68 protein-coding genes, 2 tRNA genes, 2 pseudogenes and 1 riboswitch are annotated in these 82,238 nt (G+C 60.8%); of the genes and pseudogenes, 38 read left to right on the top strand and 34 right to left on the bottom strand.

The window, feature by feature from the left end:
- Positions 1–322: 322 nt before the first annotated feature.
- Positions 323–727 carry a DUF3307 domain-containing protein gene (locus QM467_RS16005; RefSeq protein ID WP_283367342.1) on the top strand — a complete coding sequence of 135 codons (405 nt, stop codon included), beginning with the start codon at positions 323–325 and terminating at the stop codon, positions 725–727.
- 148 nt (positions 728–875) lie between these two features.
- Positions 876–4,049 (top strand): autotransporter-associated beta strand repeat-containing protein, encoded by a 3,174-nt coding sequence (locus QM467_RS16000; RefSeq protein ID WP_283367341.1) that lies wholly within the window; start codon positions 876–878, stop codon positions 4,047–4,049.
- 30 nt (positions 4,050–4,079) lie between these two features.
- On the opposite strand, the gene QM467_RS15995 is transcribed toward QM467_RS16000, so the two are convergent.
- Complete coding sequence (locus QM467_RS15995; protein WP_283367340.1) at positions 4,080–4,808, bottom strand: FecR family protein; 729 nt, start codon at positions 4,806–4,808, stop codon at positions 4,080–4,082.
- A gap of 103 nt (positions 4,809–4,911) precedes the next feature.
- Positions 4,912–7,149, bottom strand: a complete 2,238-nt coding sequence (locus QM467_RS15990) for a CHASE2 domain-containing protein (protein ID WP_283367339.1) — start codon at positions 7,147–7,149, stop codon at positions 4,912–4,914.
- A 151-nt stretch (positions 7,150–7,300) separates the two neighbouring features.
- Between QM467_RS15990 and QM467_RS15985 the strand changes: the two genes are divergently transcribed.
- The 3 genes from QM467_RS15985 (at position 7,301) to QM467_RS15975 (ending at position 11,657) form a co-directional block, all read left to right on the top strand.
- A complete protein-coding gene (locus tag QM467_RS15985; RefSeq protein ID WP_283367338.1) occupies positions 7,301–7,762 on the top strand; it encodes a Crp/Fnr family transcriptional regulator in 462 nt (153 codons plus the stop codon).
- 71 nt (positions 7,763–7,833) lie between these two features.
- Positions 7,834–10,461: an FAD-dependent oxidoreductase gene (locus QM467_RS15980; protein WP_283367337.1), complete on the top strand. Its 2,628-nt coding sequence runs from the start codon at positions 7,834–7,836 to the stop codon at positions 10,459–10,461.
- Positions 10,462–10,592: 131 nt separating this feature from the next.
- Positions 10,593–11,657 carry a patatin-like phospholipase family protein gene (locus tag QM467_RS15975; RefSeq protein ID WP_283367336.1) on the top strand — a complete coding sequence of 355 codons (1,065 nt, stop codon included), beginning with the start codon at positions 10,593–10,595 and terminating at the stop codon, positions 11,655–11,657.
- 220 nt (positions 11,658–11,877) lie between these two features.
- Here QM467_RS15975 and QM467_RS15970 read toward each other — a convergent pair whose 3' ends face one another.
- The 3 genes and pseudogenes from QM467_RS15970 to QM467_RS15960 all read right to left on the bottom strand — a co-directional run bounded on the left by QM467_RS15970 (position 11,878) and on the right by QM467_RS15960 (position 12,736).
- Positions 11,878–12,012, bottom strand: a complete 135-nt coding sequence (locus tag QM467_RS15970; RefSeq protein ID WP_283367335.1) for a hypothetical protein — start codon at positions 12,010–12,012, stop codon at positions 11,878–11,880.
- A gap of 62 nt (positions 12,013–12,074) precedes the next feature.
- Positions 12,075–12,512, bottom strand: a pseudogene (locus QM467_RS15965) (hypothetical protein); the annotation flags it as partial.
- 160 nt (positions 12,513–12,672) lie between these two features.
- Positions 12,673–12,736, bottom strand: a tRNA-Glu gene (locus tag QM467_RS15960).
- A gap of 45 nt (positions 12,737–12,781) precedes the next feature.
- Here QM467_RS15960 and QM467_RS15955 point away from each other — a divergent pair.
- Entirely contained in the window at positions 12,782–14,191 is a 1,410-nt protein-coding gene (locus QM467_RS15955) for a tyrosine-type recombinase/integrase (protein WP_283367334.1), read from the top strand.
- Between the two features lie 91 nt (positions 14,192–14,282).
- On the opposite strand, the gene QM467_RS15950 is transcribed toward QM467_RS15955, so the two are convergent.
- Positions 14,283–14,816: a hypothetical protein gene (locus QM467_RS15950; protein ID WP_283367333.1), complete on the bottom strand. Its 534-nt coding sequence runs from the start codon at positions 14,814–14,816 to the stop codon at positions 14,283–14,285.
- A gap of 145 nt (positions 14,817–14,961) precedes the next feature.
- Between QM467_RS15950 and QM467_RS15945 the strand changes: the two genes are divergently transcribed.
- From QM467_RS15945 to QM467_RS15910, 8 genes are all read left to right on the top strand, one after another.
- Complete coding sequence (locus QM467_RS15945) at positions 14,962–15,837, top strand: WYL domain-containing protein (protein ID WP_283367332.1); 876 nt, start codon at positions 14,962–14,964, stop codon at positions 15,835–15,837.
- Positions 15,834–19,253, top strand: a complete 3,420-nt coding sequence (locus QM467_RS15940; protein WP_283367331.1) for a DEAD/DEAH box helicase family protein — start codon at positions 15,834–15,836, stop codon at positions 19,251–19,253. Before QM467_RS15945 ends, QM467_RS15940 begins: the two co-directional genes overlap by 4 nt.
- Entirely contained in the window at positions 19,250–20,773 is a 1,524-nt protein-coding gene (locus QM467_RS15935; protein WP_283367330.1) for a type I restriction-modification system subunit M, read from the top strand. The genes QM467_RS15940 and QM467_RS15935 overlap by 4 nt, the downstream gene beginning before the upstream one ends.
- The gene (locus tag QM467_RS15930) at positions 20,770–21,960 is read left to right on the top strand and encodes a restriction endonuclease subunit S (RefSeq protein ID WP_283367329.1); all 1,191 of its coding nucleotides are present in this window, start codon (positions 20,770–20,772) and stop codon (positions 21,958–21,960) included. The genes QM467_RS15935 and QM467_RS15930 overlap by 4 nt, the downstream gene beginning before the upstream one ends.
- 9 nt (positions 21,961–21,969) lie before the next feature.
- Entirely contained in the window at positions 21,970–23,769 is a 1,800-nt protein-coding gene (locus QM467_RS15925; protein WP_283367328.1) for an AAA family ATPase, read from the top strand.
- Positions 23,769–24,701, top strand: a complete 933-nt coding sequence (locus tag QM467_RS15920; protein ID WP_283367327.1) for a hypothetical protein — start codon at positions 23,769–23,771, stop codon at positions 24,699–24,701. Before QM467_RS15925 ends, QM467_RS15920 begins: the two co-directional genes overlap by 1 nt.
- Before the next feature lie 206 nt (positions 24,702–24,907).
- On the top strand, positions 24,908–27,562 hold the full coding sequence (locus QM467_RS15915) for a PD-(D/E)XK nuclease family protein (protein ID WP_283367326.1): 2,655 nt from the start codon (positions 24,908–24,910) through the stop codon (positions 27,560–27,562).
- Positions 27,562–30,954, top strand: coding sequence for a UvrD-helicase domain-containing protein (locus tag QM467_RS15910; protein ID WP_283367325.1), 3,393 nt, complete (start codon positions 27,562–27,564; stop codon positions 30,952–30,954). Before QM467_RS15915 ends, QM467_RS15910 begins: the two co-directional genes overlap by 1 nt.
- Before the next feature lie 172 nt (positions 30,955–31,126).
- On the opposite strand, the gene QM467_RS15905 is transcribed toward QM467_RS15910, so the two are convergent.
- Both QM467_RS15905 and QM467_RS15900 read right to left on the bottom strand, forming a co-directional pair.
- Positions 31,127–32,140 carry a hypothetical protein gene (locus QM467_RS15905; RefSeq protein ID WP_283367324.1) on the bottom strand — a complete coding sequence of 338 codons (1,014 nt, stop codon included), beginning with the start codon at positions 32,138–32,140 and terminating at the stop codon, positions 31,127–31,129.
- Positions 32,141–32,214: 74 nt separating this feature from the next.
- Positions 32,215–32,862 (bottom strand): hypothetical protein, encoded by a 648-nt coding sequence (locus QM467_RS15900; protein ID WP_283367323.1) that lies wholly within the window; start codon positions 32,860–32,862, stop codon positions 32,215–32,217.
- Positions 32,863–32,949: 87 nt separating this feature from the next.
- Between QM467_RS15900 and QM467_RS15895 the strand changes: the two genes are divergently transcribed.
- The 5 genes from QM467_RS15895 to QM467_RS15875 all read left to right on the top strand — a co-directional run bounded on the left by QM467_RS15895 (position 32,950) and on the right by QM467_RS15875 (position 38,178).
- Entirely contained in the window at positions 32,950–33,132 is a 183-nt protein-coding gene (locus tag QM467_RS15895; protein ID WP_283367322.1) for a helix-turn-helix domain-containing protein, read from the top strand.
- 151 nt (positions 33,133–33,283) lie between these two features.
- Complete coding sequence (locus QM467_RS15890) at positions 33,284–33,502, top strand: hypothetical protein (protein ID WP_283367321.1); 219 nt, start codon at positions 33,284–33,286, stop codon at positions 33,500–33,502.
- Positions 33,499–34,872 (top strand): hypothetical protein, encoded by a 1,374-nt coding sequence (locus QM467_RS15885; RefSeq protein ID WP_283367320.1) that lies wholly within the window; start codon positions 33,499–33,501, stop codon positions 34,870–34,872. Before QM467_RS15890 ends, QM467_RS15885 begins: the two co-directional genes overlap by 4 nt.
- Positions 34,865–36,865: a hypothetical protein gene (locus QM467_RS15880; RefSeq protein WP_283367319.1), complete on the top strand. Its 2,001-nt coding sequence runs from the start codon at positions 34,865–34,867 to the stop codon at positions 36,863–36,865. Before QM467_RS15885 ends, QM467_RS15880 begins: the two co-directional genes overlap by 8 nt.
- Positions 36,866–37,359: 494 nt before the next feature.
- Positions 37,360–38,178, top strand: coding sequence for a hypothetical protein (locus QM467_RS15875; RefSeq protein WP_283367318.1), 819 nt, complete (start codon positions 37,360–37,362; stop codon positions 38,176–38,178).
- Positions 38,179–38,321: 143 nt separating this feature from the next.
- On the opposite strand, the gene QM467_RS15870 is transcribed toward QM467_RS15875, so the two are convergent.
- Positions 38,322–39,167, bottom strand: coding sequence for a DUF429 domain-containing protein (locus tag QM467_RS15870; RefSeq protein WP_283367317.1), 846 nt, complete (start codon positions 39,165–39,167; stop codon positions 38,322–38,324).
- A 131-nt stretch (positions 39,168–39,298) separates the two neighbouring features.
- Here QM467_RS15870 and QM467_RS15865 point away from each other — a divergent pair, with 131 nt between their 5' ends.
- Positions 39,299–39,514, top strand: a complete 216-nt coding sequence (locus QM467_RS15865; protein ID WP_283367316.1) for a hypothetical protein — start codon at positions 39,299–39,301, stop codon at positions 39,512–39,514.
- 224 nt (positions 39,515–39,738) lie between these two features.
- Here QM467_RS15865 and QM467_RS15860 read toward each other — a convergent pair whose 3' ends face one another.
- Positions 39,739–39,999, bottom strand: coding sequence for a hypothetical protein (locus QM467_RS15860; protein WP_283367315.1), 261 nt, complete (start codon positions 39,997–39,999; stop codon positions 39,739–39,741).
- A 269-nt stretch (positions 40,000–40,268) separates the two neighbouring features.
- Positions 40,269–40,371: riboswitch (SAM-I-IV-variant riboswitch) on the top strand.
- 29 nt (positions 40,372–40,400) lie between these two features.
- On the opposite strand from QM467_RS15860, the gene QM467_RS15855 reads away from it, so the two are divergent.
- From QM467_RS15855 to QM467_RS15825, 7 genes and pseudogenes are all read left to right on the top strand, one after another.
- The gene (locus QM467_RS15855) at positions 40,401–40,829 is read left to right on the top strand and encodes a DUF3293 domain-containing protein (RefSeq protein WP_283367314.1); all 429 of its coding nucleotides are present in this window, start codon (positions 40,401–40,403) and stop codon (positions 40,827–40,829) included.
- Between the two features lie 92 nt (positions 40,830–40,921).
- Positions 40,922–42,070 carry a methionine adenosyltransferase gene (metK, locus tag QM467_RS15850; protein ID WP_283367313.1) on the top strand — a complete coding sequence of 383 codons (1,149 nt, stop codon included), beginning with the start codon at positions 40,922–40,924 and terminating at the stop codon, positions 42,068–42,070.
- A gap of 64 nt (positions 42,071–42,134) precedes the next feature.
- Complete coding sequence (locus tag QM467_RS15845; RefSeq protein WP_283367312.1) at positions 42,135–42,605, top strand: hypothetical protein; 471 nt, start codon at positions 42,135–42,137, stop codon at positions 42,603–42,605.
- Positions 42,606–42,885: 280 nt separating this feature from the next.
- Positions 42,886–44,538 carry a hypothetical protein gene (locus tag QM467_RS15840; RefSeq protein ID WP_283367311.1) on the top strand — a complete coding sequence of 551 codons (1,653 nt, stop codon included), beginning with the start codon at positions 42,886–42,888 and terminating at the stop codon, positions 44,536–44,538.
- Positions 44,528–47,086, top strand: coding sequence for a hypothetical protein (locus QM467_RS15835; RefSeq protein WP_283367310.1), 2,559 nt, complete (start codon positions 44,528–44,530; stop codon positions 47,084–47,086). The genes QM467_RS15840 and QM467_RS15835 overlap by 11 nt, the downstream gene beginning before the upstream one ends.
- 125 nt (positions 47,087–47,211) lie before the next feature.
- A pseudogene (locus QM467_RS15830) lies at positions 47,212–47,394 on the top strand (transposase); the annotation flags it as partial.
- A gap of 80 nt (positions 47,395–47,474) precedes the next feature.
- Positions 47,475–47,903: a hypothetical protein gene (locus QM467_RS15825; RefSeq protein WP_283367309.1), complete on the top strand. Its 429-nt coding sequence runs from the start codon at positions 47,475–47,477 to the stop codon at positions 47,901–47,903.
- 23 nt (positions 47,904–47,926) lie between these two features.
- Here the strand turns inward: QM467_RS15825 and QM467_RS15820 are convergent, their stop codons facing one another.
- The 11 genes from QM467_RS15820 to QM467_RS15770 form a co-directional block, all read right to left on the bottom strand.
- Positions 47,927–48,607 (bottom strand): HEPN domain-containing protein, encoded by a 681-nt coding sequence (locus QM467_RS15820; RefSeq protein ID WP_283367308.1) that lies wholly within the window; start codon positions 48,605–48,607, stop codon positions 47,927–47,929.
- A gap of 69 nt (positions 48,608–48,676) precedes the next feature.
- A complete protein-coding gene (locus tag QM467_RS15815; protein WP_283367307.1) occupies positions 48,677–49,612 on the bottom strand; it encodes a metallophosphoesterase in 936 nt (311 codons plus the stop codon).
- A gap of 133 nt (positions 49,613–49,745) precedes the next feature.
- Positions 49,746–50,768 carry a hypothetical protein gene (locus QM467_RS15810; protein WP_283367306.1) on the bottom strand — a complete coding sequence of 341 codons (1,023 nt, stop codon included), beginning with the start codon at positions 50,766–50,768 and terminating at the stop codon, positions 49,746–49,748.
- 1 nt (position 50,769) lies between these two features.
- Complete coding sequence (locus tag QM467_RS15805) at positions 50,770–52,038, bottom strand: MBL fold metallo-hydrolase (protein WP_446737788.1); 1,269 nt, start codon at positions 52,036–52,038, stop codon at positions 50,770–50,772.
- Between the two features lie 96 nt (positions 52,039–52,134).
- Entirely contained in the window at positions 52,135–53,088 is a 954-nt protein-coding gene (locus QM467_RS15800; RefSeq protein ID WP_283367304.1) for an ADP-ribosylglycohydrolase family protein, read from the bottom strand.
- A gap of 44 nt (positions 53,089–53,132) precedes the next feature.
- Positions 53,133–53,339 carry a hypothetical protein gene (locus QM467_RS15795; protein ID WP_283367303.1) on the bottom strand — a complete coding sequence of 69 codons (207 nt, stop codon included), beginning with the start codon at positions 53,337–53,339 and terminating at the stop codon, positions 53,133–53,135.
- Between the two features lie 235 nt (positions 53,340–53,574).
- Entirely contained in the window at positions 53,575–53,880 is a 306-nt protein-coding gene (locus QM467_RS15790) for a hypothetical protein (RefSeq protein WP_283367302.1), read from the bottom strand.
- Between the two features lie 213 nt (positions 53,881–54,093).
- Positions 54,094–54,729, bottom strand: a complete 636-nt coding sequence (locus QM467_RS15785; protein WP_283367301.1) for a hypothetical protein — start codon at positions 54,727–54,729, stop codon at positions 54,094–54,096.
- Positions 54,726–55,637, bottom strand: coding sequence for a hypothetical protein (locus QM467_RS15780; protein ID WP_283367300.1), 912 nt, complete (start codon positions 55,635–55,637; stop codon positions 54,726–54,728). Before QM467_RS15780 ends, QM467_RS15785 begins: the two co-directional genes overlap by 4 nt.
- Before the next feature lie 426 nt (positions 55,638–56,063).
- Entirely contained in the window at positions 56,064–56,861 is a 798-nt protein-coding gene (locus QM467_RS15775; protein WP_283367299.1) for a hypothetical protein, read from the bottom strand.
- A 16-nt stretch (positions 56,862–56,877) separates the two neighbouring features.
- Positions 56,878–58,908, bottom strand: coding sequence for an AAA family ATPase (locus QM467_RS15770; RefSeq protein WP_283367298.1), 2,031 nt, complete (start codon positions 58,906–58,908; stop codon positions 56,878–56,880).
- Between the two features lie 82 nt (positions 58,909–58,990).
- Here QM467_RS15770 and QM467_RS15765 point away from each other — a divergent pair, with 82 nt between their 5' ends.
- Positions 58,991–60,070 carry a helix-turn-helix transcriptional regulator gene (locus QM467_RS15765; RefSeq protein WP_283367297.1) on the top strand — a complete coding sequence of 360 codons (1,080 nt, stop codon included), beginning with the start codon at positions 58,991–58,993 and terminating at the stop codon, positions 60,068–60,070.
- Here the strand turns inward: QM467_RS15765 and QM467_RS15760 are convergent.
- A complete protein-coding gene (locus tag QM467_RS15760) occupies positions 59,962–60,345 on the bottom strand; it encodes a hypothetical protein (protein WP_283367296.1) in 384 nt (127 codons plus the stop codon). The genes QM467_RS15765 and QM467_RS15760 overlap by 109 nt on opposite strands.
- Before the next feature lie 36 nt (positions 60,346–60,381).
- On the opposite strand from QM467_RS15760, the gene QM467_RS15755 reads away from it, so the two are divergent.
- The gene (locus QM467_RS15755; RefSeq protein WP_283367295.1) at positions 60,382–60,819 is read left to right on the top strand and encodes a hypothetical protein; all 438 of its coding nucleotides are present in this window, start codon (positions 60,382–60,384) and stop codon (positions 60,817–60,819) included.
- Between the two features lie 16 nt (positions 60,820–60,835).
- Here the strand turns inward: QM467_RS15755 and QM467_RS15750 are convergent, their stop codons facing one another.
- The 4 genes from QM467_RS15750 to QM467_RS15735 form a co-directional block, all read right to left on the bottom strand.
- Entirely contained in the window at positions 60,836–62,149 is a 1,314-nt protein-coding gene (locus tag QM467_RS15750; RefSeq protein WP_283367294.1) for a type II toxin-antitoxin system HipA family toxin, read from the bottom strand.
- 7 nt (positions 62,150–62,156) lie between these two features.
- The gene (locus QM467_RS15745; RefSeq protein ID WP_283367293.1) at positions 62,157–62,429 is read right to left on the bottom strand and encodes a helix-turn-helix domain-containing protein; all 273 of its coding nucleotides are present in this window, start codon (positions 62,427–62,429) and stop codon (positions 62,157–62,159) included.
- Between the two features lie 406 nt (positions 62,430–62,835).
- Positions 62,836–62,911: transfer RNA gene (locus tag QM467_RS15740), tRNA-Glu, on the bottom strand.
- Between the two features lie 16 nt (positions 62,912–62,927).
- On the bottom strand, positions 62,928–63,596 hold the full coding sequence (locus QM467_RS15735; protein WP_283367292.1) for a TetR/AcrR family transcriptional regulator: 669 nt from the start codon (positions 63,594–63,596) through the stop codon (positions 62,928–62,930).
- Positions 63,597–63,707: 111 nt separating this feature from the next.
- Between QM467_RS15735 and QM467_RS15730 the strand changes: the two genes are divergently transcribed.
- Genes QM467_RS15730 through QM467_RS15710 form a run of 5 tightly spaced genes read left to right on the top strand, consistent with a single transcriptional unit; the run spans position 63,708 to position 69,795 of the window.
- Positions 63,708–64,790, top strand: coding sequence for an efflux RND transporter periplasmic adaptor subunit (locus QM467_RS15730; protein ID WP_283367291.1), 1,083 nt, complete (start codon positions 63,708–63,710; stop codon positions 64,788–64,790).
- Positions 64,787–65,875: an efflux RND transporter periplasmic adaptor subunit gene (locus QM467_RS15725; protein WP_283367290.1), complete on the top strand. Its 1,089-nt coding sequence runs from the start codon at positions 64,787–64,789 to the stop codon at positions 65,873–65,875. Before QM467_RS15730 ends, QM467_RS15725 begins: the two co-directional genes overlap by 4 nt.
- Positions 65,872–68,934 (top strand): efflux RND transporter permease subunit, encoded by a 3,063-nt coding sequence (locus QM467_RS15720; protein ID WP_283367289.1) that lies wholly within the window; start codon positions 65,872–65,874, stop codon positions 68,932–68,934. Before QM467_RS15725 ends, QM467_RS15720 begins: the two co-directional genes overlap by 4 nt.
- Before the next feature lie 25 nt (positions 68,935–68,959).
- A complete protein-coding gene (locus QM467_RS15715; protein WP_283367288.1) occupies positions 68,960–69,133 on the top strand; it encodes a hypothetical protein in 174 nt (57 codons plus the stop codon).
- A gap of 41 nt (positions 69,134–69,174) precedes the next feature.
- Positions 69,175–69,795 carry an SCO family protein gene (locus tag QM467_RS15710; protein WP_283367287.1) on the top strand — a complete coding sequence of 207 codons (621 nt, stop codon included), beginning with the start codon at positions 69,175–69,177 and terminating at the stop codon, positions 69,793–69,795.
- On the opposite strand, the gene QM467_RS15705 is transcribed toward QM467_RS15710, so the two are convergent.
- A complete protein-coding gene (locus tag QM467_RS15705; protein WP_283367286.1) occupies positions 69,789–70,598 on the bottom strand; it encodes a transporter substrate-binding domain-containing protein in 810 nt (269 codons plus the stop codon). The two genes, QM467_RS15710 and QM467_RS15705, sit on opposite strands and share 7 nt — an antisense overlap.
- 127 nt (positions 70,599–70,725) lie before the next feature.
- Between QM467_RS15705 and QM467_RS15700 the strand changes: the two genes are divergently transcribed.
- Complete coding sequence (locus QM467_RS15700) at positions 70,726–72,663, top strand: glycosyltransferase family 2 protein (protein WP_283367285.1); 1,938 nt, start codon at positions 70,726–70,728, stop codon at positions 72,661–72,663.
- Here QM467_RS15700 and QM467_RS15695 read toward each other — a convergent pair.
- Positions 72,588–74,267, bottom strand: a complete 1,680-nt coding sequence (locus tag QM467_RS15695) for a lysine--tRNA ligase (protein ID WP_283367284.1) — start codon at positions 74,265–74,267, stop codon at positions 72,588–72,590. The two genes, QM467_RS15700 and QM467_RS15695, sit on opposite strands and share 76 nt — an antisense overlap.
- A 141-nt stretch (positions 74,268–74,408) precedes the next feature.
- On the opposite strand from QM467_RS15695, the gene QM467_RS15690 reads away from it, so the two are divergent.
- Positions 74,409–74,753 (top strand): DUF952 domain-containing protein, encoded by a 345-nt coding sequence (locus QM467_RS15690; RefSeq protein WP_283367283.1) that lies wholly within the window; start codon positions 74,409–74,411, stop codon positions 74,751–74,753.
- Positions 74,750–75,823, top strand: coding sequence for a quinone-dependent dihydroorotate dehydrogenase (locus QM467_RS15685; protein WP_283367343.1), 1,074 nt, complete (start codon positions 74,750–74,752; stop codon positions 75,821–75,823). The genes QM467_RS15690 and QM467_RS15685 overlap by 4 nt, the downstream gene beginning before the upstream one ends.
- 92 nt (positions 75,824–75,915) lie before the next feature.
- Here QM467_RS15685 and QM467_RS15680 read toward each other — a convergent pair whose 3' ends face one another.
- Positions 75,916–76,308: a hypothetical protein gene (locus QM467_RS15680; RefSeq protein ID WP_283367282.1), complete on the bottom strand. Its 393-nt coding sequence runs from the start codon at positions 76,306–76,308 to the stop codon at positions 75,916–75,918.
- Positions 76,309–76,581: 273 nt separating this feature from the next.
- On the opposite strand from QM467_RS15680, the gene QM467_RS15675 reads away from it, so the two are divergent.
- Positions 76,582–77,184: a DUF938 domain-containing protein gene (locus QM467_RS15675; RefSeq protein WP_283367281.1), complete on the top strand. Its 603-nt coding sequence runs from the start codon at positions 76,582–76,584 to the stop codon at positions 77,182–77,184.
- 59 nt (positions 77,185–77,243) lie between these two features.
- On the opposite strand, the gene QM467_RS15670 is transcribed toward QM467_RS15675, so the two are convergent.
- The 5 genes from QM467_RS15670 to QM467_RS15650 form a co-directional block, all read right to left on the bottom strand.
- Entirely contained in the window at positions 77,244–78,281 is a 1,038-nt protein-coding gene (locus tag QM467_RS15670) for a glycosyltransferase family 4 protein (RefSeq protein WP_283367280.1), read from the bottom strand.
- A gap of 173 nt (positions 78,282–78,454) precedes the next feature.
- Entirely contained in the window at positions 78,455–78,802 is a 348-nt protein-coding gene (locus tag QM467_RS15665) for a DUF6460 domain-containing protein (protein ID WP_283367279.1), read from the bottom strand.
- 29 nt (positions 78,803–78,831) lie between these two features.
- On the bottom strand, positions 78,832–79,356 hold the full coding sequence (locus tag QM467_RS15660) for a hypothetical protein (protein ID WP_283367278.1): 525 nt from the start codon (positions 79,354–79,356) through the stop codon (positions 78,832–78,834).
- A gap of 131 nt (positions 79,357–79,487) precedes the next feature.
- Complete coding sequence (locus tag QM467_RS15655) at positions 79,488–80,162, bottom strand: response regulator (protein ID WP_283367277.1); 675 nt, start codon at positions 80,160–80,162, stop codon at positions 79,488–79,490.
- 279 nt (positions 80,163–80,441) lie between these two features.
- Entirely contained in the window at positions 80,442–81,659 is a 1,218-nt protein-coding gene (locus QM467_RS15650; RefSeq protein WP_283367276.1) for an SAM-dependent methyltransferase, read from the bottom strand.
- Positions 81,660–82,238 lie beyond the last annotated feature (579 nt).

The following is an 82,238-nucleotide window of genomic DNA, read 5'->3' as shown; positions in this document are numbered from 1 at the left end:
CTCATTGCGGTCTTATGACATGAAGGTCCCGCAGGCGGCTATCGCACACTCAGCGGACGTGCCGAGGGCAAAATGAACCAGCGCTCGTGACCCCTTGGCGACATTCGCCGTTCGCCGCAAAAAGGTCTCAACGCGAAGGAAAGCGGAAATTCATTCGCCCGAATCCGCGACCGCAAATCTCCAAGATAGCACTGTCGCCTCGGGATGCGGCGCGATAAGGCATCGGCGATTGAAGGAGCTTCGGTCGCCATGCTATCTCGTTTGAGCGCGTCGCCAATGGAACGCGCGGCGACGCTCCCTCAACGCCAATCCTGTCGAGAGCATGACGATATTTTCGGCTGATCTGTCGATTCCTCTCGGCGCGCTGGTCTTTTGGATGCTGGTCCTGACCGGCAAGCATGTGCTGTGCGATTTCCTGTTGCAAACGCGCTGGATGGCGCTCGGCAAGGATGCGCCGAAAGGCTGGGCCAAGCCGCTGCTGGTCCATTGCGCCATCCATGGCGTCGTGACGACGCTTGGGCTTCTCGTGCTGGCGCCGCGATTCTGGTTCCTCGGCTTGGTCGATTTCGCCATTCACCTCTGCGCCGACCGCGCCAAGGGCTATTGCGTGGCGACCTTTCGCCTGACCGGGCGGGACGCCTGGTTCTGGTGGTTGCTGGGCATTGACCAGGCGATCCATCACCTTACCGATTTCGGCCTCGCTGTTCTGCTCGCCGCAAATAAGTGATGTGCTTCCCCGGCAACATGAAGGCGCCGAATTTGGCGAAGGGGCGTTATTTCCCAAGCTCTTGCACGGCATGGGCTTGACGGAGCGCAGGGCGCTCGCGCAATCATGCCGGGAACCCGCCAGCCCCTTCAACGAGCCGGCTCGACCGATGCACAGGCGCCAAATCCAATCTTTCGTCCGGCGGGCCGCCTTCGCGGCCGCAGGCGTCGCCGTCGCTAATTTCGGGCCGGCCGCAGCGCAAACGCTCAATCTCGCCGGCGCGGATCTTTCCGTCGACACGCTCAGTGGCTTTACGAGCGTCACCAATAACGGTCGTCTGCCTTCAGTCCTGACCATTGGGATCAATGGCGGCAGCTCGACCTTCGCGGGAACCATGGCTGACGGGCTCGGTTCCTTCGGGGTCGTCAAGGTCGGCGCGGGCGTGTTGACCTTGACCGGGACAGAAACGCAGGCGGGCGACACGGGGTTCACTTATCCGGGTCCCGTTCCGATCGCCGCGAGCATCGGCCCAATCACGACTGCGGTCACCGGTGGAACGCTGGCGATCAACAGCGGCGCCACCCTCGGCGGCGGGACTGTCGCCGTCAGCAACGCCGTTCTCGCCTCGACCGGCGGCGCGCCGGTCACGATCGTCAACCAGATGCTCATCGGCCTCGCCGCCAAGGCGTCCGCAACGGTCGACACCAGTGGCGGCGACATCCACATCGCATCGACCATCCTCGGTTATCAGCCGCCGGGCAGCCCGCTCGCGACCGACGGCGGTCTGATCAAGACTGGGGCCGGATCGCTTTATCTTGAGTCCGCCGCAGGAAATCTGTTCGGCGGCGGGATCCAGATTCAGCAGGGAACACTCGTCATTTCCGTCGCCCAGGATCTCGGAGCGCCGTCCGTAGCGACGCTGGCGAGCCTTGCGCCCGGCGCGACGCTGCGCTCCGTCGCCGACATCAACGGCGGCTTCGCCGGCGTTTTCTCACTCGGCTGCGCAGCACCAGGAGCCTGCGGCTATGCCAATTTCGCGCCCGACGCGGGCACGACCCTGACCGTCAACAGCGACGTCACCGGCGCCGGCGGCTTGCGCATGAGCGGCCTGGGGACGCTTTATCTCGATGGCGCCAAGACTTATACGGGCGGCACGCTGGTTTCTTCGGGAACGCTGGCGATCAACGATGCGACGGCCGCCGGCGCCGGCAGCTTCGGGCTCGAAAACGGCGCACGATTGCTCCTCATGGCCGGGGGCCTCTCGATCACGCCGACGTCCTTTTCGCTCAACGGCCAGGGAATCATTGACACCAACGGTTTCAACGGCTCGGTCGGTTCGGCGATCGTTGATGGCGCGGCGACGGGGTCATTGGTCAAGGATGGCGCCGGAACGCTGGCGCTCAACGCCGTCGCGACTTTTTCCGGCCCGACGGAAGTCCGGGCCGGGACGCTGGCGATGGGCGTTAACAACGTGCTCAACCCAACGACGACGGTCACCGTCGACAGCGGCGCCTTCTTGAACCTCGGCGGTCATGCGTTGACGCTTGCGGCAATCGAAGGCGTGGGAACGATTTCGGGGGGAGGGCGCGTCGCTTCGCAGTTGATCGTCGGCGGAACCGGAGCTTCCTTCGCCTTTGACGGAGTGCTGACCGATGGGTCGGGCCGCCTGATCCTGACCAAGCAGGGCGCCGGAACGCTAGCCCTGAACGGCGCGAACAGTTTTTCGGGCGGCGTCAATCTGCTTGGCGGCACAATTGTCGTCGGCTCCGCCACCGCGCTCGGCAGCGGGCCGGTTTCGTTGGACGACGGCACGACCTTGGCCTTTTCCGTCGCCAGCATGACGCTCGCCAATCCGATCCATTTCACAGGCGTGACCGATCCAACCATCGACACCGGCGCCGGCGCGATCACCCTCTCCAACAGCATTTCCGGCGCCAGCAGCCTGACAAAGATTGGCTCGGGCGCGCTGATCCTGACCGGCGCGAGCACCTATACGGGCGCGACCCTCGTCTCTCAGGGCCTGCTGGAGGTCGACGGCTCTATCGTCTCTCCGGCCACGGTCTATGCCGGCGCAACGCTGCGTGGCGTCGGCGCGGTCGGCGCGATCGATGTCCTTGCGGGGGGCATGCTGGCGCCCGGCAATGCGGCGCAGCCTTTTGGAACGCTGCATGCGACCGGCAATGTGTTCTTGGCGCCGGGTTCGATCTTTTCGGTCACCTTTTCGCCCGCCGGATCGAGCTTGCTGACGACGACCGGGTCGGCGAGCGTCGGGGGAACGGTCGCGGCGCTCTGGAGCGGCGGCGCGCCGACCATCGGCTCGCGCTACACGATCCTTTCCGCCGCGGGCGGGGTGACAGGCGCCTTTTCCGGCCTGACGGTCGCGGGCCTCGGCTCGCTTTTGCCCGTGCTGGCCTATGACGCCAACGACGTCTATCTGGCCTTTAATGGCCTGACCCGGCAGGCGGCGCAGAATTCGTTCCAGACGCAGGCCAATGACCGGTTCGGCGCCCTCGTGACCTATCAGGTGCTCGCCAGCGTCCTCGACGGCTTCAACGAACAGATCAATTGCACCAATTGCGTCAGCGCCTTCGGCTCGGTGGGCTCGCTCAGCGGCGGCGTGCATGGCCGCTATGCGATCAATGATGATTTGGCGCTGCTCGGCGGCGCGGCCATAGCCCAATATCACAGCGGCGAGGTCGAAGTGACCAGCTCGCCGATCTTCCTCGCCGCCCTTCGCTACGACAAGACCGAATGGGGCGCGTCGCGGCCCTTCGCCGAAATCGGCGCCGCCGCCTCGCCCTGGCAGAATGTCAGCTACAGGCGCGGCTATTTCGATGGCGTCGCCATGCGCCAGGGCCGGGGCGCGTCCAATGCCGACTCCTATGACATATTCGGCAAGGCCGGCTGGGTGATGCGCTGGTCGCCCGTCGATGAAAGCTCGGTCTATGGCGGCCTTTCGCGCGTGTGGCAGAACGCCGGGGGCTTTGTCGAATCCAGCGTGAACAACAGCTCGCCGGCGACGATCTCGCCGGGAATGGACGCGATCAATGTCGCGCGCTTCGGCGCGCAATGGACGCATCTTTTCGTTCCCAATCTTGAAAGCCAGATCAACCTAGCCCTGGCGCAATCCTTCGGATCGCAGAGCGGCTTGCGCGGCTCCATCCTAGGCTACGGCAATATCCAGACCAGGGGCAATGACTATACCTGGGCCGAATATGGCCTGCGGGTCGGTTATCGAGTCGCACAAGGACTTGTGGCGGATGTTTTTGCGGATGGAACGCTCGGCGCTGAGCCCGTGGGCGCGACGATCCATGGCGGCGTCGATCTGCGCTATTCTTTTTGACGAACGTGCTTTGACCAAAGCTGGCCGCGATCAGTGTCCGCAGAGCCGGCCGGCCGGCGTGGCGCCGGGCGCGCTCATTCCAGCATAACGGTCGCGGCGGCAAAGCTCGGGATCGGGGCCACAGGCGGCGTCGGCAAAGGAGAATGGCTTCTGGCTTGGCTGAGTTCCGGCCGAGGTGACGACAATGGTGTCGCCGGGGCGAACCAGTTCGCCGCAATGATAAGTCTTCAATTGACGCGAGTTGAGCCGGCGCGGATCGCCGTCGAAATAAGCGCGCGGACAAACCGCCGCGCCGCCCTCGACGAGCGTGACAACGGTGCGTCCGGGCTGGGCGTGGATGTCCAGGATCGTGCCGCGCACGCCGATTGTCGCGTTTCCAGTACGAATCTCGTAGGAATCCTTGGGTGAATTGCCGGAACTGAAACGGAAAGCGCCCTTGGCCAGGTTCACCGCCGCCTGGGAATAGCTGGTTTGGTCGTTGAAGACGAAACGGTCGAGCTTGACCGTGGAAACGGGGCCCAGCGCCAGATTTGTGGCGTCAACGAACACGAATTTTGCCGAACTGTCCGGGCCGGTGCGCACAGTCTCGTCGCGGAAGACGGAATCGTTGACGCGAAGGGGCTGGACCGCGCCCGCGCTGATTTGGGCGACATCATTATTGGCGAGGGCCGTCGCGCCGATGCGATCCTCCGCCCGCGCGCAGGAAAGCGCGAGCGCGCAGGAAAGCGCGGCAGGCAGGGTCCGTAAGGCTAGGGACATGATAGGTCCTGGAAGGGATCGTCGTTGCAGCGACTATAAGGCAGCGCGCACGCTTTGCCCACGCGGGCCGGCGTCAAAACCCCGCGATGTTGCAGGAATGCGTCTATTTGGCGTCAAGCGCGAGCAGGGCGGCCGGCGCTTCGGAGCGTTCCTCCTCCGCCAAAGCCGTGAATCGCGTCTTGAAAACGCGATACAGCGCCCGCCAATCCGGCGCGGCGGACGCTTCGAGCGTCTCGGCAATCCGCGCTGCGCGTGCAAAGTCCACGGCATGATAGGCCGAGAGCATGTCTGTATGCGCGCGGCGCCAGGCCTGGAACGCCTCGGTCGCGGCGAGAGCGGCGTCGCCGGCCAAAGCCAGGACGCGGGTCGGCGCGGCGCGGCCCTTTACGGCGAGGCCGCCGAGGTCGAGCCATGCGGCGTCAGGGGCGCGCTCCGCGACGGCCTGCGCCGCGATGATGTCCACGCCATAGGCTTTGCTTGCGCCTTCGAGACGAGAGGCGAGATTGACGTTGTCGCCCAGCGCCGAATAGTCGAACCGTCTTGCGGAGCCCATGTTGCCGACGCTGCAAGGGCCGAGATTGAGGCCGATTCCCATCCGCAAGGGCAGGACATCGCCGCCTGCATTTTCTTGACGCGCGCGATTGAGCGCTTCCAGTGCGCTGCGCATGGCGAGCGCCGCTGCGACAGCGAGCCGCGGGTGGTCGGCGACGTCGAGCGGCGCATTCCAGAAGGCCATGATGGCGTCCCCGATATATTTGTCGATCGTGCCCTCGGCGGCGAGGATGGCTTCCGTCATCGGCGTCAGAAAGGCGTTCATCAGCCGCGTCACCTCCTGGGCGTCGAGCCCTTCCGACAATTTCGTGAAATCCCGCAGGTCGGCGAACATCACCGTCAGCTCCCGCGTCTCGCCGCCCAGCGCGAGGCGCTCGGGCTGTTCCGCCAGACGCTCCACCACGACAGGGGAGAGATATTTGCCGAAGGCGGTTTGAATATGCCGACGCGACGCGATCTCGGCGCGCCACAGCGCCAACAGGCCAGTCAGAGTTTGCCACGAGACGGAGAGCGAAGGCTGCGCCGGATCGAGCAGCAGGCCCGATTTCGAAAAAGCCATGAAGGCCCCGCCAAAAAGGCCGGCGACAATCAGCGCGCCGGCGGCGCCGCCGGCGAGAGGCGACAGCGCCGGCAAAATGAGGGCCATCAGCAGGGTCAGCAGCAGCGCGGCGACAAGCTCCGCGCCGGGACTCCAGTCGGGCCGCGCCAGCAATGCGCCGGAAAGCATCTGTTCGAGGATCTGGGCGTGAATTTCGACGCCGGGCGCCGCGGCTTCGAGTGGCGTCGCCTTGATGTCTCCGAGACCCGCAGCCGTCGGGCCGACGAGGACGATCCGCCCCTTGATCTCGTCTTCCGCCACTTCGCCGCGCAGCAGCGCCGCGATCGAAATCATCCGGCGCGGGTCCGAGAGCGAAAAGCGCGGCCGGATCGCGCCCTGGCCGTCTGTCGGGATCGTGAGATCGCCAATTTTGATCGCATTGACGCCGGTCCGCGCGCCGAAATCGCTTTGGCCGCTGGCGTTGGAGCCACGGACGACGATGGTCGAGGCGCCCGACGCGAGGCGCAAAGCTTCGAGCGAAAGCGCCGGAAACAAATGGTCGCCGAGTCGCGCGACTAGCGGAACGCGCCGCACCACCTGATCGTGGTCCGGAATCCAGTTGATCGCGCCAAGTCCGGCTGCGGCGTCGGCCAGCGTGGGCAACGGAGCTGCGATTCCCGCAAAAGCCGGAAAGAAGGCCGCGGAATCGTCGCCAGCCATGGCGAATCCGGCCTTGGGGGGCATTCGGGGCGCGGCGGGCGGCGCGCTCCCGACGGCCGAAAGAAAGCTCAGCCCGAGAACGCTCGGCGCCTTGGCGAGCGCGGTGGCGAAGCGGGAATCATTGCTCGGCGTCCGCGCGAGCTTCTCAGCCAGCGCTTGCGTCTCCGTGTCATTCGGCAGAAGCGCGGCAAGCGAATCCGGGTTGAGCCGGTCCGGCTCGGCGAAAACGACGTCGAAGGCGACCGCGGCCGCGCCCATCTCGCGCAGCCTGTCGGTCAGCTCCGCGAGGCGCGTCCTCGGCCAGGGCCATTGCCCGAGCGCGCCCAGGCTCCGTTCGTCGATGGCGGCGACGCGCACCGGCGAATCCGGATCGAAACCTGCGGGATCGAGCCGCTGGAAGCGGTCGAACACGCTATTGCGGAGATCCGCCAGAAAATCGGGCCGGCTCAGACCGAGCGCCGCGGTCGCGGCCAGGTTGAAGACCACGACGAGGCGATAAAAACACGACCAGGTTTTCCGTCTTTTGTGCAAATGCGTCCCCCGCCTTGACGCCGCATGAAAGGCTCGGTCATTATCCCGCAATAGCGCAGACATAATGTAAAGCTTTCGACCGCCTCAATATGAGTTTCGCCGGACGCGGTCGAGCGTCCCGACTTTCCAGCCATGATAGAAGACGGCTTCAATGGCGCTGAATCTGTTCAATTATGAAGATCCTCAGGCCGATGTCGTCGGTGCCGAGGGCCGAATCCTTGGCGATCTCACCGATTCCGAATGGACGAGCTTTCTCGGCCTGATGGAGCGGCGCAGCTTCCATAAGGGCGCGCAGATTCTCACCGCCGGGGAGCGAGACCGCACGCTCTATCTTATCGCCTCGGGCGATGTGGAGGTCGTCGTGGACGGGCCTGGGGGTCGACGCCGGTTGGCGGCCATCGGCGAGGGCTCGGTTTTCGGAGAAATGTCCTTTTTCGACGGCGCGCCGCGTTCGGCCCATGTCATCGCTGAATCGGCCGTCGAAGTTCTGGCCCTTCATCAGGACCGTTTCGAACAGCTCGCCGCCTGGCATCCGCGCATCGCCCACAAGCTGTTGATGGACCTCGGCCGGGTGCTGAGCCAGCGTATCCGCCGCCTCAATCTTTCCGTCTGATCCTTCTCCGCGACTTGACCTGAATATCCCAGCGCCCCCGGGGGGCGCGCTCTGCGATGGAGCCCCGCGCGATGGCAGCAGTATCCGCGAGCAAAATTTTCGACAATTACAGCAAGATCGAGCCTCGCGTTCCCGCGATCCTTTGGCATGTCCTGCGTTTCGCGACGCTCGCAATCACTTTCGCCGTCGCCGCGATCCTGTGGTTCACGCCCGACCTCGGTCTGTTGTTGTTTTGGGGCCTCATCATTCCGGTCGTGCCGGCGCTGCTGATCATCGCGCCGGGGTTGTGGCGGCAGGTCTGCCCCATGGCTTTCCTGAACCAGATGCCGCGCGCCTCGGGCTTTTCGCACGAGAACACGCTGCCGGAGGGCCTGCAGACCGCCGCCTTTTCCATCGCGGTCGGCGTTTTTTTTCTTGCCGTCGCGATGCGCGTCCCGGATCTCAATCGCGACGGACCCGCCGTCGCCCTGGGCGTTCTCGCGGTCCTCGCCGCTGCTTTCGTTGGAGGATGGATCTACAAGGGCCGCAGCGGCTGGTGCGGCACCTTCTGCCCGCTCGGCCCGATCCAGCGCGATTACGGCCAGGCCCCACTGGTGATGGTGCGCAACGGCTATTGCCCGACCTGCCTCGGCTGCCAGAAGAATTGTTACGACTTCAACCCGCGCGCGGCGATCTTCGGCGACATGTATGATGACGATCCGCGCTATGCCGGACAGCGCCGTTTCTTCATGGCGATGATGCCGGGCATGATCCTCGGCTATTTCCTGCAAGGACCGGCGCCGTCCTATGGCGAGCCCTGGCATTTCCTAATTTTGCTCGCGGCGACCTGCGCCTCCGTCGGGCTCTACCAGATCGTCGTCAATTTCTTCACGCTCAATCCGTTCCGGGCCGCCAATCTGTTCGCGGGCCTCGCGATTATCGCGTTTTATTATTTCGCCGGGCCAATCGTGGTGAAGACGGTCGGCCAGCTGGCGCAGGTCGCGCCGCCCGCCGCGCTCACGGAGGCGAGCCGGTCGCTCGGCCTCGTCCTTGCCGCCGCGCTGTCCGTGCAAGGTTGGCGCAACGAAAAGGTTTTTCGCGAAGCGTCGAAATCCGCCGATCAGGTTCACGTCGACCAGAGCCGGGCGAGCCTGCGCGAACGTCTCGCGAGCTCCACGGCCGCCATGGTGGTCGAGCAAAGCTCCGGCGCCTCCTTCCCCGTCGCGCCGGACCAGACGCTCCTGGATGCGCTCGAAGCGGCGCGGGTCAAAATCAATTTCGGCTGCCGCGCAGGCATGTGTGGCGCGGACGCCGTCGCGGTCTGCGAGGGCGAAGGCAATCTGTCGCCGCCGGGCGACGACGAATTGACGACGCTGCGACGCCTTGGTCTGGAAGGCAAGGCGCGTTTGGCCTGCATGTGCCAGGTTTCCGGGCCGGTGGTGATCGACGTCGATACGCGCAAGGCCAAGGACAAGCCGGTGGCCGCTGTGGCCAAGCCCGCGCTCGATCCGGCCAAGGCGTTGGGGCTGGGCAAGGTGGTGGTGATCGGCAATGGCGTGGCGGGCCTGGGCGTGGTCGAAGCCCTGCGGCGCGCGAGCGCCTCGGTCGAAATTGCGGTCGTGACCGACGAGCCGCACCATTTCTATAATCGCATGGCGATCGGACGCGCCATTTATGGCCGTTCGGGGCTGGACGGCCTCGCGTTGCTGCCCGACGAATGGTACGAGGCCAACCGCATCGAAGTCTGGCGCAACACCAAGGCGACGCGGATCGACCGCGGCGCGAAGAAGGTCGTACTGGGCGCCGGCGAGCCGCTCGCCTATGACCGTCTCATTCTCGCCACCGGCGCGCGCGCCGCCTCGCCGGGTGCGGATTACGACAAATATCCCAACGCCTTCGTGCTGCGCACCGCCAATGACGCGCTGGCGATTCGCGCGCGGGTCCAGGGCCATCAGGTTCGCAAAGCCGTGGTGATCGGCGGAGGCGTTCTCGGCATCGAAGCCGCCGACGCGCTGCATCACCTAGGCCTCGACGTGACCATCCTGCAGCGTTCGGGCCGGTTGATGGATCGCCAACTCGACGAGATCGGCGCGATGAAACTGACCCAATATCTCGAAGCCATCGGCGTCCGGATTGTGACCAACGCTGTGATCGACAGCTTTGTGGGAGAGGAAACCCTGCGCTCGCTCCGGCTTGCAAGCGGGGAGGAGATTCCAGGCGACCTGTTCATCGCCAGCGTCGGCGCCGTCTCAAACGCGGAACTCGCACGCGGCTGCGAGCTCGAAGTCGGGCGGGGCGTTAAGGTCGACGCCTTCATGCGGACCTCGGACCCCGAGATTTACGCGGTCGGCGACGTCGCGGAATTCCCCGGCGCCATGGGCGGGCTATGGCCGGTCGGCTCGGCTCAGGCGGCGACCGCGGCGGCCGCGATCCTCGGCGCCGCTAAACCTTATGTTGTTCCGAACCTGCTGTTGCAGCTCAAGTGCGACGGCATCGATTTGCGGAGCTATGGCCGCGTCGATCCGCAGAACGACGACGAGACCTTCACCGCTCAGCAGGACGACAAAGCCTGGTGGCGGCTCAACGCGCGCGACGGCCAACTGGTTGGCGCCGTTTTTGTCGGGCCGCCAGGCGAGTCGCGCGAATTCACCAAGGTAATCAAGGCGGGAGGCGGTCTCGACGCGATGCTGAAAAGCGTTGGCGCCTCGGCGTCGGTTTAAAAAGCATTTCGAATTATTGACGCCGCCAGAGCCTACGCGGTCAGGCCAGCATGACGGGAAATTTCTGGCGCCGGGCAAATGCGTGGCGCCCAGAACGAAACTTCATTCGGCAATGCGGCGGGGTAGAGACTATGGCTGTTGATTCGATACGGGAAGCAGTGAAAAAGCCCCGTTCAAAGCCCGCAGCGAAAGCCATAAATTTGGCTCTCCAAGGTGGCGGCGCGCACGGAGGCTTCACCTGGGGCGTGCTCGACCGCCTTTTGGATGAGGAAAGTCTCACTTTCGAGGGGATCAGCGCGACCAGCGCCGGGGCGATGAATGGAGCGGTCCTCGCCTATGGACTTGCGATTGGCGGCCGAGAAGGAGCCCGCGAGGCGCTTGCCTCATTTTGGCGGCGCATCAGCGATGCCGCCCGCCTCGGCCCTCTTCAGCCTAGCCCAATGGATTGGATGCTGAAGGACTTCTCATTGAGCTCGTCGCCGGCGTTTGCGATCCTTGGTTTCATGACGCGCTTATTGTCTCCCTATCAGTTCAACCCGATGAATTTTAATCCACTCAAGGATGCAGTGGAACAGTCGATCGACTTTGACGTGCTGAAAGGGCGGGATTGTCCGGTCAAGCTATTCCTGTCTGCAACCAATGTTCGCACGGGAAAGATCAAGGTCTTCGAAAAGGACGAAATATCGGTATCGGCGGTGCTGGCTTCAGCGTGCCTTCCCACGATGTTTCAGGCGGTCGAGATCGACGGCGAGGCCTATTGGGATGGCGGCTATATGGGAAATCCGCCGCTTTTCCCGCTGATCTACAAATGCCAGAGCGCCGACATTCTCATCGTGCATCTGAACCCGCTGGCGCGCAGCGACGTGCCCTACACCGCGGATGAGATCTTGAACCGCATCAATGAAGTCAGCTTCAATTCTTCACTGATGCGGGAAATGCGCGCCGTGAGCTTCGTGACCAAACTAGTTACTGAAAATCGAATTAGCGACCGGTCGATCAAACAGGTTCTGATCCACAGCGTCTCGAATGACGAATTGATGAATCGCCTGAACGCGGTCAGCAAATATAACGCGGACTGGGACTTCATCACCTATCTGCGTGACGAGGGCAGGCGGTGCGCGGGCGACTGGCTCGGGAAAAACCTTTCCAGGATCGGCGTCGAGTCGACGGTCGATATCGACCAGACTTACCTTTGAACCGAAGTGAGGGGCCGCTTCAAAGAGAACTAATTCTCAGGACGAAGCGCCTTCGGCCGTCCGGTTCTGGCGCAACCTTGCCCTTCAGCCATTGACCGGTGTTTTCTCGGGACCGGTCCTTCGCGCTATTCCCGCTTCCCGCCGTCAGCGGCCCTCACTTGCGGGATTTCACAATCGGGCTTTCACGACTAGCGTCCCCGCACCAGCGATGGTTGCCGCATTAGCAGGCCGCTGAAAAAGGCTCGCGTTTGGCTTTGAGCACGGCTTCGTCACCATTGTGATAGGCAAACTCGATCTCGATCGAGCCATCGTCGAGCAATTCTGCTGAGCCTTCTCCTGATACGTCGTCGCCCACGTCGAAGCCGATCCAGGTGAAGTCGATGGAGGTTCGGCCATAGGCGATTTCAAGGCCGGCTTCTATTGCGCCGAAGGCGATTTCACCGCGTCCTTCGGCGCTGATCGTGATGGTCGCCGGTCCACAGAGATCGAGATGGTCTCGATCCCAAATGTCGGCTTCGACAATGCGCCAGCGACCGAGGAGCTGGCAGTCCGCCGACCAATTGGGGTAGTGATGCTTTTTTTATAAGTCGCGCGCTTCCGGTCAGCCTTCGCCTCTTCGGCTTCGATCAGCGCAACAATGTCTTTCACTTCCCAGAGACGATCAGAAACGCCAGCGGCCATTGCAGGCGACATGCGCAGCTTCGAGTGAATGCGGACGAAATTGTAATACATCATGTGAAGCGCGACGGCGTAGGCGTGATTTTCGACCTTCTTGGAAAAGCCGTTCGTCAAGCGGGTGAAGCGGCGCATGTGCATCCGCATCGTCAGGTTCTGGCGCTCGACATAGGAGGTCGAGGCATACGCAATCTCGGCTATTCGTTGGACGGACGCAACCGCGTCTTTATGTGCGCGGAGGACGCGAGCGTTCGCGTGAATTCGCCGACGCTTATTGGGCAGAAGTTGGGCACGGACGCGCGCCTCGCTCCCAATTCGCTATCTAACTAATTGAATTTATTGGCGCTCCCTAGGGGACTCGAACCCCTGTTTTCGCCGTGAGAGGGCGTTAAAACCGCTTTTTTCTCATTTTCCGGACGTCAGCGAACGTCCACGGACGATCTAACATATTGATTTCTAATATCGCTATAAATTATCATCCGTCGACGTCCGGTGGCATTCGGGGACGTATTCTTCTCAAAAGTTACCCATTTTTTGAGGCGCAAATGGCTCGTAACACAGGCGAATTTGACATTCGGACTCCGTCGATTCGTTCCAATTTGCCTGTTCGGGGCGAGCCTTATTACCGGGACATCGCCCAAGGAATCGCGCTCGGCTACCGGCGCGGCAAGCATGGCGGCGCCTGGATCGCCCGGATCTGGGACCCAACGAAGAAAGCCTACACGAAGAGCAGGATTGGCCGAGCCGACGACAACGGCGCCAGGGCCAACGACGCCGGAACCTTCTCCTTCGACCAGGCCGCGAAGAAAGCTCAGGAGATGCTCGCCCACGCCGACGCGCGCCGCATATCCGGGGTTGCGCCCAAATCCGAGAAGAAGTCGGTCGACGCCCTGCTCGATCATTATGTCGATGGCTACAAGAGCGGCGCCGCCCGCCGCAAGCAGGAGCCGGGGCGCGATCTCGGCAACCTGAACAGCATCCTGGACCGTCACATTCGGCCCGCGCTCGGCCACCTCCGTTTGAAGGACCTGAACGCGAGCCTCTTGAAAGCCTTCAAACTGAACCTGGTGGAAGCGCCGCGCCTAACGCGAACCGGCCTGCCGGTCGGCGCGACGAAAAAGCCCCCGAAACGGGCCAAGCCAGCGGAAGCCTCGGCCGCAACACCAATGGACGCCGAGGTGCGGCGCAAGCGGCAGGCGCGCGTGAATCGGATCATAACGCCGCTCCGCGCCGCCCTGAATTACGGCCGCAAGACCTCTTGGCTCGCGAGCGATGCGGCCTGGCGCGACGCCCTGACGCCATTCGGCGCCGTCGATGGCGCTTCCGATCGCTACCTCGAACTCATGGAGTGCCAGGATCTACAGGCAGCCGCGGAACCGGATTTCCGGAACCTCATCCGCGGCGCGCTGATGACGGGATGCAGATACGGCAGCCTGCGGCATATGATTGCAGGCGACGTGGACCTGGATGCAAGCACGGTCAAGGCCAGAGTTACCAAGAACGGCAAGCCGCAGGTCATTCCCCTGACTGAAGCCGGGCGCGCCTTCTTGCGCGAGCTGATGGTCGGGAAAAAACGGAAGGACTTCCTGTTCACCAAGGCGTCCGGCGAACAATGGATGCCGTCAGACCAGACCCGCCCGATGAAGCGCGCATGCGAAGCGGCGGAGATCGACCCTCCCGTTACCTTCAAGGAATTGCGCGATACTTTTGCGAGCCACCTCGTCAAACGCGGCGTCCCGCTCCTGACCGTCTCGAAACTTCTCGGCCACGCCGACATTCGCATTACCGAGAAGCACTACGCCCATCTCGCGAAGGAACACATCCACGACGAACTCCGCAAGAACCTGCCGGATTTCTGAGTCGCGCCATTCTGATACGGTGGTCAAAAGCTCAGCTTCTGCCTGCCAAAGACAAAAGTTTGGAGTTTCAATTCAATGCTCAACTGAACGCTTAAGGTGAGCCATCGTAAATAAAAGCTTCGTTGACACGCTTGGTAACTTCATCCTCAGACTCCGAAACCGCAATCAATTCATACTCGTGCTCTTTGCCGCAGCCCCATTCCCTGATGGCGGCCCAGCCAACGACCATCTCCCCTGATTTCAGAGGAACCCAAACAAGAACGTCAAAATCAATGTTGGAGAACGTAAATTCCCCTGCGTACAGTTCTTCTTCTGTTGGCCTCGCTTTTCCAGCAGCGATAAGCGATATTTTCTCGTTACTCCAACCCATGTCTAACGCCTCAAGTTCGGCGTTAATATCGTCATCGCATGAACGCAAATCGTCGAGCCAATCTTGGAACTTTGTCTCAAGAGTGCCCCTTGGCAGCGCAACTACCCAACGAGAAAAATCGCTCCAATTGCTTTCTCCGGTCCAAAATTTATTAAGCGCTTCTTTTGCGAGAATCTGAAGATTTGGCATGCTTACATCAACCCTGCTTTTCTTGCACTTTGCACATTTGATTTGTTCCGACGCGCCGTCGGTCACGCCCCTGTCCGCTTCGTCCGGGCGGCCCTCGCATCGAGTTTGGACCCAAGCTAGCAGGAAGGGCATTGACTCAAGCCTCCATATACATATATAAACTATATGGATCGTTAAAAAATTCCCACCTCACTGGTCCGGCGAGAGAGCAATGACGCCAGATAAACAGGGACTCCGATGGGGAGTCGAGCGTAGACTCGAGTTCATCGAGTTTCGCCTCTATTGGGAGGGCGGTGTCAATCGTTCCGATATCATCGATGAATTTGGAGTGTCAGTACCACAGGCATCAAAAGACCTGACGCTTTATCAGGAGCAAGCTCCGGAGAACATCGAATATGACAAGAGCCTGAAGCGCTACTTTGCTACTCGGCGCTTTCAACCACGGTTCATAAGCCTTGATGCTGATTCCTACCTCCAACGTCTCGCGACGGCCGCGGAGTCAGACGGCTCGAATCCGAAGCCATCCATCACTTCATTGTGCGCGGATAGGCTTCCTATGCCACAACGAAAAATCCGTCCTGACGTCCTTCGCTCCCTGCTTGGTTGTGTCCGCGAAAAAGGCTCGATAGAGATTTTTTATCAGTCGATGAGCTCGATAAGGCCAGAGCCACTTTGGAGGAAAATTTCGCCGCATGCCTTCGGGTACGATGGGCTCCGCTGGCATGTCCGCGCCTATTGTTACATCGACAACAAGTTTAAGGATTTCATTCTTTCCCGTTGCCTCGGCGCCCAATCATCCGAACCCGGAGTCGCGCCGATCTCTGATGATATCCTTTGGAACTCAAATTTTCCTGTCTGCTTGGCTCCCAATCCTCGACTGGCTGCTCAACAGCAGTCTGTCATCGCTGAAGATTTTGGGATGCAAAACGGCGAGACGGTGGTGCCAGTTCGCAAAGCACTGTTGTACTATTTTTCGAAGCGCCTTCGGCTGGATGTCGCTGAACAATTCGATGACCCCCGCGAGGCTCCCATCGTAATCAAGAATCGCGTTGATTTCGATCTCGCTCTTGCGGAGGCGACCAAATGAAGTCCGCAAACTTTGAGATTCTGCGTGCCAAATGGCCTGAACTTGCGAGCCTTGGTGGGTTTGCCGAGGCGTATGCACATGGCGATCCTGCAAGCGCCCTTGTTAAGCTACGGCTGTTCGCGGAGAATCTGACAAAGGACATCTACCGCGATTTGGCTCTTCCCAAGCCGGAACAAGCCACGTTCGTCGACCTTCTCAATAACCAATCCTTTGCAGCGATCGCGACGAAGGTGGTGCTCGATAAGTTGCATGCGCTCCGCATTTACGGAAACAAAGCCGCTCATGGTGAGACGATTGTCGTCCAGAATGCCCTTTGGCTGCTTCAGGAAGCCTACGATCTCGCGCGCTGGCTTTTCATACGGTTCGGTAATGGCGATGCGTCGAAGATTCCGAGCTTTGTCCAGCCGGCTGCGACGCCAGGCGACGAAACGAAGGCACAATTCAAACGCGACAAACGGCAAGCGCTAGAAAAGCTGGCAGCACAAGAAGCGCAGATGGACGCCCTCCTTCACGAGTTGGAGGCCGCCAGGCAGAATGTCGCGACAGCCGAGAAGAAAGCAGAAGAACTCGCCCTTTTGGCAAACGCCAGCGTCTCAACGGCAAATCTTCTTCATTTCGATGAGGCTACGACCCGCTCGCGAATTATCGATAGTCTCCTTGCGGTCGCCGGATGGAACGTCGGCCAAGGGATCGCCAGCACTAAGGAAGTCGGCAAAGAGGTTGAGGTTCAATTCCAGCCAACAGCCTCCGGGCTCGGATATGCCGACTATGTGCTTTGGGACGACAACGGAAGCCCGCTCGCCGTCGTGGAGGCCAAAAAGACTTCGGTTGATCCGGAACGAGGGCGTCAGCAAGCCAAGCTCTATGCCGATGGTTTGGAAAAGACTTACGGCCGCCGTCCCGTCATTTTCTACACGAATGGCTATGACATTTGGATGTGGGACGACGTCCTTGGTTACCCTCCGAGGAAGCTGTTCGGTTACTATTCCAAGGACAGCCTTCAATATTTGGTGCATTTTCAGCGGTCGAGCCGGAAGCCTATCAACACGGTTGAACCCCGCGCTGACATCGTGAACCGCCTCTATCAAATCGAGGCGATCAAACGCGTTTCTGAGCGCTTCGCCGGCAACCACCGTAAGGCCCTTGTCGTGCTTGCGACGGGCACTGGTAAAACTCGCGTCGCAATCGCCCTTACTGATCTTCTGATCCGCACCGGCTGGGTCAAGCGCGTACTTTTCCTGTGTGACCGCCGCGAACTGCGCAAGCAGGCCAAGAACGCATTTGGCGATTTTCTCAACGAGCCGATTCGGATTGTAAGCGGGCGGGTGAACGCGACCGCAACCGAGCGCATTTTTCTTGCGACTTATCCCGCAATGCAGAAGGTTTTTCAGTCATTCGACGTTGGTTTTTTCGACCTGATCATCGCCGATGAATCGCATCGCAGCGTCTACAATGTCTATGGCGACATGTTCCAATATTTTGACAGCTTGCAGATCGGGCTCACGGCAACCCCTGTCAATTTTGTCACTCGCAGCACGTTTGGCCTCTTCGGTTGCGACGGCCAATTGCCGACAGCGAATTACGACCTGGAGCAGGCAGTCGCGGACGGCTACCTGACGCCATTCGAAGTTTTTGAGCACACGACGCAATTCCTTCGCGACGGCATCAGGTTGGAAATTCTGACGCAGCAGCAGATACAAGAGCTCGAAGACCAGGGCGAAGATCCGACGCAGTACGATTTCACGGCCGAAGAGATCGATAAGGCCGTTTTCAATAAGGACACCAACCGAGCGATCATTCGCAACCTGATGGAAAACGGCCTCATGGATTCGACGGGCCAGCTTCCCGGCAAGAGCATCATCTTTGCCCGAAATCACCAGCACGCCGTACTGCTGAGACAATTATTCGACGAAATGTATCCTCAGTATGGAGGGCGTTTCTGTCAGGTCATTGACAACTACGACCCACGTGCGGAGCAGCTTATCGACGACTTCAAGGGAGCCGGAGCGAACAACGATCTGACGATCGCGATCTCGGTCGACATGCTCGACACAGGCATCGACATCCCGGAAATTCTGAATCTCGTGTTTGCGAAGCCTGTCCGGTCGCCCGTCAAATTCTGGCAGATGATTGGTCGCGGCACGCGCCTTTGCGAAAATCTGTTCGGTCCGGGGAAACATAAGACGATTTTCCGGATATTTGACCACTGGGGAAATTTTGAGCGGTTCGAGACGGGCTACCGACCTGCGGAGCCGACGCAATCCAAATCGTTGATGCAACTTGTTTTCGAGGAGCGCCTGAACCTCGCGGAGACAGCGCTCACCCAAAGCGAAATCCCGGCATTTGACCTTGCCGTTGGATTGATCGGAAAGGACCTCGAAGCTCTTCCGGAAGATTCGGTCTCAGTTCGGGAAAAGTGGCGCGAAAAACGCGCCGTTTCCGCGCCGGCTACTCTCCAGGCATTCGCCCCGGCGACGGTCCAGATGCTCCGCCAAATCATCGCGCCGCTCATGCAATGGCGCAACATCCGCGGATACAGCGACGCCTACTCGCTCGATCTCCTGATCGCGCGCATTCAGGTCGCCGTACTCCGGAATTCGGCAGCCGTCGGCGATCTGAAGATTGAGCTTCTGGACCGCATATCTGGGTTGCAAATGCACCTGAACCCCGTTCGTGAGAAGGCGGACGTCATAAAGCGGGTCAAATCAGATGATTTCTGGAGCGGCGTCACTGTGGCGGATCTTGAAGTGGTCCGTCAGCCGTTGCGCGAAATCATGCACCACCGCGATCGGTCTGCAGCGACGCCCCTGCCCGCTAAAGTGATCGATGTAACCGAAGAGCTAGCGGGAGTTCAGACGGCGCGTCGAACGACGAGCCTCAAGACCGTCGACATGAAAGCGTACCAGCAAATCGTAGAGGCTGAACTTAAGCGGCATTTCGAAACCAATCCGACGCTGAAAAAGATTCGCGTCGGTGAAGCGGTTTCCGAAGCGGACATCAACGCCCTCGTCTCGCTTGTCCTGGTGCAGAGCCCCAATGCCAACCGTGACGTTCTCCAGGAGTTTTTCAGCGATACGGCTGTTCCGCTCGAATTTGCCATCCGATCTATTATCGGTCTTGACCCCGAAGCAGTGGCAGCTCGCTTCGCCGATTTTGCAGTCAAGCACCCAAAGCTTACCGCCAAGCAGACGCGGTTTCTTGGGCTGCTTCAGAATCACATCTCGCGATACGGATCGATCACGCTCGACCGTCTTTACGACCAACCGTTCACGGTTGTCGACGCTGACGGACTCGACGGCGTCTTCGTGAACCCAAATGAGGTCGACGACCTTCTTCAAATCCTCGATGGCTTCGTGCCCCCACAAGCTGGGCGCGCAGAGCCGAAAGAAGCCCCTGAAAGGACGGAACAGCTGTGATTACAGGTGACCTCAAGCGCCGGATAGACGCGCTCTGGACAGAATTCTGGCAGGGCGGGATTACAAACCCGCTGACGGTGATCGAGCAGATCACGTTCCTGATGTTTGCGCGTTTGCTCGATATTAACGAGACGCGCGACGAGAACCGGCTGAAGCGGACCGGCAAAGAGTTTCAGCGTCGGTTTTCAGATGATGAGCAGGAACTGCGCTGGTCGCAGTTCCGCCATCTCGGCGCCGACGCCATGCTGCCTTTGGTGCGCGACAAGGTATTTCCGCATTTCAGGAAAGATTCGGCCAGCGGCGCCGCCTTTTCCGAATTCATGAAAGACGCGCAACTGATGATCCAGAAGCAGAGCCTTCTGGTCAAAGCCGTCAACATGATCGACCAGCTGCCGCTGACCGAAGGCGACGCAAAAGGCGACCTCTATGAATATCTCCTCAGCAAGCTGACGACGGCTGGCATCAATGGCCAGTTCCGTACGCCGCGCCACATCATCCGGTTGATGGTCGATATGCTGGAACCGAAGCCAACGGACGTGATCGGCGATCCGGCCTGCGGCACCGGCGGCTTCCTCGTTCAGACGATGCAGTATCTGCTGGAAACGTACACCTCGCCGGAGGGGGTGCTGAAGGAGGTCGATTCCGAAACCGGCAAGGTGGAGAAAATTTACACCGGCGACCTGTTGGAAGAGAACCGCGAGCATATCCGGAGTCGAATGTTCCATGGGTTTGATTTCGACGCGACGATGCTCCGCATAGCCGCCATGAACCTGATGCTGCATGGCGTCGATGATCCCGACATCCATTATCAGGACACGTTGAGCACTGGCTTCACTGACAGGTTTCCGAAAGCGGCGTCGGAAGGCTTCAATGTCATCCTGGCCAACCCTCCCTTCAAGGGGAGCCTCGATTTCGAGGACGTTCACCCGTCACTGTTGCGGCAGGTGAAGACCAAGAAGACCGAACTGCTCTTCCTTGTGCTGATTTTGCGCATGCTGAAGGTCGGCGGTCGGTCGGCGACAATTGTGCCGGATGGCGTGTTGTTCGGCTCCTCCACCGCCCATGTCGCGCTGAGACGGCTGTTGCTGGATCACAACCAGCTGGAAGCCGTGATCTCGCTTCCGAGCGGGGTGTTCAAACCATATGCGGGCGTTTCAACAGGCATTCTGGTCTTCACCAAAGGCGGGCGCACCGACGATGTGTTTTTCTTCGACGTGGAGGCAGACGGCTTCTCACTCGATGACAAGCGTGACCCGATCGAGGCGAACGATCTGCCGGGCTGTTTGGCGGCATGGAGGAACCGGGACGCAAAGCGCGATACGGACCGGACGCAAAAGGCCTTCTTTGTGTCGACCAAGGAAATTCGCGAGGCAAACTATGACCTATCTCTCAGCAGATACCAGGTTCGCCCGCACGTCGCCGAGGAATACGAAGCGCCTGCGGTCATTTTGGACCGGATGAAGAAGTTGAACGACAACATCGCAACGGACCTCGTCGAGCTTGAGGAGTTGCTCGGATGAAAACCGTTCCTCTTTCAGCATGGGTAGACGAACTCGAAAGTGGCGCGCGGCCAAAGGGCGGCATCAAAGAGGGCGCTGGCGAGATTCCGAGCCTTGGAGCTGAACATCTGTCCGATGACGGAGGGTTCAACTTCGCCAAGGACAAGCGAATTCCCGATGGCTTTTTTCGTTCGATGACCAAGGGCCGAATACAGCCTAACGATATTCTGATCGTTAAGGACGGCGCAACGACTGGAAAGGTCAGCTTCGTCACTGGCGACTTTCCCTATGAGGAAGCCGCTATCAACGAACATGTTTTTCGGTTGGGGGTGAGCCGAAAGAAAGCTGACCCGAGATTTGTATTTCGCTACCTGCAATCGCCGCTCGGGCAACAGCAGATCATGAGCGACTTCCGAGGAGCTACCGTAGGCGGCATCGGCCGAACCTTTTTGGATAAGGTGTTCCTTCCGGACGTGACGCCCACTGAGCAAAACCGGATTGCGACGATTCTCGACAAAGCCGACGCCATCCGCCGCAAACGCGAACATTCCCTCATCGTCGCGGATGATTTCCTTCGGGCGGTCTTTCTCGACATGTTTGGTGATCCCACCACAAATCCGAAAGGGCTTGAACAAAGGACGCTATCCGCATGCGCGCGCTTCTCCTCGGGTGGCACACCGAGCAAGGCAAAGACCGATTATTGGTCCGGCGCGTTTCCTTGGGTCTCCCCTAAAGATATGAAAGTAGATGTTATTCTTGATTCCGAAGATCATGTTTCAGAAACCGTTTTTGAGCAGACGAGTTTGAAAAAAATCCCCCCTGGCACGCCACTCATCGTAGTGAGAGGAATGATCCTCGTTCACACGGTTCCGATGGCGATGACCGCCCGAGAAGTCGCTATTAACCAAGATATGAAGGCAATTCACTTCGACGATGATATCGATCCAATGTTTGGCTTTTGGTGCCTCAAAGTGCAGCATGAAGCAATACTCGCACGCGTTGAGACCGCAGCGCACGGTACAAAACGGCTAGACACCGATCGCCTGGGTGAAGTGCCAATCACGGTTCCTGATTCCGACGCTCAGCAAGAATTTTTGGCCATCATGAATAAATTTAACATTGTCCGAGCCGCAATGGTTGGGGCCTGGCAGGAAGCTTCGACGCTGTTTTTAGCTCTTTCCCAACGCGCTTTTCGCGGTCAATTATAAGGTCCCGTTATGCGCCTCAGCCAAATCGAGATTGAGAATTTCAAGGGAATAGGAATATCGCAGGTGATCGACCTCAAGCCGATCACGCTGCTATTCGGCCCGAATAGTGCTGGCAAGAGCACAATCCTGCAGTCGCTGCACTATTTGCGCGAAATCCTTGAGCGCGGAAACGTCGACCCTGATCAAACCATCGCCGGCGGGCTGATCGATCTGGGTGGGTTCGCAACCCTCGTTCATGGTCACGATCTCAGTCGCGCCATAAAAATCAAGGTCTGCATCGATGTCTCAGATGATCAGGGCTGCGAATGGTTGCCGCTAAATTCCGGCGGGAGTCTTGGAGACCCCGATTTCAGCAATCTCGGCATCCGCTACCTCGTGGGAGAAAACACCGAACTTAAGGAATACGCCGTAGTTCAGGAAGTCGCCCTCGGCGTCGAAATCCGCTGGAGCCATGCGCTCCAAAGTCCTTATGTCGCCAAGGTACTCGTGGACCTCGACGGCGGACCGATCGCCGAATTTCATTCACCGCCGCAACAGGGCCGCGCGCAACTCACCGCGTTCAATTTTGCTCATCCTCTCCTGCGGCCGATAACCGATCCCGATAGCGATCTCGAATCGGATGTTGAAACATCATCAGCCCAGGACGAAACCGACGCGGCGGGCTTCGTCGGGGATCCGTTCTCGACGCCGCTCGGCAGCGAGATTTGGGAGCTTTCGCGAGAACTTTCAGCCGACGCAGCAGGCAATAACACATCCGACTTCCGCATCGCCGTTGAAACCAGCGTAGGCGCTCTGCCGAATCTGGATCGAACACTGAAGCCCGACCTCGTCGAATTCGATACGACTTCTACGAATTTGCGCGTCGGTTCGGCGGTTCTCAATCTCAACCTGAACGAGAAGGGTCAGCTTGCGGCTGCCAATACGTTTGAAATGGAAAAACGACGCCGATCAGGCCTCACGTCCCTGCTCGACGAACTCATGCTCGGACCGATGCGGATCGTCCGAGACTACCTCAGCACGATGACCTATATCGGGCCCCTGCGTGAAATTCCGACCCGGAATTATCGCCCGCGCCTTTCGCCCGATGAAAATCGTTGGGCTCAAGGCCTGGCCGCATGGGACTTGCTCTATACGGCCTCGAAAGACGACCTGCTGAATGAGGTCAATGCGTGGCTTTCATCTGAAGACCGCCTGCGGACCGGCTATCGCCTTGAAAAAATGGAATTCAAGGAAGTTCCAGTCCCGAGCGCTTTCCACCTGCTATTTCAAAAAGGTCTGGAAGAGGACGATTTGGGAGAGCTTGAGGAGATTTACGCCTCTCTAAAAGCAAGGTCCGAAATCGGCCTGAAGGACGTCGAGCGCGGGATTTTGGTTGCGCCTAGTGATGTCGGTGTCGGAGTGTCGCAAATGGTGCCCGTCGTTGTCGGCTGCCTACGCGACGCGCAAGGACTCTTGGCGATCGAACAGCCGGAACTGCACATTCATCCCGCCATTCAGGTCGGCATGGGCGACCTGTTCATTAAAGCCATCAAGGGCGATGGTTTCGGCTTCGGATCTGGGAAGTCGCTGCTCGTCGAAACCCACAGCGAGCACATCATGCTGCGCCTGCTACGCCGTATTCGCGAAAAGCATGAGAACGATCTCCCGCCTGGCGCAGAAGCAATAGAACCGAACGATCTCGCCGTCATCTATGTTGAGGGCTCCACCGAGGGAGTTCGTTTTCATTCGCTCCGCGTCGATGAAGAAGGAGAATTCCTCGATCGCTGGCCTCGGGGATTTTTCGACGAACGAGCCGAGGAGCTGTTCTGATGCTCTCGGAATACGCCGTCGAACCTGCAGCTATCGGTGCAGATTGGAACACATTCCGCTATTTGATCGAGAAGTTCGGTTCTGACAAAGGCAGATTGATCTCGCGATTTCCAAACAAATGGGAAAAAAAAGTTATTGAGTCGGCAAAAGCCGCAGGTATTCCCGATGTTCGGATGGCTAGCATCATCGACCGTCTGCATCGCACCAAGCACGCAATTGTCGATTTTAATCGAACGTATAACCACGACGCGGACTGGATTGCGAACGCCGTGCGCGAACACGGCATCAGGGCGTTCCGCGCCATAATCTGCCGGGAAGGCGCAACTGGCTCCGCTCAGGCCTTAGCGCCAAGCGACTGCTCCGAAGACCACCCACTCTTCAATGCGCCGATAAGTCGAGATATCCCAAGAAGCGCCGCCGATATTTCTGGGGCCTTGCTTTTGCTCGCGTTGGCCGCCCGAGAAATCGACATTGTAGATCCGTTTTTCGATTTGCGGGCTGGAGTGGGCGACTACATCGGCCCCTTAGCATCCTTATTCGGGAAGCTTGCTAGGGCTTCGTCGAATCCGAAAGTTATCAGGGTGCATTTTCGGTCGCACCCTTCGCGGCCGCCAGCAGAAATTCTTGCGCGGGATGCAGGTGCTCGGGTCAACGGAATTCTCCCGCCCGGCTATCGCCTTGAACTCTATGAGTGGTCCGAAATCGCGGGAGGCGAGGACTTTCATGACCGCTTCTTTCTGGCCGATGTCGGCGGGCTGATGATAGGCGCAGGCCTTTCAGCAGAGGCATCCGCACAGACGGCCACCTTTACTCTTCTCGACATCACACACGCCCAACGGCTCCGCGGCCGGTTTGCTTCGACCTCTACAGTTTATGCAAGGGTAGGTCGGGCAGTTCGATTCAACGCCAATGGTTCAAGTGAGATTTTCTGACGTCCTTGGTTTTTCACCGTTTGAATTGGGCGCGCACCGCTACGCGGGGCTGCTCGTAGCACTGCGCTTCCAAAAAATGGCTTATTAGAATAAAAAATATATGGACATATTTCCTAGATGGGAATATTAATTGTCCTAATCGCCGAGCTGGTGAACCGGCGATGGTAGGAAGTTTCGCATACCCGGATTTTCAGGAGCTTGTTTTTATGACAATTTCCGGCAGATCGACCCTAATTGTTCATGGCCGCCTCGCTATGCGCGAGGCTCGTCTGGCCGCCGCGCGCGACGGCCGTCATGGCCTGCAAATCATGACCTTTGAACAAGCGGCGACTCGCCTCGCCGGCGGCTTCTCTCAGCCCATTGACGACGAAACCCTGCGCGCCGCGATCCAAGCCGTTTTGCCGGCGACGGAGATGGGAGAACTCGAAAATATCAAGGCCCTGCCTGGGATGATCAGCGCGGCTGCCGACACGCTTTACAAGGCCTGGCGCGCCGGCGTCGACCTCTCAGCTTGCGCTGCTGACCATCCGCGCCTCGACGCCATCGCCAGGCTGGAAGCAGCGGTCCTTGATCAGCTTGCGCCTGGCATGATGCGGCCGATCGACATCGTCGCCGCCGCAACCAGCCGGATTGCCCATGCGCCGGCTGCTCTGGGTCCCATGGAGATTGTCGGCCTCACCGAACTTTCGCCTTGCTGGAGACCGCTTCTGAAGGCTCTTACCGCCCATATCCCAGTGCAATGGACGGCCGGGCCAAGGGCAGTCCCTGCCTGGCTGGAGGGCGCTGGCGTCAGCGTTTCGCGTTCGTCGGCCGCAACACCGCGGATCATGACCGTCAGCGCCGCGACTGCCTTTCACGAGGCCATCGAGGCGATGCGCTGGGTGCGGAACCTGCTGGCCTCGGGTGTGTCGTCCTCGGAGATCGCCATCGCGGCCGCGTCTCCCGCCGACTATGACGATTATTTCCTCGCCCTGCGCGCCGACGCGAATATCGATCTGCACTTCGTCCACGGCGTCAAGACCGTCACCACCCGTGATGGACAGGCGGCAGCGGCGCTCGCCGACATCGTCGTTCGCGGCTTGTCTCAGTCCCGCCTGCGCCGTCTCGCGACACTGTGCCGGGACGCTGGCCCTTTGGCGGCGCTGCCAGAAGACTGGCTGCGCGTCCTGCCGACCGATGCCCCTTTGTCGACGCCCAGCGCCTGGAACCGCTTGCTGGCTCGACTGCGGCCCGAGGACTGGCCCGACGGCGTGGATCACGCCCCGGCCCTGCGCGCGATCGCAGAATCACTCGCGAAAGGTCCGGACGTTGCAGCAGAGATCGGTGAGGCCTACCTCAAGGGTCGAGCGCTCGCGATCTGGCGGAAGGCCCTGCTTGCCGGACCTGCCGCCTCGATCGACGCAACACTGGAGACCCTGAAGCAGGACGACGGATTGGAAGCGTGCGTCTCCGTCGCCTGGATGCCTGCCAGTGCGCTCGCGGCGTCGCCCCGCCGCTTCGTGCGGCTGCTGGGACTCAACTCCTCGCGCTGGCCGCGCGGGATTGCCGAAGACCGCCTGATCCCCGACCATATCATTCCGACCCCCGTGCTCGATCCGCTTCCGGTGAGCCTCGCCGACCGTCGGGACTTTGAAACGATCCTCGCCACGACGGCCGACGAAGTCATCCTCTCGCGAGCCCGACGCGCCAGCGATGGGCGCCTTCTCGGACGCAGCCCGCTGCTCGGCGAACAGGGCGATGAAGCCTACCTCCGCCGCAACGCGACGCCGGTGCATGCCTTCAGTGAAACCGACCGCCTCATGGCCCGGCCGCTGGAGTTCGCGGCCGATCCGCAGGCGGTCAGCGCACAAGGCTGCTGGCGCGACTGGCGGCGCGCAGAGATCACCCCCCACGACGGGCTCGTTCGAGCGGATCATCCGCTCGTTCTCGCGATCCTCAACCGCACCCAATCCGCGAGTTCGCTTCGCCGTCTGCTGCGCAATCCACTCAGCTTCGTGTGGCTCTATGCGTTCGGATGGCGCGAACCGCAGAGCAGCGCCGAGCCGTTGGTGCTCGACGCGCTCGGTATCGGCGACCTGATCCACATCGTTCTCGACCGTGCCTTGCGCGATCTCGAAGCCGAATGCGGGCTGGCGTCCGCCGACAGGGATGCGATCGAAGCAGCTGTGGACCGCGCCGCGCAATTTGTCGCTGCTGAATGGGAAAGCGAGCGGCCGATCCCGCCGGCCGTCATCTGGGGGCGCACGCTCGACGACGCCCGCCTGATGGCGATCCGCGCCCTGTCCTATCGCGACCATCCTCTGCCAGAAGCGCGCTCTTATGGCGAAGTGCCTTTCGGCGGCTTGGAGCCGAAATCCGACACGGAGACGCCGTGGGATGCGAGCGCGCAGGTTACGATTCCCGATACCGGCTTCAATATCGCCGGCTATATCGATCGGCTCGACATTTCTGGGGACGGCAAGCGCGCGCTCGTCCGTGACTACAAGACCGGCCGCCCGCCACGAGACGATATCCGGATCAATGGCGGTCGCGAACTTCAGCGCTGTCTTTACGCGTTCGCGGTGAAGGCGCTCCTCGGCGACGATGTGGCGATCAGCGCCTCTCTGCTCTATCCGCGTGAGCCGGTTGACCTCCAGCTTGCCGACCCTGATGCCGTGCTCGCGGAAGTCACAGGCTATCTCCGCGCGGCACGGACGAGCCTCGCCGGCGGCGCGGCTCTGCCCGGCCCGGACACAGGCGGCGATTATGACGAGCTCGCCTTTGCCCTGCCTGCGAATGCCAGCGCCACCTATTGCAAACGCAAGCTCCCGGCCGCGACGGAGCGGCTGGGCGAGGTCGCTCGTGTATGGGAGGCGGAATGATGAGCAGCGTGTCCAAAGTTCTGAAGGATGACGGCGCCCGCCGCGACGCGATCGGCCTTCATGATCGGTCGATCCTGGTGGAAGCCGGCGCAGGCTCGGGCAAGACCGCCGTCATGGCCGGGCGCATCGCCGTCATGCTCGCCGAAGGCGTTTCGCCGCGCTCCATCGCCGCCGTTACCTTCACCGAACTCGCCGCGAGCGAGCTGCTGTCCCGTGTCCGTGAATTTGTCGCCGAGCTCTCGGCTGGCACGATCGCAGCCGAGCTGCAGGTGGCGCTGCCCGATGGTTTATCGCAGGCCCAACGGGACAATCTCGCCACCGCGAGCGCCGCAATCGACGAAATCACCTGCTCAACCATCCACGGCTTCTGCCAGCGCCTGATCAAGCCCTATCCCGCGGAGGCTGATATCGATCCTGGCGCCGGCGTCATGGATCGCAGTCAGGCGGATCTCACGTTCCTTGAAATTGTCGACGGCTGGCTGCGCGAACGCCTGTCCGGCGATCACGGCGGCATCCTCCCCGAAATGGTGCTGCACAGCCCCGGCGAAACCGTCGCGCTTGTCCGCAAGATCGCCGAAAATCTGCGCCGCCGCCGCACGCTCGCGACGCCGCCCATCTCCCCCATTGACGGTCATCTGACAGCGTTCCGGCAGGCCACGGCGAATTTCGCTGCCTTCATGCGCGGGACGGCGGCGACCGAGCCGGAAACAGTGGCGATTGTCGAGCGGCTGGTCGAGATGGCGACCGCGCTCTCGACCGGACCCGATCCAGCGACGGCCGCCGGCCTGGTCTGGCTCCTGACTTCTCGTCCCCACCCGGACCTTTGCACCAAGGCCGGCGACTTCGCCGCCTATCGCAAGAAAGGCAAATGGGCTGTCGCAGTTAAACAGGCTGGTCTTTCCAAAGCCGATGGCGATCGGTTGAACGAAACGGCCGAGGTTCACTACACCTCATGCTGCGATGCTTGGGTTTCTCTTCTTCAATCCGCGGCCAGCCAGGTTCTGGCCGCGCTGATCGAAGAGGCGCGCCCGATCCTAAAACGCTACCGCGACCACAAGCGCGGGAGCGCCCAACTCGACTTCGACGATCTGATTTTCGCCGCGCGCAATCTGCTGCGCGACCATGACGACGTCCGGCGCGCGCTGGGGCAGCGCTTCGCCCATGTCCTCGTCGATGAGTTCCAGGACACCGATCCCCTGCAAGCCGAGATCTTCTGGCGGCTGTGCGGCGATCCGGTCGATGGCGACGAGGACTGGATCCGCTTCCGGATCCGGCCCGGGGCGCTCTTCCTGGTCGGCGATCCCAAGCAGGCGATCTATCGCTTTCGGGGCGCTGATGTCGGCGCCTATGTGCAGTCCCGTGACGCCTTTCGCGCCCAGGACCCCGGCAGTCTCCTGTCGATCTCCACCAATTTCCGCTCACGCGCCTCGATCCTCACCTTCGTCAACGAACGGTTCGAGGCCGTGCTCTCGGCTGATGGACAGCCCGGCTTCACCGCTCTCGATCCGTTTCATGACGATCGCGACAGCCTGTGTGTCGCGGCCATCGACATCGCTGTGGCGGATGAGAAAGGCAAGGCCAGCGCCGAGCGGCAGCGCGATGCCGAAGCCGACGCCGTCGCCGAACTATGCGCGCGCTTGATCGGCAGCCAGGCTGTTATCGACCGGCGCGGCGGGGCGGAACGTCCTTGCCAACCAGGTGACATCGCCTTGCTGGCGCCGACAGGCGCGGAGCTGTGGCGCTATGAGGAAGCACTGGAACGCCGGGGAATTCCCGTGGCGACCCAGGCCGGCAAGGGCCTTTTCCGCCGGCAGGAGATCCAGGACCTGATCGCGCTCACCCGCGTGCTCGCTGATCGGCGCGACACGCTCGCGCTCGGCGCGCTTCTGCGCGGACCGCTCGTGGGCCTCACGGAAGAAGAGCTGCTGGATGCCATCTGGCGGCTTCCCCGCTCCGCGGAAGCGTCCGCCCGAATCCCGCGCCTCGACCTCGGCGTCGATGCCGCTGTGATCGAACATCCCCTTTTGCGCGAGATCATCGAGAGGCTGCAATCGCTCTACCGTCGCGCCAGAAGCACGACCCCGCACGAACTGCTCTCGCAGGCCGTCGACGTCATGCGGGTTCGTCCGCTCCTCCTTGAGCGCCACCGCGGTCAAGCCGAACGCGCGCTCGCCAACGTCGATCTCTATCTCAGCCTGTCGACGGGCTACGCCGTGCGCGGCCTCCGCGCTTTCGCCGAGGCGATGACGGCGGCATGGACCGACGAGGCGCGCGCTGTCGAGGGCCGTCCCGACGCACAGGAAGAAGCCGTCGCGCTCTTCACCATGCACGCGGCAAAAGGACTCGAATGGCCGATCGTCATTCCGGTCAACACCATGACCGGCGTCATGGCCCCCGACAGCGCGATCGTCGACCGCCAGACGGACACCTTCTATTGTCCGGTCCTGGGCGTGACGCCCGATGGCTACGAGGCGGCGCGTCAGGCGGAAAAGGACGAACTGGATCGCGAGCGTATCCGGCTCTGGTACGTCGCCGCCACGCGCGCCCGCGAACTCCTCGTCCTGCCGCGGCTCGACACAACGCCGTCGAAATCGGCCTGGATCGGTCTCGTCGACCTGTCGCTCGCCGATCTGCCCAGCCTGGACGTCTCCCACCTGCCTGCCGACATCAAAACGGACGGAACTGGCGTTGGCAATGTGCAGACGCGCGCATCCTTCGCCTCGGAAGCCGAAGCCATCGCCACCCGACAGACGCAGCTAACCTGGCTTGCGCCGAGCCGCGACGAGAATGCCGCAGGGGCCGTGCTTCAGCAGGAAGAAGCCGGGATCTGGACCGGCTCGGTCGATGACCAGCCGCACGAGCAAGAACCCGCTGCCCCGGTTCAGGGAGGCCGCGAGCGCGGCCTTGTGCTCCACAAGCTCATGGAAGAAGTGCTGACCGGAGAAACCGATGAGGCGGAGGCCGCCCTTGCCGAACGGGCTGCTGAACTCATTCGCGCCCTCGGTCGGTCCCCGATCACCGATCCGGCTGCCGGACTGTCAGCCGAGGAACTCGCGGGCTGTGTCATCCGAACCTTAGCGTTGCCCGACGTTTCGGCCTTGCGGCCAGGTCTTCTGGCCGAGCTTCCGGTCTATGCCGCGCATGCGGTCGACGGGGCGGAAACCGCAACGGCCGGGATCGCGGATGCGCTGACCCTGACGGCCGAGGGCCGTCCTGCCGTAATCGTGGATTGGAAGAGCGACGTGGCGCCGCCCCCTGGAACGCTCGATCATTATCGCGCTCAGGTCCGGGCCTATGTCGATATGACCGGCGCAGAGCGTGGGCTGATCGTTCTGATGACCTCCGGCATGGTGATCCCTGTCGCGCCGACGGCCCGGCCAGCGGCGGCTTGATTGAAGGACAGCCGATGGCGTCGCGCCAACGCGCCGTCAGCTCCGAACAGCACGTACAATTCGCTGAAGCGATCCAGATCCGGCCAAACGATTGGCCGGATTTTCTGTTCAAATCAGTCGGTCGAGGTCAAGACCAACGACTACATTCGCGCGGCTCGAAGAGCACGCCGCTTCAGCCGCCATGCAAGGCTTGCAGGAAGCTGTCCAACATCCGGTCTCCATCGCGTAAAAAAAGATTCGCAAAATTCGCCCGGTCTATTGGCGTCTGTAGCTCGCCGAACACCAGGGCGCACAGCTCTCGGAATTCGCGTTCCAACGCGTGACGGCCCTCCGGGGTGTTGCCGTCCACGATCGACTTGATCCACAAATTCCTGGCGAATTTCCGAGGATCGATCGCACGCATGCGCGCTGGGTATCCCTTTCGATCGATGACGATCGCTTCGACCGCGCCCCAGTGAGGGGCGGCCTCGTCATCCAGCATCGGCTCCTCGTCAATCACGCCGCCTGGAGGGAGATTCGACATGACCACCACGCAACCGGCCGAATTGACGGCGGTCGGCGAAGGGCCCTCCCGCAAATCGAAGGTCTTGTCGCCAAATTGCAAGACGCCCAGCAACTCCTCTTCCGAAAGCGAACGTCGCGCCAGGAATTCGATCGGCGGATTGTCGCGGAGGATGTTCAGGCCAACGCAGCCCTTGGCCGCGACCTCATAGCCAAGGACGGCGTGCCTGCTCTTGATGACAAAATCATCGATGACGCCGCATCTTTCCAGCGTCCGGAGCACATCGCAGAGGGAGGTCGGCGCCCGATTGATTTCGAGCGCGACGTTGATCCGCGCCTGGCGGGCGACGATTGCTTTTGCCTCCTGCAAGGCCTGTTTTGCTGCTTCCCGTCTGTCGTCAAACTCCTTCTTGTATGCGGCCGGATCATCCGGATAGATCTGTTCCTGCCGACGAGGGGGCCAACCTCCGGGATAGGAGCTTTCGAGGACACGGCCCTTGTGATCCAGGACCACGCTGCCACGGCGCCGCCTGTAATGGTCTTCCGCTGCGATCAACCCGCGCCAGCTTTCCTCCGTCGCGTCAAGCGCAACGCTCTGCTGCCTGTCGAAAGCTCGAAACATTTTCATGCCGTCACCAAAACGAAGCCTTCTGAAATGGTCGCGTTCTGACCGTTTCGTGTCCACCAAAAATTCTAGGTTCTGAAATCTGAGCGACGGCGGGCGATCGGCGCGACGAAGGCGGTGATGGTCATTCCCAGCTAACCCGCTAACAGCGCCGTCCCGTCGACCAAGAGCCTGGGTTGACGATTTCGATCAGCAAGGAAATGGCGAAGGCGAACAGATGTCGCGATGGTTTTCCAACACCTGCAGGCTTTCGGTCGAATTCGTCGACACCGCCACCGCGCTGATCGGCGCCGACGGCTGATTGGTTTTCCAACACTTTCGCGAAATCCGAGATTTTCCTGTTGGAAAAAGTAGCGATGAATGGCGGACCGGACCATTTCACGAAATCGCTGTCTGCGCCCCTGCCGCAGGATGCGAATGAGGTTTTCCAACAAAATATCGACGCGGTCGTCGTCTGTTGTTGGAAAACCTTCCGCGGTCGCCGCGATCCGCGCCAGCGCCGGACGAAAAAGCGATGTCGCCGAAACGATCCGGCGGTCATCGAGAACTGCAGGCCGCGGCTCAGGCAGCAAAAAAGCGGGAATCCAGCCCGGACGCGACGCGGCGCCGAAAACCCGAGGCCGCCAACACCCCGCGCAGCGCGGCATGAGAAGCCGAAAAGTCGAAAACCCATCAGCCGCCATGCCCGACGCCGCGTTGGCGTCGCCGATGACGAGTTCCGCGCCTTCTAGATGGCGTTCTGCCTGCGCAGTGTCGCACTTCTTCGTGTTTTCTTGTCGCATTTGACCAGGGACGATGATCGGGTTCGAATATCAGGAACAGAGTTTCAACCGAAAACCTCTGCGCCAAAACCACGATCGAAATTGAAAATGCCGCTGAAGCTCAAATTCCTCTACTCGATCGACGAGGTCGTCGAACTGACCGGCCTCAGCCGCACTACGATTTACGACGCCATTTCCACCGGCAAGCTGCGGGCGCGGAAATGTGGGCGCAGGACGGTCGTCGCCCACGATGACCTGATGGACTTCATCGACTCTCTCGAACGCATCTGATCCAGCCTCCCCCATGACAAGGAAATCGATCGACTCGACAACGCGCCTCCCGCCGCCGCCGTTCTAATCCACCCCCACGATCCGCTCTGCATCCAGCGCGCGACACCCGTCGCGCGATCGGCGCCCTGCGGCCGATTTTTGGAATTCCGAAATGATGAAAACCAAAGCGCTCCACCTATTCCACCGCTCACCGCCAACACCGGCCGGCCACGAAAAGACTCCGCCTGCCGCGAGCCACGACTACGGCGCCGATGGCGACGCCGCTGTCACTCGTCACGGTGACGCCAAAACCCCGATCGCCGGCCTCATCACGATCACGGCCGCCGCGGCGGCCATAAATGATGTGACCAAGGGAACGGGATCACGATGAACCAGATTCAAAACCCTGAAAAACTCGGCAATGTCGACCTGGCCCAGCAATGGGATGACGTTGTCAAAAAAGGAACAAAACGACAGCGCCGGATCCTGCGCTTCTTCAAGCTCTATTTCATAGAACGTGGCGTCGCGCCGTCGGAGGTCGACGCCGCTCTCTTGAGCAACATCCTCGCTGCCCTGCCGGAGGACGCGGCGAAGGCCTATTTCCGGCAGCCCGACATGATCGCCCGCTATGCGGCCAACGCACTCATCCACGCCCTGGCCGATATCAGGAAGCGGACGGGCATGGATCTTCCCCTGCTCGATGCAATCCCGAGCGTCGACGCGCAGGCAGAAGCCGATCGGGCAGCGTTCGAGAAGCGCTTCGCGGTGGAGCTGGCGGCGTTGTTCAAAACCTACCGCCTGCCGGCGATCCATGCCACCGAAGCCATGCTCGAAAAAATCGCCCAAAAGGGTCGCGTCCCGATTTCAGAGGAAAACAGGAACGGGATCATCAACGGCCTCGTCAACGCCAAGAACTATCTCGCCGCGGACGGCGTCACGATCGATCGCCTCACCGATTTGTACGGCGAGACGGCCATGGCGATCATCACGCCGGCTGCCAAGGCCGACTCGACGGGCCGCTCCATCCAGGCCTTGAGATCGCTCTCGCAGCTGGCGCAATTCCATCATGACTATGGCGCCGCCAACGAGCTCAATGCGCTGGCCGCACAGATCGCCCACGATCATGATCTGGGCGTCATCAGCGCCGCCGTCGTGCGGAGTTTTCAGTCCTACCGGGACATCGGGAAATTCCAAGAGTTCGGCGCGACCCTGGTCCAGAATGCGCAGTTTGCCGAACCCGACGACCTGAAGAAACTCACCGTCCTCGTCCGGGTCAGCAGCGCCCTTGGCGCGCTTGTGGCGGTTTCGGCTCCGGCGTCCTTCGAAATCATCACACACTGCACGTTCTCCGGAGAACCGACATGGTCCCGCCGGCCGATGCTGTTTTCGAAAAAATATGGCTCCCTCGAAAATCAGCTGACGCCTCCGCTGCGTGATCTCATCGGCTCGTTCTATCTCGGCTTTGAACGGGCCTACGGCTTTCCGCCGAAATCCCTGACGCCAGGCAAGGACGGCCAGTTGGCGAAGGGCGCCGTCAGCGCCGTCACGAGGCTCCTAGCCCGGATTGAGGCGCCGTTCACCGCCAGGAGCTTGCGCGACCTGGGCGTCTATCGCGTGGCCTGGGCGGCGGAGGAGACCAATGGCGAGGATCTGATCGAGGATATCGCGAAGGCGACGCGCCTCAGCCCGGATTATGTGAGGCACTATTTCAAACCCATGCTCGACGCGATCGCCGAGGCGAAGGGAGGCCGCCGTGGCTAAAAACCCTGACGTCTCCGCTTATGCGCTCGACTGCGACCTTTTCTCCGACGCCGATCACGACGCGGCGATCGCGCTCGGCGACATCCTCGCCGCCCCCGCCTTGGAGGAGCGAGACCCCGTCAAGCGCGCCAGAATGCTGAAGCGGGCGGAACAAAAACGATTGAACTATCTCAACGCGCATCGGCTCCTCCTCCGCGTCAGCGTCGACGACAACGTTGCGCCATTGGAGACGGAGCCCGCGGCATTCGAAAGGCAAAATTACGTCACGGCGCATTACACGCCCCGCAAGATCAACCTGCTGATCGAGACCCACCAGGCTCGCCTTTCGGCCAGGTCCATGGCCACGCACTTGCGCAACCTGATCGGATTCGCAAACCACGTCGCGCCGCTGGTCGATACCTCGTATCTTCGAAAAAGAGCGCAGGAATTCGAGGCCAGAGCCAAGCTCGCCCCCAAAACCAAATCCAGCTACGCCATCGACATGTCCGAGGCGCCCCAATTCAAGAAGCATTACGACAAGCTCGACGCACGGGATGACAAGACCTATGCGGGCGAATTCCGACGCTATCTTGGCGCGCAGAAACTCGCCGGCGTCGACCTCACCGCGATCGACGCCAGTTTTCTCGTCACCAATGTGGCGATCGCCAATTTCGAGCGAACGATCTCATCCAAGGATCTCGTACAGCGGCTGAACGCGCTTGGCTGCATGCTCAAGGCCGCTGACCTTGGCTGCGACGTCGGGCCCATTTTTGAGCGGGTCAGGCAAATCCGCAAGGCCTCGTCCAATCATCCAGGCCGCATGGAGCGCCGCGCGCTCGACTTCGAAACATTGCCTGAAGCGGTCAAGCAGCGCTTCATATTCGTCACCACCTATGATGGCAAATCCGTCTTCACCTTCAACACTCACGAAATCCGCCTGCCCAAGGCGCGGCGACGCAACGGTCGCGAATTTTCGCCAAACCACATCAAGGCAATGCAGATGGCGCTGCGCCATCACTTCACAATCCTGCGCGACCGGAATTCTCCCGCCGCGGACGAGTTCACGCATTGGGGCGACGCCGACCCGATCCGCTATTACCAGGAGTTCTATGCGAATTCTGATTTCGTCACTCAAACCTCACGTCTCGAGGAACTGGTATCGGCGTTGCGCGCGATTTTCGGCGATTCGGAACGTCAACTGTTTGTCCGCGAGCGGCGCGAAATCAATCGCCTGAATGCGCTTCGCCGCCTGATCGACGACAATGACCTGGGTTTCGACCTGCGCGCCGCCGGCAATCCCGACCTTGGCGAGGATTCTGAACCCGTCGAGCCGCCCTCGACGGAAGAACTCGGCCGCCGCTGCCGCGAATTTGCCGAGCGAGCGCTCAAAAGGTTCCGCGATCTCAGAAAGTCGCCCTTGCCTTATCGCGATCCCAAGCAGCTCGCCAGACAATATCGAACGGCTCTGATCGTGGCGTTTCTGGCGGATCATCCGGTCCGTTTGCGAACGCTCGCGTCGCTGCAGAAGGAACACGTGGAAAAACCTCGAGCCGCTCCAATTCGGAAGTCTTCCGAAACGCCTTTATCCCGTGAAGTCGCCGTTCCTGGATCGCTCACCAAGGGCGGCATGCGGTATGCCAGAACCATGTATGAAGATCTTTCCATCCTCTTTGACGCCTGGTTCGACGAAGTGCGACCGGCGCTCCTTGGCGACCGGCCGGATCCCTCCGCCGTTTTCATTTCCGACGAGGGAAAGCCGCTGTCACGTAGCGGATTCGGGCGAGCCCTGCCGGCTTTCACCAAGGCTATTTTCGGTTTTCGGATCTACCCTCACCTGGTCAGAAAGTTGCACGGCACCGAACTCATCGGTGATCGCCAGGCGACGGCCCGCCGCCTGCATCAGTCCAATCTCGACTCCCAGATCGACTACCAGGACTGGATCGAGCTTCGTGATCAGGACAGAGGCTTAAGCCTCCAACAGCTGTCTCTCGGCTTTTTCGCCGTTGACGAATGACGAGCTGCTTTCCTGCAAGCGGTGCTTGAATTTATCACGCCCTCATGGACGGGAAGCCTGCAGCCTGCATTTTCGAACTGATCCCAATTTGGGGACCGAACGCTTTTTGATTTTGCTGCCTTTGACTGGCTGCCCTCGTCGCGCGCCCTGATCGGCAAATTCTGTTTCAGGCCCCGCCTATCGCTCTCAAGTCGGCCATTGTCGCGACCGAGCTCATGGGCTTCGCCGTTTCAACCTTACCCTCGCCGGGCGCAATTTGTAGCGGCGATGTCAGGCGTGGCGGCACGCTCTGCGTCGCGCAGGCCACACGCGGGTCAGGATTCACTCGTTCCGCCAATCGCCAAAGAACCAATCTTGTGCGCCGCACGATCAGGTCCCGGCCTCAATGACGACCTGCGCGCGATCCGATCGACACGCCCCTTAGCAAGCCCGATTTTGAGAAAGAGCTGGAAGAGAAGAAAGAGAAACCCCAAAAACAAGTAAAGGATTTTCAATTGCTTGACATCGACACCATCGATCTCGACAAGGCCGAAGATCGTCGCGCTCTTTGCGACGCGCTCCGCATGATTCTCGCGCGGCTGGACAACGCCCCCAAACCTGTCATGCCGGCGTCGTCGCCGCTGGGCGCAGGAGGCGCCGTTTTCGGTCACATTCCGACCGTCTGGCCATTGCTGGGCGGCGAAGGTCTGGAAGCCGTGTCTGCCGGAATGTTCGAGAGCGCGGAATTCCGGGAGCGCTTCGTCCCTGGATCTCTCGCCAGGGTCTATGCGGCTGGCTCGATAGGGCTACAGACGCTTTCGAAACAGCTTTGCCTTCCGTTGCGAAAGCTCGGGGTCACCGAGAACCATGACGTCAGAAAGCGCATCGACGAGCTTTCGCGTGACGGCTATGGAAGCCTTGTTCGGGGGCCGTCAGGCTTTATGAAGGAGGATGGCTTCAATACTTTCATTGCCGCCCAACTGAGCTGCATGAAACAAGCGACGAGATCGGCGCCAATCACTATCGAACCGCGCGCAATTGCCGTCCGACTGCCGGTGGGCGTCACGATCGAGACCTTCGAAGCGCGCCTCCATCAAGCCCTCGAAAGTGTTTCACTGGCAAGTTGGGCAACCACAGACGAGGGGCGCAGCCACATGGCGAAGCTTCGCCTCGATCCCACCATTGCCCAGCGCTACACCGATTATCGGTTCGGCGGCACTTCCCGGATCAGCTTGGCCAAGGAACTGTACATCTTTCGGCCTACCCGAGATACGGACCGGCTGGTTGCCGCGATTGAACATCTTATCCTTCAGTTAGTCGGCATGGTCGGCTAGCTGGCCTTGATTCGCTCGCGATCTGAGACGAAGGCCATGTCATCGACCGGCCCACAGCAGAAACGCTCACCAACGACGGCAGAAGAGAGGCCGAGCGGACTCTGTTCATAAGCAATGCCATCTCCGCGCGGCGCTTTGCGAGATCATTCATGGACCGCAATATGCCCTTCGGCTCTCGAGGATGCGCCAGGCATAACTGCGAGACGCCCCCTCGCGAATGCTGCAGCGGCAAACAGACAGATGACCGCATCGAGGGCATCCGCCGAATTCCGGCACAAGTCGATATCATCCTCGCTTGCGGCGACCAGGCCCTTCCTTTTCAACCCCTCGATGATGATCGCTCGTTGGTTGTGTTCAGTCTCCGTCGCGCCATTGTATTTCACGTAAGGCAATTCCCAATGTCGAAGCTGGGCCGCGGGAAAGGCCTCAACCAGTGTCATCTTCGCCTCTGAAGGGTGATCCGTCAGAGGCCATACGGCCCCCTTGTGAAGTGACAGCAGCGTCATGCAGGCCGCAGCAAATGGCGCCCCGCCCCTTGGCCCAGACCAGGTCGTCGAGCGAACATTGACACGCCTGCCCTGCCAATAGCGTTCGGTTTCGCGAAGTAGCTTTTTCCCTCGCGCGCCCAATTCGGGCGCGAAAGTTTGCACCAGGTCGCTCCCCCGACAAAATGCACGCCCGTCGCAGGCAAGTCTCCGGCAGGCAAGCCAAATCTTCTCTGGAGCGTCGTTCACATTTTCGGCTGGCAGGCTGAAGGGAGCGTCGATCGCCGCAACACCCGCGACCTCTGAATTCAACAGATTGGACAATCGCTGGAACGGATCGCCCCGACCCGCCAGGCCTTGCACCCGCTGCAGTTTCTGAAGCGAGATCGTCTCCGAACGAAGCAGCCCCTGCGCGATCCAGACGTTCGAATTCGAGCATCGCGCGGACCACTTGCTGTGGTCTCCCGAAAAATCGATTCCAAGAATTGGCAAGCCGTGGATCATCGAATTTCCTGTCTCTCCATTCAGACACCTCAACCGCATCTAATATTTTATGCACTTAGACATGTATAATTGAACTTCAATATCTGACTATAAAATAAAAAAACCAACACACAAAACCCAAGGAAAAACCAATGAAGCAAAATAATCAAGAATTGAACAATTTGATCATGCGCTTACTTGTTCGCACACACGAGCGCTTAACCCGCGCCCTCGAAATTATCGAGAACGCCGACGACCCAGCACCTGGGCCAGACTTCGTCGAGGTCGCCGGCGCAATTTATGAAGCGCTGGCTGCGTTCGATGTATTCATCATGTCCCATCGCCAATCCGCGCGCGATGAGCGTTAGCTAGCGCAAAACCAACATCAGACGAAGGGGCGCGCGCACAAGGCGTCCGCGCGTTCGATCGAACGCCCCCTGCCAGAACATCGCGAGACGCGAGGCCGGACCGCAAAGGAACGCACCTTTGGTTGTTTTCCGAACGACGATCAACCCCTTCTTCGCAGACCACAACTGAACGAAACGCTCCGAACGAAAGACGTCGGCATCATCGCAATCTCGCAAAGCGGACGCTAGGCGAGCGTGATGATCTCAAATTCGTCTTCCTCGATCTCGCCATCATCCGACAAGGGACTTAGCGCCACCTTTTTGGGATCATAATTTTCCAGAAAAATTCGTTTCGCGGCCTCGAGATCCCTGGCGCGAAATACCTCATCGGAAACCTCAACGTCCCAAGAACCATCAGGCCGTTGATCAGCTTGCCCCACCTGCACGCCTAGGCTGGTGTCGAAGAACCAGTGACCGCCATTTCCAATCCACAATTGGAGAGCCATCGCGAGATCCTCATTTGGCTGCCCGCACAATGGAGACGCTATCACGCCCTGCTCACATCCCTTGCGACAGATTCTCCGTCGCCACGCGCACAAGCCGGATCATAGCCAGCCTGAATCGTTGTTGGAAGGCGCCTCCAAAAGATCACGAACCATCAGAAATCTGATCGCGCATTCGACGGCTTGCATTGGCGCGATTCTAAAAAACTTGCCGCAGGCGCTGACCAGACGACCCGGCTGATTGACAGGTTCCGAACCGAAAGCTACGGTTCCTACAGCATCCAGATTGGGTCGACGCCCAAACCAACCGGCCTCCCCAGGCAAGGTGGTTTCCGCAAGGAGATGTGGCTCGCAAGAGCAATGAAACGGGATGCGTCGACCCTCCGTTTTCGGAGGGTTTTTTGTTGGCGGATTCCGAAATTGCACCAGACAAGGTCGCCGCATATTTCGCGACCCTCTACCGCGTCGGAACAGGCGCGGAAAGTTTCACGCTGCGCATCGGCCAGTACTCGCCTGAGTTGGCAAGGCTGTACGTTTCGAGCGACCGAAATTGCGGTCTTTTCATCACCGCATTCAATCCGTTTGGACAAGCACAAAGCGAAGCGGCCAACGAAGCCGCACATAGGCTGTTGGGGAAAGACCTTCGCACCATTTCAGCTTGTGTCGTCGAAGGCGAAGGGGCGGACTTGAATGGGCTCTGGCCGCCAGAAAAAAGCTACCTCGCGCTTGGAATTGATCACGAAGCAGCATGCATCCTGGGAAAGCGCTGGAGTCAGGATGCTGTCGTCTGGACGGGCGAAGAGGCAACGCCGAAACTGATCTTGTTACGCTGATTTATTGCTTGGCCGAGCAACAGGCCGGGGGGATTTGATCCGAATTGCCTGCCCCGACATTCGGTCGAACGAGGCTAAAGAGGGAAAATGACATGACCATTCGCAACGGGCTTTTTTCATCGGAATCGGTTTCGGAAGGCCACCCCGACAAACTCGCGGATCAAATCTCCGATAAGGTGCTCGACGCGTTCCTGACGCTCGACCCGAACGCTCGCGTCGCCTGCGAGACACTGCTGGCCGATCAATGCGTCGTGGTCGCCGGCGAGTTCAAGACCCGCAAGATCCAGGATTTCCAAGCCGTTCGCGATAGCGCAGTCGGCTTGGTCCGTCGGGTTCTGCACGATGTCGGATACCGGGATGCGTCGACTGGCATCGATCCTGATCGCTGCCTGGTTCAGATTCATTTCAACGGCCAGTCTCAGGACATCAATCAAGGCGTCGATCGAGCCGATGGCGTCCTGGGCGCCGGCGATCAAGGGCTGATGTTCGGCTACGCGAGCGATGAGACGCCGGAGTTGATGCCAGCGCCGATTGCATATGCCCACCGGCTCGTCCGCCGACAGGCGGAAGTCCGAAAGAACGGCGCCCTGCCGTGGCTGCAACCCGATGCGAAATCCCAGGTCACGTTCAGGTATGTCGATGGCCGGCCGACCGAAATCGAAGCCGTCGTCCTGTCAACCCAACACGACGCCGGCATGAAGCTCGATGAGGTCAGGCAAGCGGTCGAAGCACACATCATCGATCCGATCGTTCCGCGAGAGCTTCGCGCACGCAGCTTCAAAACCCTCATCAATCCGACGGGGCGCTTCGTGACGGGAGGACCGAAGGGCGACACCGGCGTCACTGGCCGAAAAATTATCGTTGACACCTATGGCGGCGCGGCGCCCCACGGGGGCGGCGCATTTTCCGGCAAGGATCCATCCAAGGTCGACCGGTCGGCGGCTTATATGGCGCGATTCCTAGCCAAACAAATCGTCGCCCGGGGCTGGGCCTCCAGGGCGCTGGTTCAGCTTGCTTACGCCATCGGCGTCGCGGAACCCGTCAGTTTCGCCGTTGAAACCTTCGAAACAGCGGCCGAACCGAAACGAGATCTTGCGGCAGACTTGGCTCAAGAGTTCGATCTGCGCCCACAGGGGATCATTGAAACTCTCGATCTCAAACGTCCTATCTATTTTCCGACCGCGGCTTATGGGCATTTCGGACGGCGTGACATTGAGTTCCCCTGGGAGCGAACGATCTAAGTTTGCCATTTTTCGACGGCAAACAGGCTTTGAATGGTAGCTTCCCCTTTTTCGGAGACCGCAAATGGAAATAGACAGAAGAACCTTCGATAGAATGTTGGAATTAACGACTCAACAGCAGGCAAAAGAGCTATCCAGGCTAGGGTTCGACCTTTTCGAGAACGCCGATGAGTATTATGGAATCGTAATACCTAGTGACAATTGGAATGCGCCAGACCGAAGCGTGATAGAAGATTTCTTTGAGCGAATTTACGATGACCATGAGGCGAAAATGACGCTTTATGACAAAACACATAAACTTAGCAGTCACGATTCAAAATTGCTTAAAGACTTTATTATTTCAGATGCTGGTGAAAATGAATATTATCCTGACCTATTCATTGGACACCTAACTAGCAACGGCAAGTCACTCGTAGTCGTCGTCGAAAGAACGGGTGGCTGTACCGATTGCGAGGCGAAACTCGCCGGCGTTTTTAGTGACATGCGGTCGGCCTTGCAGCGGATTGGCGGAGAGGATTACGAACTCATAAGCTAATGAAATGGCCAGAGTTCCCTTGGGCATTTCGCCACGACTGAAGTAACATCGCAGCCACGCTTGCTTGAGGTCCGACTGGCGGTAGGAGGACTGGTTGTCGCCGATTTTCCGATGCGCTGCTGGCTCAGGTCGTGGACACCGAGATAAGGCGTTCGATCGAACAGGAGGTGGGGCGTACGATTAGCGCGTTTCATTTTATTCTCTTCAACAGCAGTGCGTAGGCGCTGCACGACTGTTTTAAAATCCGGCAACGGCGTATTTCCATCCAGGAATTGATTAAATGCTAGTACAGATGGCTTGGGTAAAACCTCCACCGCAAATCGGCGGCCTCGACCACCTCGCTGTGCAGGCGACCTGCATCAATATTTACAGCCGCATGCTTCCCGGGATCACAAATGTAACCGACCGGGCGCGTTACTATTCGTTCTATCCGTGGCTTATTTGGGCTTTCGGCAAAGCCGGCCACACGAAATACGACGATGAATTTATTGAACGCTTTCGTCGCGCAGACTGTCTTTTTTCCCTGATTGCTCTTCGCCATGCATCGGTATCTGACGGTGAGGCAGATGATCACGCTGCAGCAATGGTCGGCAGCATAACTCTATCAAGCGTGGCGCGGTCCATAGCCGATGGTGCGACAGTAAGACTCTCGGATTATTCCCTCAGAAGCGGCGCAACGAAGCGCTATTTTGCGAATTGGCTGGGGGGGCTAGGCCAGTACTATCTTGGTGTCCTGAGGGAATTGCGCATTCTCGACGGAGACACATCGCGCGGCATAAACTACACGCGGGAAATCGGTCAGGCCATCGCCGAGAAAATGGACGCGAGTGTTGACCGGACCCTTTTCATGAAAGTCGTCGACGCCGACTCTGTGACCGCAGCGGAACTCGATCAACTACATTCCTTTTGCCCTTGCCATATCGCCGAACGACCTGAAGAGCAGAAAATCCTAAGCGACCTTTTCTTCGCGCGCGGCCCATTCGAAGACAGCGAAGCCCTGCCACGGCGCCGGACGCTACATTTGATTCTGAATCTTGCTCAGGCTCTCGGCCAGGAAAACCACGAATGCACGGAAGAACGTTTCCGCGCATGTTGCTATACGCAAAGCCTGCCAAGCGGGCAAAGCTGGCAGATACCGGACGTTCTGATGCGCAACCGCGGGCGATGGGCCACATACGCTCGCAATGAATTGCTTTCCTTGGCTGTCCAAGGGCTCTTCTATGTAGTGCTTGATGCATACGCAGCGTCGGGCCTTCGCTTAGAGACGAGTGCGGATATCGCCGACTGGTATTTGACCCAACCCGAAGCGATCGACGCACTCGAACAGCTCGGAAGCCAAGAGACATTCGCGGATCTTGTAGCGGTGGCCCCCAACTGGTTGCCGGAGTTTTCCAGTTGGACCTCGCAAATGCATGAGGTCCAACTCACCGAGGAAATCTTTGCGCTTTCCCATCGCGAGAAAACCCCCGAAAGCCGCCAAGCGATTGTCGTGGCGGCCTTGAGGACTATTCTTGCCTTGGCGGCAAGAGGCGGACAGGACGGCAATCAATATTCCGACCTGATTTTTGAGGCGGATTATTTTCGCTACTACCCGATAAATCTCCAGTCCTTCGCTCAGCGAGCCTCCGACAATTGGGCGTCCCTACGCATGCCTCAACTTCTTCGCTGGTTATTATTGAACTGGGGGATCGAAATGCACCTCCGCGTCGCCCTTCGGAAATTGCGCGGTCAGTCGCAATCGACCTTCAGAATTAGACCTTCGGACCGTGGCATGGAGGTTGTCGCTATCCCGCCCGCCGTTCACACCCGTCCGCGCTTTGCGCAGGCGTTGCGCGTTTTGAAAGACATTGGCGCTCTCAAGCGAGATCCAACGGGTTCCTGGCAACTGAGCTCCATCGGCTTAGCCATAATGGAGCATAGCGATGCTCCATAGAATTTCCCTGCTGGAAGAACTCAAGAAGGGCGGTTTCGAAGCGTCGCTTATCACGACCTATAATGCCTATCTGCCTTTCTATGAAGAGGTGGTCCTGCGCCGCATGGTCGGTGCTGGTATCCGCCACAACGTCTTGCTGATGGATGCTGCGCAGTATGCGCTCAGCCTGAAAGGCAATCCCCCGCGCCTTGCAGGGCGTCAGTACAGCCTCTTGCCGATGACGGTTCAAGGCGCTTTCCATCCAAAACTGATCTTTCTCGCTGGGAAAAACAAAGGCCTGATCCTGATCGGGAGCCACAACATGACCGTCGCCGGCTTCGGATTTAACCGCGAACTCACGGGTCTGGTCAGAATTGAGGGAGAAAAAGATGCGCCCGGAATTGCGCTCGCCAACGACGCGCTCGCCGCAGTGGAGTATTGGCTGCAAAATTTCACGCGGGGCCTCCCTGAACATACTCGCAAAATGGTCCAGCGCGTGCGGGACTTTGCGCCCTGGCTGAAGAACGAGGCCTCGCCCAATGCCGAACTTCGGCTGCTCGCTGGCCATCCCGGAGGGGCTCTGTTGTGGGATCAGTTCAAGCAGCTTCTCGAAGGCGATACCGAGCGCGTGGGTGTCAGCGGCGCATTCTTTGATCGCAAACTAGGCTTCATTGCTCGCGTGAAAGACGATCTGAAGCCCAAGCGCCTTACGGTCGCGGTTGATCCGGCCACCGTGGAGCTGGATCAGAGTGCGAAATCGCTCGTGGGCGTCTCGTTTGCGGATGCGGCAAAACTCGGCCTCGAAAATGAAAACGACACTGGCGGCTATCTTCATGCCAAGAGCATCTATGTCGAAAGCGGGAACGGGAATTCTGTATTTGCGGTGGGAAGCGCAAATCCGAGCCGACCGGCCTGGCTTGCAGACGCCGATGGAGGAAATGTCGAGCTGATGCTGGCGTATCGTGGGGATGATGCCCGCGCTGCGGCGAATGCAACCGGATTGGATACAGTACACGCCCTGCCATTGCTCGACGAGGCAGGCTGGCAAACGATTGCGGAAACATTGGAGGCTGAGGCGGATTCCAAAGCGGAAGGTCCGCAGACTGGCGTTGCTTTAGCTGAACGCGACCGGATCGAGTTTGATTCGCAGCTCTGCGAAGGATCGACCAGTATGGTATTCACGCTGTGCAATGAGAATGGCGCCGAGATTTCGCGGACAACCACCCACAGAATTGAAGGGGCAATGTTTGTTGTCGAGTTTCCGAGCGTTCCAGCCGCCGCCACTTTCCTTGACGGCTATCACCGTGATGTCCATTCGCTGAAGCTTCTGATCCATCACGCAGGGCTCGTCGAAGAGCATGCCCGGACCGGCAACCAAAGACGTTTAAAGGATGCTCTCCAAAGCCTCGATACCGATACGCCGAATATAGAACTGCTAGTGCAGTGCCTCGACAAGATCGTGTTCGGTGACGATCAGCCATCGCAACCGACGATCAAAAAAAATGCTGGCGGTGACGACCAGGCAAAAGCCAACGATCCCGAAGATAAAGGCACTCTTATGATCAGTGTCGATGAGATGAAAAAGCCCGGTGGGAAACAGCGCCTGCATCACTCAAGCGACTTCGGCTATCTCTTAGACGCATTAATATATCATCTTGGAATGCGCGAGGATAAACCCCAAGAGGATTTGGACCGCTTCGGCCGCAATGAAGAAGAACGGGTGGGTACTGACGACGATCCTGTTACCGAGGTTGATCCGATCTCACCTGAAAAGCAGGCAGAGCTCCTGGACATCTGCCATTCCAAGGTCAGAACGATCGTAAGGCGCATTACGACCCAACTTACCGCCTGCGCTGAAGGCAAACAGCCTTTTCCTGCAGTGGCAATCCGTCTGCTTGGCGTTCTTGCCGTGCTGCGGGAACTGCGGCGATGCGATGGGCGGGCTGCCTGGGTTGAAAAGGGTAAGACGACCGTTCCGCAGGAGGAGCGCCGCAAACTGCTGCAGGCAATCATGTTCACGCTCTTCGAGCGTAACGCCAAGGGGCTGTCCCTGCTTGATCTCCGACAGGCCGACGAAGCCTTTCGGGACAGCGATGATATTGCACGCCTTAAGGGATTGGTGCTGTGGTTGGCGTGGGACTGCGGCCTTACACTCGATTTGCAAAAGCCATTCATGGAGAGCCCGGAAGACCTGCAGAATCGTCTTCAAGGAAATGCGATGGTGCTCGCTCTCGCGCAGCTGATCCGACGAGACGAGGTCGTCCTGGACGAAGCGCAGCAAAGCATCGGTAGCCTGACCTCTAGTGAGCTGGATTGGCTGGAGGCGATACACACCCTCGCCACGCAATGCGATACTTTGCTTGAAAACCCCACCAATCTCCTGCCCTCACAAATGGCCGAGCCAGGTTATATTGCTGTTCACCGTACGATCAGGCCTTGGGATCTCCGTATTGTCAGAAGTCAGAACAACAAGCAGATTTCGCTCATAAGGCTCACGAAGGATGGCCGGCCGCTGTCCTACCTTTCTGATAACCTGTCCGTCGTTCAGTTCAATCAACAAGCCGGATAATTCACCGGCCCCAGTGCGCGCAGTTGTGGCGAAGCCATGAGGAGATGACGTGCTCCCGGCAAATTCGGCCAAACGGAACAAGAATTTTCCAATCATGATCCCTGTTCGGGAGAGAGGAGAGTTCCATGAAGGCGCCGAAGTCTTCGGAGGCGAAAATTGCTTTTGTTTTTAAGCAGGTGGAGGACGGCGTTCCGGTCGCCGAGGTCTGCCGAAAGTTCAACATCAGTGACGCGACGTTCTACCACTGGCGCAAGAAGTACTCCGGCCTCATGCCGTCCGAGATGAAGCGCCTACGGCAACTTGAAGAGGTTCATCCGCCCGAGTGCTTACCCCGGCCCGCCATGCGTCCGGCCAAACGGGGTGCACCCCACGTCAATGGCGCTTCATCATGAGCCCGGAATTGGAACGGCAGCTCGTCGATAAATATCCCACGCTTTTCGTCGATTACGGAGCCGACCCGAGCCAGTCGGCCATGGCGTTCGGGTTCGATTGCGGCGACGGTTGGTTCGATCTTCTGGATACCTTATGTTCTCAACTGGTGGCGCTCGATCATACCGAAAGCGGCGGCGAGGTTCAGCGGCTTCGCGCGCGGCAGGTCAAACAGAAGTTCGGAACGCTGCGTTTCTATGCAGATCCTGCATCGGATGAGGCGCGGGCGATGATCGGTTTTGCGGGTGCGTTAAGCGCGAAGATCTGCGAGAGGTGCGGCAACAAGGGACGTCTCCGACCGGCCAGGTGGGTCAAGACTCTTTGCGATCCCTGTGCTGAGAAGCGCGATTGCATGGACGAACCTCGAGACCGTGATGCCGGCCTATGACCATCGGTCCCATTCCAACAACATTACTCGACGACCGGATAAAACGGTTTGCCCCATTCATAGTCGGGATTGTCCATGAGCAGATCAATGAATATCGGTAGCAGCCAGCTCAGCACGGCGGAGCCGTCATTGACTTGATGACGATTCACGGAGCTGCTCCAGGTCGCGCCGCCATGCACCAACTGGTTGCGCAGCACATAAAGCCGATCGAACAGAATGGACAGGATCGTCGGCGTGTCCTGCCGCGCCATTGCCGCGCCGATGGCCTGCTTGCTCCGGCTGAGGCGCGCCTCCCAATCATCGAAGCCGACGTAACCGTTATGATGCGCCCAGAACGGCGCGAAGACATAGCGATTGTCGAGCAGCAGCCGAATCTCGTGGGGGAACCGCTTCCAGATGCCGTTGTAGATCCGATTGGTCTTGTCGAATTTCACCAGCCTGTTGAAGAACGCCGCAAATCTTTCGCGCTCGCCCGCTGTTTCCAGACCGATATCGCGGGCATAGGCCGCGTTGAACCCGACCCAGAGGAGGATGAATCGCAAATCGTGATCGTCTTCCGCGGCCTCTGCTCGGCCCAGCCAGCTGATGGCGCGGTGGACGCGCAGAGCCAACGCAGGCTTGAACCCCTCTCGAAGCGCCCGCTGTTTGGTTTTCAATGACGCGGCGTCGAGAACCGGTGCATTCGTGGTGGTCGCCTGCGTCATCCAACGGCTCTCGTCTTGAAACCAATTATCGCAATACGAGGCCCATTTTGGCGAAGGAAAGGTCCGAGATCAATCGGCTGGAAAGGCCACGAAGCCTTCGTTCCGCAATCTGGACTCCCCCTTCCAGCGATAGGCGACGAGCGGTCCGCCAGCACCCGCGCTGTAATCCACGCAAGCGCATTGCTCCGACCTGACCTGCCGTGAACCCTTGAGCCAATAATGGCCGAAAAAGACAGGCGGGCCGGTATAGGGTTTGAGCATTTCCCCGCGGTCGAGAGAAATGTCGGGCATTTCGTCCAGAACGCTTTTCGGCGCGATCGCGGAATGGCGCAGTGATGCAAAATCCTTGTTCCACCATTTGATGCGCGCCGAATGTCGGATATGGCCGTCCTTGTCCTGAAAGGAGGCTCCATCAGGCAGGTCGATCTCAAGCCCCTTGCACAGCGTTTCGACCGCATTGTAAGCCCAATGGCCCTTTCGGTTGGCGACGACGAGCATCTCGTCAGTCAGGAGGGCTTCCGGCCCGAGTGCTGTATCGAGTTGGGCAACGCAGCCGTCGTTCCAACAGGCGTGGATAACGCGCAAGTCGCCGAAATCGAGCCACAGTGGCAATGTTCGGAACCAGGATATCAGCTCGCCGTGAAGCGGCGTGTTTTCGACCTCGGCCAGAAAGGCCTTGTGCTGATTGTAGTTGTTCGGCTTGCCGTGCCGACGGAGATATTCTCCAGGAGCCTCCGGATCGGGCGTCGCCCATGCGATCGCATTGAATTCATGGTTGCCCATGATGCAGTAACCAGCGCCGCCGTCGACCATTCGCCGCGCGATCTCGACCGTCGCCACCTGGTGCGGGCCTCGATCGATGAGGTCACCGACGAAGATCGCCGTTCGCTCAGGATGACGCCAGACGCCGCCGCTCTCGGCATAATCTAGCTTTCGCAACAGGCCGACGAGCTTTTCGGCCTGCCCATGCACATCGCCGATAATGTCGTAAGCCTTCGCGTTCACTCGGCCCCACCTTTCATAACAAGTTTCCAAAGCTGCGCGTGAGCTAGCGCATCCGAGTCAGCTCGGTGGCGGCGACCATCAAGGTCGGACGCTTCGCCAATAAAAAACGACTTATTCTGAATGCGCTAGGCGTTTAGCCGTAGATTGGCCGGGGCTCGGCGGCCAGGTCGATTTCGTCGGGACGAACCTCATAAGTCGCCCAAATGCCCTTTGCGACGATTTTGGTCGCGTGTGGCTTCCAATACGTGTCGTCGAAGGCGCTCTTATTGTTCTTCTGGCCGAATATGATCAAGCGCGGATTCAGGTCGACCTTTGGGTTGATTCTCCCTGCAGCGACATCGACGACAATCTGGTCGAGAGGCTCATGGTGCGGGCGCATTTCGTTCAATTCGACCAGCTTTTTGCACGTCTCCCCATAGGCCGCTTCGATAGCCTCACGCCGCTCGTCGTTCTCTAGATATTTTCCGTAAATTTCCATTTGAGTGATGACCTCGCTAATGACCGCGTCGGCAGCGCGCAGGCGAGGATCGTCAAGTGTCTTGGCCTCCCAAAACACAAGATTGGCGCCGAGCGGGCTGCGTTCCAGCGAGACGATATCGATCCGCGGCGCACCCGACGGCGTTCCATCCTTTTTCGGGTATTGCTGAGCAATGGACAGGTCGATGGACATCCCTATTTCCAGATCGATCGCCGTCGCGTTTTTGCCGACGACCCGATCGACTCCCTCCTTCTCAAGGCCCTTGCGTGCATATTTGCCTGCGCGAATATCCGCCATGCGCGCCCGGATATTTTTGATGATCTCGCCGATCGAAAATATCTTGCCATCATGAGTAAGAATGGCGTCGTCGCCGGGAGCGTTGAACTTGACGACCTTGTTCAATTCGTTGGCGCGGTCTAGATATTTGACATGCGTGGACATGTACGGCGTTGGAAGTTGGTCGCGTTGCGCGTGGCTGAAGCCGACGTGAGCAACGCGCCAGCCATCACAATAAAAGTCGATCGTGTTTTCACGAATCGCCAATCGAAGACCTAGTCCCTGGCCGCTCGGTCGCCATTCCGCCAACAATTGTTTCCACCAATTGTCTCTGGGCGCCTGTGCGAGAGCGCGCAGGCTCTGCATAGCCTTTGGGTCAACCGAGCGGACAAATAGTGCCATATCAAACCCCCCACCACTCGCCGTCCTTGCGGCGAACAACATTGGAAAAATACTCCGGGAAACGGTCGCCCTCGAACGTGTGGATCGGCACCAGCCGCTTCGGAGCGATCGCTTCGGCCAGCCGCCTGAGATCCGCGATATCGGCGTGACCTGACGTATGAATGATCGTCATGGGCACGTTTCGCGCCGCCCAATCCGATTTGAGTTTCGCGCCGGCGCCATCCTTGAGATAGCCACTCCATTGTGACCAAACTGCACGAGCGCCCGACCATAAGCCCGCCTTCTCGACATCGTCCCACATTGCGGGCCGAAACAGCATCACCGCCTTTGGGCCGAGCTTCGTGAGTTTGTCGCGAAAAATCCGTGAGGTCTTGTATGGATCGAGCAAATCGAACTGTTTTGAGCGGACGATCTGGCGGCGCTGATATTCGGGCACATAGACAGCGAGATTGGACCAGCCTGCCTGCGGCAGATGCTGGTTTTCGGTCGAACGCAAAATTTCCATGGCATAGAGATCGAGCACAAGGGTGCGACCGGTCCGTTTGCAGGCGCGGTAAAGGCTGACGATCCGGTCGATATTCTGGGCCGAAGCAGAGACGATAACGAAGCCGGGCACCGAAAGCTCGTCGACGAAACGCTCTTCGACTTCGGCTTCCGTCGGAAAACGTGCCTCCGCATCGAGCCGCCCGAGGCTCGATCCCTCCATCAGCATCGTATCAATGCTTCTGGGCGGGTGGTGTGCCAGCGCGTCGAACAATTTGCTCTTGCGGCCATGGCCGCGAATGTCCCCGGAATAAAACAGCCGGCGGCCCCCGGCGTCGATGACCATAGCATAGGCGTCGTAAGCCGAATGATCGACGAGATAGGGTGTGATCTTGAACGGCCCGATCTGCAGTTCGTGACGGTTTGCCAGAGGCAAGACATTTTCTGGCGCAAATCCGTTGGGCACGAATGGCGCCGCAGCCTTCAAAATGCGCTGGGTCGCCGCGCCCATCGCCAGCTTGATCTGCCCATCGATCAGCGGCGTCAGGCCCCAGTGATCGATGTGTCCATGCGAAATCACGATCGCTAGCAGACCCGCATCCGGCGACCCGCGCAGGCCGTTCACGGCAGGGAGTAGAGAAGGATCGCTTTCCTCCGCGTCCAGCGGCTTTCCAAGTTCCAGCAGAATGCGCGCGCCATCGCAGGACAGCTCGACGCAGGTTCCCCCGATCTGGTCCGCTCCGCGATGAATCCGAGCTTGAAACACATGCCTATCAGCAGAATTCAAAGAAAATGGCCTTCTGAAAATGACCTCGAGCCAATATGCAGCACGAGGTTAAACTGCCAAGGTGAAGGAATCGTCGATAAAAGCCTCTGCGTCCGCTCAAGCGGTGACGTTGCTGCGAGCGCCTAAGCCCGAGCGGAGCAGGTCGATCGCCCGCTGCTCGATCCGATCCCGCCATGCCAAGGCCTTCAACCAGTGCGACGGGATGCCGCTTCGCCCATAGATCGCGCCGGCGATCTGGCCGGTCACCGCTCCCACCGTGTCGGCGTCGCCACCGAGATTGACGGCGAGGATGAGGGCGTCGGCGAAATTATCGGTTCGGCCGACGCTCCAAAGCGCGGCTTCGAGAGTGTCGACGACATAGCCCGACGAAGAAATTTCGTGACGCGCCTTTTCACGCCACTCGCCTGCGGCGACGTCGGCAAGGTCTCTGTGGTTGACGGCGCGCTGCCGCAAAACCTCGTCCTTGGTTTGTCCGTCAATCGCCTCCACCAGCATCTGCGCGAAGAGCGCACAGGCTTCCGCCGCAAGGGAGGATCCATGCGTCGTCAGGCTCTGGCGCTCCGCCAGTTCCTTCGCCATTTCTAGAACGCCCGTGGCGAAGATCGCCGCCGGCGCCAATCGCATCAGCGAACCATTGCCCGCCTGATATTTGTCATCGGGTCCCTGGCCAACCCATCGCCCGTGGCGCTTGAAGAAAGCGAGCGCCTGCCGCGTCGTATTGCCGATGTCGAAACAGCGGCCATTGACGCTGTTCTCCCCCAGTTCCCACCAGCGCAGGAAACGACCCAGCAAGTCGCGTTCGCTGAGGCCGTTGTTCGCGACCAGGGAATCCGCGAGGCATAGCGCCATGCTGGTGTCGTCGGTCCATTCGCCGGGCCTGAGGCGGAACGGGCCGCCACCGACGATGTCGACGACGGGCGATTGAGTGTCACGTTTGCTGAATTCCAGCGTCGTGCCGAGGGCGTCGCCGACGGCCAGCCCCACCAAGGCGCCGAAGGCGCGGTCTTGCGTGGTTTCATCGACGCAATTTTGCGATGGGCAATCGGACAATTTTGGTCTCTCGATTTGGAACGGGGAAAAGCGAGGCCGACGCCTCAACGCGCCGGGGTGGAGGCGATTTGCCTGCCTTTCGCGTCATAGGTGTAGATGAACGACCCACGCCGGACATTGACGGTCGAGGAGGTGTAGCCGGTCAGGCCATCCTTCGGTCCGGATCCGGCTGGAATGGTCGCAATCTGATGGCCTTTTTCATCGTAGACATAGATGAACGAACTGCGCTGAACGGCATTCCCGATGGCCATGATCTGTCTCCGGATGTCTTGTCGGTGCAGCGGAAGCGGGCCCGGAATGGCGGGCGCCGTCATCTCTTTGCCTCGAAAAGAAATAAGCGGGCGGTCCGTCAGAAACGGACGTCCCTTCCTATCGAGTCGGATTTTTTTCTGCCGCGGAGGTCGTTTTTCCGGGGAGGAGCGATCAGGGTGCTTGCGGCGCCATTTCCCAAGGAGAGGGGTCGGGCGGGAAAATCCCGCCCGAATTTCAGCGCCGTTTTGGCGTCGTGCGTTTGATGGGTTCGCGCCGGTCCGGAACCACATCCCGTCCCGGGATCAGCGTTCCGGGGCGGTCGACCTCGATGACCATGCCGCGAAGTCCGACATGGACGCTCATGGCGCAATTCAATCCATCGGGGAGCACTGCGGGCGCATAGGCGATATGCCGCCCATGCGACCTGATTGCGTTCCCGGCCTGGCGCCACAGGGCCGAGAGAGATCGCCCGCCCTCCGGCCCCGCGGCCAGAAGTTGTTCGGCGAGGTCCGGGTGCAAACGTATGGTGATCTCAGGCAAGATGGCCTCCTCTGGCTCAAAACGACCGAATTCCGCGCAAGCGCCATCGCTCGCGCGTTTCGGGTCGCAGGCAGAGGGAGGATGATTTAGGTCATGGCTTCTTCACCGTAGCGCGACAACGCGCCGCGCAATGGATATACACGCCCCAGCTGCGTCAATTTCGGACGTTTTATCTGCGGTCCGTTACTGTGTCTGTGCGTACCGCACCCAGTATCACTCACTGAAAGTTTGGATCCCCATTTTTTCGTCGACCAATGCCTGAAACTGAGCAACGGCCGCTCGAACGGCGTTTCGATCCGCGAGCGTCGAAAGTTCAAACGTCTTACTTAGGACACGAAACGGCATCTCATCTAAATCAGTTAAAACATCATCACCCTCAGGGTAATCATGGGCTGCCCACATTTTGGCGTGCCAATTAAGGTCGGTGTCGGCGGTGCATTGCCACGCTAGCAAAGTTAGCGTCGACTCTGCATTTTCAGCTGGGGCAAAAGTTTTCGAATCCGGCTCATTTTCAGTCTCGGATAGCTCGAATCCCGAATCCGATGTTAGCAGGATTTCGAGCATCCATTGTCCCTTTTTCGGGTGGTTCCGATCGGCCCCTTCAGGTAAACAAAGATAAGCCATGTTGACCATGGGCAACATGTCCCAAGCCCAGTGCTTACTCGGGTCTCTAGTGCGCTTGCAGGGCGGTTCAAAATACGACGGCTCCCAGACGTAAAACTCATGTTCTTCGAACGCGTCCGCGATCACGCACATCATATCGAGCATACGCCGCTGGTAAGACCATAGGAGCCTGTATGCGCGCCGTACGTCCAATAGGGCCAAAGAAAGTTCGCTATTTCCCGTCATGCCAAAGGCTCCAGTTCAGTAAAAGTATTCGGTTTCGTATTGATCGGCCGAAATTTAGCCGCCACGTGGCACCAATCGTCAATTAGATCCCGCTGAAGGACGTTCCCGTTTGACTCGGCAAGCAGCGCTAAATCTTTTTGCTCGGCTCGGACGCCGACCTCGCCACGATCGAGCCGCAACGTTTCTTCCGAGGTTGCGAATGTCCCGCGATAACGCGCTGCATAGGAGACAAGATCGGAAAGTGCTTCTGTTCGACGGATGTCGCAAAGAGCCAGCCCCTCCTGGATATCCGCGATTATTCGCCGTAGAGACGACGACTGCTCGTTGACGTTTCTCAGCGCACCCAGCAGATCCAACCAGTCAGCAGCCGAAGCTTGTATTCCGATTTGGCCATGCAGCCTGGTAATTTCGTCGCAGAAAATTGCAACCGTTTCGGCCGCTCGGTTTCGAAGTCCACCTAACGCCAAGAAAAAGCATTCGTCGGGAGCCTCGTCTCCTCGGAACTCTTCAGCGTGGGCGATCCATTGTTCAGCCCATTGGTTTGGGTGCTGTGCACCTCCCAGCTTACACTCTATGATTAGAGTCACGCATTTCGCTGGGTCGCCGATCGAAAATCTCATGACGACGTCTGGTTCGACGTCCTTTTTCAACGTTTCGTTCGCCTTGTTCCAGTAAGGCCAGAATTCCAGTTCTTCCAGAGTTGCAACCTTTCGACTTTGGAGCAGAGGTGGCTTGAAAGTTTCACAAAGAATTTGCCATAGTATCTCGCCTGGCAGGTAAGAAAGACGTTCAAATACGGTCGCTGTTAGCAGGTCCTCACTGCTTTTAAATACGCTTTTTAATGACGCGCCCGGCGTCACGGAATCGGGAATACGACGACTTTTCCCGCGCAAAATGGCACTTAGCATGCGACACACTCTCCAAATGTTTCTGGCCGCGGGCACATCGGAATAACTGCATTTTCGACGGGGCTGCCAGCAGGACGAAAAGAGATTTTCAGCGACTCGCCCCAGAATCAAAACCACATTCTCACCGGCTTCCCTTCCGCCTTCACCGCTACCTCCTCCTTCAGCCACAGCGCCAGCCGAACCGGATCGCGCTCGCCCAAAATCTCCGCCTTGGGCGACGAAGGCGAATTCGCCGGGGGGTCAAAAGGTCAAGCTTGAGGATAGACCGGGACGCCTCCGCAAAAAGGCTGTGGCGATTTGACCTTAATCCATCGGAAAGCACCTGATTTTGAAGAGGAAGCGCCGCGCCTTCGCCGGGTCGAGCATGTCGGCTGCATTGGTTGTGCAGGCGAATGGCAGCGGGTGCCGATCAACCGGAAGCCTTCATCAGACGATATTGAAAAACTGCGATCTAACCCCGCCAAACTGAAGGACACCCGACGAAACCCTACGACCGCGAATCCCTCCGAAGTCCAGTTTGGAGTGATCAACAACGGGCACCCGACACAAACCACCTTTCTTAGTCTCCCACGGAAACGTTGCTCTGCGATCGATTTCGAGCGATCCCACAACTATCCGGTGCTTCGGCGTGCCGGAGACAGCAATCAATGCGGACGGCGCTAGGGCCGAATTCCCTTGCCATTGCTCCATCTTGCCACGTAGTTGCCACCACCGATCGATGCGTTCTTGAATTTCAGCGTCCGTGGGCGGGTTTGCCAAGTCGACGCCGACCCGACCGTCTGCGAAAGCCTTATCCTTAACAATGACGACCAGCGCCGTTTTGCCGCCGGACACTCGTCTGAGGTCGTCGGCTCCGAGTGGGGCTTCCGAAGCGCGCGACGAAAACTCTTGCGGCACCCCGATCGGGCGGAAATTGGCTATCGATGGCCCGTTGATCTCGTTGCGGATTTTGACGCACGGGGTGCGTTGGAACGCTGAAATCAGCGCCCCCTCAACGAGCGCCGCCGTCTCCTCGTCGCCGAACGGCCCGGCAATCTCAATCGAGAAGTCTTTTAGATTGCGCAGCGTTTCTGTCAGTTGGTCGTTGTGGGCGTGTGGACCGGTATGACTTAACGATCTGGCGGTGCTTTTACCGCGACCGATATAGAGGGGGATGCCGTTTTTATCCCTGTAAAGATAAACAAATTGCTCTGGTGTTTCCGCTCTTCTGCTTTTGATCGACATTGTGATTCTCGTCTTGCTAGAATCCAATCCTGATCTTTTTCCCTCCCGGCTTCGCTGCCACCTCTGCTTCCAGCCAACGCGCCAGCCGCAGGGAATCGCGTTCGCCCAAAACCTCCGCCTTTCGCGCAACAACGGCAAAATCGCCGGGGGTCAAACGGTCAAGCTTGAGGATAGACCGCGGCGCCTCGATTCCGAAAGCCCGAAAAAAGGCTGTGGCGATTTGTCTCTCGTCCATCGGCAGGAAGCGGATCTTGAAGAGGAAACGCCGCGCGGTGGCCGGGTCGAGCGCGTCGGCCGCATTGGTCGTGCAGGCGAAGGGCAGGGGGTGCCGCTCCATCCAGGTCAGCATTTCGTTGACTTGCGTGACCTCCCAGGAATAGCGCGCGGCGGCGCGATCGCGCAGGAGCGAGTCCGCTTCGTCGAGGATGAGAAAGGCGCCGAGATCGGCCGCCTCCTCGAAGGCGGCGGCGATCGCCTTCTCGGACGCGCCGAGATAGCAGGAGATGATATCGGAATAGCGCTTTTCCAGAACCTCGAGCCCCATCTCCTTCGCAAGGAAGCGCGCATAGGCCGATTTGCCGGCACCGGGCGGCCCGGAAAGGCAGAAGGAAAGCGCCCTGGATGGCGCCGCCTTGATCTTCTCTGCCAAGGCCCAGAGATCGACATCCGCCCGGTTCAGCGCCGCGTCAAAGGCGATCGGCGTCGGCGCAGCGGGCGCCGGCGAATGACCCATCGCCTTCATGCCGCCATCGAGGATCTTCAGCGCATCCTCGCCCGTGCCCTTGATGCGCGCAGCGGAGGAGATTGCGTTTTCGATCAAGGCCGGCGCGGCGGGGACATGCGCCAGTTTGCCGACAGCCTGCTGGTCGAGCGCAAAATCGTTCCGCGCCGCGACTCTTTCGACGATCGTGCGACGGATCGCCTCGCCAGGCTTCGGGAACCGGATGACCAGATTCATGCGCCGGATGACGGCGGGCCCGAGCCGGGACAGGTCGTTCGTGATCCAGATCGTCGGAACCCGCACCCTCTCGACAAGGCGGTTCATGAAGACTTTCGAGCCATGACGCGTCGAGGCGTCGTCCTCGTCGACGCCCGCGAACAGATCGTCTGCCTCGTCCACGACGAGGATCATCTTGCCTGCGGCTAGGCCCAGCTCGTTGGCGATGATGAGCGCGGCGACGCGTTCGCGCCGGTCGGGCTCGGATTCACGGTCGTCCTTTTCGCCGACGAAATAAACGTCGTGACGGACACGGGCGCCAAGCGTCCGTGCGAACTCGCTCTTGCCCGTACCGGGCGGGCCGTAGAGCAGGATATTCGCGCCACGCGCGCCGGTGCTGGAGGCAACGAGGCGGGCCGCCAGATCAGTTTCCGCGCCGATGTGGTCGAAATCATCCCAAACAAGGGAAGCGGCGTCCGATGTTCCGAGGAGCAATTCGCGAACTTCCCTGGCGCGAAGCCGAGGAACGGAAAGAAGCCTCTCGACCACCTCGGTCAGGCGCATGTTGTCGCCGTGGTCGAGCTGGATCAAGCCGAATTGCTTGAGAAGGCCGCCATTGCGCAAGCCGACGGTCGGTGTCTTCGGGGGAAAGAATCGCCGCAACTCATTGAGATCGAAGGCCGGCTCCACGGAGCGGTAATTCAGCTGGTCGTTGCCGGCCGCGACCAATTCCGCGCACGCAGAATTTTGCGCAAGTCGCGTCAGCAGGCCAAGAACGACCCTTTGCGCCGCTTGCAGGCCGCAGCTGTCGGCAAGCCATTCGATCCGCTTTTGAAGCTTCGAAGGCGGCGGCGCAGGGCGAGCGCCCCGAGCGAGAACCTCGGCTCGCCAGGACCTCCAGACGCCGGTCGCCTCCCTCGCTTTCATTCCGAAGCCAAGGAGATCGGTCTTGTCATCCGGCAATTGCACAGGGGGAAGCCCCAATGCCCGGCCGTGTGACTCGATCCACAAATGGATGTCAGCGGTTGGACTGGGGGGCTTTTCAAAACTCTTGATCCGCAGTAGTGCGCAAAAATATTGGAGAACCGCCCAGCGTTCGTAGGAATGCATCATTTTCTCCTGCTTGACAGGACGATTTTATGCGGGATGAATACGTCAATATCGGACGTTGAATTGTGATTTGGATATTTCGATGCGTTTCGACAAAGCCGAAAAAATTCTCTATCTGGCGCAGCTACTCGCCAGCAATTTCGACGGCCTTACGCTGGATGACATATGCGAGCGTCTCGACGTGAAACGGCGGACCGCGGAGCGAATGCGGGACACGGTTGAGACAACCTTTGGCGCGCTGGACCACATTGAGGATGGGCGCAAACGCCGGTTCCGTTTGACGACGCGCGGCCTTGGCAATTTCGCGACAATTCCGACCGTCGCTGAGCTTACGGAACTGGAGAACGCAGCGCGCGCCTTGGAGGCGTCACAGGCGCCGGATCGCGCGAAATATCTCCATTCGCTGCGTGCGAAGATTGGCGCCAGCCTTCGCGAGGACGACCGCCGGAAACTGAGCCGCAATGTCGCTGATCAATTATGTTTTGAGACGCTGGCCTGCCAGGTCGGCCCGCGCCCCGTACAGGACCCTTCCGTGCTGTCGGCCTTGCGAGAGGCGATGTTAGGCGGAAAGAAGATCAGGTTCTATTATCGGGACGAGGAGGGCAATCGTCGGTGGCGCAAGGTCATTCCCTACGGCCTGATTTTCGGGCCGAGATATTACCTCGTCGCTAGCATCAAGCCGGGCCCGGATCCCTTCCTGTATCGGCTGGATTTGATTGACGACGTCAAGGTGACGGATGAGCTGGGCGTCCGGCCGGAAATTTTCGATCTGAAAAATTATGCCGAACGTTCCTTCGGAGTCTTTCAGGAGGAGCCGCATGACGTGGTCTTGCGCTTTGAGGCGTCAGCGGCGCGAGATGCGCGCGGATATCTTTTCCACCCATCGCAAACATTGACGGATGAGCCGGACGGCGCCCTTGTTGTGCGCTTCCACGCAGGCGCCTTGTTGCAGATCGTTCACCACCTGCTCACTTGGGGGCCGACTGTCACGATCGTTGCGCCGCTCCGATTGCAGGAGATCATGTGCGAGCAGGTGAAGGCGCTGTACCGACATTATGTCGAAGAGCCAGCTTCAACCGGCTCGAAGCGTCTTCCGTCGACGCGATATTCGACGAAGTCGTCGTCGCAGAAGACGCCGATCACCAGCGAAAGCAGTTCCTGAAAATAGGGGCTGCCGGCGGCGTTTTCGCTGGGGTCGAAGATCGGGGCCACCAAAACCGCCGTCACGATCGCAGGCTCGCCATAATCCGGAAACTTGCGGTTTTTCAGCCCCGGTTTCCACATCACGAACTGGCCTTTGGCAAAGACGTTGTACTGATCCAGCCGGCCGGCCAGTTCCTCAAGCATGCGCATGTGAACCACCGCTGGATCGTCCGCTTCAGGCGCCTCGGCTAAATGAAGCGCAGGAAACGTCCGGTCACTTTTCTTGTCACGCATTCGGTTTCCCCAAATGTCCTGTCAATGGAAATGAACATGCCGGACACAAGCGACAAAATTGGACGCAATAAGCCGAGCGACGAGCCGCATGTCGGCATTTTCTGGATGATCCTGACCGCAACCGGAACACGTCTGCTTGCCGCTTCCTGTCCGCTGTCCGAGGCCGAGCCCTATGGCGATTGCCGCACCTACGGCCCCGGCCATTATGAGATATGGGGAAACTGGCGCCGATCACGCGCTTTGGAGCCTACTGTGCGGGCTGTGGCCTGCGACTATGAATATGAAGACTGGCCGCGTGGCCGAATTGTTTTCGACGCCCCGGCGGATCACTTTGTTCTTTATGCTGACCGCAAACTCATGAATGACGCGGCTATCAAGGAAATCTGCGAGCGGTTCAATATTCGTCCAAAACGTGTGTCGGTTGCCGGCGACCCGCACTATCGTAGCGGGGAAAGGATCAATGGCAGCGGTTGAAGGGCGAGCTGACGCGTTAATTCGACTCGGCATCCATCGTGACGCCGCCATCGTCTTCCGTTAGGTTGTCGCCTTTCGTGATTGACGATCCAGCCAGTTGCCGCAAAAGGCGACGGCCCCTCTTTTTTGCCTCGTGGCAGGCCTGTTCCATAATGGGGTGTCCGCCAGCAGGCATGGAAGCAACAATGCCGAGCGCTTCATCGGCATGTTTTTTGACGAGGCCGCAGATTGCTTCGACACGTTTGACGGTCCGCGCAGGACTCAACCCGATTTCCTTCGCGAGCGCTTGCCAGTCGGCCCCTTGCAAATTAGCGGGATCGCGTTGGCTGTTTATGGCCTGTGGCAACAACTTGGTCACCCGCGGCCAAACCAGGCCAGACAAGACGTCGTAAATCGGGGCAAGTTTCGTCGTGCCGCCCGCGCCGATCAGGATCGCGTAATTTTTCGCATGCGCGTCGGAATTCCCGACCGCAACATTGAAGATCAGATCGTCGAGCAGAGAGAGGCGCGCACCTGGCGAAATGCGCTCAGCGACGGCATTGAACAATTGCCGGAGCCCCGGCCCGATCTTTTCGCCCATTGATCCGAATTCGTACTTGTCCTTGGGAAAGACGCCCAAGGTCTGCGCCAGGTCTTCCTGGTGAATTCGGCCGACACCATGCGGTGTCATCTGCCGATCGAAGCGCTCAACCAGAAGGTAGGAACGCGCACCGGCGACGCCGGTCGTAACCCGCGCCGCGTCAAGACCGACCAGGCGAGCCAGCGTGAGGCAAAAGGCCTCGTTTTGAACGCTGCCTGGAAGCCGCCTGATATCAGGCTTCAAGATATGGGTCGACGCCGAGCCATTGAGTGGGATGGCGATTTCACCGTCGACGAGAACGACGCCGAGCTTCTCCTGGGCGCCGGCCAATGACATGGAAACGCCTTCGTCACCGACAAGGAAGGGCCTGTGTGGCAATTCTTCGATGATCCGCTCGAGCTGCGCCTCCCCGCCGACAATGCGGCTTTCATTGCAGTCGCCGCGCGGCGCGCCAATGGATATCGCTCCTGCGGTATCGCGACCCATTCGGCGAATTAGGCCGATGACGTCCTGCGGCGAAACGCCGATCAGCTGGCCAATTTCGCTAAGATGCGACTCGGGCAGCAGGTTGGCGAGCCAAGGCAGGATTTTTTCAGCGCCGTAGGCCTCGGCGACCAGGGGCATGGAAAGTGAGATCGGAAATGCGTTGGGGCGGGCAAGCCAGGCGGGATCGTAGGCGAGTTCGATCCCTGCGGAACCCTCGCGAAGCGTGGCGACCCGGAAGTCTTCAAAGAACAGATCGAGCGTCATCGGCGCCTCAGAAACGAGGCAACGCGCCGAGCGGATCGTCGCGATCCTCATCAGCCTGTGAACGCTTTCCCTCGACCGCGGCGAGATCGCCAAGGTGGACGCCAAGTTCGAGCGCGGCGGTGAGCGCCTTGCCGAGCTGGCAAGTGGACTTTCCACCCTCCAATTCGACGATGAAACGCCGGGCCACGCCGCAGCGCGCGGCGAGTTGGTCCTGAGTCAGGCCTTCAGCGCGCCGGCGCTCACGGATGAGACGGCCGAAATCTTCAGCGTTGCGCAGCATGGGGGCCTCGAGTTACCGATCGATCACAAATTGAGACCAGAGCCTATATGTTCCCGATCGGGAACGTCAACCTATATTGCGCCAATTGTACCCGTTCGGTAACATAATTCGATTAAAAATGCTCGGATCGCCCGCGACCACGAAGTTCTCAAGTCCATTTGGTGGGATCGCGCCGCTAGCGCGTTCGCAGTCGAGGCCTTTTCCGGGACCGAAGCCATAAGCAGAATCGGCAATTTACGCCTGCCAAAGCCCGGTTCTTCGTCGCCGGCTAGGCGGCCCTCGGCGGCCTCCAAAAATTGGTCGCCCGGACACTGGAGAACGCCAGCGAACGCCGACGGATTCTTCCCAAAAGTTTCCCAAAAACGGCTTTTTAAGCCGCCCGAAAAACCTAAGTTATTGATTTTATTGGCGCTCCCTAGGGGACTCGAACCCCTGTTTTCGCCGTGAGAGGGCGACGTCCTAGACCGCTAGACGAAGGGAGCAGCGCGGAGAATCGTTCTATATCGGGGCTAGGCCGCCGCCGCAAGTCTTTCCCGCCAACAAGTTTTCGCGCGCCGCTGGCGTCAACAGGCCATTGAGCAAAAGGTCGGCGTGCGCGGCGATATAGGCCTCGTCGTCGATCTCGAGACTCTGGTCGAAGATCAGGCGCATCAGGGTCAGGAAAACCGAGGGCGCCACGACGATTTCGGCGCCATGTTTCGCGATCTCGGGGCGGAATTCGCCGCTTGCTATGCCGGCAGCGAGCAGATCGGAGACCATGCGCATCGCCGGCGCGAAAAAATCCCGGTAATGGTGCTCCACAAGCTGCGGGAAGCTCTTGCCGTCCGACACCATGAAGCGAATCATTTCGCGCCCGTAGCGATCCCGCGCGCAGCGACAATACATATAGACGAGATAGGCCTTGAGCTTTTCGGCGCAACTGCCTTGCGCCGCCGCGAGCATGGCGCCCGCGTCCGACAGGATGTCCTGCGAGAAATGATCCACCATTTCCTCGAAGAGGCGCTCCTTGGTCTCGAAATAGCAATAGATCGCGCCCTTGGTGACCCCTGCGCGCGCGGCGATGTCCTCCATGCGCGTGGCGGCGAAGCCGCGCTCGGCGAAGGCGTCGAAGGCGGCTTCGAGAATTTCTCCAGGCCTTTGCGCCTTGCGGCGCGCCCGCTCCTTCATCATCGTCTCCTCGCAACCTCATCCTTATTGACTTTCCAGTCAGTCAATAATAATCCTGATACTGGCCAAAAGCCCAGCAAATTCTTCATGGCCCGGTCGCAAGGAGTCTTTATGACGGCACTCCCCCGTCTCGCCGTTCTCCTCCTGGCCGCCCTGCCGCTCGCCGGCTGCGGCGAAACGGCGGCGCCTGCGCCGCGGGCGCCCTTCCCCGTCGTCGCGCAAATCGTGCAGCCGCAATCCTACGACAGCGACATCACCCTGACGGGAACGGTGCGCGCCCTGGTGCAAAGCGAACTCTCGTTCCGCATCAGCGGCCGTGTGATCGAGCGCAAGGCCGACATCGGCCAGCATGTCGGCGCCGACGACATTCTGGCGCGGCTTGATCCGACCGAACAGGAGGCCGATCTCAAGTCGGCGGAGGCCGGACTTGCAGGCGCGCAGGCGACCAAGCGCCAGCTCGACGCCGCCTATGAGCGGCAGAAGGCCCTACTCGCCAATGGCTACGCCACCCAGGCGGCCTATGACCTCGCGGAGCGGGCGCAGCGCACCGCCGCCGGTTCGCTCGACGTCGCCCAGGCGCAGGTCGCGACAGCGCAGGACGCCCTCTCCTATACTTATCTGCGCGCCGGCCATCCGGGCGTGATTACGGCGCGTAACATCGAAGTCGGCCAGGTCGCGCAGGCCGCGCAGATGACCTTCGTGCTGGCGCAGGACGGCCCGCGCGACGCGGTCTTCGCCGTTTATGAGTCCGCCTTCTCCCGCAAGCTCAGCGCGCCGCAAATTTCCCTCGTCATGGTCGGCGACACGTCCGTGAAGACGTCGGGCAAGATCCGCGAAGTCTCGCCCGTCGTGGACGCCAAGACCGGGACGGTGCAGGTGAAGGTCGAGATCGATCCCAACGGCCCGGTCCTGCCGCTCGGCGCAGCTGTCACCGGCGCGGGAAGGCTCCGCCTCGACGACGTCGTGATTCTTCCGTGGACGGCGATGAGCGCGAAGGATGGCAAGCCCGCCGTGTGGATCATCGATCCTGCCGACAAGACTGTCCATCTGCGGGCGGTCGACGTCGCGCGCTATGACAAGGAGCGGATCGTCATCGGCGGCGGGCTCAAGCCCGGCGAAAACGTCGTGATCGATGGCGGCAAATTCCTGCGTGAGGGCCAGAGCGTCGCCCCTCGTCAGGCGGAGCATTCATGATGGCCAGGCTTGCGCATTTCCTGCCCGTTCTGCCGCTGGCCCTCGCCGCGGCGCTCACTGGCTGCGGCAAGAAATCGGAGCCGCCGCCCCCACCCCGCCCGGCGATCACCCTGCTGGCGGAGCCCAGCCCCGCCTTCGACATGGTGCTGTCCGGCACGGTCGAGCCGCAGGTGCAAACGCCCTTCGGCTTTCGCGTCATCGGCCGCATGATCGCGCGCCCGGTCAAGGTCGGCGACCGCGTCGAGGCGGGCCAGACTCTGGCGGCGATCGATCCGCTGTCGCTCGAAATGGCCGCTCGCGCGGCGACCGCCAATCTCGCCAGCGCCCGCGCGCAATTCGACAACGCCAGTTCGACGGAAGCCCGCCAGGCGGCGTTGCTCGAAAAGAAGACCACTTCGCAGGCCGCCTTCGACACGGCCGAACAGGAGCGCGCCGCGGCCCAGGCCAACATGACGCAGGCCGAGGCCAATCTCGCCAAGGCGCGGGAGCAGCTCTCCTACGCCATCCTGAAAGCCGATTATTCCGGCGTCGTGACGGCGACCTCTGCCGAAGTGGGCCAGACTGTTTCACCCGGCCAGGCGATCGTGACGCTGGCCGAACCGACCCGGCGCGACGCGGTGATCGACGCCACCGACACCATTGTCGACGCCTTGTGGCTCGGTCAGAAATTCAACGTGTCGCTACAGATCAATCCGGCCGCGACCGTTTCGGGAGCCATTCGTGAAATCGCGCCTGAATCCGATGCCGTGACGCGCAGCCGGCGCGTGAAGATCGCTCTGGACAACCCGCCGGATTCCTTCCGCATTGGCGCCACGATCTACGCCCGCCTCGCCAATGAGGCCAGCGCCGCCATCCGCATTCCGGACTCCGCGCTGCTGCGCGAGGGCGACAAGGCGCGCGTCTTCGTGGTCGATCCGGCGAGTTCGAAAGTAGCGCTGCGCGATGTCGAGATCGCGCCAGACCGCGAGGAAGGGCGCTGGATCGTGCGCGCCGGCCTTCAACCCGGCGAACGGATCGTCACCGCCGGCGTCCACCGCCTCAAGGAAGGCGAAGTCGTGCGCATTTATGGGAGCGAAGCGCCTTGAGCCCTTTCAACTTGTCCGACTGGGCGCTCGATCGCCGCTCACTGATCTGGTATTTCATGCTCGTCTTCCTGCTGGCGGGCTTTTTCTCCTATCTCAAGCTCGGCCGCGAGGAAGACCCGAACTTCACCATCAAGACCATGGTGATCCAGGCCAGCTGGCCCGGCGCCACCGCGGACGAAGTGACGTTGCAGGTCACCGAACGGATCGAGCGCAAGCTCGAAGAGCTTGAATCGCTCGATTTCACCCGCTCCATCACCACCGCTGGCGACACCATCGTCTTCGTCAACCTGCTGCCGACGACCAAGGCGCGCGATGTGGAGGGAATCTGGGTCCGCGTGCGCAACATGATCGCGGATATCAAGGGCCAGTTTCCGGCGGGCGTTCAGGGGCCCTTTTTCAACGACCGCTTCGGCGACGTGTTCGGCAACATTTACGCTTTCACGGCCGATGGACTGTCGCTGCGGCAATTGCGCGACCAGGTGGAATTCGCGCGCTCGCAGATCCTCACCGTTCCAAATGTCGGCCGCGTCGATTTGATCGGGGAGCAGAACGAAGCAATCTATCTGGAATTCTCCACCCGCAAGGTCGCCGCGCTCGGCCTTGATCTGCAAGCGATCACAAACACGCTCGCGGCGCAGAACGCGGTGACGCCGTCTGGCTTCGTACAGGCTGGCCCGGAACGGATCGCCGTGCGGGTGAGCGGGCAATTCACATCCGAGGAAAGCCTGCGCGCGATCAACCTGCGCATCAACGACCGCTTCTTCCCGCTCACCGACGTGGCGACCGTCCGGCGCGGCTATATCGATCCGCCAACCAAATTGTTCCGCTATAAGGGCGAGCCGGCGATCGGCCTCGCCATCGGCATGAAACAGGGCGCCAATCTGCTGGAGTTCGGCGCCGCGCTGGAAAAGAAGATCGAACATATCAAGTCGGATCTGCCGGTCGGCGTGGATGTCTCTCGCGTCTCCGACCAGCCCTCCGTGGTGGACGAAGCCGTGTCCGGCTTCACCCGCGGCCTGTTCGAGGCCGTGATCATCGTGCTCGGCATCAGCTTCATCAGCCTCGGCTGGCGCGCGGGCCTGGTGGTAGCCATCGCCATTCCGCTGGTGCTCGCCATCACCTTCCTGGTCATGCGCACGACCGATATTTCCTTGCAGCGCATCTCGCTCGGCGCGCTGATCATCGCGCTCGGCCTGCTCGTCGACGACGCCATGATCGCGGTCGAAATGATGGTGGCGCGGCTGGAGGCCGGCGACGACCTGCGCACCTCCGCGACCTATGTCTATACCAGCACCGCCTTCCCCATGCTGACCGGCACGCTGGTGACGGTGGCGGGCTTCATCCCGGTGGGCCTCAACAGCAGCGCGGCGGGCGAATTCACCTTCACTCTGTTCGTCGTCATCGCCGTTTCGCTGATCGTGTCATGGTTCGTCGCGGTGCTGTTCACGCCCTTGCTCGGCGTGACCCTGCTGCCGGCGCAGATGAAAGGCCACCACGAAACGGGCAAGGGCTTGTTGGGCCGGGGATTCGACCATGCGCTCGACTTCTGCATGAACCATCGATGGCTGACGATCGGGGCGACGCTCGCCGTGTTCGCCCTTTCGATTTTCGGAATGGGCTTCGTGCAGCAGCAATTCTTCCCCAGCTCCGACCGGCCCGAACTCATCATCGACTGGAACCTGCCGCAGAACGCCTCGATTCAGGACACCAACGACCAGATGGCCCGTTTCGAGCGCGAAATTCTGGCCAGCGATCCTGATATCGATCACTGGTCCACTTATGTCGGCGAGGGCGCCAAGCGCTTCGTGCTGTCCTTCGACGTTCAGCCGGCCAATATCGCTTTCGGCCAAATGGTCATCCTGACCAGGAGCATCGAGGCCCGCGACAAACTGCGCGCGAAATATCAGGCCTGGCTGCGCAACGCCTTTCCCGGCACGGACGCCTTCGTCCATCTGCTGGATATCGGGCCGCCGGTCGGCCGCCCCGTGCAATATCGCGTCAGCGGGCCGGACATTGGCAAGGTGCGCGATTACGCCCAGGCGCTCGGCAATATCGTCGCGAAGAATCGTCATCTCGGCGACGTGACCTTCGACTGGATGGAGCCGGCGCGCATGGTCCGCGTCAATGTGCTGCAGGACAAGGCGCGCACGCTCGGCGTGTCGTCGCAGGACATCGCCACGACCCTCAACAGCATCGTCAACGGCGCGACCGTGACCCAGGTGCGCGACGACATCTATCTTGTCGACGTCATCGCCCGCGCCCGCGACGACGAGCGCGCCTCTGTCGAAACGCTCCAGAACCTGCAATTGCCCGCCGCCAATGGCCAGTCGGTGCCGCTCGCCGCCGTGGCCAATTTCACCTATGGGCTGGAGCAGCCGACGATCTGGCGGCGCTCGCGCCTGCCGACGATCACGATCAAGGTCGCGGTCAGCGACAGCGTGCAGCCCGCGACGGTCGTCAAGGAGCTGGCGCCGGAGGTGAAGACATTCGCCGAGACGCTGCCGCCGGAATACAAGGTCGAGGTCGGCGGCGCGGTCGAGGAAAGCGCCAAGGCGGAGGGCCCGATCAATGCGGTCATGCCGCTGATGCTGTTCATCATGGCGACGATCCTGATGATCCAGCTTCAATCTTTCAGCCGCCTGTTCCTGGTCTTTGCCGTCGCCCCGCTCGCCATTATCGGCGTCGTCGTGGCCTTGCTGTCGAGCCATTCGCCGATGGGCTTCGTCGCCACGCTCGGCGTCCTGGCCCTGATCGGCATTCTCATCCGCAACTCGGTCATCCTGATCGTCCAGATCGAGACCTTGCTGAAGGAGGGCGTCGCGCCCTGGGACGCCGTGCGCGAGGCGACCCAGCACCGCATGCGGCCCATCATGCTCACCGCCGCCGCCGCGACGCTGGCCCTCATCCCGATCTCGCGCGAGATCTTCTGGGGTCCGATGGCTTATGCGATGATGGGCGGAATTGTGGTCGGCACGGCTCTGACCCTGCTGTTCCTGCCGGCGCTCTATCTGGCCTGGTTCCGCATCAAGCGGCCGGAGCAGGCTGGACATACGGCCTGACGCGCGCCATTTAGGGGATTGCGCCTTGACGTCGGGGCGCAATCACCCGCAGGGCTCGACGATGGCGCGTGACCAAATCTGGCTCTGGCTGGCGGGCGGACTGTCGGTCCTTCTCGCCGGCGCCGCGCTGGCGCTCTGGGCGATCTACGGGCCGCTGGTTTTCGTCAGCGCTCTCAACGCCGCCTGGACTTGTTTCTAGTAAAGTCCTGGACCTGCTTATAAGAAAGTCTCGGGAAGATCATGGCCGCGACCAAGGACGCCCCCTCCACCCGGCCGCGCACGCTGATCTGGCTTCTAGCCGGCGTCGCGGCGGTCCTCGCGTTGTCCGCGGCCGGCCTTTCCCTGCTGACGCCCGAAAAGCCGGGCGCGCCCGCGCCTGCCGCCATTGGCGGGCCCTTCGTTCTGGAGACCGGCGAGGGCCGGAAGGTGTCCGACGCTGACCTGCGCGGCGCGCCCTTCCTGGTCTTCTTCGGATACAACCACTGCCCCGACGTCTGCCCGACGACCCTGTTCCAGATTTCCGAGATTTTGCGCGCGCTGGGACCTGACGCGAAGATCAAGGCCCTGTTCGTCACCGTCGATCCGGAACGCGACACTCCGCAACTGATGCAGGATTATGTCGGCAGCTTCGACCCGCGCATCATCGGCCTGTCCGGCGACCGCGCCGCGATCGACAAGGTCATGGCCGAATATCGCGTCTATGCCCGCAAGGCCCCCGGCAAGGCGGGCGAATATTCAATGGATCACAGCGCGCTGGTCTATCTGATGGACCGCAATGGACGATTCCTGCGCGGCTTCAACATCGAGCGCGCGCCGGAACAGGCGGCGGCGGAGCTGCGCTCCACGCTCGCGGCTCAGTAAAAGCCGATCGGAAAATATTTCAGATAAAGCTCGGTCAGCGCGCCGCGCTCGTCGAGGCTTTGCAGCGCCCAGTTGAGGCTGCGCCTCAGGGTATCGTCGTCGGGCCGCAGGGCGATGCCGACGCCCTCGCCAAAAAAAGCAGGTTCGAGATAAGGCCCGCCCTGGAACCGGCAACAGTCGCCGGAGCGCGGATCATTCATCCATAGCGCGAGGCTGACCGCGTCCCCGAAGGCGAGATCGATGCTCTTGTCGCGCAAGGCCGCCATCATCGCGGCGCGGTCGGGGAAGCTCCGGATCGTGGAGCGGGCGAAAAAGACCTTCAGATAGGCCTCATGCGCGCCGCCCGCCTCGACGCCGATCGTCGCCTGCCGCAAGCCCTCGGGCCGGGCGTCAAACTCCTTCGCGCGGGCGAGCGACACGAAACGGGCGGGCGTGAGGTAATAAGGCGCGGTGAAACTGACCCGCGCCCGGATCGCCGGCGTCTCGCGCAGCGAGGCGACGATAGCGTCGCCCTCTTTCGCTTCGAGCGCATCGAGCAGATTGTCCCAGCGGCGCGGCTGAATCGTGCAGTTGACCTTCAATTCCGCGCAGATGGCGCGCGCGAGGTCGATATTGAAGCCCGCCAGCGCCCCGTCGGCGTTCAGGAATTCGAAGGGCGGATAATCGTCGGATGTGAGGAAGCGGATCTGCTTTGGCGCGTCGGGACCGGGCGCCGCGGGACGGTTATGGGGATCGAACAGGCTCGGCAGGAAGACGTCCGGTCCCTGCCCCGCGGCCTGGGCCGGGAAAGCGGCAAGTTGCAAAACCGCCAGAGACCAACGGCAGAGCCAAAATAGCTTGGCCTTGACCTTGAAGTGTCGGATAAAGAACCCTGCTTGTCGAAAAAAGAAATTGCGCCCGCGCGTGGTCAAGTCCCGTTCCGATCCGCTCATGAGTTCTGGCTCTTTATACCGCAGCGGAGGGAGTTTTGAACCCGCCGATGGCGCTGAATCGCTTCCCGAAATCGCCTTTCTCGCGGCCGCTGGCGTCGATTCCTCCGTTCTGGCTTACGCGGCGCGGCGGGCCCGCGAACTTGGCGTCGGCGCCGACGAGGTCCTGATCGCCGAGGGGCTGGTCGAGGAGGCCCTCTATTACTCGGCCCTCGCCCGGCGGCTCAACTGCCCCTATGTCGAACGCGCGACCTCGCTCGCGCCGGGCTTCGATTATCGCGCCGCCTTGCGCGCCAGCGTCGCCCGCGCCGATCCGGCGCTTGAGGAGTTCGACTGGCTGATGGCGCCGCGCGGGGCGCAGGTCCGCGCCCTCCTCGCCCTGGGCGCGCAAGGCGGACGGCGGATCGCAATCTGCGCGCCAAAAATCTTTTCCGCGCTCGTTCGCGCCAAGGGCCGGCGCGCGCTTTCCGACGACGCCAGCTTCGCCCTCTCGCGCGCCGATTCCCGCCTCAGCGCCAATGCGCCGCAATTGCGCTGGAGCAATCTTTTCAGCGTCGTCCTCTGCCTCGCCGTGATCGCGGGGCTTTCGGCCTTGTCCCCGGCGCTGCTCGCCGTCGCCTCGCCCCTGCTCTCCATTCTGTTCCTGGGCGGGATCTACATCCGCCTCTGCGCCTTCGCCGCCAGCCTGAAGCCGCAGCGCGGCGCGCGGCCGAGCCTGAGCGAACGCGCCCTGCCGGTCTATTCGATCATCGTGCCGATGTATCGCGAGGCCAGCGTCGCGGCGCAATTGCTGGCCGCGCTCAAGGCGATCGACTATCCCGCCGCCAAGCTCGACGTGAAAATCGTGCTGGAGCACGACGATCTGGAAACCGCCGAAGCCCTGCGCGCCGCCGCGCCGCCGGCCTATGTCGAGATCGTCGTCGCCCCACCCGGCGCGCCGCGCACCAAGCCGCGCGCGCTCAATGTCGCCCTGCCGCTGGCGCGGGGGCGGCTGCTCGCCATTTTCGACGCCGAGGACCGGCCCGAGCCGGGGCAATTGAGGCTGGCCGCCGCGGCTTTCGCCGCCGCCGGGCCGCGCCTCGCCTGCCTGCAGGCCCGGCTCGCCATCGACAACGGCCATGAGGGCTGGCTGCCCTATTTCTTCGCCATCGGCTATGCGGCTTTGTTCGACGTCCTCAATCCGGGCCTCGCCGCGCTCGGCCTGCCGATGCCGCTCGGAGGCACCTCCAATCATTTCCGCACCGACATCCTGCGCCGCGTCGTCGGCTGGGACGCCTGGAATGTCACCGAGGACGCCGATCTTGGCCTGCGCTTCGCCCGCTTCGGCTATCTCGTCGGCGCGATCGAGGCCACCACTTATGAGGACGCCCCGACGGAACTGAACAATTGGATGGGCCAGCGATCGCGCTGGATGAAGGGCTGGATGCAGACGCTGGCGGTCTTCCTGCGCACGCCGCGCCGCCATTACCGCGAGATCGGCGCCGTCCAGACCTTCGCCGCGCTTTGCGCCATGTCGAGCCTGCTGGCGGGGCCATTATTTGGACCCCTCTACGGCCTGCGCCTCGCCCAGGATGCGCTTTCGGGAGAGCTGCTGGCGCCGCAGACTTTCGAACAGTTCACCGTGGCGAGCTTCAGCCTCGTCATCGCTCTGTTCGGGACGCTGGCCTTTATCCTGCCGCCGCTGCTCGGCATGAAACGGCGCGGCATGAAGGCCAATCCGCACCTCCTGCTCGCGCCGGTCTATTTCGCCTTGCTGAGCCTCGCCTCATGGCTGGCGCTATGGGAATGGACGCGCAAGCCCTTCGTCTGGAACAAGACCGCCCATCTTCCCCGCCCGCAAATCCCTCAAGCTGCGGACGCCCCTCAGACGGGGGCGGCGGCCAAAAACTTGCCGGCCAGCGCGTCGGCTATCAAGGCGCGCGTATTGTCCACGCCGTAAAGCGCCACGAAGGAGCCGAAGCGCGGGCCGCGCGCCTCGCCGAGAAGGATCTGATAGAGCATGGCGAACCAGTCGTTCGACACGCCCGGCTTTTCCGGCGTCGCGCCCTTGGCGGCGAAATTCTGGTAGCGCGGGATCGGACGCGCCACGTCATAGAGCAAGGTCTGGACGTCTTCGGCGCTCGGCCCCGGCGGCAGGGCCGCGAGAGCCGTAGAAAGCTGCTCCAGCGCCTCGCGCTCCACCTCGTCGGCGGCGCGATAGACCTTTTTGGGCCGCACGAAATCGCGGAAATAAACCACGGCGTAATGGATCATGCGGTCGAGGCGCGGGAATTTCTCCGGCGTCGCCTCGGGCGCGTAACGGCGCAGGAAGCCCCATAGCACGGCAGGGTCCTCGCTATTGGCCACGGCTGCAAGATTCAGCAGCATGCCGAACGAAATAGCCGCACCCTTGGCGTCCGCGCCATGGTGGATGAATTCGGGCGGCGGCGGATCGCCGGCATGGATATGCCAGGCCGGATTGCCCAGCCGCAATTTCCAGTCCTGACGCGGATAAGCGTCGAGGAAGGCGAGATATTCGTCCACCGCCTTGGGAATGACGTCGAAATAGAGCCGCTTCGCCTCGCGCGGCTTCCAATACATGAAGAAGGCCAACGATTCCGGGCTGGCGTAGCGCAGCCATTCGTCAATGGTCAAGCCATTGCCCTTGGACTTCGAGATCTTCTGGCCGTTCTCGTCGAGGAACAGCTCGTAATTAAAACCTTCCGGCGGCGCGCCATCCAGCGCGCGGGCGATCTCGCTCGACAGCTTGACGGAATCGATCAGGTCCTTGCCGGCCATTTCGTAATCGACGCCGAGCGCGCACCAGCGCATCGCCCAGTCCGGCTTCCATTGCAGCTTGCAATGGCCGCCCGTCACGGGCGTCTCGAAACGCTCGCCGGTCTCGGCATCGCGCCACGCGACAAGGCCGCGCGCGACGTCGATTTCGTCGAGCGGAACCTGCATCACATGGCCAGTCCGCGGATGGATCGGCAGGAAGGGCGCGTAGGAAGCGGCGCGCTCGGCCCGCAGCGAGGGCAGCATGATTTCCTGGATCGCGTCATAGCGCGCGAGCATTTTCAGCAGCGTCGCGTCGAATCGACCGGACTGGTAATATTGCGTGGCGGAGGCGAATTCATAGTCGAAGCCGAAGGCGTCGAGAAAGGCGCGCAGCCGCGCGTTATTGTGTTCGCCGAAGCTCGGATATTCGCCGAACGGGTCCGGCACCTGGGTCAGCGGCTTGCCGAGATGCGCGCCGACCAGCTCCTTGTTGGGAATGTTTTCCGGCACCTTGCGCAAGCCGTCGAGATCGTCGGAAAAGGCCAGAAGGCGCGTGGCGATCCGGCCTTCGGTCAGCGTCTCGAAGGCGTGGCGCACCATGGTCGTGCGCGCGACCTCGCCGAAGGTTCCGATATGGGGCAGGCCCGACGGGCCGTAGCCGGTTTCGAACAGCACTTGTTTCTGCCCGGTGCGCTCCACCCTGGCCACGAGCTTCTTCGCCTCCTCGAACGGCCAGGCGTTCGATTGGCTGGCGAAAGCGGCGAGTTGGGATGCGATCTCGTTCATTCCTGGATTCCCCGCCTTCATTCCCCGACGGGCGCACCGCCGTTGCTGTTCTTTCGGAAAGGTCCGCTTTTAGCTGTTGAGCGCCGCTGGCGGAAGGGCAAAAAAAATGCTGTAAATCGGCCGGTCCCGGGGGAGACGCATTTGGCGCTGATTTACAAAATCCTGAACGCGGAAGTCTGGCGCGCGGCTGTTGCGCGCGGCGCTTTCGAGGGTGCCGGAATCGATGTCGCCGATGGCTATATCCATTTCTCGACCGCAGCCCAGGTCGAGGAGACGGCGGCCCGGCATTTCGCGGGTCAGGACGATCTCCTGCTCGTCGCGGTCGAAGGGGAAAAGCTCGGCGACAAGCTGGTTTATGAAGTTTCGCGCGGCGGCGCGCTGTTCCCGCATCTTTACGCGCCCTTGCCCACAGCTCTGGCGAAATTCGCGCTTCCCCTCAACCGCCGCGCCGATGGTGCGCTCGATTTTGCCGGACTGGTGGAATAATGGGCTTTTTCGATTCCCTTGCGCTTCCCCTGCTGCATTCCATCGACGCCGAGCGCGCGCATCAGATGACGGTCTTTGCGCTGGAGCGCATGCCGCTGCCGCCATTGCCGACGGACGACGGCGTTCTCGCGCAAAACGTCTTCGGGCTCGATTTCCCCAATCCGCTCGGCATGTCGGCGGGCTTCGACAAGGACGCCCGCGTCCCGGACGCCTTGCTTCACATGGGCTTCGGCTTCACGGAAGTCGGCACGCTGACGCCACGCCCCCAGCCGGGCAATCCCAAGCCGCGCCTGTTCCGGCTCCATGAGGATCGCGGCGTCGTCAACCGCTTCGGCTTCAACAATGGCGGGCATGCCGCGGCGCGGGAGCGCCTGTTGAAGCGCAGCGGCAGAGGCGGGATCGTCGGGGTCAATATCGGCGCCAACAAGGATTCCACCGACCGCGCCGGCGATTATGTCGCCGGGATCGAGGCCTTCGCCGATCTCGCCTCGTTTTTCACGGTGAATATTTCGTCGCCCAATACGCCCGGCCTGCGCGACCTGCAGCAGGCGGCGGCGCTCGATGACCTGCTCGCCCGCGTGCTCGACGCCCGCGACGCCTTCGCCGCGAGCGGACCGCGCCGCCCGGTGTTGCTGAAGATCGCGCCGGACGTCGCCCTCGCCGATCTCGACGACATCGTCCGCGTCGCCCGCGCGCGCGGCGTGGACGGCATGATCGTCTCCAACACCACGATTTCGAGGCCCGACACGCTGCGCGACGACGCCCGCAAGGAAAGCGGGGGACTTTCCGGCGCGCCTCTGTTCGCGCTCTCGACGCACATGCTCGCCCAGACTTTTGCGCGCGTCGAAGGGCAATTCCCGCTGGTCGGCGTCGGCGGCGTGGATTCGCCCGAGGCCGCCTGGGCCAAGATCGAGGCCGGCGCCACCCTCATCCAGCTCTATTCCGCGCTGGTTTATGAGGGCCTCGGGCTGGTCGACCGGATCAAGGACGGGTTGGTCGAGCATTTACGCGCGCGAAAATTGCGGCAAATCGGCCCGGCGGTGGGCAGCGGCGTCAAGGACTGGCTTTAAGCGCGGCCAAGGCGTCGCCAAACCTCAACGCAAAAAAAGGCGCGGCAAAAAATCCGCCGCGCCTTTTTCATTCCAAAACTGCCGCTCGGGCCTTACTTGACCAGATCGTTAAGGGCGACGCGGTCGAGCACCGTGGCCTTCATCGCCTGCGCGCCGTTCAGGCAGTCGAACTGGACGAGCTTGCCTTCCGCCGTGTCCAGACGGGCGGGCTTGTCGACGTCCACCGTCAGCTGGACGCGCATGGACGCATTGGCCGACGGCGCACGATCTTCGCTATAGGCGTCGGCGACGATCACGTTCAGCTTGCAGCGGCCGTCGGCTTGCGAAAAGTAACCGCCGAGCTGCTTGGAGCCGACGTCGAGCATGATGCCCTGATAAGGCTTGACCGTACGAACCATCGTATCTTCAGCGGCGGCGAAGCCGGCCGAAGCGACGAGGCCGGCGGCGGCGAGAATGACGGCGGTGAGGCGACGTGCTTTCTGCATTGTTCGATCCCTTCGAAATCTCTACATCCGATTGGATGAGCCGGTCAGTCCGCGTAGCCGGACCTCCGGTCGGCGCCGCGCGAGGAGCGACGTCTATACTAAGGTCTATGATATTGCAGTGCAGCACGAATTTTGCAGTGCGAAAATTGCATAGCTGAGCCGCATGTCGCGCATGGAGCGCAGCAAGGCGCGGACCAAACGGGCGTTTCGGGCTGATTTCGCTTTGCGATCAACGGTCTCCCAAATGAGCGGCCTCTCGATTATGAAGGATCCATGATCGATCCCCGCCTCCATGCTCCCGCCGTCGCCCGCAATCGCGACGCCATTCTCGAGGTTCTGCGCGGCATATTGCCGACAAGAGGGCTCGTGCTCGAAATCGGCAGCGGCTCCGGCGAACATGCCGCCCATTTCGCCGCCGCCCTTCCGCGCCTGACTTTTCAACCATCCGACATTGATCTGAACGCGCGGGCGAGCATCGACGCATGGGCGGCCAGGAGGCGCTTGCAGAACGTCCATGCCGCCGTCGCCCTCGACGCCGCGCGCCCGCCTCGGCCGGTGTGCTGGGCCGACGCCATCCTCTGCATCGACATGCTCCACGTCGCGCCCTGGGCTGCGACAGAAGGCCTGTTTTATCAGGCTTATGACTTGCTCCAGCCAGGCGGCGCGCTTTATCTCTATGGGCCGCTTCTGCGCGAGGGCGTCGAGACAGCAAGGAGCAATCTCGCTTTTGACGCCAGACTGCGCGCGCAAAATCCGGAATGGGGATTGCGCGATCTGGCCGCAATCACGGCGGCGGCGCGCGCCAACGACTTTTCCGCGCCGGCCATTGTCGAAATGCCGGGCGACAAATTAAGCGTGACCTTCCGACGAATTTAGGCGCCAGCGCGGCGCACCTTTCTAGGCATAGACCCGCCGCGCAAGCGCGGCGCACGTTTCTAGGCGTAGACGCGCCGCGCAAGCGCGGCGCTTCTGGCGCGAATGACGTTGTCGATGAACAGGCGCGCGCTCTCGGGCCAAGTATAGCGCGCGGCGTGGACGCGGCACGCCTCGCGCGAGAGCGCCAGGGCCCCGAGGCAGGCCGCGCGCAGATCCTCGCTCAAGACGCCGATGCGCGGATCGGTGACGACGTCCAGCGGACCTGGCACAGGAAAGGCCGCGACTGGCGCGCCGCAGGCCAGCGCCTCGATCATCACATTGCCGAACGTGTCGGTGCGGCTGGGAAAGACGAAAACATCCGCCGCCGAATAATAGCCTGCAAGCTCGTGGCGCGCTTTCACCCCGACGAAACGGGCTTTGGGAAAACGCTCCTGCAGCAGGGGCCGCGAGGGGCCGTCGCCGACCACGATTTTCGACCCCGGCAGGTCGAGGGCGAGGAAGGCCTCGATGTTCTTCTCCGGCGCGACGCGGCCGCAATAGAGAAAGAATGGGCGCGGCAGGCCGGCCAGTTCGCGCGGCAATTCATCGATGGGGCGGAACAGACTCTGGTCCACGCCGCGCGGCCACAGCATTGGCGGCTGGAAGCCGCGCGCGGCGAGATCGTCGGCAAGGGTCTGGGTGGCGACCATGAGGCCCGCGCTGCCGGCATGGAACCGGCGCAGGGCGGCATAGGACCAGGCCGCGGGAATAGGCCAGCGCGCCTCGACATATTCCGGGAAGCGGGTGTGATAGGAGGTGGTGAAGATTTCGCCGTTGCGCGGGCACCAATAGGTCGCTGCGACGCCGAGCGGGCCTTCGGTGGCGATATGGACGTGATCGGGCCGATGCGCGCGGATCAACTCGCCGACCGCCTTGGCGCTGGTAAGGGCGAGCCGGATTTCCGGATAGGACGGCGCCGCGATGGTGTGGAACTGGTCCGGGCCGATCACCACGAATTCATGGCCGAGCTTTTCGCCCGCCGCGATCAGGTTCGAGAGCGTCACGACGACGCCATTGACCTGCGGACGCCAGGCGTCCGTGACGATGCAGATCTTCATGAAGGGCGCCCCCCGGAAGAGAGGCGCGGAAGGCGCCGGCTGCGGCCGGCGCCGCGACGCAATTCAATCTCGGGTTCGCCATGGCTCATGCAGCCCCCGTAGCAATTCGATGTGACCGATTTAATAAAAAACCGGCTCGCCCGTTCGAACGTGTCAGGAAACGGCGAAAAGCCTCAGTTCTTGCCCCGCATATTGAGCAGCCGAAGCGCCAGCCAGACCGGAAGCACGATGGCCGCGCCCGCCGCCAGATATTCCGCGATGTCTCGAATCGCCTCGAAGCCCATGTTCCAGAAGCGCTCGACGATATGGCGCAGGCCGACGAGGACGTCGATGGGTCGGATATCGAGCCAGATCAGGAAAAAGCCGACGATCAGCGAGAGAAAGAGCAGGCGCACCGCGACCGAGGACGGCGATCCGCCGAGAAAACGCTCCAGATCATTCGGCTCGCGACGTTGCGCCGCCGCGAGATCGGACTCGCGGGGCTCGAACGGATGGCGCGCCGGGCTGTTGTTTTCGGTCATGGCGGTCTTCTCGCAGGAAAAGGATCGGTTCAGAGCGTGGAGGGCGGCGTCTTTGAGCCTGAGTCTTTGGCGCCGGGATCGCGGAACAATTGCATCATCCTGCGCATGAAGCGTTCGGCGCGGTCAAGCGCACGGTCGAAACGGCGCTCCTCCTCGACCTCGGCCGCTTGCGGCGGGGCGGGCGCAGCGGCTTTCAATCGCTTGTTTTCGCTCGCGAGCCGGTCGATCTCCGCCTCAAGCGCGGCGCGCTCGTCGGCGCTGGCGCGGCACTGGACCTGGCCGGACGCCAGAGTGCAGAGCGAAACCTGCCCGGTGCGGGTGTCGAGCCGCAAGAAACCGTCTACGGTCGGCGTCATGGCGAAACGGCCATTGGCGGAGTCGGCGGCGTCAGAAGTCGCGGCGGCAGCCCCCGGCGGAGCATCAGCAGGCGCCGCCGCGGAAACAGGCGCTGGCTCTGCGCGCGCCGACAATGTTGTTGCGGCGAGCCCGAACGCCAGCAACGCCGCCATCGGCGCGACGCCGCGCCGGAAGGTCTCAGCCTGGGCTTTCCTCATGCTCGCGCCTTTCCGGCCTGTTCGCGCCAGCCTTGCGGCCCGGCGTCCAAAGCGGAAATCGGGCGCCGGCGGGACGAATTCCCGGCTTGAAATAGGCTGCCGCAGGCCCGGCGCCAGAGGATGGCCGAAATTTAATCGCCCATCGCGCCGGCTGAAATATCGCTCATCGCCTCGATGCGGGCGGCGGCGATCACGGCCTGGGTGCGGCTTTCGACGCCGAGCTTTTGCAGGATCGCCGAGACATGGGCCTTCACGGTCGCCTCGGACACCGAAAGCTCATAAGCGATCTGCTTGTTGAGCAGGCCTTCCGACAGCATCATCAGCACCCGCACCTGCTGCGGCGTCAGCGAGGCGAGACGGCGCACGCTGTCAGCCGTGTCGCGATCGACCGGCCCGTTCAGATCGACGTCGGACGGCGCCCACAGATCGCCCGCGAGAACGGCGCGGATCGCCGATTGCATCGTCTCCATGTCTGTGCTCTTCGGAATGAAGCCGGATGCGCCGAAATCAATGCACAGGCGAATGACGTTGCGTTCTTCGCGGCCGGACACCACGACGACCGGCACGCCCGGATATTGCGCGCGCAACATCATCAGGCCGGAATAGCCGCGCACGCCGGGCATGGCGAGGTCCAGCAGGATGAGGTCGACTTCCGAATTGGCCTCAAGGGCCTTGGTCACGCCTTCAAGCGCGCCGCACTCGACAATTTCCGCCCCCGCCACCGCGTTGGCGACAGCCTGTCGCAAGGCTCCCCGAACCAGAGGGTGATCATCTGCGATCAAAATACGCGTTGTCTGATGCTCCACTCTTCTCACCTCAGGCACGAGACATTATCTCCAACCAGCGCTGGCGCGCATCGGCCGGAACAACACTTGTCAATTGTACTTCTTTCATTTCTATACTCAAGTCGAACAGCCATAAAGGAGAATTTTCATCCTGCAAAGGTTGCAAAAGAGAGGCCGATCACTCCTTTCGCATCTGCGGAAATTCTTTTTTGCGCCGCAATGAATGATGCGGAGCGGCCGATCCGGGCCAGCGCGACGACTCGCAAGAATGCGCTCTTGATATCACGATATGAGGGGTTGTCACTTTTCCGGGGCCGCGCCCATGTCGCGGGCGCGGCTGAGCTTTTGGCCGCCGGAGCCGCGCCTTTCCCCCGCGGCCCGCAGCTCCGTCTCCCGGTGGAAAAGATAGTCCCGCGTGATCGGCAAGGCGTCGAATTTCCTGACGAGCTGAAATTGGAGGACGACGCATCCCTCGTAGCGAAAGGCGCATTCCGAGGCGGAGAGATAGAATTCCCAGATCCTGCAGAACCGCTCGCCAAAGATAGCGCGCGCCTCGTCGCGGTTCGCCTTGAAGCGAGTTCGCCAATGTCGGAGGGTCAGCGCGTAATGGTCGCGCAGAACTTCCAGGTCCGCCACGGCGAGACCGGCGCGCGCGAGCGATGGCGCAATTTCCATCAGGGCCGGAATATAGCCATCCGGGAAGATATATTTGCGCAACCAGGAGCTTGTCGGCGCGGGGGTTCCCAAATGGCCGATGGTGTGGATCAAGGCGACGCCATCTTCCGCCAGCAGTCCGGCGACCCGTGTGAAAAAGGCGTCGTAGTTTCTCGGGCCGACGTGCTCGAACATGCCGATTGACACCACCCGGTCGAAGCGCCCCTCGACTTCGCGATAATCCTTGAGCGCGAATTGAACCGCGTCCGTCACGCCTGCGGTTTGCGCCCTTTGCCTGGCGAGCTGGAGCTGCTCGCGCGCCAGGGTCACGCCGAGGACTTCGGCGCCGCAGTTTTCTGCGAGATAAAGCGCCAGTCCGCCCCAGCCGCAACCGATATCCAGAACCTTCTGGCCGGAGGAGAGCGCGAGCTTGGCGGAGATATGGCGCTTCTTGGCCAGTTGCGCGTCCTCGAGGCCGGCGGCTGGCGTCTCGAAATAAGCGCAGGAATATTGCAGGTCGTCGTCGAGAAACAGCCGGTAGAACCGCGCGTCGAGATCGTAATGATGGGAGGCGTTGGCGCGGGCGCGGACCGGCGCGACGCCGGGGCCCAACCTTTGCCACAGGCTCTGCAGCCTCCGCTGCACGGTCAGAAGTCCCGGGCCTCCGGGGGCGACAATGTTCCTCGCGCCCAGCGCCAGCAGGTCATAGAGATCGCCCTGGGTCAGCTCGAACCGCCCATCGGCGTAAAGTTCGCCCAGACCCATTTCGGGATCGCGGAACAATTCCCATTCGGCGGCCTTGTCCATGAACCGAAGGCCGCAGAAAGGCGGCCCGCCGTCGCCGACGATATAGGCGGGCCCCATGGACGGGCGGATCTCCAACGATCCCTTTCGAATGAGCCGTCGCAAAAAATGTCGAAGCAACCAGGACATGGCTTGACTGGACCCTCCGGAGCAAAGCCGACAATCGTCGTCGAAGATGGGGTTGCCCGGTTTCGAATTCACGAGATCGCGGTCCAATCCGCCGATTTTGGCGGATGGAACTCTTAGAATTCATTTCAACTGGCGCGCGTTCCCGAAGCTTTTGCCGCAATTTCAGCCGTTTTGGGCGGAACCGCGCCGCGTCGGCGCCAAGGTCCTAATCCGTGAAACTTGCCAATGCCGAAAAAAACGCCAAAAGTGATCCAGCGCAAGGAAGCCGCCCACCGTTCCATGGTTTGGTGTCCCATCCGGGGAAGCGTTCGCCCTTGCCGGAAGATGCAATCAAGTTGCGACAAAGTGACGCTCGCCGGAGCGAAAAAAAGCCTGTATAGCAGGCCGTCGCTTGAGGGAATGTTCAGCCGCGACGGGGCGCGCCCGCGCGGCGCGTGGGGTCCAGAGGACAGCGAAGATGCAGTATCGGCAGATTTTCGAAAATGCGATCGGCAAGCTCAAGACTGAACA

It is taken from the genome of Rhodoblastus sp. 17X3 (assembly GCF_030056575.1).
Classification (GTDB): Bacteria; Pseudomonadota; Alphaproteobacteria; order Rhizobiales; family Beijerinckiaceae; genus Rhodoblastus.
Note: the sequence above shows the minus strand (reverse complement) of the source record. Positions and strands in the feature narration are given on the sequence as shown.

Bases quoted from the DNA above. Each gene is read 5' to 3' on its own strand.
- QM467_RS15820 (WP_283367308.1), bottom strand. From the start codon at position 48,607: ATGACGCAGGCGACCACCACGAATGCACCGGTTCTCGACGCCGCGTCA.
- QM467_RS15885 (WP_283367320.1), top strand. From the start codon at position 33,499: ATGAACCAGATTCAAAACCCTGAAAAACTCGGCAATGTCGACCTGGCC.
- QM467_RS15665 (WP_283367279.1), bottom strand. From the start codon at position 78,802: ATGACCGAAAACAACAGCCCGGCGCGCCATCCGTTCGAGCCCCGCGAG.
- QM467_RS15670 (WP_283367280.1), bottom strand. From the start codon at position 78,281: ATGAAGATCTGCATCGTCACGGACGCCTGGCGTCCGCAGGTCAATGGC.
- QM467_RS15775 (WP_283367299.1), bottom strand. From the start codon at position 56,861: ATGTCGATCAAAAGCAGAAGAGCGGAAACACCAGAGCAATTTGTTTAT.
- QM467_RS15650 (WP_283367276.1), bottom strand. From the start codon at position 81,659: ATGGGGCCCGCCTATATCGTCGGCGACGGCGGGCCGCCTTTCTGCGGC.
- QM467_RS15945 (WP_283367332.1), top strand. From the start codon at position 14,962: ATGACGCCAGATAAACAGGGACTCCGATGGGGAGTCGAGCGTAGACTC.
- QM467_RS15975 (WP_283367336.1), top strand. From the start codon at position 10,593: ATGGCTGTTGATTCGATACGGGAAGCAGTGAAAAAGCCCCGTTCAAAG.
- QM467_RS15910 (WP_283367325.1), top strand. From the start codon at position 27,562: ATGAGCAGCGTGTCCAAAGTTCTGAAGGATGACGGCGCCCGCCGCGAC.
- QM467_RS15785 (WP_283367301.1), bottom strand. From the start codon at position 54,729: ATGACGGGAAATAGCGAACTTTCTTTGGCCCTATTGGACGTACGGCGC.
- QM467_RS15810 (WP_283367306.1), bottom strand. From the start codon at position 50,768: ATGGCACTATTTGTCCGCTCGGTTGACCCAAAGGCTATGCAGAGCCTG.
- QM467_RS16000 (WP_283367341.1), top strand. From the start codon at position 876: ATGCACAGGCGCCAAATCCAATCTTTCGTCCGGCGGGCCGCCTTCGCG.
- QM467_RS15925 (WP_283367328.1), top strand. From the start codon at position 21,970: ATGCGCCTCAGCCAAATCGAGATTGAGAATTTCAAGGGAATAGGAATA.
- QM467_RS15985 (WP_283367338.1), top strand. From the start codon at position 7,301: ATGGCGCTGAATCTGTTCAATTATGAAGATCCTCAGGCCGATGTCGTC.
- QM467_RS15765 (WP_283367297.1), top strand. From the start codon at position 58,991: ATGCGTTTCGACAAAGCCGAAAAAATTCTCTATCTGGCGCAGCTACTC.
- QM467_RS15700 (WP_283367285.1), top strand. From the start codon at position 70,726: ATGAGTTCTGGCTCTTTATACCGCAGCGGAGGGAGTTTTGAACCCGCC.
- QM467_RS15745 (WP_283367293.1), bottom strand. From the start codon at position 62,429: ATGCTGCGCAACGCTGAAGATTTCGGCCGTCTCATCCGTGAGCGCCGG.
- QM467_RS15915 (WP_283367326.1), top strand. From the start codon at position 24,908: ATGACAATTTCCGGCAGATCGACCCTAATTGTTCATGGCCGCCTCGCT.
- QM467_RS15780 (WP_283367300.1), bottom strand. From the start codon at position 55,637: ATGCTAAGTGCCATTTTGCGCGGGAAAAGTCGTCGTATTCCCGATTCC.
- metK (WP_283367313.1), top strand. From the start codon at position 40,922: ATGACCATTCGCAACGGGCTTTTTTCATCGGAATCGGTTTCGGAAGGC.
- QM467_RS15825 (WP_283367309.1), top strand. From the start codon at position 47,475: ATGAGCCCGGAATTGGAACGGCAGCTCGTCGATAAATATCCCACGCTT.
- QM467_RS15695 (WP_283367284.1), bottom strand. From the start codon at position 74,267: ATGAACGAGATCGCATCCCAACTCGCCGCTTTCGCCAGCCAATCGAAC.
- QM467_RS15865 (WP_283367316.1), top strand. From the start codon at position 39,299: ATGAAGCAAAATAATCAAGAATTGAACAATTTGATCATGCGCTTACTT.
- QM467_RS15735 (WP_283367292.1), bottom strand. From the start codon at position 63,596: ATGAAGGAGCGGGCGCGCCGCAAGGCGCAAAGGCCTGGAGAAATTCTC.
- QM467_RS15890 (WP_283367321.1), top strand. From the start codon at position 33,284: ATGATGAAAACCAAAGCGCTCCACCTATTCCACCGCTCACCGCCAACA.
- QM467_RS15860 (WP_283367315.1), bottom strand. From the start codon at position 39,999: ATGGCTCTCCAATTGTGGATTGGAAATGGCGGTCACTGGTTCTTCGAC.
- QM467_RS15930 (WP_283367329.1), top strand. From the start codon at position 20,770: ATGAAAACCGTTCCTCTTTCAGCATGGGTAGACGAACTCGAAAGTGGC.
- QM467_RS15760 (WP_283367296.1), bottom strand. From the start codon at position 60,345: ATGCGTGACAAGAAAAGTGACCGGACGTTTCCTGCGCTTCATTTAGCC.
- QM467_RS15835 (WP_283367310.1), top strand. From the start codon at position 44,528: ATGCTCCATAGAATTTCCCTGCTGGAAGAACTCAAGAAGGGCGGTTTC.
- QM467_RS15795 (WP_283367303.1), bottom strand. From the start codon at position 53,339: ATGGCCATCGGGAATGCCGTTCAGCGCAGTTCGTTCATCTATGTCTAC.
- QM467_RS15710 (WP_283367287.1), top strand. From the start codon at position 69,175: ATGGCCGCGACCAAGGACGCCCCCTCCACCCGGCCGCGCACGCTGATC.
- QM467_RS15940 (WP_283367331.1), top strand. From the start codon at position 15,834: ATGAAGTCCGCAAACTTTGAGATTCTGCGTGCCAAATGGCCTGAACTT.
- QM467_RS15980 (WP_283367337.1), top strand. From the start codon at position 7,834: ATGGCAGCAGTATCCGCGAGCAAAATTTTCGACAATTACAGCAAGATC.
- QM467_RS16005 (WP_283367342.1), top strand. From the start codon at position 323: ATGACGATATTTTCGGCTGATCTGTCGATTCCTCTCGGCGCGCTGGTC.
- QM467_RS15870 (WP_283367317.1), bottom strand. From the start codon at position 39,167: ATGATCCACGGCTTGCCAATTCTTGGAATCGATTTTTCGGGAGACCAC.
- QM467_RS15845 (WP_283367312.1), top strand. From the start codon at position 42,135: ATGGAAATAGACAGAAGAACCTTCGATAGAATGTTGGAATTAACGACT.
- QM467_RS15995 (WP_283367340.1), bottom strand. From the start codon at position 4,808: ATGTCCCTAGCCTTACGGACCCTGCCTGCCGCGCTTTCCTGCGCGCTC.
- QM467_RS15730 (WP_283367291.1), top strand. From the start codon at position 63,708: ATGACGGCACTCCCCCGTCTCGCCGTTCTCCTCCTGGCCGCCCTGCCG.
- QM467_RS15725 (WP_283367290.1), top strand. From the start codon at position 64,787: ATGATGGCCAGGCTTGCGCATTTCCTGCCCGTTCTGCCGCTGGCCCTC.
- QM467_RS15755 (WP_283367295.1), top strand. From the start codon at position 60,382: ATGCCGGACACAAGCGACAAAATTGGACGCAATAAGCCGAGCGACGAG.
- QM467_RS15840 (WP_283367311.1), top strand. From the start codon at position 42,886: ATGCTAGTACAGATGGCTTGGGTAAAACCTCCACCGCAAATCGGCGGC.
- QM467_RS15660 (WP_283367278.1), bottom strand. From the start codon at position 79,356: ATGAGGAAAGCCCAGGCTGAGACCTTCCGGCGCGGCGTCGCGCCGATG.
- QM467_RS15680 (WP_283367282.1), bottom strand. From the start codon at position 76,308: ATGCAGAAAGCACGTCGCCTCACCGCCGTCATTCTCGCCGCCGCCGGC.
- QM467_RS15920 (WP_283367327.1), top strand. From the start codon at position 23,769: ATGCTCTCGGAATACGCCGTCGAACCTGCAGCTATCGGTGCAGATTGG.
- QM467_RS15900 (WP_283367323.1), bottom strand. From the start codon at position 32,862: ATGCGACAAGAAAACACGAAGAAGTGCGACACTGCGCAGGCAGAACGC.
- QM467_RS15770 (WP_283367298.1), bottom strand. From the start codon at position 58,908: ATGCATTCCTACGAACGCTGGGCGGTTCTCCAATATTTTTGCGCACTA.
- QM467_RS15675 (WP_283367281.1), top strand. From the start codon at position 76,582: ATGATCGATCCCCGCCTCCATGCTCCCGCCGTCGCCCGCAATCGCGAC.
- QM467_RS15895 (WP_283367322.1), top strand. From the start codon at position 32,950: ATGCCGCTGAAGCTCAAATTCCTCTACTCGATCGACGAGGTCGTCGAA.
- QM467_RS15750 (WP_283367294.1), bottom strand. From the start codon at position 62,149: ATGACGCTCGATCTGTTCTTTGAAGACTTCCGGGTCGCCACGCTTCGC.